This is a genomic window from Aeromonas sp. s7(2024) (assembly GCF_040907825.1).
GTDB lineage: Bacteria > Pseudomonadota > Gammaproteobacteria > Enterobacterales > Aeromonadaceae > Aeromonas > Aeromonas veronii.
Genome location: NZ_JBFOCM010000016.1, coordinates 286,830 through 400,229 on the forward strand (window position 1 = coordinate 286,830; position 113,400 = coordinate 400,229).

The 113,400-nt window shown below is 59.3% G+C and carries 102 protein-coding genes (2 of these 102 running past the window's edge); 35 read left to right on the top strand and 67 right to left on the bottom strand.

Translation table 11 applies throughout. The features are described from left to right. The 5 genes from AB5Y73_RS06300 to AB5Y73_RS06320 form a co-directional block, all read left to right on the top strand. Positions 1-21: the 3' portion of a TonB-dependent receptor gene (locus AB5Y73_RS06300; protein ID WP_107682367.1), read on the top strand. It extends 1,947 nt beyond the left edge of the window; 21 of the gene's 1,968 nt are visible here — the last part of the coding sequence; its start codon lies off the left edge, out of view; it ends in the stop codon at positions 19-21. A 110-nt stretch (positions 22-131) separates the two neighbouring features. Next, positions 132-1,148: an iron ABC transporter permease gene (locus AB5Y73_RS06305; RefSeq protein WP_064339787.1), complete on the top strand. Its 1,017-nt coding sequence runs from the start codon at positions 132-134 to the stop codon at positions 1,146-1,148. 7 nt (positions 1,149-1,155) lie between these two features. After that, the gene (locus AB5Y73_RS06310) at positions 1,156-2,193 is read left to right on the top strand and encodes an iron chelate uptake ABC transporter family permease subunit (protein WP_107682288.1); all 1,038 of its coding nucleotides are present in this window, start codon (positions 1,156-1,158) and stop codon (positions 2,191-2,193) included. Next, positions 2,193-2,996, top strand: coding sequence for an ABC transporter ATP-binding protein (locus AB5Y73_RS06315; RefSeq protein ID WP_005337795.1), 804 nt, complete (start codon positions 2,193-2,195; stop codon positions 2,994-2,996). The genes AB5Y73_RS06310 and AB5Y73_RS06315 overlap by 1 nt, the downstream gene beginning before the upstream one ends. Positions 2,997-3,079: 83 nt before the next feature. Next, positions 3,080-3,997, top strand: coding sequence for an iron-siderophore ABC transporter substrate-binding protein (locus tag AB5Y73_RS06320; RefSeq protein ID WP_107682289.1), 918 nt, complete (start codon positions 3,080-3,082; stop codon positions 3,995-3,997). 119 nt (positions 3,998-4,116) lie between these two features. On the opposite strand, the gene AB5Y73_RS06325 is transcribed toward AB5Y73_RS06320, so the two are convergent. The 11 genes from AB5Y73_RS06325 to AB5Y73_RS06375 all read right to left on the bottom strand — a co-directional run bounded on the left by AB5Y73_RS06325 (position 4,117) and on the right by AB5Y73_RS06375 (position 20,484). Beyond that, complete coding sequence (locus AB5Y73_RS06325; RefSeq protein ID WP_107682290.1) at positions 4,117-4,470, bottom strand: copper-binding protein; 354 nt, start codon at positions 4,468-4,470, stop codon at positions 4,117-4,119. A gap of 44 nt (positions 4,471-4,514) precedes the next feature. Further along, positions 4,515-7,643, bottom strand: coding sequence for an efflux RND transporter permease subunit (locus AB5Y73_RS06330; RefSeq protein ID WP_118854031.1), 3,129 nt, complete (start codon positions 7,641-7,643; stop codon positions 4,515-4,517). Between the two features lie 73 nt (positions 7,644-7,716). Next, a complete protein-coding gene (locus AB5Y73_RS06335; RefSeq protein ID WP_162895379.1) occupies positions 7,717-9,249 on the bottom strand; it encodes an efflux RND transporter periplasmic adaptor subunit in 1,533 nt (510 codons plus the stop codon). 295 nt (positions 9,250-9,544) lie between these two features. After that, positions 9,545-10,045, bottom strand: coding sequence for a hypothetical protein (locus AB5Y73_RS06340; RefSeq protein ID WP_181497453.1), 501 nt, complete (start codon positions 10,043-10,045; stop codon positions 9,545-9,547). Positions 10,046-10,102: 57 nt separating this feature from the next. Continuing rightward, a complete protein-coding gene (locus AB5Y73_RS06345) occupies positions 10,103-10,855 on the bottom strand; it encodes an ABC transporter substrate-binding protein (RefSeq protein ID WP_181497452.1) in 753 nt (250 codons plus the stop codon). 116 nt (positions 10,856-10,971) lie between these two features. Then, positions 10,972-14,082 (bottom strand): efflux RND transporter permease subunit, encoded by a 3,111-nt coding sequence (locus AB5Y73_RS06350; protein WP_181497451.1) that lies wholly within the window; start codon positions 14,080-14,082, stop codon positions 10,972-10,974. Positions 14,083-14,091: 9 nt separating this feature from the next. Beyond that, positions 14,092-15,291 (bottom strand): efflux RND transporter periplasmic adaptor subunit, encoded by a 1,200-nt coding sequence (locus AB5Y73_RS06355; protein ID WP_031227697.1) that lies wholly within the window; start codon positions 15,289-15,291, stop codon positions 14,092-14,094. A gap of 389 nt (positions 15,292-15,680) precedes the next feature. Further along, complete coding sequence (gene xthA / locus AB5Y73_RS06360) at positions 15,681-16,487, bottom strand: exodeoxyribonuclease III (protein WP_118854029.1); 807 nt, start codon at positions 16,485-16,487, stop codon at positions 15,681-15,683. A gap of 115 nt (positions 16,488-16,602) precedes the next feature. Next, positions 16,603-17,565 (bottom strand): ion channel, encoded by a 963-nt coding sequence (locus tag AB5Y73_RS06365; protein ID WP_069555464.1) that lies wholly within the window; start codon positions 17,563-17,565, stop codon positions 16,603-16,605. 66 nt (positions 17,566-17,631) lie between these two features. Next, positions 17,632-19,278 carry a tetratricopeptide repeat-containing response regulator gene (locus AB5Y73_RS06370; protein ID WP_118854028.1) on the bottom strand — a complete coding sequence of 549 codons (1,647 nt, stop codon included), beginning with the start codon at positions 19,276-19,278 and terminating at the stop codon, positions 17,632-17,634. A 159-nt stretch (positions 19,279-19,437) separates the two neighbouring features. Continuing rightward, the gene (locus AB5Y73_RS06375; protein WP_181497450.1) at positions 19,438-20,484 is read right to left on the bottom strand and encodes an FAD:protein FMN transferase; all 1,047 of its coding nucleotides are present in this window, start codon (positions 20,482-20,484) and stop codon (positions 19,438-19,440) included. Positions 20,485-20,819: 335 nt separating this feature from the next. On the opposite strand from AB5Y73_RS06375, the gene azu reads away from it, so the two are divergent. After that, positions 20,820-21,260, top strand: coding sequence for an azurin (gene azu / locus AB5Y73_RS06380; protein ID WP_005337768.1), 441 nt, complete (start codon positions 20,820-20,822; stop codon positions 21,258-21,260). 113 nt (positions 21,261-21,373) lie between these two features. Here the strand turns inward: azu and AB5Y73_RS06385 are convergent, their stop codons facing one another. From AB5Y73_RS06385 to AB5Y73_RS06430, 10 genes are all read right to left on the bottom strand, one after another. Next, a complete protein-coding gene (locus tag AB5Y73_RS06385) occupies positions 21,374-21,931 on the bottom strand; it encodes a HutD family protein (RefSeq protein ID WP_118854026.1) in 558 nt (185 codons plus the stop codon). An 85-nt stretch (positions 21,932-22,016) separates the two neighbouring features. Next, positions 22,017-22,676, bottom strand: a complete 660-nt coding sequence (locus AB5Y73_RS06390) for a YceH family protein (protein ID WP_064336484.1) — start codon at positions 22,674-22,676, stop codon at positions 22,017-22,019. 139 nt (positions 22,677-22,815) lie between these two features. Then, positions 22,816-24,954, bottom strand: a complete 2,139-nt coding sequence (locus AB5Y73_RS06395; protein WP_118854025.1) for a diguanylate cyclase — start codon at positions 24,952-24,954, stop codon at positions 22,816-22,818. Beyond that, complete coding sequence (locus AB5Y73_RS06400) at positions 24,951-26,144, bottom strand: extracellular solute-binding protein (protein ID WP_279499263.1); 1,194 nt, start codon at positions 26,142-26,144, stop codon at positions 24,951-24,953. Before AB5Y73_RS06400 ends, AB5Y73_RS06395 begins: the two co-directional genes overlap by 4 nt. Before the next feature lie 162 nt (positions 26,145-26,306). Then, positions 26,307-26,522, bottom strand: a complete 216-nt coding sequence (locus AB5Y73_RS06405; RefSeq protein WP_005337763.1) for a YdcH family protein — start codon at positions 26,520-26,522, stop codon at positions 26,307-26,309. 276 nt (positions 26,523-26,798) lie between these two features. After that, positions 26,799-27,410 carry a hypothetical protein gene (locus AB5Y73_RS06410; protein ID WP_040094762.1) on the bottom strand — a complete coding sequence of 204 codons (612 nt, stop codon included), beginning with the start codon at positions 27,408-27,410 and terminating at the stop codon, positions 26,799-26,801. Continuing rightward, positions 27,407-28,768 (bottom strand): MATE family efflux transporter, encoded by a 1,362-nt coding sequence (locus AB5Y73_RS06415; protein ID WP_279499262.1) that lies wholly within the window; start codon positions 28,766-28,768, stop codon positions 27,407-27,409. The genes AB5Y73_RS06410 and AB5Y73_RS06415 overlap by 4 nt, the downstream gene beginning before the upstream one ends. Before the next feature lie 121 nt (positions 28,769-28,889). Next, positions 28,890-30,713, bottom strand: a complete 1,824-nt coding sequence (locus tag AB5Y73_RS06420) for a SulP family inorganic anion transporter (protein ID WP_021230679.1) — start codon at positions 30,711-30,713, stop codon at positions 28,890-28,892. A 71-nt stretch (positions 30,714-30,784) separates the two neighbouring features. Beyond that, entirely contained in the window at positions 30,785-31,375 is a 591-nt protein-coding gene (locus AB5Y73_RS06425; protein ID WP_118854023.1) for a nucleotidyltransferase family protein, read from the bottom strand. After that, positions 31,362-31,622, bottom strand: coding sequence for a GNAT family N-acetyltransferase (locus AB5Y73_RS06430; protein WP_005337747.1), 261 nt, complete (start codon positions 31,620-31,622; stop codon positions 31,362-31,364). Before AB5Y73_RS06430 ends, AB5Y73_RS06425 begins: the two co-directional genes overlap by 14 nt. 194 nt (positions 31,623-31,816) lie before the next feature. Between AB5Y73_RS06430 and AB5Y73_RS06435 the strand changes: the two genes are divergently transcribed. Beyond that, positions 31,817-32,122: a hypothetical protein gene (locus tag AB5Y73_RS06435; RefSeq protein WP_146163476.1), complete on the top strand. Its 306-nt coding sequence runs from the start codon at positions 31,817-31,819 to the stop codon at positions 32,120-32,122. Between the two features lie 3 nt (positions 32,123-32,125). On the opposite strand, the gene AB5Y73_RS06440 is transcribed toward AB5Y73_RS06435, so the two are convergent. Genes AB5Y73_RS06440 through AB5Y73_RS06455 form a run of 4 tightly spaced genes read right to left on the bottom strand, consistent with a single transcriptional unit; the run spans position 32,126 to position 35,917 of the window. Further along, on the bottom strand, positions 32,126-33,310 hold the full coding sequence (locus AB5Y73_RS06440) for an iron-containing alcohol dehydrogenase (protein WP_064341884.1): 1,185 nt from the start codon (positions 33,308-33,310) through the stop codon (positions 32,126-32,128). A gap of 18 nt (positions 33,311-33,328) precedes the next feature. Then, positions 33,329-33,859 (bottom strand): hypothetical protein, encoded by a 531-nt coding sequence (locus tag AB5Y73_RS06445; protein ID WP_181497447.1) that lies wholly within the window; start codon positions 33,857-33,859, stop codon positions 33,329-33,331. Further along, positions 33,828-34,460: a TetR/AcrR family transcriptional regulator gene (locus AB5Y73_RS06450; protein WP_181497446.1), complete on the bottom strand. Its 633-nt coding sequence runs from the start codon at positions 34,458-34,460 to the stop codon at positions 33,828-33,830. The genes AB5Y73_RS06445 and AB5Y73_RS06450 overlap by 32 nt, the downstream gene beginning before the upstream one ends. An 11-nt stretch (positions 34,461-34,471) precedes the next feature. Beyond that, the gene (locus AB5Y73_RS06455; RefSeq protein ID WP_279499260.1) at positions 34,472-35,917 is read right to left on the bottom strand and encodes a coniferyl aldehyde dehydrogenase; all 1,446 of its coding nucleotides are present in this window, start codon (positions 35,915-35,917) and stop codon (positions 34,472-34,474) included. 212 nt (positions 35,918-36,129) lie between these two features. On the opposite strand from AB5Y73_RS06455, the gene AB5Y73_RS06460 reads away from it, so the two are divergent. The 3 genes from AB5Y73_RS06460 to AB5Y73_RS06470 all read left to right on the top strand — a co-directional run bounded on the left by AB5Y73_RS06460 (position 36,130) and on the right by AB5Y73_RS06470 (position 38,057). Beyond that, a complete protein-coding gene (locus tag AB5Y73_RS06460; protein ID WP_005353197.1) occupies positions 36,130-36,423 on the top strand; it encodes a hypothetical protein in 294 nt (97 codons plus the stop codon). Positions 36,424-36,646: 223 nt separating this feature from the next. Beyond that, positions 36,647-37,615 (top strand): nucleoside hydrolase, encoded by a 969-nt coding sequence (locus AB5Y73_RS06465; protein ID WP_181497444.1) that lies wholly within the window; start codon positions 36,647-36,649, stop codon positions 37,613-37,615. Between the two features lie 106 nt (positions 37,616-37,721). Continuing rightward, positions 37,722-38,057, top strand: coding sequence for a DUF3634 family protein (locus tag AB5Y73_RS06470; RefSeq protein WP_005353195.1), 336 nt, complete (start codon positions 37,722-37,724; stop codon positions 38,055-38,057). 88 nt (positions 38,058-38,145) lie between these two features. On the opposite strand, the gene AB5Y73_RS06475 is transcribed toward AB5Y73_RS06470, so the two are convergent. After that, positions 38,146-39,351 carry a cytochrome c gene (locus tag AB5Y73_RS06475; RefSeq protein WP_181497443.1) on the bottom strand — a complete coding sequence of 402 codons (1,206 nt, stop codon included), beginning with the start codon at positions 39,349-39,351 and terminating at the stop codon, positions 38,146-38,148. Further along, a complete protein-coding gene (locus AB5Y73_RS06480; RefSeq protein WP_244775892.1) occupies positions 39,348-41,273 on the bottom strand; it encodes an FAD/NAD(P)-binding protein in 1,926 nt (641 codons plus the stop codon). The genes AB5Y73_RS06475 and AB5Y73_RS06480 overlap by 4 nt, the downstream gene beginning before the upstream one ends. 366 nt (positions 41,274-41,639) lie before the next feature. On the opposite strand from AB5Y73_RS06480, the gene AB5Y73_RS06485 reads away from it, so the two are divergent. Then, positions 41,640-42,056, top strand: coding sequence for a DUF805 domain-containing protein (locus tag AB5Y73_RS06485; RefSeq protein ID WP_021230688.1), 417 nt, complete (start codon positions 41,640-41,642; stop codon positions 42,054-42,056). 82 nt (positions 42,057-42,138) lie between these two features. Here the strand turns inward: AB5Y73_RS06485 and AB5Y73_RS06490 are convergent, their stop codons facing one another. The 4 genes from AB5Y73_RS06490 to manA form a co-directional block, all read right to left on the bottom strand. Beyond that, the gene (locus tag AB5Y73_RS06490; protein WP_181497441.1) at positions 42,139-43,242 is read right to left on the bottom strand and encodes a YdcF family protein; all 1,104 of its coding nucleotides are present in this window, start codon (positions 43,240-43,242) and stop codon (positions 42,139-42,141) included. A gap of 335 nt (positions 43,243-43,577) precedes the next feature. After that, the gene (locus AB5Y73_RS06495; RefSeq protein WP_201957733.1) at positions 43,578-44,330 is read right to left on the bottom strand and encodes a DNA/RNA non-specific endonuclease; all 753 of its coding nucleotides are present in this window, start codon (positions 44,328-44,330) and stop codon (positions 43,578-43,580) included. Between the two features lie 233 nt (positions 44,331-44,563). Continuing rightward, positions 44,564-46,456 (bottom strand): PTS fructose transporter subunit EIIC, encoded by a 1,893-nt coding sequence (locus tag AB5Y73_RS06500; RefSeq protein ID WP_181497439.1) that lies wholly within the window; start codon positions 46,454-46,456, stop codon positions 44,564-44,566. A 503-nt stretch (positions 46,457-46,959) separates the two neighbouring features. Then, positions 46,960-48,159 carry a mannose-6-phosphate isomerase, class I gene (gene manA, locus AB5Y73_RS06505; protein ID WP_118854021.1) on the bottom strand — a complete coding sequence of 400 codons (1,200 nt, stop codon included), beginning with the start codon at positions 48,157-48,159 and terminating at the stop codon, positions 46,960-46,962. Positions 48,160-48,288: 129 nt separating this feature from the next. Between manA and AB5Y73_RS06510 the strand changes: the two genes are divergently transcribed. Both AB5Y73_RS06510 and icd read left to right on the top strand, forming a co-directional pair. Further along, positions 48,289-49,164, top strand: coding sequence for an AraC family transcriptional regulator (locus AB5Y73_RS06510; protein ID WP_162895378.1), 876 nt, complete (start codon positions 48,289-48,291; stop codon positions 49,162-49,164). A 156-nt stretch (positions 49,165-49,320) separates the two neighbouring features. Then, positions 49,321-50,574 carry an NADP-dependent isocitrate dehydrogenase gene (icd, locus tag AB5Y73_RS06515; RefSeq protein WP_005347179.1) on the top strand — a complete coding sequence of 418 codons (1,254 nt, stop codon included), beginning with the start codon at positions 49,321-49,323 and terminating at the stop codon, positions 50,572-50,574. Between the two features lie 72 nt (positions 50,575-50,646). Here the strand turns inward: icd and AB5Y73_RS06520 are convergent, their stop codons facing one another. The 3 genes from AB5Y73_RS06520 to dsdX all read right to left on the bottom strand — a co-directional run bounded on the left by AB5Y73_RS06520 (position 50,647) and on the right by dsdX (position 53,817). Continuing rightward, on the bottom strand, positions 50,647-50,823 hold the full coding sequence (locus tag AB5Y73_RS06520; protein ID WP_005337712.1) for a hypothetical protein: 177 nt from the start codon (positions 50,821-50,823) through the stop codon (positions 50,647-50,649). A gap of 308 nt (positions 50,824-51,131) precedes the next feature. Further along, complete coding sequence (locus AB5Y73_RS06525; protein WP_107682318.1) at positions 51,132-52,463, bottom strand: D-serine ammonia-lyase; 1,332 nt, start codon at positions 52,461-52,463, stop codon at positions 51,132-51,134. A gap of 16 nt (positions 52,464-52,479) precedes the next feature. Then, positions 52,480-53,817, bottom strand: a complete 1,338-nt coding sequence (gene dsdX, locus AB5Y73_RS06530; protein ID WP_107682319.1) for a D-serine transporter DsdX — start codon at positions 53,815-53,817, stop codon at positions 52,480-52,482. A gap of 222 nt (positions 53,818-54,039) precedes the next feature. Between dsdX and dsdC the strand changes: the two genes are divergently transcribed. Then, positions 54,040-54,984, top strand: coding sequence for a DNA-binding transcriptional regulator DsdC (gene dsdC / locus AB5Y73_RS06535; protein ID WP_107682320.1), 945 nt, complete (start codon positions 54,040-54,042; stop codon positions 54,982-54,984). Positions 54,985-55,148: 164 nt separating this feature from the next. On the opposite strand, the gene AB5Y73_RS06540 is transcribed toward dsdC, so the two are convergent. From AB5Y73_RS06540 to AB5Y73_RS06550, 3 genes are all read right to left on the bottom strand, one after another. After that, positions 55,149-55,325: a hypothetical protein gene (locus AB5Y73_RS06540; protein ID WP_005337704.1), complete on the bottom strand. Its 177-nt coding sequence runs from the start codon at positions 55,323-55,325 to the stop codon at positions 55,149-55,151. A gap of 311 nt (positions 55,326-55,636) precedes the next feature. Next, entirely contained in the window at positions 55,637-56,086 is a 450-nt protein-coding gene (locus AB5Y73_RS06545) for a C40 family peptidase (RefSeq protein ID WP_042083908.1), read from the bottom strand. Positions 56,087-56,280: 194 nt separating this feature from the next. Continuing rightward, a complete protein-coding gene (locus tag AB5Y73_RS06550; RefSeq protein ID WP_005337702.1) occupies positions 56,281-57,189 on the bottom strand; it encodes a hydrogen peroxide-inducible genes activator in 909 nt (302 codons plus the stop codon). Between the two features lie 146 nt (positions 57,190-57,335). Between AB5Y73_RS06550 and AB5Y73_RS06555 the strand changes: the two genes are divergently transcribed. Continuing rightward, positions 57,336-57,938 (top strand): peroxiredoxin C, encoded by a 603-nt coding sequence (locus AB5Y73_RS06555; protein ID WP_005337701.1) that lies wholly within the window; start codon positions 57,336-57,338, stop codon positions 57,936-57,938. 255 nt (positions 57,939-58,193) lie between these two features. Here AB5Y73_RS06555 and AB5Y73_RS06560 read toward each other — a convergent pair whose 3' ends face one another. The 6 genes from AB5Y73_RS06560 to AB5Y73_RS06585 form a co-directional block, all read right to left on the bottom strand. Next, a complete protein-coding gene (locus AB5Y73_RS06560) occupies positions 58,194-59,159 on the bottom strand; it encodes an alpha-L-glutamate ligase-like protein (protein WP_005337700.1) in 966 nt (321 codons plus the stop codon). A 3-nt stretch (positions 59,160-59,162) separates the two neighbouring features. Continuing rightward, the gene (locus AB5Y73_RS06565) at positions 59,163-60,701 is read right to left on the bottom strand and encodes an inactive transglutaminase family protein (protein ID WP_005337699.1); all 1,539 of its coding nucleotides are present in this window, start codon (positions 60,699-60,701) and stop codon (positions 59,163-59,165) included. A 3-nt stretch (positions 60,702-60,704) separates the two neighbouring features. After that, on the bottom strand, positions 60,705-61,463 hold the full coding sequence (locus tag AB5Y73_RS06570) for an ATP-dependent zinc protease (protein WP_181294849.1): 759 nt from the start codon (positions 61,461-61,463) through the stop codon (positions 60,705-60,707). 82 nt (positions 61,464-61,545) lie between these two features. Beyond that, the gene (gene cmoB / locus AB5Y73_RS06575) at positions 61,546-62,523 is read right to left on the bottom strand and encodes a tRNA 5-methoxyuridine(34)/uridine 5-oxyacetic acid(34) synthase CmoB (RefSeq protein ID WP_162895376.1); all 978 of its coding nucleotides are present in this window, start codon (positions 62,521-62,523) and stop codon (positions 61,546-61,548) included. Then, positions 62,520-63,266: a carboxy-S-adenosyl-L-methionine synthase CmoA gene (gene cmoA / locus AB5Y73_RS06580; protein ID WP_005353159.1), complete on the bottom strand. Its 747-nt coding sequence runs from the start codon at positions 63,264-63,266 to the stop codon at positions 62,520-62,522. Before cmoA ends, cmoB begins: the two co-directional genes overlap by 4 nt. Before the next feature lie 275 nt (positions 63,267-63,541). Further along, positions 63,542-64,390 (bottom strand): DUF72 domain-containing protein, encoded by an 849-nt coding sequence (locus AB5Y73_RS06585; RefSeq protein ID WP_107682322.1) that lies wholly within the window; start codon positions 64,388-64,390, stop codon positions 63,542-63,544. A gap of 162 nt (positions 64,391-64,552) precedes the next feature. On the opposite strand from AB5Y73_RS06585, the gene AB5Y73_RS06590 reads away from it, so the two are divergent. The 3 genes from AB5Y73_RS06590 (at position 64,553) to AB5Y73_RS06600 (ending at position 67,446) form a co-directional block, all read left to right on the top strand. Next, the gene (locus tag AB5Y73_RS06590; protein ID WP_005337686.1) at positions 64,553-64,804 is read left to right on the top strand and encodes an FmdB family zinc ribbon protein; all 252 of its coding nucleotides are present in this window, start codon (positions 64,553-64,555) and stop codon (positions 64,802-64,804) included. A gap of 32 nt (positions 64,805-64,836) precedes the next feature. Further along, a complete protein-coding gene (gene aspS, locus AB5Y73_RS06595) occupies positions 64,837-66,603 on the top strand; it encodes an aspartate--tRNA ligase (protein ID WP_181497437.1) in 1,767 nt (588 codons plus the stop codon). Between the two features lie 102 nt (positions 66,604-66,705). Further along, entirely contained in the window at positions 66,706-67,446 is a 741-nt protein-coding gene (locus AB5Y73_RS06600) for a YebC/PmpR family DNA-binding transcriptional regulator (RefSeq protein ID WP_005337681.1), read from the top strand. 552 nt (positions 67,447-67,998) lie between these two features. Here the strand turns inward: AB5Y73_RS06600 and adhE are convergent. Then, positions 67,999-70,665 carry a bifunctional acetaldehyde-CoA/alcohol dehydrogenase gene (gene adhE / locus AB5Y73_RS06605; protein ID WP_019446648.1) on the bottom strand — a complete coding sequence of 889 codons (2,667 nt, stop codon included), beginning with the start codon at positions 70,663-70,665 and terminating at the stop codon, positions 67,999-68,001. An 840-nt stretch (positions 70,666-71,505) separates the two neighbouring features. Between adhE and AB5Y73_RS06610 the strand changes: the two genes are divergently transcribed. The 7 genes from AB5Y73_RS06610 (at position 71,506) to AB5Y73_RS06640 (ending at position 79,263) form a co-directional block, all read left to right on the top strand. Beyond that, positions 71,506-72,141 carry a YchE family NAAT transporter gene (locus AB5Y73_RS06610; RefSeq protein WP_005337678.1) on the top strand — a complete coding sequence of 212 codons (636 nt, stop codon included), beginning with the start codon at positions 71,506-71,508 and terminating at the stop codon, positions 72,139-72,141. A 279-nt stretch (positions 72,142-72,420) separates the two neighbouring features. Continuing rightward, entirely contained in the window at positions 72,421-74,040 is a 1,620-nt protein-coding gene (locus tag AB5Y73_RS06615) for an ABC transporter substrate-binding protein (protein ID WP_107682325.1), read from the top strand. A 98-nt stretch (positions 74,041-74,138) separates the two neighbouring features. Further along, the gene (gene oppB, locus AB5Y73_RS06620) at positions 74,139-75,059 is read left to right on the top strand and encodes an oligopeptide ABC transporter permease OppB (RefSeq protein ID WP_005337672.1); all 921 of its coding nucleotides are present in this window, start codon (positions 74,139-74,141) and stop codon (positions 75,057-75,059) included. Between the two features lie 14 nt (positions 75,060-75,073). Next, positions 75,074-75,985 carry an oligopeptide ABC transporter permease OppC gene (gene oppC, locus AB5Y73_RS06625; protein ID WP_005337670.1) on the top strand — a complete coding sequence of 304 codons (912 nt, stop codon included), beginning with the start codon at positions 75,074-75,076 and terminating at the stop codon, positions 75,983-75,985. Between the two features lie 54 nt (positions 75,986-76,039). After that, positions 76,040-77,020 (top strand): ABC transporter ATP-binding protein, encoded by a 981-nt coding sequence (locus AB5Y73_RS06630; protein WP_181497435.1) that lies wholly within the window; start codon positions 76,040-76,042, stop codon positions 77,018-77,020. Beyond that, on the top strand, positions 77,021-78,016 hold the full coding sequence (gene oppF, locus AB5Y73_RS06635) for a murein tripeptide/oligopeptide ABC transporter ATP binding protein OppF (protein WP_005337666.1): 996 nt from the start codon (positions 77,021-77,023) through the stop codon (positions 78,014-78,016). Between the two features lie 302 nt (positions 78,017-78,318). Beyond that, positions 78,319-79,263 carry a TerC family protein gene (locus tag AB5Y73_RS06640; protein ID WP_005337664.1) on the top strand — a complete coding sequence of 315 codons (945 nt, stop codon included), beginning with the start codon at positions 78,319-78,321 and terminating at the stop codon, positions 79,261-79,263. A gap of 65 nt (positions 79,264-79,328) precedes the next feature. On the opposite strand, the gene alr is transcribed toward AB5Y73_RS06640, so the two are convergent. Continuing rightward, positions 79,329-80,555: an alanine racemase gene (gene alr / locus AB5Y73_RS06645; protein ID WP_103422279.1), complete on the bottom strand. Its 1,227-nt coding sequence runs from the start codon at positions 80,553-80,555 to the stop codon at positions 79,329-79,331. Positions 80,556-80,728: 173 nt separating this feature from the next. Here alr and AB5Y73_RS06650 point away from each other — a divergent pair, with 173 nt between their 5' ends. Continuing rightward, complete coding sequence (locus AB5Y73_RS06650) at positions 80,729-81,178, top strand: isoprenylcysteine carboxylmethyltransferase family protein (protein WP_107682327.1); 450 nt, start codon at positions 80,729-80,731, stop codon at positions 81,176-81,178. Positions 81,179-81,270: 92 nt separating this feature from the next. Here AB5Y73_RS06650 and tapW read toward each other — a convergent pair whose 3' ends face one another. Both tapW and AB5Y73_RS06660 read right to left on the bottom strand, forming a co-directional pair. Continuing rightward, the gene (gene tapW / locus AB5Y73_RS06655) at positions 81,271-82,410 is read right to left on the bottom strand and encodes a type IVa pilus ATPase TapW (protein ID WP_005353124.1); all 1,140 of its coding nucleotides are present in this window, start codon (positions 82,408-82,410) and stop codon (positions 81,271-81,273) included. A gap of 58 nt (positions 82,411-82,468) precedes the next feature. Further along, entirely contained in the window at positions 82,469-82,825 is a 357-nt protein-coding gene (locus AB5Y73_RS06660; protein WP_005353120.1) for a DMT family protein, read from the bottom strand. A 112-nt stretch (positions 82,826-82,937) separates the two neighbouring features. Here AB5Y73_RS06660 and AB5Y73_RS06665 point away from each other — a divergent pair, with 112 nt between their 5' ends. From AB5Y73_RS06665 to AB5Y73_RS06675, 3 genes are all read left to right on the top strand, one after another. Next, positions 82,938-83,669 carry an ABC transporter substrate-binding protein gene (locus AB5Y73_RS06665; RefSeq protein WP_043825634.1) on the top strand — a complete coding sequence of 244 codons (732 nt, stop codon included), beginning with the start codon at positions 82,938-82,940 and terminating at the stop codon, positions 83,667-83,669. 97 nt (positions 83,670-83,766) lie between these two features. Next, positions 83,767-84,774 carry a vitamin B12 ABC transporter permease BtuC gene (btuC, locus tag AB5Y73_RS06670; RefSeq protein WP_107682328.1) on the top strand — a complete coding sequence of 336 codons (1,008 nt, stop codon included), beginning with the start codon at positions 83,767-83,769 and terminating at the stop codon, positions 84,772-84,774. Positions 84,775-84,839: 65 nt separating this feature from the next. Beyond that, positions 84,840-85,637 carry an ATP-binding cassette domain-containing protein gene (locus AB5Y73_RS06675; RefSeq protein WP_162895469.1) on the top strand — a complete coding sequence of 266 codons (798 nt, stop codon included), beginning with the start codon at positions 84,840-84,842 and terminating at the stop codon, positions 85,635-85,637. Positions 85,638-85,659: 22 nt separating this feature from the next. Here AB5Y73_RS06675 and aac(6') read toward each other — a convergent pair whose 3' ends face one another. After that, positions 85,660-86,118, bottom strand: a complete 459-nt coding sequence (aac(6'), locus tag AB5Y73_RS06680; protein WP_107682329.1) for an aminoglycoside 6'-N-acetyltransferase — start codon at positions 86,116-86,118, stop codon at positions 85,660-85,662. 6 nt (positions 86,119-86,124) lie between these two features. After that, the gene (locus AB5Y73_RS06685) at positions 86,125-87,189 is read right to left on the bottom strand and encodes a 3-deoxy-7-phosphoheptulonate synthase (protein WP_107682330.1); all 1,065 of its coding nucleotides are present in this window, start codon (positions 87,187-87,189) and stop codon (positions 86,125-86,127) included. Positions 87,190-87,333: 144 nt separating this feature from the next. Between AB5Y73_RS06685 and AB5Y73_RS06690 the strand changes: the two genes are divergently transcribed. After that, positions 87,334-87,714, top strand: coding sequence for a diacylglycerol kinase (locus AB5Y73_RS06690; RefSeq protein ID WP_181497434.1), 381 nt, complete (start codon positions 87,334-87,336; stop codon positions 87,712-87,714). Between the two features lie 81 nt (positions 87,715-87,795). Here the strand turns inward: AB5Y73_RS06690 and serA are convergent, their stop codons facing one another. The 5 genes from serA to AB5Y73_RS06715 all read right to left on the bottom strand — a co-directional run bounded on the left by serA (position 87,796) and on the right by AB5Y73_RS06715 (position 93,720). Beyond that, positions 87,796-89,028 (bottom strand): phosphoglycerate dehydrogenase, encoded by a 1,233-nt coding sequence (gene serA / locus AB5Y73_RS06695; RefSeq protein WP_033137987.1) that lies wholly within the window; start codon positions 89,026-89,028, stop codon positions 87,796-87,798. A gap of 324 nt (positions 89,029-89,352) precedes the next feature. After that, positions 89,353-90,006 carry a ribose-5-phosphate isomerase RpiA gene (gene rpiA / locus AB5Y73_RS06700; RefSeq protein WP_107682332.1) on the bottom strand — a complete coding sequence of 218 codons (654 nt, stop codon included), beginning with the start codon at positions 90,004-90,006 and terminating at the stop codon, positions 89,353-89,355. A 161-nt stretch (positions 90,007-90,167) separates the two neighbouring features. Next, positions 90,168-90,764 (bottom strand): 5-formyltetrahydrofolate cyclo-ligase, encoded by a 597-nt coding sequence (locus tag AB5Y73_RS06705; RefSeq protein ID WP_005337635.1) that lies wholly within the window; start codon positions 90,762-90,764, stop codon positions 90,168-90,170. 212 nt (positions 90,765-90,976) lie between these two features. Continuing rightward, positions 90,977-92,311, bottom strand: coding sequence for a Na+/H+ antiporter NhaC family protein (locus AB5Y73_RS06710; RefSeq protein WP_107682333.1), 1,335 nt, complete (start codon positions 92,309-92,311; stop codon positions 90,977-90,979). A 428-nt stretch (positions 92,312-92,739) separates the two neighbouring features. Continuing rightward, complete coding sequence (locus tag AB5Y73_RS06715; protein WP_107682334.1) at positions 92,740-93,720, bottom strand: alpha/beta hydrolase; 981 nt, start codon at positions 93,718-93,720, stop codon at positions 92,740-92,742. Positions 93,721-93,993: 273 nt separating this feature from the next. On the opposite strand from AB5Y73_RS06715, the gene dapB reads away from it, so the two are divergent. Beyond that, a complete protein-coding gene (gene dapB / locus AB5Y73_RS06720; protein WP_005347132.1) occupies positions 93,994-94,806 on the top strand; it encodes a 4-hydroxy-tetrahydrodipicolinate reductase in 813 nt (270 codons plus the stop codon). Positions 94,807-94,986: 180 nt separating this feature from the next. Here the strand turns inward: dapB and AB5Y73_RS06725 are convergent, their stop codons facing one another. Then, complete coding sequence (locus AB5Y73_RS06725) at positions 94,987-95,247, bottom strand: hypothetical protein (protein WP_146163477.1); 261 nt, start codon at positions 95,245-95,247, stop codon at positions 94,987-94,989. A 229-nt stretch (positions 95,248-95,476) separates the two neighbouring features. On the opposite strand from AB5Y73_RS06725, the gene carA reads away from it, so the two are divergent. The 3 genes from carA to AB5Y73_RS06740 all read left to right on the top strand — a co-directional run bounded on the left by carA (position 95,477) and on the right by AB5Y73_RS06740 (position 101,311). Beyond that, positions 95,477-96,613, top strand: a complete 1,137-nt coding sequence (carA, locus tag AB5Y73_RS06730) for a glutamine-hydrolyzing carbamoyl-phosphate synthase small subunit (protein WP_005337628.1) — start codon at positions 95,477-95,479, stop codon at positions 96,611-96,613. A 20-nt stretch (positions 96,614-96,633) separates the two neighbouring features. Further along, a complete protein-coding gene (carB, locus tag AB5Y73_RS06735; RefSeq protein WP_005337626.1) occupies positions 96,634-99,858 on the top strand; it encodes a carbamoyl-phosphate synthase large subunit in 3,225 nt (1,074 codons plus the stop codon). Positions 99,859-100,159: 301 nt separating this feature from the next. Beyond that, on the top strand, positions 100,160-101,311 hold the full coding sequence (locus tag AB5Y73_RS06740; RefSeq protein WP_100646200.1) for a DUF1615 domain-containing protein: 1,152 nt from the start codon (positions 100,160-100,162) through the stop codon (positions 101,309-101,311). Positions 101,312-101,369: 58 nt separating this feature from the next. Here the strand turns inward: AB5Y73_RS06740 and AB5Y73_RS06745 are convergent, their stop codons facing one another. The 6 genes from AB5Y73_RS06745 to AB5Y73_RS06770 form a co-directional block, all read right to left on the bottom strand. After that, positions 101,370-102,188 (bottom strand): HAD family hydrolase, encoded by an 819-nt coding sequence (locus AB5Y73_RS06745; protein ID WP_021230633.1) that lies wholly within the window; start codon positions 102,186-102,188, stop codon positions 101,370-101,372. Between the two features lie 17 nt (positions 102,189-102,205). Next, positions 102,206-102,796 carry a hypothetical protein gene (locus AB5Y73_RS06750; RefSeq protein ID WP_047436828.1) on the bottom strand — a complete coding sequence of 197 codons (591 nt, stop codon included), beginning with the start codon at positions 102,794-102,796 and terminating at the stop codon, positions 102,206-102,208. Between the two features lie 69 nt (positions 102,797-102,865). Continuing rightward, positions 102,866-103,492, bottom strand: a complete 627-nt coding sequence (locus tag AB5Y73_RS06755) for a phospholipase D family protein (RefSeq protein ID WP_021230635.1) — start codon at positions 103,490-103,492, stop codon at positions 102,866-102,868. A gap of 312 nt (positions 103,493-103,804) precedes the next feature. Next, positions 103,805-104,188, bottom strand: coding sequence for a hypothetical protein (locus tag AB5Y73_RS06760; RefSeq protein ID WP_042056543.1), 384 nt, complete (start codon positions 104,186-104,188; stop codon positions 103,805-103,807). Between the two features lie 86 nt (positions 104,189-104,274). Further along, on the bottom strand, positions 104,275-104,817 hold the full coding sequence (locus AB5Y73_RS06765; RefSeq protein ID WP_107682335.1) for a hypothetical protein: 543 nt from the start codon (positions 104,815-104,817) through the stop codon (positions 104,275-104,277). 626 nt (positions 104,818-105,443) lie between these two features. Continuing rightward, positions 105,444-106,367 (bottom strand): autotransporter domain-containing protein, encoded by a 924-nt coding sequence (locus AB5Y73_RS06770; protein WP_234829689.1) that lies wholly within the window; start codon positions 106,365-106,367, stop codon positions 105,444-105,446. 265 nt (positions 106,368-106,632) lie between these two features. Here AB5Y73_RS06770 and AB5Y73_RS06775 point away from each other — a divergent pair, with 265 nt between their 5' ends. Next, positions 106,633-107,508, top strand: coding sequence for an OmpA family protein (locus AB5Y73_RS06775; protein WP_005337611.1), 876 nt, complete (start codon positions 106,633-106,635; stop codon positions 107,506-107,508). A gap of 86 nt (positions 107,509-107,594) precedes the next feature. Here the strand turns inward: AB5Y73_RS06775 and gloA are convergent, their stop codons facing one another. The 6 genes in view from gloA to rsxC are tightly spaced (at most 56 nt apart) and all read right to left on the bottom strand, a layout consistent with a single transcriptional unit that may run on beyond the window. Further along, positions 107,595-108,008 carry a lactoylglutathione lyase gene (gloA, locus tag AB5Y73_RS06780; protein ID WP_005337610.1) on the bottom strand — a complete coding sequence of 138 codons (414 nt, stop codon included), beginning with the start codon at positions 108,006-108,008 and terminating at the stop codon, positions 107,595-107,597. Positions 108,009-108,064: 56 nt separating this feature from the next. Continuing rightward, positions 108,065-108,706, bottom strand: a complete 642-nt coding sequence (gene nth, locus AB5Y73_RS06785) for an endonuclease III (RefSeq protein WP_107682337.1) — start codon at positions 108,704-108,706, stop codon at positions 108,065-108,067. A 13-nt stretch (positions 108,707-108,719) separates the two neighbouring features. Beyond that, positions 108,720-109,472, bottom strand: a complete 753-nt coding sequence (locus AB5Y73_RS06790) for an electron transport complex subunit E (RefSeq protein ID WP_026035010.1) — start codon at positions 109,470-109,472, stop codon at positions 108,720-108,722. Between the two features lie 24 nt (positions 109,473-109,496). Continuing rightward, a complete protein-coding gene (rsxG, locus tag AB5Y73_RS06795; RefSeq protein WP_005359614.1) occupies positions 109,497-110,129 on the bottom strand; it encodes an electron transport complex subunit RsxG in 633 nt (210 codons plus the stop codon). A 43-nt stretch (positions 110,130-110,172) separates the two neighbouring features. Continuing rightward, entirely contained in the window at positions 110,173-111,225 is a 1,053-nt protein-coding gene (gene rsxD, locus AB5Y73_RS06800) for an electron transport complex subunit RsxD (RefSeq protein WP_005337606.1), read from the bottom strand. Positions 111,226-111,236: 11 nt separating this feature from the next. After that, positions 111,237-113,400: the 3' portion of an electron transport complex subunit RsxC gene (gene rsxC / locus AB5Y73_RS06805; protein ID WP_107682338.1), read on the bottom strand. It continues 590 nt past the right edge of the window; 2,164 of the gene's 2,754 nt are visible here — the last part of the coding sequence; the start codon falls outside the window, past its right edge — the gene reads right to left on this strand; its stop codon occupies positions 111,237-111,239.

Here is a 113,400-nt window from a genome sequence, read left to right on the forward strand (position 1 = left end):
GGTGTGGCCTACAAGCTGTAATGGCTGAACGGGAGCCCGCATTGGCGGGCTTCCGTTGTTGTCAGGGGATCACCTCGGGTGACCGCTTTTATTTCAACAACATGCGTATTGCCACCATAAGGAGTTAAAGGGTGTTTAGAGACCAGACCTCGCTGTTCTGGCTGGGATTGTTCCTCCTGTTCATACTGCTTTCTCTTTCGCTCGCCACCGGTGCGGGTGTCTATGGTGCTCGCGAGGTACTCGGCTACCTGATGGGGGATGCCCGCTGGGCTGGTGACGAGAAGCTCGCCATGGTGCTCAATACCTTGCGACTGCCGCGCACCCTCTGCGCCATGGTGGTCGGCGCCTCTTTATCTCTGGCGGCCTCCTTGTTGCAGAGCGCGACCCGCAACCCGCTGGCGGAACCCGGCCTGCTCGGGGTCAACGCCGGGGCCGTCTTTGCGCTGGTGGTGGGGCTTACCTGGTTCGGGGTGGAGTCCGCCTACGGCTATCTGCTCTGGGCCGGACTCGGTGCGCTGCTCGGCAACGTGATTGTGCTGGGGCTTGGCATGATGATTGGCCGCTCCAACCCCCTCAAGCTGATTCTGGTCGGGGTGGCGCTCTCCGCCACCTTCGGTGGTCTCTCCAGCTTTTTGCTGCTCTCCAACAAGATGGTGCTGGAGCAGTACCGCTTCTGGAACCTCGGCTCCCTGTCGGCGGCCAATCTCGATGCCATCATTGCCGTGCTGCCCTTCGTGCTGGCGGCGTTTGTCATCACCTTGCTGCTCTGTCGCCAGCTGACCCTGATGCAGATGGGGGACAGTCAGGCCCAGGCGCTCGGGATCCGCCCTAACCGGGTGCGAATTGGCGTGCTGCTGGCCGCCACCCTGTTTACCGCCAGTGCCATCGCTATTGCCGGCCCTATCGGCTTTGTCGGCTTTCTGGCCGCCTACTGTGGCCGACTGGTAGAGCCGGTGAAGCTGTCGGTGCAGGTCTGTTTCTCCGCCCTGTTCGGCATGCTGTTTCTGCTGTTGGCCGACATTCTGGCGCGCTGGCTGATCCAGCCGTTCGAGCTGCCCAACGGGGTTATTCTGGCCCTGATCGGTGCACCAGTGCTGATCGCCATCGTTCATCGCGGGGGCTTTCGTACCCTGCTGACCGTCAAGTGAGGGGCTGATGCGCACACCTACCGATATGCTTTGCCTGCGGGCTGGCAACCGCTCTTTGCTGATCCATCTGCCGAGTTGGCGCTGGCTGGCTCTGCTGGCCATGGCGCTGCTGGCGCTTGCTCTGCTGGCCTTGAGTGTTGGCGGCGGTAAGCTCGGCTTCACCGGGGTGGTCAACACCCTGCTGGGGGAGGGGACCCGGCTTGAGCAGCTCACCCTGTTCAAGATCCGGCTGCCGCGCATCCTTGGGGTGGTGGTGGCGGGGGCGGCCATGGGGCTCTCCGGCTGTCTGGTGCAGACTCTGGTGCGCAACCGGCTGGCTACTCCCGACATGGTGGGGGTCAACAACGGCGCCTCTCTGGCCATCATCGTCTTCTCCCTCTACCTGACGGTAGGCAGCTGGCCCTGGTGGGCGGCTCCCATCGGCGCCATCTTCGCGGCGCTGGTGCTTTATGCCCTCTGCCGCAAACCGGGTGAGCAGGGCTATCTGTTCGTGGTGATCGGCATCGGCCTCTCCGAATTGTTCGAGGCGCTCGGCCAGTTTGTGATGTCCACCCAGGCCTTGCTGCATTTGAGCTCTCTCTATCTGTGGAATATGGGCAGCTTTATCGCCGTGGGTTACAGCACCATCACTCCTATCGCCATTCTGTTGCTGCTGCTCTGCCCGTGGATCGTCTATCTCTCCCGCTCGCTGGCGGTGCTGCGCTTTGGCCCCGAGATGGCCAGAGGGCTTGGCGTCAACGGCGATCGGGTGCAACTGGGCATTCTGGCGCAGGCCATTCTGGTGGCGGCGCTCGGCACCGCCATCGGCGGCCCCGTGGTCTTTATCGCCATGGCGGCCCCCATTCTTGCCTCCTGGCTGGTGAAAGACCGGGTGGTGCCGCTCTGGCTGGCGGCGCTTAGCGGCGCCCTGCTGCTGCTTGCCAGCGATACCCTGGTCCGGGTGCTGGCCAGCCCCCACGAGGTGGCGACCGGTATCATGACCCGCATTCTCGGCGGCCTGTTGCTGCTGTTTCTTCTTGTTAACGATCGCCAGAGGGCTGACTGATGACGCTCACCGTAAATCGCCTCCATTTCGCCTATCAGCAGACCCCCATTTTGCGGGACATCTCCTTCAGCGTGCCGAGGGGCAAGCTGGTGGGGATCGTCGGCCCCAACGGCTGCGGCAAATCGACCCTGCTCAAGCTGCTATCCGGCCAGATGAAAGCCCAACGCGGCGAGATCCTGCTCAAAGGCAAGCCGCTTGCCAGCTACCCCATGAAGGGGTTGGCGCGGGAGCTCGCCTACCTGCCCCAGCGGCCAACCCTGCCTGCCGGCATTCTGGTGGAGCAGCTGGTGCAGTATGGCCGTCACCCCCATCAGGGTTGGTTCAATCAGTGGGGCGAGGAGGATGCCCGCATGGTGCGTATTGCCTGCGAGCGGATGCAGCTTGAAAGCATCTGGCAGCAGAGCGCAGCGTCCCTCTCCGGCGGGCAGGCACAGCGGGCGTGGCTGGCGATGATCCTGGCGCAGGACAGCGACATGGTGTTGCTCGACGAGCCCACCAGTGCCCTCGATATCGGTCACCAGACCGAGGTGATGGAGGCGATCCATCGCATCACCGCCGAGGGCAAAACCGTGTTGCTGGTGATCCACGATCTGGCGATGGCGGCCCGCTACTGTGACGAGTTGATCGCCATCGGCGAGGGGACCATTGCCGCCATGGGCCCGGCCCGGGAGGTGGTGACCAAGTCCTTGATCGACCGGCTCTACCAGACCAGTGTCGACATTCTTCATGCCCCCGGTGACGGGGCGCCCATTATCGTGCCCCGTCGTCACGAACATGGCCGAGCCCTGCGTTCGGCGAGTTGAGTCATATGGGCCTGCTCTGTGGGCCCACCGAGTGTATCCTCGCGGCCGATTATCCGGGCCGTGCAACGAGAAGGAGTGAGATGATGAAGCGTTTTGCCGCCCTGGCAGCAGCCATCCTGATGCTGGCCCCGCCGCTGGTTCAGGCGCAGGAGATGCGTGAAGTGACCGATGCGTTTGGTCAGAAGGTGCAGGTGCCAGTCCAGCCAACGCGGGTGGTGGTGCTGAGTGAGCTCGAACTCGACAGCACCCTGACCCTGGGGCTGACCCCCATCGGCGCCGTCAATGGCCGTGGTCAACCTACCTTGCCCCGCTACTTGCTGAACAAGGTGGATATGGGTATCCAGGTTATCGGTGATCTCGACAGCCCCAATCTGGAGTCGCTGATTGCGCTGGAGCCCGACCTTATCCTGACCGGCCAGACCCGTCCCGAGCTGTTGACCTTGCTGGGGGAGATCGCGCCGACCGTGGTGACCAGCAAGTGGGGCGAGCCGTGGCAGGATAGCTTCCGCCGCACCGCCCACACCCTCAACCGCGACCAGCAAGGGGATACTTTCTTGCTGCAGTATGCCGAGCGGTTGACTCAGGCTCGCAGCAAGCTGGCCAAACATCAGGGGGAGAGCATCAGCATAGTGCGCTGGAACCCCAAGGGGCCGAGCTTTATGTATCAGGGCACTTTTGCCAGCAGCGTAGTGGAGTCGATGGGACTGGTGCGTCCGGACAAACAACAGGGGACTGGCGCGCCCCACTCACCGGCACTCAGTCTGGAGTCTCTCAACTTGCTGGATGCTGACTGGCTGGTGGTCGGCACCCTTAGCGCCAGCGGTGATGCGGTGGATGCCATGCGTCAGGCGGAGCAGACCCCGGCGTTCCAGCAGCTGCCGGTGATCAAGGCCAAGCGCTTTGGCGCCGTGGACGGGTCGCTCTGGACCTCCAGCGGCGGCCCGCAGGCGGCTCTCAAGGTGATCGAGGATGTGGAGCAGTTGCTGGCAACCCGCAGCTGAGTGCTATCGTGCACCAGAGGTTGACCCAACGAACAGGTTGAGCAAAAGAAGAGGGAGGCTGATGCCTCCCTCTTGCGTTGTCACTGTCTATCGTGACCTCTTCGGCGAGCCAGAGCCGTTTATTGCGGCTGGATGGCTGTCACTGTGAGCTTGCCGCTCTGGCTTTCGGCATGAAAGTGGATGGCATCCCCCACCTTGAGCCCTCTGAGCTGGGCCGGATCTGCCACTCGAAAGACCATGGTCATGGCGGGCATCTTGAGGTTGTCTATGGCCTCGTGCTTGATGCCGACTTTGCCGCTCCCCTCATCGAGGCGGGCAATGACCCCCTTGGTCATCACCATTGCGGCCTGTTCGCTCATCTCACCCGTCTGACTCATATCGTGCCCTTCATGGTGCATCATCTCTTCGGCCTGCAGGTTGGTGTGGGTAGCGAGGCCAAGCAGCAGGGTCAGGGTCAGCGTCTTGTGGTTCATGATGGTTTCCTTATCGTTCAGTCAATATGGATCGTGAAATCGGGTTATTCGGATTGCGGGTTCGCGCCCTTGCCAAGGCTGCGGCTGCGCCACAGGTAATAGGCCGCTGGCAGCACCAAGAGGGTCAGCACCAGCGCGCTCACCATGCCGCCGATCATGGGGGCGGCGATGCGCTGCATCACCTCGGAGCCGGTGCCATGGCTCCACATGATGGGCAAGAGGCCGGCGATGATAGTCACCACCGTCATCATCTTGGGGCGAAGGCGCAGGGCGGCGCCGTGGATCACCGCCCGGTGCAGACCCGCCTTGTTCGGCTTGCCGCTGGCCACCAGGTCATCCCAGGCGTGGTTGAGGTAGACCAGCATCAAGACGCCGGTTTCCACCGCCACCCCCGCCAGAGCGATAAAGCCCACCCCGACTGCCACAGAGAGGTTGAAGTCGAGCAGCCAGAGGGTCCAGATCCCGCCCACCACCGCCAGCGGCAAGGTGGTGAGAATAAGCAGCACCTCCTGAACGCGGCGAAACGCCAGATAGAGCAGCAGCACGATAATGGCAACCGTCAGCGGCACCACGTAGGTGAGGCGCGCCTTGGCCCGTTCCATGTACTCGTATTGGCCAGACCAGGTGAGGGCGTAGCCCGCCGGCAGCACCAGCTGTTTGCCGACTTGTGCCTTGGCTTCATCGACGAAGGAGCCGATATCGCGGCCGCGAATATCGACGTAGACCCAGCCGTTGAGCCGCGCGTTTTCACTGCGCAGCATGGGGGCCTCGTCGCTGATGTAGACCCGTGCCACATCCGCCAGTGCGATACGCGCACCGCTCGGCGTCACCACCGGCAACAGCTCGAGGCTCGCCACCGAATCGCGATAGCTCTGGGGGTAGCGCAGGTTGATGGGATAGCGCTCGCGCCCCTCGATGGTCTGGCCCACCTCCATGCCGCCCACCGCGGTGGCGAGCACCGCCTGCACGTCGGCGATGTTGAGGCTGTAGCGGGCTGCTTTGAGCCGGTCTATATCCACCTTCACATAGCGGCCACCGGCCACCCGCTCGGCGTAGACCGATGAGGCGCCCTCCACCTTGCCAACGATCTGTTCGAGCTGTTGGCCGAGTTGCTGGATCACCTTGAGATCCGGCCCCGCTATCTTGATTCCCACCGGGGTCTTGATGCCGGTAGCCAGCATGTCGATGCGGGTTTTGATGGGGGGCACCCAGGCGTTGGTGAGGCCGGGGAAGCGGATGAGGGAGTCGAGCTCCTCCTTGAGCTTCTCCGGGGTCATGCCGGGGCGCCACTGATCGCGGGGCTTGAGCTGGATGCTGGTCTCCATCATCACCAGGTCGGCGGGGTCGGTGGCGGTTTCGGCACGCCCCGCCTTGCCGAACACGTTCTGCACTTCGGGCACGGTGCGAATGAGTTTATCGGTCTGCTGCAAAATCTCCCGCGCCTTGCCCACCGAGATATTGGCTGCTGTGGTGGGCATATACATGATGTCCCCCTCATCGAGCGGCGGTATGAACTCGGAGCCCAGATACTTGAGCGGCCAGAAGCCCGCCACCGTCACCACGGCGGCGATGGCCAGGGTGGTTTTCGGGCGCGCCAGCACGGCCTGGAGCAGCGGCACATAGCCCTGACTCAGCCAGCGGTTGAGCGGATTGGCCTGCTCCGCCAGCACCTTGCCACGGATGAAGTAGCCCATGATCACTGGCACCAGCGTGATGGCGAGCCCGGCAGCGGCGGCCATGGCGTAGGTCTTGGTGAAGGCGAGGGGGTGGAACATCCGCCCCTCCTGCGCCTCCAGCGCAAATACCGGCAGAAAGCTGATGGTGATGATGAGCAGGGAGAAGAAGATGGCGGGCCCCACCTCTATGCTCGCCTCGGTGATGATGCGCCAGCGGTTCTTGTCGGTGAGCGCTTCCCGCTCCATGTGTTTGTGGACGTTCTCGATCATCACGATGGCGCCATCCACCATGGCGCCGATGGCGATGGCGATGCCCCCGAGCGACATGATGTTGGCGTTGATCCCCTGCAGGTGCATGACGATAAAGGCCACCAGAATGGCGATGGGCAGGGTGATGACCACCACCAGTGACGAGCGCAGGTGGAACAGGAAGGCCAGACACACCAGCACCACCACGGCGAACTCCTCCAGCAGCTTGCCGGAGAGGTTGTCGATGGCGCGCTGGATAAGGTCGGATCGGTCGTAGACGGTGACGATCTCTACTCCTTCCGGCAGGCTACTCTTGAGCTCCGCCAGCCGTGCCTTGACTCCGTCTATGGTGTGCTGGGCATTCTCGCCGTAGCGCATGACGATAATGCCGCCCACTACTTCCCCTTCGCCGTTGAGCTCGGCAATGCCGCGCCGCATCTGGGGACCGGTGACAACATCTGCCACATCCCCCAGCAGCAGCGGGGCGCCGCGTACCGTGGTGCCGAGCGGGATCTGTTTCAGATCCTCGACGCTTTTCAGATAGCCATTGGAGCGCACCATATACTCCGCTTCCGCCATCTCGATGACGGAGGCGCCGGTCTCTTGGTTGCCCTGCTTGATGGCGGTCTCGATAAGGGAGAGCGGGATGCCGTAGGCGCGCAGCTTGTCCGGATCGACCCGCACCTGATACTGGCGCACCATGCCGCCCACGGTGGCGACTTCGGAGACCCCATCCACCGTCTGCAACTCGTACTTGAGGAACCAGTTCTGCAGTGAGGTGAGCTGGCTGAGGTCATGCTTGCCGGTTCTGTCCACCAGCGCGTACTGATAGACCCAGCCCACCCCGGTGGCATCGGGGCCGAGCTGGGGACGGGCGGAGGCGGGCAGATTGGGCGCAACCTGGCTCAAATACTCCAGCACCCGGGCGCGGGCCCAGTAGAGATCGGTGTTGTCGTCAAACAGCACATAGACGAAGGAGTCGCCGAAGAAAGAGTAGCCGCGCACCGTGGTGGCCCCCGGTACCGCCAGCATGGCGGTGGTGAGCGGGTAGGTGACCTGATCCTCCACCACCTGGGGCGCCTGGCCCGGGTAGGAGGTCTTGATGATCACCTGCACGTCGGAGAGATCCGGCAGGGCATCCACCGGGGTTTGCTTGACCGACCAGAGCCCCCAGGCGGTGAGCATCACAGTGAGCAGCAGCACCAGAAAGCGGTTGCCGATGGACCAGCGAATAATCGACGGGATCATGATTGAACTCCTTTCTCACCAAGTAGAGAGAGCGGAGAGCGGTTGCCTGCGAGACTGCGAACGATGGAAGGGATCATGACTTCTTCTCCATCTCGGGCATCGTCATCTGATGCTGGCTATGGTCCATGCCTTCCATCTTCCCCATCTCATCCGTTGCAGGCTTGGCGTCGCCGTCAGTAGCGGGTGCCTTCTCCTGATGAATGGTAGTGATGCGGTACTCATCCCCCTCCTGCATTACCTGCAGATGGAGGGTCTGCCCCTCGGCCAGCTTGCTGATATCGACCCCGTCGGCCACGGTGAACTCCATCTCCATGGCGGGCCACTGCCACTCGGGGATGGGCTGGTGGGAGACCATCAGGGTGCGGTTGGCCAGATCGATGCTTTCAACCTCGCCCTGGGTCCACACCTGGGCGGGGCGCACCGCCGTCATGCGCTGGAAGTCGGAATCGATGGCCGATTCGGAGTCGAGCAGGAACTGGGCCGAGCTGACGATGTTATCCCCAGCCTCTACTCCAGCCTTGATGGCCACCTTGTCGCCAAACTGGGGGCCCAGGGTGACGGCCACCGACTTGAAGCTGCCATCCCCCAGTGCCAACACCAGCCTGTCCTGGCTGCCGGTGCGGATCACCGCTTCGCTCGGCACCACCAATTGCGGCTCTCCCTTGCCCGCCTGAATGGTCACCTTGGCGAACATATTGGGTTTCAAAAACTCATCCGGGTTGTCAAAGCGCAGCCGCACCTTGAGGGTGCGAGTGGCGGCATCCAGGGTCGGGTAGAGGTAATCCACCTTACCTTGCCAGCTGCGGCCGGGGGCATAGTCGAGAGTCATGGTGACCGGATCCCCCACTTTCAGCTGGGCGGCTTGACGCTCGAACACCTCGGCACTGACCCACACCTGCTTTAGGGTGCTGATGTTAAAGAGCGCCGCAGTGGGCTCAACATACTGGCCCTCGCGCACTTTCAGCTCGGAGACATAACCGCTGCTGGGGGCATAGATGCGTACCGTCTCCTGCACCTGACGGGTGCGCTTGAGGGCCGCTATCTGATCCGCCGGCACCTGCAGGGACTTGAGCTTGCCCTCGGCAGCGCGCAGCAGCAGTGGGTTGGCCGTGTTGAGAGCCAGCAGGTATTCGTGCTGGGCATTGACCAGATCCGGCGCGTAGAGCTCGTAAATAAGGCTCCCCTTGCTCACCTGCTGCCCCTCGCTCTTGATGGCGAGGGTGCGGATCCAGCCCGCCATGCGGGCGTTGATCGCCTCCAGCCGATCCTCGTCATACCCGACATAGCCCACCGTCTCGATCTGCTGGTGGATAGGCAGCTTCTCCACCTTGGCAAGTCGCACCCCCAGGTTCTGCTGGATCTCGGGGCTGATGGTGACGGTGCCCGGTGAGCCGCCCTGTTTTTCCTCATAGACGGGGATAAAGTCCATCCCCATGTTGTCCTTGGCCGGGCCGTCGCGCTTGTCGCGGGGATCCATGGGGTTGACCCAGTAAAGGGGCGTCTTCTCTTTGGCGCTTGCGCCATCGGAGGTCTGTTTGGCGGCCCAGTAGCCGCCACCGGCGCCAAGGGTGAGCAGCAGGGCCGACATCAGGACGGTCTTGTTCATGACTGGCCTCCGGCGCGGATCTGCATGCAGAAAGTGCAGGAGGATAAGGCGCCCGCAAAGGCAGCAACCTTGGACGGTGAAAAGTGGGCTGGTGACATAATACGTCTTCTCTTTTGCAGGCCGCCGGTCGGGTGAGGTGCAAGGCATCACCCAAGGGGCTGGCGGCAAACGGGGCGCAGCTGTATCAGTGCGCACGGCTCCCTGTGGCGGGCCGGTTTGGCCGGGGCACAGGGTCAGGCAAGGCGGCAGGAAACGGGCAAGTTAAAGCTTGCCTGTGCCGCAAGAGAAGGACTTTCTAGTGGCGTAACACCGACAGCATCAGATGTCGGCGCGGCCAGGAGGGAGGGTGAGTACCGCGCGAGCGCAGGAAGGGATCCCGCAACCAGTTATCAAGCAGTGACGCTGCGACGTTGTTGCCAAGTAGCAAGGGAAAGATCAGCAGGGCGACCAGTACACCCAGCAGAGCCATCGCGCCGAAGGAGAGAGCATTGACGCCGGTCTGCATCTGGCACTCATCGCCCATGGCTGACCCATCGTCTCCCTGATGGCAGGAGAGGGTCATACCATCGCCTGGGTGATCCATAGCGGGCATTGCATGAGAGATATCGCCATCCGCCATCGCCATGGATGAATCGAACATCACCATCGACTGAGTGTTGTTTGGGGTCGGCTCGGAGGAGAGGGGAGAACCATGCCAGCTGATGCAGAGGTTCAGATTGCAGATGAGCAGCAGCGCCAGCAATAGCCGGGCCAGAGCAACAGAGGGCAATCTTGCAGCAAGCTGGGTGAGTGACAATCCTGACATCCTTAGGGGGCAAGTTGCCAAACTCTAAACCTTGCTCGCAGGAGAAGGTCAAGGCTTCTGCTGGCGCTGCTGTTGCAGGTAAAGGTCACTGTATTTCTCCAGCAGCTGGTCTATCCACTGACTCATGCCCGGCGCTTGCAGCATGGTCTCCAGTTGTTCGAGGGTGTCAAGATGGGGGGATTGCAGTGAAACAGAAATATAGAGCTCACCGCGCTGCAGTGGCCACTGCAGATCAGCCATTCCGCTGCTCGGGTAATTTTCGCACAAAAACAGGCGGCCGGAAGAGCGGCCATAGGGAACGAAGTCGACCCGATCACTGGCCAGCAGGCCAAATACCTGCTTGAGGGAGTTGACCCTGTAGATACGGGTATTCGCTTGCAAAAAATCATCCATTTCGCTGCCAAGGCTGACGCCTATCATCATGGCTCCCCGCAGTCCGGTCAGATCCTCCCGTCGCTGCAGCAAGCGGCTTCCGGGTTGGCGCACGAACACCGCCATGTCATTGATGGCCATGGGCGTTCGGGTAAAGCGGGAGTAGTGTGCTCTCTCTTCGTTGAGCAGCGCACAGATATTGATGTCGACCTCTCCTTTCGCCACTTTCTGCTGACAGCGGGCCCAGGGGCCCACATAGGAGAGATCCATATTGAAACCCAACCGTTGATAGAGGGTACTGACGACTTCGGCACAAACGCCGATTATCTTGCCATCGCTCAGCCAGTTCCAGGGGGGATAATCGTGATGACCACAGGCGGAGAGGGTAGTGGTCGTCAAGGTCGTCGCGAGCCAGAGCTGAGCCAGCATATCCGGATCCTGTGCAAAAAAGTCTCGATGTGTGTCATTGAAGCACACCGCAGACAAAAAAATACCCCCGCACGGGCGGGGGTAGTTTGTTATCGGTGGAACGCCTAGGTAGAGCGTTACTGCTTGGCGCGCTTTTCCGATCCTTTCATGATGAGCCGGAAGAAGAGCGGGATAAAGAAGATGGCGATAAAGGTGGCCGCCAGCATGCCGCCGATGACCGGCCAGCCGAGGGCGTGACGGCTTGCCGCACCGGCCCCGCTGGAGGTGACCAAAGGCACACAGCCGAGGATGAAGGCGAGCGAGGTCATCACGATGGGACGGAAACGCAGGCGCGCCGCCTCCAGTGCCGATTCGATGAGGCTCATCCCCTCTTCGTGCTTCATCACCGCGAACTCCACGATCAGGATGGCGTTCTTGGCGGCAAGGCCGACCAGGGTCACCAGCCCGATCTGGAAGTAGACGTTGTTGGTCAGCCCCACCAGCCAGGTGGCGAGCAGGGCACCGAACAGGGCGAACGGTACGGCGGTGATCACCGCAAACGGCAGGCTCCAGCGTTCATACTGGGCGGCCAGAATGAGGAAGATCATCACGATACCGAAACCAAAGGCCATGCCTGCGCTGCCTGCGGCCGCTTTCTCCTGATAGGCGGAGCCGGTCCACTCCAGCTTGGCGTCGTTGCCCAGAGCCTCATTGGCGACCTCTTCCAGCGCGGCGATGGCCTGACCCGAGCTGTAGCCTGGGGCGGGCTGGGCCATGAGCTTGGCGGCCTGGAAGATGTTGAAGCGTTCGACCAGTTCGGGGCCGGTGGCATCACGCACCGTCACCAGACTGCTGAGCGGGATCATCTCCCCCTTGTCGGAGCGGACATAGACGTTGCGGATGTCGCTCTTCTTGGCGCGATAGTCTGCCTCGGACTGCAACTGCACCCGGTAGGTACGGCCGAACTGGTTGAAGTCGTTGACATAGACCTGGCCGAAGGTGGCTTGCATGGTGTCGAACACCGCGTTGATGGGCAGCCCCAGCGCCTTGGCCTTCTCCCGATCCAGGTCCAGATAGACCTGCGGCACGTTGGCGCGGTAGGTGCTGGTGACGCTGGCAAACTCCGGGCGCGCCTTGGCCGCTTCGAGGAAGCGTTGCACTTCGCCTGAGAAGGCCTGGGCATTGCCGGTGCCACGGTTTTGCAGATAGGCCTCAAGGCCACCTGTGGTGGACATCCCCTGAATGGGAGGCGGGTTGAAGGAGGCGACAAAGCCATCCGCCAGCCCCATCAGGCTCAAGCCCTGGAAGGTCTTGGCCAGCGAGAAGGAGTCCTGCCCGGCCCCCTGACGCTCACTCCAGTCCTTCAGGGTAATGAAGGTCATGCCGCTGTTGCTGATGATGGCATTGGAGAGAATGTCAAAGCCCGAGAAGGTGATCACATCCTTCACATGGGGGTTGGCCATGGCGATCTTGTCGAACTGATCCGCCACCGCCTGGGTCCGGCTCATCGCGGCGGCATCCGGCAGCATGACGGCGGAGATGAGGTAGCCCTGATCTTCGTTCGGTACCAGTTCGCCCGGCACTTTCAGGAAGAGGCCGTAGATGGAGAGGATCAGCACGGCGATGATGGCAAAGGCAACCCCCACCCGACGGTTCAGGAAGGCCACACCCCGTACATAGCCGCGGGTCAGCTGGTCAAATTTTTCGTTGAACCAGACGAAGAAGCGGGCGGGTTTGTGGTGTCCCTCTTTGAGCAACACGGCACAGAGGGCCGGAGAGAGAGTCAGTGCCACCAGACCGGAGATGGCGACCGAGACCGCGACCGTGATGGCGAACTGCTTGTACATCACCCCGGTCATGCCGCCCATAAAGGCGACCGGCAGGAACACGGCGCAGAGCACCAGCACGATGGCGACCACCGGACCGGAGACCTCCTGCATGGCGAGGATGGCAGCCTCCTTGGCGGAGCACTTCTTCTCGCTCATGATCCGCTCGACGTTTTCGAGCACCACGATGGCGTCATCCACCACGATACCGATGGCAAGCACCATGCCGAACAGGGTCAGCAGGTTGATGGAGAAACCGAGCACCAGCATGCCGGCGAAGGTCCCGATGAGCGACACCGGCACCGCGATACAGGGGATCAGGGTGGCGCGGAAGTTTTGCAGGAACAGATAGACCACCACGAACACCAGCACGATCGCCTCGAACAGGGTGTGTACCACCTCTTCTATGGAGATCTTCACGAACTCGGTGGTGTCATAGGGGATCTGGTACTCGATATCCTGCGGGAAGCGCTCCTTGAGTCGCTCCATGGTGGCATGTACCGCATCGGCAACCGCGACGGCGTTGGCGCCCGGTTGCAGATAGGTGGCAATACCGATGGCCGGTTTGCCGTTGGCGCGGGCGACCAGATCATAATCCTTGCCCCCCAGCTCGACCCGGGCGACATCGCGGACCCGGATCTTGGAGCCATCGGGCATGGAGCGGACGATGATGTTCTGGAACTCTTTCACATCTTCAAGGCGCCCTTTGGTCTGCACCGTGTAGGTGAAGTCGATGGGGGCCGTGGTGGGTTGGGCTCCGATCTTGCCCGCAGCGAACTGGGTGTTCTGCTCGCGAATGGCGCCGATCACGTCGCTCGGGGTGAGCTCGAGCTGGGCCAGTCGATCCGGCCGCAGCCAGATACGCATCGCATAGTCGGTACCGCCAAACAGAGTGGTATCACCGATGCCGGGAATCCGCTTGAGCTCGTCGATGATGTTGAGCAGGGCGTAGTTCGACAGATAGGTGGTATCAAACGAGCCGTTCGGTGACTGGAGGGTGACCACCTGCAGGATGGAGGTCGATTTCTTCTTGACCGTCACCCCCTGCTTTTTCACCTCTTCCGGCAGCTGGGCCATGGCGGCCGAGACCCGGTTGTTGACGTTGATGGTGGCCTGATCCGGATCGGTGCCGATCTCGAAGTAGACGTTGAGGTTCATCTGGCCGTTGGAGGCCGACCCCGACTGCATGTAGATCATCCGCTCGACGCCGTTGATCTGCTGCTCCAGCGGCGCTGCCACGGTCTGGGAGATCACCTCCGGGGTTGCGCCCGGATAAAACGCCGTGACCGAGACCACCGGCGGGGTGATCTGGGGATATTGCTCGATGGGGAGCGCCCGCATCGCCGCCAACCCGCCCAGCACGATAATGATCGAAATCACGCTGGCGAAGATGGGGCGTTCTATGAAGAACTTGGAAAACATACGGGCTCCTTACTTGGCCGCAGACTGGCTGACCACCTTGCCGGTGATCGCCTTCATCTCGTCGGCAGAGACAGGTTTCACCACGGCGCCGGGGCGGGCCTTCATCAAGCCTTCGACGATATAGCGCTCACCAGCCTGCAGACCGCTCTCGATCAGCACGCCGGAGTCGACTGCCGCGCCCAGGGTCACCGGACGGGGCACCACCTTGTTGTCGGCATCGACCACCATCACCATGCGGTCAGCCTGGGACTGGACGATGGCGCGCGGCGGCACCACGATGGCGTTTTTGCGGGTGCCCAGATCGATGGTCATGCGGACAAACTGGCCCGGCAGCAGTACGCCGTCCTTGTTGTCGAAGATGGCGCGGGCACGGATGGTACCGGTCTGGGGATCGACCCGGTTGTCGGAGAAGTTGAGTTTGCCCGCCTCCGGATAGAGGGAGCCATCGGCCAGACGGATATGGGTGCGCCAGGTGGTGGCATCCTTCGCCTCAATCACCCCTTTCTTTACCGAGTTTTCGAAGTTGAGGCGATCCTGCTCCGAGTAGGAGAAGTTGACGTAGAGCGGATCAAACTGGGTGATGGTAGTGAGCAGGCCGTTGTCGCCGCTGGTGGAGATAAGGCTCCCCTCGGACTGGGAGCTCTTGCTCGCCATGCCGTTGATGGGGGCGGTCACCTGGGTGTAGCTGAGGTTGAGCTCCGCCTCTTTCACCTTGGCCTGAGCGGCCTGATGACTGGCGATGGCCGCTTCGTAGTTGGCGATGGTGTCGTCATAGTCCTTGCGACTCACCACCTGACGCTTGAAGAGGGGAATGATGCGATCCCGATCGGCACGGGCCTTGTTGAGACGGGCCTGCTCCTGAGCCAAAGTCCCTTTGGCCTGCTCCAGTGCCACTTTGTAGGGCTCAGGGTCAATCAGAAACAGCTCCTGACCGGCGGTAACCGGCTGGCCTTCCACATAAGTGCGCTTGAGCAGGATGCCACTGACCCGGGAGCGCACATCAATCTCGCGAAAACCGGCGGTCTCTCCCACCATCTCGGTGGTGAGCGGCACATCGGTCAGCTTGACCTCGGCGACCACCACAGGGACGGCTGGCATGGTCTGGGCCGTCTGGGTCGTCTCGCCGCCACAGGCACTCAGACCGCTGATCAGCGCCAGGGTCAGCAAGCTGCGTTTGTAAACCTCTCTTCCGGCATTGGACACCTTCATCATCACACTCCTGTTGGATCGATTTCGGCTGCTGCGTTCAGCATGTTTCTCCATACACATCATTAACTTCATGATTAAAAAAACAACTTTTTTATGATTGGAATGGGAGATGATAGGGCGGCAACCTTGAACACAACCTTCTCAAAGTGGCAATTAGGGTTGCCGATTGACGAAAAAAGTCTGACTTTTCCGATATGGGCGGGGGGCTTCGGGGATGTTCATCCCGGGCCAGGGCTCTTCGCAACCGTATCACGCCAGCCACTCCTTGCTGCAAAAAAATAAGGTGCCATAAGGCACCTTGTCTGGATGGGTTTTTTACGCCCTTTTATCGCAGGCAACCGCGAGCCACTTCACAGATTGGCGATATCATTGCGGCATCCGGCGCTACATCAGGCGAAGCAGGCCCAGATGGGGGCGTGGTCGGAGGGTTTCTCGATACCGCGCAGCTCGTAGTCGATGCCGGTCTCGGTCACCTTGTCCTTGAGAGCATCGGAGGCCATGATGAGGTCGATGCGCAGGCCACGGTTCTCGTCAAATCCCTTGGAGCGGTAGTCAAACCAGGAGAAACGCTCGCACTCGGTGGGGTTGGCGGCGCGGAAGGTGTCGGTGAGACCGAACCCTTTCAGTCGCTCCATCCATTCGCGCTCGATGGGCAGGAAGGAGCATTTGCCATCCCGCAGCCAGCGTTTGCGGTTTGCCTCGCCGATGCCGATGTCGAGATCGGTGGGGGAGATATTCATATCCCCGATCAGCACCAGCTGGTCGTCCGGGGTGTGGTTGGTCTCGAGGTAGTGCTGCAGATCCTCGTAGAACTTCTGCTTGGCCGGGAACTTGGTCTCGTGATCCAGGCTTTCACCCTGCGGGAAGTAGCCGTTCATCACCTTGATGAGGGAACCGTCTTCGCGCTCGAAGGTGGCCATGATCATCCGGCGCTGGGCCTCTTCATCGTCGGTGGGGAAGCCTTTCTCCACCTTGACCGGCTTCTGCTTGCTCATGATGGCGACCCCGTAGTGGGCCTTCTGGCCGTGAAACTCCACGTGATAGCCCATGGCCTCCACATCGGCCAGCGGGAAGGCTTCATCGTGCACCTTGATCTCCTGCAGGCCGATTACATCGGGCTGGTGCTTGTCGATGATGGCTTGCAGCTGGTGCAGACGGGCGCGCAGGCCGTTGATATTGAAAGAGATGATCTTCATGTCCGGGATGCTCATGTCATTTTTATAAGTGGCTATTGGACTAGGAATCGGCGGTGGATGCAAGTGTGGCCGCGGGCCTGCATCAGTGGCAGGCACCGCGGGGTGGGCAGAGGTGTCAGCGGGTCATCTTTTTGACGAATACCACCACAAACAGCGCCAGCGTAAAGCTGCCGGTGAAGGCTTCAAAGGCGGCGAAGATCCTGGAGAGGCCGACTGGAGTGAAGTCGCCGTACCCCAACGTGGTGAAGGTGACCACGCTGTAGTAGAGGCATTCGAGCAGGAAGATGGCATTTTGCTCGAGCGGGGCACCGGGTTGGTAGATGAGGTGCTCGCCCTGAAAATGCAGTCCGCAGAAGAAGTAAAAAATGCTGCAGATAAAGATGAGCAGCAACGAGAAGAGCACCACCCGCATCGGGGCCTCGCCATAGCCGCAGAAGAGATCGACCACCCAGGAGGTGAAGCGCTGGGTCGACCAGAACGGCAGTTGCAGGCGGCGCATGGTGAGCTCCTGCTGGATATAGTTGCCGGACATGGTGAAGATCCCCTGTGCCTCGGAGGCTTTGCGCAGATCCCGGTAGGTCTCTTCCGCCTCCTTGAACCAGATGCGCGCCTGTTTGGGATCCCGTTCGCGGCGCCCCTTGCGATCCTGCATCACCCGTTTGCCGGTCTGCATGTTGTCGAGCCGGGTGTTGTGCCAGCGGATGCCGAGCAGGTTGACGTCATCGAGGGTAGCGCACTGGAGGTTGGCATCACTGAGATCGGCTTTCATCAGGCTGCCGCCCTTCATGCGCAGGCCGTAGAGGTGACCACCGCGCAGGTTGGCGCGATAGAGGTTGCACTGCTCCAGCAAAAATCCCTGATCGGACTCCTTGTTGACCAGATTGAGACCCGCCAGATTGGCCCGTGACAGCTGCAGGCCGTGGCAGAGTCCGCCAGCGCGAACGTACTGTTCAAGCGCCTCGGCGCTGCGGGCTTCCTGATGGGTATGGTGGGGATCATGCCAGTGGCAGAGATCGTGCTCGCCAGCCTCTTCACTGCAGTGGCGGCCATCGGCCACCAGATAACGACACATCGCCATCTTCGTTTCCCTCGCATTGCCGAACTGGTTTCAGCATAGGCGGGGAAAAGGGGGCGTGGCGGCGTCTTAGCTGAACTGGTTGAACTCCTGACGCAGCTTGCGAAAACGCTCCTGCTGGGCCGGGTTGAGGGGGATGCCGTCGAGCACGTCCAGGGTGTCTTTGCACTCGGCACCAAATTCCGGACTCTTGCGGTTTTTCTGCATCAGTTGCAGCAGCACCTGGATCTTGTTGAGAGCCGCACCGGTATTGGCGGGAGCGCGGCGCAGGGCCTCGCGAAAATGACCGAGGGCCTGCTCCAGCTCGCCGCTCTGATAGGCCTTGATCCCCAGATCGTTGAGCTGCTGGTAGCGCTGACGCCGCTCCAGTACCGTCTTGTCATCCCGGGTTGCCTGAATGCAGGTGGTGAGCAGCCGATCTTCGTCTTCCGCCAGCAGGCTCTGCAGGCTCTCTGCATATTCGAACTCGCCGAGCTGATAGAGAGCGAGGATGGTTTCGCCAAGCAGGGCGGGGGGCATGGTGGCCGGTTCATCGAGCCAGTTCTGATTGGCGCGATAGAGCATCTTCTTGCCCTTGAGCAGCTCCCCCAGCGCAATCTGCACCCGGGCCTGACAGATCTGCTCGAACACCGGGTAGTTGAACTCCGACATCATCAGCGAATCGCGGATGCGCGACAGGGCAGAATTGACCTGCTTTTGCAGGTTGGCGATGTGGTAGCTGTCGTTGCTGTTGAGGGCGTAGAGGGTCAGGGTCTGGATATAGGCCCCCAGATAATGGGGCGTGCGGTGGATGGAGTTGCGCGACAGGTCGATCAGCGACATCAGCACATCCTTGGCCTGGGCGTAGTCGTGACGCTGCAGGCACACCTCCGCCAGCCGGCGGGAGAGTTGCACCGACTGGGGGGAGATATCCACCGCCCGTCTGAGCTCCTGCTGCGCCTGCTCGTCATTGCCAAGGGCCAGCAGGGATTCTGCCAGCCAGAGGTGAGCCTCCACCATCAGCGGGGTATTTTTGAGGGTCGCCTGCAGATGGCTGACCGCCTCTTCGTGGAGCCCCAGGGTGTTGCAGGCCTTGCCCAGTGTCAGGCGGGCCCAGCTGTTCTCCTGCCCGGCCAGCAGCTGGCGCATCAGGGCGCGTGCCTCCTGCGCCTGACCCAGCTTGAGGTGGGTATCGGCCTGCAGGCAGCGGCAGTAGTTGGCAAAACGGGGCACCGCATCGGCCCGCTCGGCACAGGCGGTAATGAGGGCTGCCAGATTGTCATCGGCCAGCGCGGTAAAGACGCTGGCCAGGGCGTTGCGCCGGGCGAGTGCACGCTTCAAGCGAAACGAGAACTGCTCCTGAGAGAAGGGCTTCATCAGGTATTCGTCGGGCTCGGCTTCCAGCGCGCTTAGTACCATGGCGCGGGAGCTGTCGCCACTCACCATGATCACCACGCTCTGGGGCGGGATCAGATCTTTGTCGCGCAGGCTCTCGAGCAGCTGGCGACCATTTTCGCCAACCCCGAGATCGTAATCGATGAGATAGATGTCGAAACTGCCCTTCTGGCAGCGGCGCCGCGCATCCTCGGCGGTATTGGAGTAGGTGATGTTGCTGATCCCCAGATTGAGCAGCATCGCCTTCATCATCACCTGAAACGAGCGCTGCTCATTGACCATCAGAATGCGTTGTGGCTTGGCTGGGCTCTTTTTTTCTGGCTCTTGTTCAGGTGTCTGCATCTGTCTGGGTCGAGGCGCTGCGGGCTGATGGGAGAAAGTGTGCCACCAAAGCGCCCGAAGAGGCAATTGGCCAAGTTGTCGATTGCGAACCATCTCCGTTTGTCCGCCTTTTGTCCGCGATGAGTGAAAGAAAAAGGCCCTGTTGCCAGGGCCTTGAACTCACCGTTTTTTCTCTGCCAGATAGGGAGCAAATTGCGGCGTGTACTCAGCCTTGAACCCCTGTTCGGTCTTGATGATGAGATAGACCGCCAGCTGGTGCTGTTTGGCAAATGCCATCCCCGCTTCAGGCCCCATCACCATCAGCGCGGTATCGAGAGCATCGGCCTCCAGCGCGGTCGGGGTGATGACGCTGGCGGAGACCAGCTTGTGGGTGACCGGCTGGCCAGTGGCGGGGTCGATGATATGGGAGTAACGCTGGCCATCCAGTTCGTAGTAGTTGCGATAGCTGCCCGCGGTGCTGAGCGCCATGCCGTTGGGGATGACGATATCGGAGAAGGCCCCCGGCTGACCGGAGGGTTCGACGATGGCCACTTTCCATGGCGAGCCCTTGCTGTTGTTGCCCTTGCTGCGCACCGCACCGGCCACTTCGATCAGGTAGTTGTGTACCCCCTTGCCTTCGAGCAGGGCGGCAATCTCGTCAGAGGCGGCCCCCTCGCCGAGAGTGGAGAGGTCGAGATAGAGATCCGGGATCGTTTTTTCGAGCAGGAAGTGATCCCCCTGCGGGGTCAGGGTCAGCTTGTCGATCCCCACCTTATGGCGGGCGGCGGCGATGGCCGCCTCATCGGGCCGCTTGACCGGCCGTTTGTCCGGGCCAAAGCCCCACAGATTGACCAGAGGCCCCACGGTCACATCCAGCTTGCCGTCGGTCAGTTTACCGGCATCAATCCCCTGCTGGACTATGATGGCCATGGCGGGCGGGATGGCAAACGGGGTGTTGGCGGGCCCTTGATTGAAACGGGAGATGAGCGAGCCCGGATCGTAGGTGGAGATCTCCTTGTTCATCCGGGCCAGCAGGCTCTCAACATCGCTTTTGAGGGCGGGCTCCCCACCGGGATAGCTATCGCTCAGGGTCACCACATAGTAGGTGCCCATGGTCTTGCCCTGAATACGGGTCTGGGCAGGCGGGGTGGGCTGGCAGCCGGCCAGCGTCAGCAGCAGGGTCAGCAGCAGGCCGCGCAGGGCCGCCACGGGGGTTATCGCAATCATCCGGCGCTCTCATCTGGAGAAGGTTCATATCGGGGCGCTAGCTTAGCCAAGGGGCGCCCGCCGGGCGAGCCCTGATAGGGCCAATCGGAGGGAAAAGGGCAGAAAAAATTAAACAGTTTTGAACCTGTGACAGCCGAGCGCCGTATCGTCCATCCGTGAGGGAGAGAGTGGCGAGTAGATCACCGTCTGGTGACCTGGCCCGCAGCTTTGGCCAAAAGCCATAGCCGATTGAAGACAATTGAGTAAAATGAAGGTCGATTTAGACGGCATCTTTGCGAAGCGTTAACCGCATCCGCCAAGTCGTTGCCATCCATTGCCAATCAAAGGAGAAGATGATGAAAAAGGCGATTACCCTGCTGTTTCTGAGTACCCTGGCTGCCCCCGTGCTGGCGGATGAGTGTGCACTGGTCATCGAAGGCAATGATGCCATGCAGTACAACCTCAAAGAGATGAGCGTGCCGGCCACCTGCAAGGAGGTGACGGTCACCCTGAATCACACCGGCAAGCTGCCCGTGACCGCCATGGGCCACAACTGGGTGCTGGCCAGCACCGCCGACTATCAGACCGTGGCGACTGCCGGGATGAGCGCCGGGGCCGAGAACGGTTATCTGCCCAAGGATGATCCCCGTGTACTGGCTCACACCAAGCTGATCGGCGGTGGCGAGAGCAGCAGCGTCACTTTCAAAACCGACGGTCTGGCGGGCAAGGATCTCACCTTCTTCTGCTCCTTCCCCGGCCACTTCGCCATGATGAAGGGCTCCTTCAAGGTCAACTAAGGTGCTGACCGGCATGAGCCGGTTGCCTCAATAGAAAAGCCGGGATTACCCGGCTTTTTCATCTCTGCTGTTTGTGTGTGGCGTGGCATGACTGCACACCGCCGACTTTTGCGCTATTTGGCCTGCAGGGTAAAGAAGGCGATGGCGGTCTTCTTCTGGCATTCGAAGTGAATGCTCTCTTCCCCGGTCACCACCAGCGTCTCGTTGATGGCCACCTCTTTGCCCTGCACGGCCAGCTGGCCGCTCAGCAGGTGACAGAGGTAGGTCTTCTCTGGCTCGAGGGTAAGGGTCAGCGGGAAGGGGAGGTTCAGCACCCGCACGTTGGCGCTGATGCGATCCGGATGGTAGATAAGCCCCAGATCGGTCACCTCTTTTTTCAGCAACTCGCAGTGGGTCTCCTCATCGCCGCTAAAGTGCGCCGCCTCGAAGGTGGCGTAGGGGTGGCCGTTGAGCACAAAGCCTGCCCCGCTCACCGGCAGCAAAATGCGCTGATAGCCGGGAAAGGGGGAGAAGGGGCCCGCGGTCTTGATGGGGGCCGAGCTCAGTCGATAGTCAAAGTCGAGTTTGGCAAGGCTGCTCCCCGTGGGGGAGATGAGGATCTGGCTGGTAGTGCCCTGCTGGTTTTTCCAGGGCATCTTCTGGTGGTCAGACTCTTTAATCAGGGTGATCACGGGCACTTCCTCACGATAAAAAAACGCAGGGAGCCGGGGACATCAGCCCCGGCTCCCTGATAGAGATTGGCGATGGTAAAGGCGATCAGCCCTGACCATCCAGCGCAGCCAGCCGCGCTTCCATGGCGGCGAGACGGCTTTTGAGCTCGTTTACCTCCTGCTCCAGCTCGCTCAGACGGTCGGCGGCAGGGGAGGCATAGGCCGCAGCGGGGGCAGCATCCATCATCGCCTGAATATCCACTTCGCCGCTAAACAGGTGGGCGTAGCGGGATTCGCGCTTGCCCGGCTCGCGCGGCAGCTTGACCACGTAGGGGCCACGCTCGATGAGTTGGGTCAGTACCGCATCTACCTCGGTGACATCATCGAAGCTGCAGAGGCGGTTGGTGCGCGAGCGCAGCTCCCCCGGGGTTTGCGGGCCGCGCAGCAGCAGTTCGCAGACGATGCCAAGCTCCTGGGCACTGAATTTCAGCTCGCCAAATTCGGTGTTACAGAATCTGTGCTGATAGCGGGGCACCCGGGCGTTGAAGCCTGCAGTGTTGACCACCAGCCGCTTGCGGATCAGCTCGTCCACCACGGCGCGGATATCGAGCTCGGAGAGCTCCAGCACCGGCTCGCGGTTGCTCTTCTGGTTGCAAGCGTTGACCAGTGCATTAAGGGAGAGGGGATATTGATCCGGGGTGCAGATCTCTTTTTCAATCAGACAGCCGATGACGCGGGCTTCCAGCGGGCCAAGTACTAACTCCATTTCCTACTCCCTTCCAAATCGAGACATCAAGAGCCCCTATCTTAGTCATGGTCCGCGCCCCGTCTAGCGTTGCGCGCCATTTTTGCGAGCTGATCAGGGCGTTGGCGAAAGGCTCGCCAACGCCAGAGGTCTCCGCTTTTTATCGCTGCCCCTGATAGAAGCGCGCCTTATTGGCATACATGGCGTCGTCAGCCACCCGGCTCAGCTCCGCCAGCGGGGTCTGGTCGCTGCTGCTCCAGCCGATGGCAAAACGCAGCGGGAAGCTGTGCTCCCCATGTTGCACGATGGCGTGCTGCTGGCTTGCCTCAAGTCTACCTGCCAGCAGCTGGCTGGCGAGGTGGTCCGCCTCCGCCAGCAGCACGAACTCGTCGCCGCCGATACGGAAAATCTTCTCATCCTGACGGCAGAGGGTGCGCAGTTGGCGAGCCATCTGGATCAGCAGGGCGTCGCCCGCCTCGTGCCCATACTGGTCGTTAGTGCGCTTGAGGCCGTTGAGGTCGAGCATGAAGAGGGCGAGGTGACGCTCCGGATGGCGCGCCAGCACTGCTTGATAGTGGTGGAAGGCCTCTTCGAACGCCTGCCGGTTGGGCAGCCCGGTGAGGTTGTCGGTGCGGGCGACCCGCGCCAGCTCGTCGGTGAAGAGGCGCCCCTCGATGCCCACAGCCAACTGCTTGGCAAACAGCCGCAAGATGGCCCTGTCTTCGGACTCCAGCCCTTCGGCGCTCACCATCAGATAGCCAAACAGCACGCCGCTTTGGCTGCCGGGCAGGGTCATGATCTTCCAGAGTGCGTTGTCCCACTGGCATTCGGAGTGTTTGACCTCCTCATCCATCAGTTGAGCCAGTTTCTCCTGCAGGGCATCCCGCAAGGGGGCATCGACCCCCTGGGTCAGGGAGTAGTGAGGCTGGCCATCGCGGCGGATCACCAGCCCCCAGCGGTGGCCGGGATAGAGCTGCGAGAGTTGCAGCAGGGCGGAGCTGGCCAGCTCGGCAATATCGATATCCAGCTGCTGGTGCAGACCGAACTGCAACCAGGATTGCAGGATATGGCGGCTGCGCTCCTCCCGGCTCAGGGCCGAGCGCAGAGCGGTCGTTTGCGAGGCAACCTCTTGTTCCAGTTCGTCGTTGAAGCCGAGCAGCCGCTGGTTGAAGGCCTCTTTCTCGCTATTGGCCTGCTGCAGCTGTTCATTTTGCTGATAGAGCGCCCGCACCTGATCCGAGATGGTGCTGGCCATCTCTTGCAGCAGCTGGCGTACCTCGTCGTACTCCACAAAGCGCAGCGGCGCCTGCCGTTGCTGGTAATTGCCCTTGCCATAGCTGCGCACCAGCGCGGCCAGCGAGCGCAGCGGTCGGGTGAGCCAGCGGGTGAGCCAGACGCAGCCGATGGCTACCAGCAGCAACATGACGGCGATGCTGACGGTCAGCAGCTGTTGGGATTTGTTGAGCTCGCTGACCCTGTCATTGCTGTAGCTGTAGAGGGTGATGGTGGGGGTGATCTCCTGCTCCAGCTGGGGCCAGCCAATGGCCAGGGGCTGCGCCAACTTGCTTGGCTCCCTGTCATCCATGGCGTTGGCGTTCTGGTGAGCCCCTTCATAAAGACGGTTCTCGCCCTGGGAGATCACCAGATATTCGCTTCCCTTGAGATAGGGTTCCAGCAACTGGGCCATCTGCCGCCAGGGGAGAATGGCCATCACGAAGCCGGAAGGGGTCTGCATCACCCCTGCTCGCTGGTGGTTGCGATAGATGGGGGCTACCAGCGCCAGCCCGCCGCTGCGGTTTTGCTCCATGTCGTCGACCAGCACGGGATCATCGACGGGCAGCAGCAGATGCTTGCCCTGTTTCGCCTCGCGGGTCTTGCCCCAGGCCATCAGCTGCGGCATCAGGTCGCTCGATTCGAGGTGGGAGGCCTGGCCATTGATGTACTCCACCACCAACCCCTTGTCATCGATGAGGTAGGCCGAGGTGATCAGGCTGTTGGATTTGACAAAGGTGGCCAGCGCCAGCCGGGCATGGCTGGAGAAGAGAAAGTTGTCGAGGGCCTGATGGAGCACCCGATCCTGGCTGAGCTGATTGAGCTGGGTGCCGATCAGCTCGCTGCGAAAGCGGGCCTCGCGGGTCATGCTGGTGAGGGCCCGCTCCAGCTGCGATTGCTCGCTCTGGGCGATGATCTGGTGCTGGCGGATCAGCAGCACAGTGCTGGCCAGCAGTGCCGGCAGCAGGGCGACGGTGAACAGGATGATGATGAGGGTCGGGCCGAGCCGAAAGGTGCGATGTTTCATGGTGTTTTGACCTGCCGGTACTGCTGATCGGCCAGCTGCTGCATATAACGGGCGGTGTCGGCGGCACTGATCCCCTCTTTAAAGCGCTCGAACCCTTTCTCCATCGCTTGCCAGGCGATGGACATGGCGCTGTCGGAGGGCATGGGGGTACTGAGGGTGAACTGTTCCAGCAGCACTTTCTCCTGAGGCGCGGGACGGCGGCTGATGGCGGTAAAAGCCTGCTGATTGACTGGCAGCAGCGCCCCCTGATGATAGATGAACTGCTGAATATCCTGACGCTGGATAAAGGCCATCAGTGCCTTGATGACGGGTTTCCGATCCTCATCGTCCATCGCCCAGCGGGAAGCTCCCATCACGTAGGCGCCGCTCATGGAGTGCATGGGATGGCTTTGCCAGCGGGGCAGCAGGGCGACACCCAGCTTATCCCCCATGTTCTTCACCAGATCATTGAACGCCCAGTCTCCGTTGATGAGGTAGGCGCTCTTGCCCTCATTGAAGCGGGCGAGGGCGGTGTCATAGTTGCACTCGGGATCGACCCACTGTTCGCTGGCGACGGTGCGGTAGGCCTCCAGCGCCTGCACCATGGCCGGGCTGTCGAGGGTGATGCGCCCTTCGGTCACCGGCGAGCCGCCAAAGGTGTGTAAAAAGGCGGCGAAGTAGTACATGTCGTGATAGGGCCAGCTGACGGGGTAGACCCCCTTGGCCTTGAGGGCCGGGGTGATAGCAGTCAGTTGCTGCCATTGGGTCACCGGAGTCGAGACCAGCGCCTTGTTGTAAAACAGCATCAGATGGTTGCCCTGCATCATGGGCATGCCCCAGCGTTGCCGATCCAGGGTGACATAACGCAAGGCGCTGGCCATCAGCGCGGGGGAAAACCACTCGGCCGGGAGGGGAGCGAGGGTCATCTGGCGATAGAGGCCGATAAAATCGGAGGGGATCAGCATCAGATCGGGCAGCCCCCTGGCCTGAGCTACCAGCAGGAGATCCGCCTTGATCTTGCCCGGCTCAATCTGGGTGACCCGCACTCTGTGGTTCCCCTCCTGATTGAAACGGGCGATCACGTCGTCGATCACGTAACCGGCTTGCTGGGAGTGCCACAGCTCCAGTTCAGGCTCCTGAGCCTGCAGGGGGTGGCTCAATGCGAACAGGCAAAGCAGCAAGAGATGATAAAAAGATCGTTTTCTGCTCATGTTATCATCACCGTTATTCCCTGAATTCCAAGGGAAAAATGTAACAAACTACCGGCAAGATCGGTAGGCTCGGGTGTCAACTAATTGACTGAAACAACAAAAAGCCCGGCGCGTGGGCCGGGCTGGGGGATAAATTGCTTATCCGCATATTCTTCGAGGCATCTATTGTGGATGTTGTTTGAGGATGTCGTATATCTCCTCTTTCAGTTTGAGTTTCTGTTTTTTCAGATCTCTCACCTCGGCGCTATAGTCGCTGGCGTGATGCTTTTCCAACTTTCTAATCTCCGCATCCAGGTCGTTGTGCAAGTCAAACTTCTTCTGGAAATGGACATCACTGCTCTTCAGTTTCGAGATGAGTTCTCTGTACTCTGGGAACATGTAATGGAGCCTCCTTGGTTTCGTTTGATTGTGCCTGTAAGACCAAAGCTACCCCTTAGTGCCGGGGATAAATGTGATCCTGATCGGATTTGGGGGCAATGATTTGGAGTATTCGGCGGGATATTTATAACTTGTTGAATCAAAACAAGATAAGTGATTTATCAATCTGAATGGTGAGCCAAACTGTGCGACAAGTCACAACAGGGGCAGTGTTGGTGTGAGGGTACAGGATCAAAAAAGGGGCCGAGTGGCCCCTTTTTATGGATGCAGGCAACGTTACTCTTTATCTTCGTCCGCCTGCTCTTTTTTCTTTTTCTTCTCGGGCAGCGGCTTGCCGTCGCGGTGTATCACCTTGCCCGCCTCAAAGCCAATCTGGGCTGCCAGCTCCTCCAGATCCGCCGACTTGGCCTGATCCCCGATGGCGTAGCGATAGTTGGCGATGGAGAGTTTGTCAGCCACCGGCGTGCCCGGGACGATAGGCTCGCGCCAGCCCTGGCCGATGTGGGCCACCAGGGTGCCGTTCATCAACAGCTCGCCGACGATCTCCTGGGTCGGATTGCCCTTGCCGTAGGTGAGACCCTGCGGGTGTTTCTTGCCGACCAGCGGCTCGTTGCTGGCGGGGATCAGCTTGGTGCGGATTAGCCACTTGGGCTTCTTGGTGTTGCCCACCGCCTTGCCGGTCTGGTACTCGTTGATCTTGATGGTCTTGATCATCTGGGCCATGAAGTCCTTGGTCAGCGCCTTCTGGGCGTCGCTGGTTTCATCGATGGCGATGGGGGCCACATACCAGGTCTGGGTGGCTTGAGCCTTGGGAGCGGCAGGGGCAGTTTGCGCCATGGCCAGGGGGCTGAGCAGGATGGCAGCCAGCAAGAGTCCTATCTTCTTCATTGTGATTCCGCTTTTGTTTCAACAAGAATTTTGTTTTGCCAGCGACGACTGCGCCAGCGCCAGAACATGGCCAGACCGCGCACCCACTCGTCGCAGGCCAGCGCCAGCCAGATACCGACCAGTCCATAACCCTGCATGATACCGAGGAAATAGGAGAGTGGCACGGCAATTCCCCACATGGAGAGCAACGCCATGTAGAGGGGGAAACGGGCATCCCCGGTGGCCCGCAGGGCGTTGATCACCACCAGATTGAAGGTGCGGCCGGGTTCGAGGATAAGGCTGATAAGAAACAGTTGCGCCACCTGAGTGATGATGTCGGCATCATCGGTAAAGAGACTGATGATGGTACGGCCATTGAGGGCCGCCGCCACGGCGATGACGTAGGTGACCGCCAGCCCCAGCTTGAGGCTCTTGAGCAGCTGCTGATAGGCGCGTTCGAACTGTCTTGCTCCCGCCAGATGGCCGATGATGATCTCGTTGCCAAGGCCGATGGAGAGGCCAAACAGCAGGATAAACAGGCAGATCTGAAAGAAGTAGGATTGGGTCGCCAGCGCCTTGTCACCCAGCAGTCCGACAAAGGCTGTCACCACCATAAACTGCAGCATCCAGGAGAGGTTCTCTCCTGCCGCCGGCAGGCCGATATGGAGCACCTTGCCCAGCATCTCCCGGCTGGGGTGGACGATATCGCGCACCACCAGTCGAATGCCGGTCTTGCGGGCGACCAGCCAAACCAGCAGCACCACGCCGATCAGGCGGCCCGCGACCGTGCTGATGGCGACACCGGCGACGCCAAGCTGGGGCAGGCCGAACCAGCCGTAGAGCAGCAGCAGGTTGCCGACGAAGGTGATGAGGTTGACGATCAGGGTCACATACATCGCCTGACGGGTGTGGCCGTGAGCGCGCAGGGTGGCCGCCAGACAGAGGGCTGCCGCTTCCGGTAACAGGCAGAGACCGATGATCTGCAAGTAAAGCGTCCCGTCGCTCATCAGGTTGGCGGGCAGGTTCATCAGCGCCAGCATGGTGCTTGCCCCCGCCATCACGCCAATGGCCGCTACCAGACCGATCAGCAGGTTGAAGCCGATGGCGGTATGGATCACCACCCGACTCTTCTCCCGATCGCCGGCCCCCAGATACTGGGTGATCACCACGCTGGTACCGATACTGACGAAGCTGAACAATGTGATGGCGAGATCGAACACTTGATTGCCTACCGCCAGCGCCGCCACTCCCTGATAGGAGACATGACCCACCATGAAGGTATTGAGGGCTCCCGTCAGAAAGTGCAGGGCGAGATCGATAAAGAGCGGCCAGGTCAGCGCAAATAGCGTGCCCGGGCCTGCATGGGATTGAGATTGCATGGCATGTCCAACAGCTGGGAGTGCACGGGGGAGTGCCCTCTGGGGGCGCATTTAACACCAAGGCCAAGGCCGGTGCAATCCTTGTGCAGGATTGCACCGGCCAGGGGAGCAGGCCAAGGGATCAGGCAGGCGTGGCGCCCGCCTCCTGCTCGCTTGGCAGGGTGAGGCGCGCCGAGTCGGGCAGGGCATCATCCTGCGGCCAATTTGAGCGGATGGCATCTGTGGTGCTCTCCACCACCGCATCATCCTTGAACACCGGCTCGCGATAGCAGCGGGTCAGGCGCAGCGCCTGATACATGTCGGGGCAGAGGATGATCCCCTCATCGCCTACCCGCACGCCAGCCTGCTTTAACCAGTGAGTCATCTGGCCGTGGCGACCCGCCATCACCATATGGATGCCGCGCCGTTTCAGCTCTTTGTGCAGCTCTCCCACCATGCTCATCACGCTGATGTCCTGATGGGTGAAGCAGGCGACCGCATCGATCACCAGACACTTGGGGGCTCGGGGATCCTGTACCAGCAGGGCCAGCACCCGCCGCTTGAAATAGGGGGCATTGAAGTAGGTGAGCGGCGAGTTGAAGCGATAGACCAGAATGCCGGGAATGGCTTTGGCCTGTTCGTTGTCCCCCAGGGTACGCACTACCCCCTCGTCATCCATGCCGAGCAGCTGGTCGGTGGGGCGCATCACATTGCGCAGGAACTGGAACAAGCCCAGCAACACGGCGAGGGTGATCCCCGGGATCACTCCCATGGTGAGCACGCTGATAAAGGTGACCAGCGCCAGCCAGAAGGCGGATCGATCGGAGTGGCGCAGGGCCCAGAGACCGCGAAAATCGGTGAGCGACAGAGAGGCCATCACCAGCACCACCCCGAGGGCGGCAGTGGGTATATATTTGAGCGGCGCCGTCAGATAGAAGGTGATGAGGGCGATCACCGCCGCAGCGATGATGGAGACCAGCTGGCTCTTGCCGCCGTTGGCGTCGTTGACCGCGGTGCGTGAATCCGCCCCGCTGATGGCAAAACCCTGTGAGACCGCCGAGGCGAGGTTAGCCATACCGAGGGCCCGAAACTCCTTGTCCGCGTCTATCTCGTAACCGTTTTTGGCGGCAAAGCTGCGGGCGGTCAGCATCATGGAGACGAAGCTCACCATGGCCAGGTTAAGCGCAGGCAGTACCAGCTCCCGCATCAGACCGGGGGGAAATTCCGGCATCTGGAACGCGGGCAGGCCGGAGCCCACCGTCCCCAGGGTGGCGATATCAAACTGGCCGAGATTAAAGCCCCACACCAGCGCAGCGGTCACCACCATGGCCACCATGGAGGAGGGCCATGCCGGTTTGTAGCGCTTGGCCAGCAGCAAGGTGAGCAGAGCCACCAGACTCATGGCCAGGGTCGGCAGATGGGTCTGGGTGATATAGGTTGCCCCGCTGGCGATCCGCTCGATGAGGTAACGTTCGCTGAAAGTGAAGCCGAAGATCTTGGAGAGCTGGCCCACCATGATGGTGATGGCCACACCATTGAGCAGCCCCATCAGGATCGGGCGGGAGAGAAAGTCCGCCAGCACCCCCAGCTTGAAGCGGCTGGCAATCAGGCACCAGAAGCCGGTCATGGCGGTCATGGTCATCACCAGTTGCCAGTGACGGGTCGGATCGCCTGCAGCCAGCGGCGTCACCACGGCGGCAATGACCGCGCAGGTGGCGGCATCGGGGCCGACAATCAGCTGGCGGGAGGTGCCAAACAGGGCGTAAACCAGCATGGGCAGGATGCAGGAGTAGAGACCGACGATGGCACCCACCCCGGCAAGCTCGGCATAGGCGATGGCGACGGGCAGTGCCACGGCCGCCACCGAGAGTCCGGCGCGAAGATCTGGCATCAACCAGGCGCGCTGGTAATGCAGCAGGGCGGCGAGGCCCGGTAGCCAGCGTTCGAGAGAGAAGAAGTCGCGCATTATTTAACCCATTGAGTTACAACCAGCTTTTCCCCTAGTGTGCCCAAGGTTATCGAAAGATTGCAATCAGGTTATGGCCAGTTTACCTGAAGGTCAGGCCAGATAGCCTGCCAGCGTTTCTCCTTGATGCGCTGGGTAAAAATCTGTTTGTCCTGGCGACATCTGGGGTTGGCACTCACTTGCAGCGACCAGTTGATGGTAAAGCCGTAGGGGGCAAGCCACTCGAACTCGCCATCCTGATTCAGGCGCACGCCGATGCAGGTGGGCACCTCGACCCAGTGGCTGAGCGCCTCAAGGCTGCTGGCAAACGGCGCTACCAGCTGACGCGTGTGCATGCGGGTCTGATTGCGCACCTCCCACTGCTGGCCGGGTAGGCGTTTGGCGAGCCAAGCTTCGTGCTCCGCTTCGGCCAGCCCTTGCGGGTCGCTTTTATCGAGATAGATAAGGTCGATATCGTTGAGCGGGGTGGGCACCGCCTTGTGGTGAAGGTGATCCCAGATGAGGTTGCGGATAAAACCGGCTCCCAGCGCCCAGTCGGGCAGATTGAGCTCGGCCGCTGCTTGCAGGCAGGCCATCCGCTGCGGATCGGCCCGCAGCAGGGCTTCTGTTTTGGCTTGGAATTGCTGTTCGAGGGCGGAGTTCAGAGGTTCAGTTGTTGGCATTGCGGCGTAACCAGACATCAATGTAGCGGCAGCTCGGCACTATAGTGAGCCCCTCCGCCTGAGTCCAGTTGAAGAAAGCGCGCGCCAGCTGATCGGCAATCCCCTGCACCCGCAGCTCGGGGGGCACGAAGGTGCTGTATGCGTCGATGGTCTTGGCATCGAGCCGCCGGTAGCGCAGTCTCGACTCTTTCCCCTCCACCATACAGATGAACTGCTGCTGGTTGGCCTGATGGATGATGTCGCTCATGGTGGGCACCTCTGGCATAAAGTTGGGTCTCTCGGCACAACATAACTGTTAGCCAAGGTATAGAACAGATAGTGGATGATGTATCGATTGTTATCAGGATTATTGAGCCAGCTCTTGCTCTCTGGCTTTTATCTTGGCACGAATCGATGTGGCAATAATCAGCAAGTTCGGAAGAGGTAAAAATGGACACGGTAATGTTGAAAGTTACCCGGAAGGTGTTGGCTCAAAGTCAGAACAGCCCAGATCAGCGGCAGATTGCGATTTCTGATGCATCCAACCCTGAACTCAAGGCTCAGTTTGAAACGGCAGGTAAAAATAGAAAAATTCGGCTGTTGTTGGCCAAGAGAATCTCATTGTGGATGGGGGATACGGGGGCTATTTGGTATAGCCACAACCACGCGAGCAAAAAGAACCAAGAGGATTTTGATCAACTCTTTTCATTGTTGGCGCACCATCCTGATGCGCCATTCCAGTTTATTTGTGAGGTTGCGGCCGATTAGCCACTAGGCCCAGGCTCGCTCCAGCAGGGTAAGTAACTGCTCACGGTCGGCATCCTTGCGATTGAACAGCAGGGCACCGTCGTTGACCGCCAGATCGCGGATCTCGGTCAGTAGCGAGCGATCGCTTACCCCTGCCTCGCTCATGGTGCGCGGCAGCTTGACCGCTTGCCACAAGGTGTCGCGCAGGGTACGAATGGCTGTGATGGTCGCCTCCGCCCGCTGATGGGCCGGGGTGGCAGCAAAGCGCTCTGCCCCCACCAGCGGCAACAGCAGCCGGGCCAACTCGCTATCCACCTCAGGGCGGTTGTAGTCGAGCACGGTCGGCAAAAAGAGGTTCATGCACAGCCCGTGGGGCAGATGGCAGCGGGCTCCCAGACTGTGGCCGAGGGCGTGCACCAGCCCCACCATGGAGTTGGAAAAAGCCATGCCAGCCAGCGTGGAGCCTTCCGCCAGTTGCAGCCGCAGTTGTTTGTTTTGCGGGTCGTGGATGATTTGCGGCAGGGCGCTGGCGATCTTCTCCACTGCCATCAGGGCCAGCGCATCGCTCACCGGGTTCTTGGCGGTACCGATAAAGGCCTCGATGGCGTGGGTCATGGCGTCCATGGCGGTGGCGGCGGTGATATTGAGGGGCAGCCCCTGGGTCAGGCGCGGGTCGAGCACCGCCAGCTGGGGCAGCAGGAAGGGGGAGGTGAAGGGCACCTTGCGCCCGCTCGCCTCATCCTTGATCACTGCAACCAATGTCACTTCTGATCCTGTGCCCGCCGTGGTGGGCACCACCGCCAGCGGCTTGAGGGGACGGGTCAGGCAACCGGCGCCCGAGTAGTCGAGCAGATGATCCCCCCCCATGGAAGTGAGAATGTTGACCGCCTTGGCTGTGTCGATGACCGAGCCGCCCCCCAGCGCCACCAGACTGTCGCAGTCGAGCTCGCGATAGCGTTTGGCGATCCGCTCCACCACGGCGGTGGAAGAGTCGGCCGGGATCTCGTCCCAGATGGCGGCGACCGGCAGCTCCCCCTCGGCCAGCACATTGGCCAGCAGGGTGGCAAGGCCGGTGGCATTGACCCCCTTGTCGGTCAGCAGCAGCGGGCGACGGGCCCCGAGGCTGGCCAGCTCGCTGGCCAGTTGCTCCAGCGCCTGTTCACCGGCCAGCAGTTTGACCGGGCAGAAAAAATCGTAATAGCGGCTCATTTCAAGGCTCCTTGCGCGTTAGCCGGTCACCAGACCCAGATAGATGTTGCAGGCCCGGCCGATCTTGTTGGTCGGGGCGGGATAGTGGCGCAGCAGCGGCCGCGCGATAAAGGCGGGCAGGATCAGGGACTGCAACTGCTCAAGTCCCCGCACCAGATGCATGGCAACGGTCAGATCCCCCTCCACCAGCAGCCGGTTTTCGCCAAATGCCTGATTGACCCCGAGCCGAAAGCTCAGGGCGCGAAAGGCGATATTGGGGTGCTTGAAGCGCACCCGCAGCGGATGGATGGTGGCATGGGGGGCGGCTGGCGCGCCGGGATACCAGCGGCCACCCTGCTTGTGCATGTTCATGGCATAGTCGATGCCGCCCACTTCGAGGCGAATAGCCAGCCCGTCCGGCAACGGCGCCAATTCGCGGCGTACCGCCTCATCGGTGCGGGCGGCGCGGCAGAGGGTACGACCCACCACCCAGAGCAGAGTGGTGATCCAGAGGCGGCGGCCAAGGGCTGCCGCAGATTCAAACGTCCATGTTGGTATGGAAAGGCGCATGAGGATTGGCTCCTGAGATAGCTGACCAGAAGAGGGCGAACGCACTGGCTTGCCAGTAGTCGTCCTCTCCCAGCTCCGGTTGATCGACAAACAGTGATGCGCAGGCTAGGAACTGGCCCTGACACACCTCCAGCAACAGTGGCGCGGGGGCCTGCATCAGCTCGCCGCTGGCCTGCCCCTTTGCCAGCAGGGCAGGCAGAAAGCGCAGGGCATCGTTCAGGATCTGGCTGCGGGCCGGTCTGGCCAGCAGCGGGGAGTGAAAGAAACCCAGCACAAATTTGAGCTCATTGGGGTTAGCCTGCATCCACTCCATCGCCAGCTGCCAGTAGTGGCGGGTCTGGTCGTACAGCGGCAGGGTGGGGTCTGCTTCATGGATGGCGCTCCCCATCCGGGTCTTTACATCCTGATAGAGGGCGAGGATCAGCGCCTCCTTGCTCGGAAAGTGGTGGAACAGAGTGCCGTTGGCCACCCCGGCAGCCTTGGCGATACGGGCGGTGGCGGCCCCCTGCAGGCCATCTTCGGCGCAGAGGGCGAGGGCGGCATCCAGGATCTGGCGGCGCTTGTCGGTCATGTTTTGTGGCTGCGGGATAGCCTGGTTCATGGTCATCTCCATCAGCGCAGGAAGAAGGCCATCATCAGCTTCTGGATCCAGCTGTGGTAGGGGGGATGGATCAGGGAGCCGGTGGTGAACTTGCCGCGGGTCAGCACGGTTTTCGCCTTGGAGAAGGTAAGAAACCCCTCGTGGCCGTGGTAGTGGCCCATGCCGGAGGCGCCGATGCCGCCAAACGGCACATCGTCGGCCGCCACCTGAAACAGGCTCTCGTTGATCGCCATGCCGCCGGAGTGGGTCTCCCGGGTCACCCGTGCCTGCAGCTCGGGATCGAAGCTCATCAGATAGAGGGCCAGCGGGCGGGGCCGCTCAGCCACATAGGCGAGCGCCTCCTCCAGGGTGTCGTAGGGGATGAGCGGCAGCAGCGGGCCGAAGATCTCCTGCTGCATCACCTGACACTGACCCGGCACCCCGGTCAGCAGGTGGGGCACCAGCAGGCGACGCTGGTCATCGCGGGCCGGGTTGCCACAGGGGTGGAGCTGGGCTCCCGCCTGCTCGGCTTCATCCAGCCAGCTGACGAGGCGCTGATACTGGCGGTCGTTGATGATGGCGCCGTAGTCGGCGCTATTGAGCCCCTGCGGGTAGAGCTTGCTGAAGTGGCGGCGATAGGCGGCGATAAAGTTATCCACCTCGCTGCGGGGCAGCAGCACATAGTCGGGGGCGACGCAGATCTGCCCGGCGTTGAGGCTCTTGCCGAAGATCATCCGCTCGACCGCGGTGGCGACTGGCATGTCGGGGGCGATGAGACAGGGGCTCTTGCCACCCAGCTCAAGGGTGAGGGGGGTGAGCTGGGGCGCGGCGGCGGCCATCACCAGCTTGCCCACCATGGTGGAGCCGGTAAAGAGCAGGTGATCGAACGGCAGTGAGCTGAACGCCGCTGCCATCTGGGCATCCCCTTCGATGATGGCGATCTCGTTTTCGTCAAACACGCTGGTGAGCATGGTGCGCAGCACGGCGTTGGTATGAGGGGTGAACTCGGAGAGTTTCAGCATCGCCCGGTTCCCTGCCGCGATGGCGGTGATGAGGGGGCCGAGGCTCAGCATCACCGGAAAGTTCCACGGCACTATGATGCCGACTACCCCGAGCGGCTGGAAGTGCACCTCCACTTTGGCGGGGGCCAGCAGCAGACCGGCATGGCGACGATGGGGCTGCATCCAGCGTTTGAGCCGCTTCTGGGTGTAGTTGATCTGCATGATGCAGGGCAGCACATCGGCGATCAGGCTGTCGTAGTGGCTGCGCTGGCCATAATCTGCTGCCAGCGCTTCGCACAGTTGCCTCTTGTGGGCGAGCAACGCCTGCTTGAGTTTGGTCAGCTGCGCACGGCGCTCGGTCAGGGTAGGCATGGGGTGAGCCAGACTCGCCCGCTTGAGCCGTGCCAGCTGATCCGGCAGGGACAATTTGATGGCGAGGATATCCTCAGGAGTGTGTTGAAGCTGCGCCGCACCCATGTTGTTCTCCGTATAAAAAATGACCGACTGATTGGTCGGTCTAAATCTAGCTGTTTGTTACCGGAATGTAAAGCTGGCAAGCTGTCTGCCGCTCACCGCGAGCCGGACGCAAGAGAGAACTGTGTGTCTCCCCACACTTTTGTGGTTTGCTCGTTGGTGACTTATCTAATAAGGGGTAGTTTTTGGCTATTAACCTACACGGAGAGAGCACTATGACCAGGGAACTGAACAGCTTGTTGGCCCGGCTTGAAGATGTGGTTGAGCGGATGCCGGATTGCTTCAACACCTACGAATTCGCCCAGAAGCTGGCATTGCAATATCAGCCGGAGTTCTTTGCCGCGGGCCACTCTCTGGCCGAGCACGAGGGTAAAGTACTGCGGGTGTTGCACCAGAAGATCGCCGAGGCGCTGGCAGGCAGCGAGATGGTGATTGAAGGGGCACTGCTCCCCTGCGTCACCCCCTGGGGGGAGAAGGCGACCTCACCGCGTTGGCATCGCAAGCACTGAGGGGCGTAGTCAGGCAGATCACTGCCAGATAGCAGATAACGAACAACGATAAAGGGCGCGGCGCTGGCAACAGGGCCGCGCCGTTTTTTGTGCAGATTGTCGCCAGCAGCGCCCCCGCTGCCGGGAGCAAAGGCCCGGTCTGTGATCCCATGCCGGGATACGAGACCGTCAGCCGGGTAGACTCTCCCTTTTGTCGCAGGGTTTGTTACCGTAGGAATTGCTCATGACCCATAAAATCATTCTGGATACCGACCCGGGTATCGACGATGCCATGGCCATCCTGTTTGCCGAGGCCCACCCCGCCATCGAGCTGCTCGCCATCACCACAGTTTTTGGTAACGCCACCATCGACAATGGCACCCGCAACGCCCTCTGGCTCAAGCAGAAGTACGGCATGAAGGCGGATGTGGCCAAAGGCGCGGCCGCCCCGCTGCTGCGCGAGCCGGTTGGCCCCACCACCATAGTCCACGGCCCGAGCGGCTTTGGCGACATGGAGGCGGGAGAGGTGACTATCGCTCCGGACCCCCGCCCCGCTTGGCAATATATTGTCGAGGCGGTGAAAGCCGCGCCGGGGGAGATCACCCTCGTCACTATCGGCCCGCTGACCAATCTGGCGCTGGCGCTGCAACAGGCGCCCGAGATTGTCTCGCTGGTGAAACAGGTGGTAGTGATGGGAGGAGCCTTTGGCGTCAACGGCCATCGCGGCAACGTCACCCCCTATGCCGAAGCCAATATCCACGACGATCCCGATGCCGCCGACCGGGTCTTTACCGCCGACTGGCCTGTGGTGATCATCGGGCTGGATGTGACCCAGCAGAGCTTCTTCAGCAGCGCCTATCTGGATGAACTCAGGGACAAGGCGGGGGAGCCGGGCCGCTTCCTGTGGGATGTCAGCCGCTTCTACCTGCGCTTCTACTCCGAGAAGCTGGGGCTCTCCGGTTGCCACGTTCACGATCCGTCCGCCATCGCCTATGTGATTGATCCGACCCTCTTTACCCTGCGCGAGGGGCCGGTGCGGGTGATCACCAGCGGCCCGGCCATCGGCCACACCCTGCAAAAGTTCGATGGCAAACGCCACTCCCACGATGACTGGGCAGCCTATCGTTCGCAGCAGGTCGGGGTGGCGGTGCGCGATGAAGCCTTGCTGGCGCTCTATCGCGAGACGCTGGTGGGCTGGGGCAAGGATTGCTGAGCAAAGAGGCGCTATTGTGCTGACGCGGGGGCTGTGATCGGCGCCAAACAATCGGAGCGCACGGCCGCTTATACTGCCTTATATCAAGAGCTTGGGAGGGATGAAGATGGCCTGGATTTCCTTGATAGTGGCGATTGCGCTGATCTGGTGGTTGATGAAGCTGGGGCGTGGCGCCCTGTTCGAGATCCGTCTTGCACCCGGCAAGGTAGTGGTCAAGCAGGGCAAGGTGTCACCCGCCTTTATTGAGCATGCCAAGCAGATCCTGCGCCACGACACGGTGCGCGGTCGCATTGTGGGGCAGCGTGATGGCGATGGCGTGAAGCTGATCTTCTCCCGCTCCATCCCCGAGCCGGTGGCCCAGCGTTTTCGCAATATCTTCCCCTATGGCGATTACCGCCAGCCAACGGCGCCGCTGCCGGGGCCCAAATCCCGCAAGGGATAAGCACCGGAACCTGGTTCATCAATAGCAAACGGGCCTCCAGTGGAGGCCCGTTTTTTATGGCACTTGGCCAAGAGAGAGCTGACAGCCCTTACTCCTTGCCGTGCAGCTCGCGCTGGGCCTTGACCGCCGCCGCCTTGACGGCGGTGCCTTCATTGCCCCAGGAGGCGCGCAGGGTGTTGACCAGCTCGGCGAGCCGCTCGTCATCCATGGTCCAGCCATAGCCCGGCATGTGGTAACCCAAATGGCCGTGGGTGACCGGGGTCTCGGCACCGTGCAGCAGCACGTTGATCAGGCTCGACGGATCGCTCGCCAGCACGGTGCGGTTGTTGACCAGCGAGGGGATGACGTGGTCATTGCCCTGGCCGTTGACCCCGTGACAGGTGGAGCAGTACATGGCGTAGTCCGCCTTGCCGCTGGCACTGGCGTAGGCGCGGGCCCCTTTCTCCGCCACCGGTTCATCTTTCAGATCGGTCAGATAGGTGGCGATGCTGGCCAGATCGGCGTCGCTGAAATACTGGCTGCTGTGAGTGATCACTTCCCCCATGGGGCCTGCGACCGCTTCATGCTGGCTGCGGCCGGTTTTCAGCAGATCGATCAGCGCCTGCTTGCTGTAACGGCTGCCGCGAATATCGGGGGCATACCAGCCATCCAGCGCCGCCCCGCTCAGGTAGACGGGATCCGCCTCGGTCAGCGCTTTCTCCTGCATGCCAAACCCGCGGGGAGTGTGGCAGCTGCCGCAGTGGCCGGCACCCTGCACCAGATAGGCGCCGCGGTTCCACTCTTCGCTCTTGCCCGCCACCGGGGTGAAGCGGCTGTCATCGTGATAGACCCAGTTCCAGCCCATCAGCGGCCAGCGCATGTTGAGGGGCCAGGGGATGTCACTTTCCTTGTTGGCGATGGCCAGCGGCTGTACCTCCTTCATCAGATAGTGATAGAGATCTTCGAGATCCTTATCGCTCATCTTGGCGTAGGCGGTGTAGGGCATGGCCGGATAGAGGCGATGGCCATCGCGGGCCACCCCTTCACGCATTACCTTGATGAACTCCGGCAGGCTGTAGTTGCCGATACCGTGGGTCTTGTCGGGGGTGATGTTGGTGGCAAATACGGTGCCGATGGGGGTCGGGAACCCTTTGCCGCCCGCCAGCGGCTTGCTGGTCTCGCTGGTGTGACAGGCGGCGCAATCGCCCAGCTTGGCCACGTATTCCCCCGCAGACATGGCGGGGGCTGCGTTGGCGGCAAGGGCGGGCAGGGCCAGCAGCAGGGCGCTGGCGGTCAGTGACAGGGCGCGGCTCATTGGGCACCTCCCTTGCTCATGGCAACCAGCTCGTTGACGGCGCGCCACGCTTCGTCGATGGCGGCGTGGGCGTAGGGGCTCCAGCCTGCATCCGAGTTGGCGATGGTGATGTTGCCGATCGGCTGGCGACCCAGTTCAATCCATTTTTCGCACTGTGTTTCGTCATCAAACAGGGTGTTGGTGACATAGGAGTAGCCGTGAGACCAGCGGTTGACCGTGATGGCGAGGATATCCTGCTCATGGTTGAAACCGGCGCTGCCGAGCATCCCTTGCAGCTGTTCGCGGATCATCTGCTCATGCTGTTCGAACGGCATGCCGAGGATCATGGCGCGCCCCTTTCGGGACTGTTCGCGGGCCGACAGACCGCTGCCCGGCAGGGTCGGCACATAGACCATGTGCAGGCACATCGGCTGATCCGGGCTCTTGGGATGCTCGTAGCCACCCATGCTGACCGGATAGTCGAGCTTGACCCGGCTGTAGGGTGCGGCGGGGGAGTAGACCTCGTGTACCCCCAGCTTGACGAAGGCTTGCCAGTTCTTGATCACCACCTTGGTGTAGACCAGCGGCGCCTTGGCATTCTGGCGCAGCGCCTCCTTCTGGGGCTCCGGCATCTCGGGCACCATGTAGGGGATCATCATGTTGTAGCCCGCCATGATCGACTGCTTGGCCCGTACCCGGTGCAGTTTCCCCTCCTTGATGTAGGTGACATCCACCGCCAGCTTGCCGTCGGCGAGGCGCACGTTTTTGGCCTGCAACGCCGTGCTGCCAAGTCGCAGTTGCACCTTGTGCTCAGGCAGGTCGAGCTTGCTGTAGTCAAACTTGGCCAGCACCACATCCTGCATGGTGTGACCCGGCGCCACCTGCGGAATGAGCTTGCGCACCATCAGGCGGGTGAGACCGGCGTTGCCATCGGGGAAGTGGAAGATGTAGGGATCGTCCAGCTCCGCCTGCTCCTCGGCATCAAGCGGCGTCAGATTGAGGCCGTCGAACCCCGGCAAGGCGCAGAGGCGCGCATCGGCGCAGGCGGTGGCGTCGATGCCGACCGCCTGGAAATCGTTGGTGCGCTGCTGGAAGTAAGTGATCGCCCGCTCGCTGAGGCCCACTTTATCGCGCAGGAAGGTGGTGTAGCTGTTGCGGGTCACCCACTCGTCCTGCTGCTCGCGGGTCATGCCGCTCAGGTAGTCGATCTTCGATTCGTGCAGGGCTAACAGGGCGGCCTTGTCGGCATCATCGAGGGGGAAGTCACCGATAAACTCTGCCAGCGGACGACCGTTCAGGCGATCGCGGGGGATGTCATCCGCCACGTTGTGACCCGGATCCCCGTTCACTATCTTGTTGACGCCAAAGTGCTTCTCGTCGAAATAGACGCCACGGCTCAGCCCCAGATCCGGATAGAAGGTCTGCTGGAAACCGGCGGCCAGCTCGTCGATGTTGACCTCCAGCGCCTTGAGCAGACCGAGCGCCACCGGGCTGTAGACCGAACGCGGTGATTGCAGGGACTCACTGCCGCCGTAACCCAGACGCAGGCCATCGGGGGTGGTGAACTCGTTGCGCTTGGCGTGGCCGCCAAAGTCGTCGTGGTTGTCGAGCAGCAGGATCTTCTTATTCGCGCCGAGCAGTTGCTGATAGAAGCAGGCGGCGGCCAGGCCGCTGATCCCGGCGCCGACGATCACCAGATCGTACTCCCCCTCAAGGGGTATATTGGCAAAATCATACTGCTTGCCGTCACGGGCGATGCTGTGGGCCGGTTCGAAAGAGCCCGGGTGGTTGCCGCGCAGGCCGGTGAAGGCGGGCGGGTAGGCCAGGGTTTTATCCGCCAGCGTGCTGCCGCCTTCGGCAGCCTTGAGCAGATTGATGGGGGCGACGCCTGCCGCAATGGTGATGGCAACGCCGTTGAGAAAATCTCTGCGTGTAATACTCATGGCTATCCCTGTGTTAGGAGAAGTAATGAATAAGTGGATTCATTATGGGAGGGAGACACAGATCCTGTTCAGGATTGGGCGCCGAATCTACCGCTATCCTCACGCTGAGTCCATACGATTGCTAATGGATTATTAAGCACCATTTTCCTGCTTGTGACGAGAGTGATGCGCTGATGGGGATGATTTGCCCTGTTGCAGGGCAAATTATCTTCCGGCTCGGTCGGTCAATGATTGCCGCAGCTGATTAGTTTGGGAGGCGTTCGGGCATCATTGTCGACTCGGGGGGATGATCGCGCTAAGCTCTTAACTACTTGTTTTATCGACTCTCTTTTTATTCATAGGCATAAAGGCCACTCAGGAGGCGCAATGAACTGGTACATCTCGGTCCTCAAGCAATATGCGGTATTCAGCGGGCGGGCCCGTCGCACCGAATACTGGATGTTTGTGCTGTGCAACGTCATCGTCATGCAACTGCTCGGCATGGTGGACAAGCTGATTGGCGGCGACAAGGAGTTCATCAGCGGCATCTACTCGCTGGCCGTGCTGCTGCCCTCGCTGGCGGTGGCGGTGCGTCGTCTGCACGACACCGACCGCAGTGGCTGGTGGCTGCTGCTGGTCCTGGTACCCATCATAGGTATTCTGGTACCCACCATAGGTACTCTGGTACCCATCATAGGCACTCTGGTGCTTATCTATTTTATGGTTTGCAACGGCCAGCAGGGGCCAAACCGCTTCGGTGACGATCCCAAAGCGGCCCCCTCGCAGGGTTTTATCGTCAGCTAACGGGCGCGGCTTGGCCAATCATCGGTCAATAAAAAGAGAGGGAGGCATCACGCCTCCCTCTCTTTTTCGTTTTGATGGCCGATCAACGCTCAATCAGCGGGGCGGAGCGGGAGCTCCACATGCCGTAGGTGCGCAGGGCGTCGCGGTAGATGCCGAGCAGCTCGCTCTCGCTCGGGGTAGCCAGCTCCTCGAGGGGCTTGTCGGGGTAGCTGACGCTCGCCACCTTGATGTTGGCCGGGCCAATCTGGTCGCAGGCGATTTCCAGCACCGTCTGACCGCGGCGCACATGGCTGGCGGAGCTCACCAGCACCGCATAGTTGATCTGGTGGCGGGCGAGGGCATAGGCGCTGTAGAGGGCGTTGTCCACCGTACTGGTGGCGTAGTTCTCTTCAATCAGGCGGCTGCGGTCGATGCCGTGGTTGGCCAGCCAGTCGGCCATCAGCTTGCCCTCGGTCTGGCGGTTCTGGGGCACGCCACCGGTCAGGATGATCAGCGCTTCCGGGTCGGCCTTGGCCAGCTCAAGGGTGGTTTGCAGGCGGCCCAGCAGGATCTTGTCCATGCTGCCGTCGGGATTGAGGGCGTAGCCCAGAGTGACGATGGCGCGTTTGCCCTCCCTAGTGGCCTTGAGCTGATCCTCGGTCAGTTCGGTCTGCAGCGGGGCGGCGGTGATCCGCTGCACCCGGGCGATGATCTCCTCCAGATCGGCGGCGCGGCCACTGTTGCGATCCGCCACTTTCGCCAGATAGCTGCGGGAAGCCTCCTTGTTACCCTTCACCAACTGCCAGATGGCGAGATAGCTGTTGATGTCGAGATCATCGGGGGCGACGGCCTGCGCCTGCTCCAGCAAGGTGATGGCGCGGCTCAGGTTGCCGTTGTAGATCTGGGCGTTGGCCGCCGAGATGAGCAGGTCGGTGCGGTAGGGTTCAAGCTGGTAGGCGGCCAGCAGCCGCTCGGTCACCAGCTCCATATTGCTCGGCATCTTGGCGGTAAAACCGGCGTGGGAGATCTTGGCTGGCGACTTGTAGATCTGCAGCGCTTCGCCGAGCAGCATGTCCACCGCCTGGCGTTTGCTGACCAGGGTATTGAGGTTGTGCTCCATCTGCATCGAGCTCTCGGCCGCTTGCAGGGCGAGGGGCGAGAGCGCCAACAGGCCGCCGAGGGTGAGGGCAAGAAGGGTCTGTTTCATCAAAAGGTCCTCTGTCGGGCTGAATCGCGCCGTAGTGCGCCGGCGTGTGGGCCGATGGGATAAGGCAAATATGCGTCAATTCAGTCTGTTAGTGCCAAAGAGGGGGCAATATACCAGTTAACGGTGCGGTAAACTGTGAGTCGGGGCTGGTCGTCGGGTGATGCCACACTAGTGGCCGCAAAAATGGCCGCAACAGTGGCCGCAACGGGTCAGCAGCCATCTGAAAATGGCAGGAGGAACGTAACTCCCCCTGCTGGGAGGGGCGCTGACCCCTCCCTCTATCGCGATTCAAGAGAGATGGGGTGTCAATCTATCTGCGGATGAGCTGTTCGCGGTCAGTTCCACATCGGGGAGATGCGGGCTTCCAGCGTCTCTTGCTGCTCTTCGGGCATATCACTGAAGAAGTTGAGCTGGGTCTGCTCTTCCACCTCGCGTACCGAGACCCGGTAGTCGGCGATCTGGCTGATGGGCACCTCTTCCTGCGGCATGATAAAGGCGATGGCCTGCAGTCTGGCCGGGTCCATCACGATCTTGTAGTAGGCGCTCGGGATCGCCACACCCTGACCGATGGACTCTTCAGAGCCGGTAAAGATGGGGCCGGTGATCACCTGCACATCCTTGCGGGAGACCGCCCACTTGTTCACCTTGTCCTCCAGCACGCGCCACGCCTTCTGGTTGAGCACCCCGATCTGCGGCGTCATATTGCTCAGCAGGAAGCTCTCTTTCATGGTGTTCTTGTTCGATTTCATGTCCCCCGCCGGGGCCTGATGGCCACGGTCGTAGCCCGAGCCCTTGTAGTCGGAGAGGGTGGCGCGGTAGGCAACCGGGATCTCCCTGTCCTCGGCGAAGGCATCCTTGCGCGGCACTGTGCCCTGTGCGCTCTGGGCTGTCATTCGGTAGGAGACCCAGTCCGCCACCTTGTAGTCGTAGTTGTAGCCGACCGCATACCCTTCACGGCAGAGCTTCTGATCCGATTCGGAGGGCAGACCAAAGCGCACGTGGTCGCCACACGCCCAGTGGGCGGCCAGCAAGGGGGTGGCAGTGAGGGTGAGAGTAACAGCCAGAACCAATTTATTGATTTTTATCATTTTTGTGATGCTCCAGTTTAGTAGGCGGAGCCATTTGACATGAGATCTGACCAGCGCTTCAATTGCTGTTTTTTTACACGTCACCGTTCTGTGACGGCTCGCCAAGATCCGTGATGTGACTGGTTAATATGTTTTAAATCAGTGGCTTGGTCGGTGGGATGATGTGCGGTTGCTCGGCAGACAACGAAAAGGGGCCCGCGATGGGCCCCTTGTGATGAGCTGTCTGACTGCTATCAGGCGGCGTTTGCCTTGTTGCCCAGCGTGCGGGCCAGCAGTGCTTCCGGATTGTGGATCGCCTCCTTGGTCTTCACATCGATGATTTCGATATTGGTGAAGCGCTCGCGGTTCTTGATCGCCACATCGTGGGCGAAGATGACGCAGCGGGCATTGGCGACATCCTTGGCGGTGATGCGGTTGATGATGCCGTTGGCGCCCTGGGTCTCGACCTTGATCTTGATCCCCTGCTTGGCGGCGGCCTTCTGCAGGCTCTTGGCGGCGAGGAAGGTGTGGGCCACGCCAGACGGGCAGGCAGTGATGGCCAGTACGTCCGCTTCTCCTTCCGCTTCAATGACTTCGAAGCTGGTGTGGGTGGCGGTCACGTCATCTTCTTCGCTCACCGGCTTCTTCAGCAGGTTGACGATGATGGCGGTGGTCAGGGCGCCGAGGATGGTACCCAGGATGTAGCCCATCTTGCCTTCAACAACCGGCAGGACAATCCAGCCACCCCAGGGGGCGTGGTTGATACTGTGCATCATGAAGCCGGTGATGTTGCCGACGATGCCGCCTGCGACGATGGCCGGGATAACACGCATGGGGTCAGCAGCGGCGAACGGGATAGCACCTTCACTGATACCGATCATGCCCATGATGGCGGCCGCTTTACCGGATTCACGCTCTTCTTTCTTGTAACGCTTCGGAGACATGAAGGTCGCCAGCGCCATACCCAGCGGCGGTACACAGATGGCGATACCGACGCCGCCCATCAGCCAGGGCTGGGTGTTGACCTGAGTCTGGGCAAACAGGGTAGCAACCTTGTTGACCGGGCCGCCCATATCGAAGGCAGTCATACCACCCAGAATGGCACCCAGCATCACTTTACCTGAGCCCGCCATGCTGGAAAGCCAGTGGTTCATCCCTTCCATCATGGCGGCGATCGGGGCACCGATCCCCCACATCACGATGCCACACACCAGGAAGGTACCGATCAGCGGATAGATGAAGATGGAACCAAGCGAGGTCATGGAGTCAGGCAACTTGATCCGCTTGAGCTGATTGACCACGAAACCTGCGATAAAACCCACCAGAATGGCGCCGAGGAAACCGGTTTGATAGTGCTGAACGGCAATCCAGGAGCCGATCATGCCCGGGGCCAGGCCCGGCTTGTCAGCCAGCGAGTAGGCGATGTAGCCACCCAGTACGGCAGTAAACAGAGTCAGACCGGCGATACCCATGGTGGCCATGTCTTTAAGGAAGCCCGCTTCCGGCACGGCGCCCTTGCCGCTCAGCATCACCGACAGCGACAGCAATACACCGCCCGCCACGATGAAGGGGATCATGTGGGAAGTACCAAACAGCAGGTGCTGCTTCATGGTGTTGAGGCGATCCTTGAAGGTGCGCTCTTCGGGCTCAGCCGGTGCAGTGGCAACCGGTTTGGCGGCTGGCGCCGGTTTTTCCATTTTCGGACCTTGCTTGAGCAGGGTCAGGGCTTGCTCAACGGTGGTGGCCGCTTTCATCTGCTCGATGAAACCGGGTTCCAGCAGACGGGTAGAGAGCTCGGCCAGCACTTCGATGTGGTGGTTGGCGCCGCCATCCGGGGAGGCGATCATGAAGATCAGCTGGGTCGGCTTGCCATCTTCGGCACCGTACTCGATCCCCTGACGGCTGACACCGATGGCAATGGCCGGGCGGCTAACCGCCTTGCTCTTGGCGTGGGGCAGGGCGACACCCTGCTCGAAGCCGGTGCAGTCCAGCTGCTCGCGAGCCCAGACATCTTTGACGAATTGCTGTTGATCAGACACGGCGCCATCGCGCGCCAGCATCTGTGCCATCTCGTCGAACAGGGCCTCCTTGCTGGTGGCCTTCAACTCCAGGCAGATGAGTCTGCCGTTGGTCATGGTGGGTAACATATTACACTCCTGGCTCCGTTGCCGAGCCGCATGATGGGGGGAACAATTGACATGGATATTGTTCTCCCGTTGGCGCGGTGCCGAAATCGGACAAATGTGCCGTTTACTGGATTTTTGTGCTGGCAAGAATGAGCTGTGACTCTCATCTCGTTTTAGCGTGATGATTAAATTCGATGTGAATATGAATTTAATTATTTATTATTAATTACTTAGTTTGGTTTCGTTCGTGCGAAATCTTATCTGAGTGTCTAGGTCGATGATGAGTTTTCTGTGATGGAATGGATATTTGTGTGATTTGTTATGGGTCAATAGTGTGAGCTGGTTGGCAAATAGCAGGCGCCTCAAGTGATTTTATTGTCATTAATTGGGAGGGAGATAACTCTGAGAGTCTGGTCAACCGTGTTGTGAAGCGATGAAAGGGGATGGATGGGGATAAAAAACAAGTGCCATCATTGATGGCCCTTGCGCATGTTCGGGTGGGGGCATCGCCCGGGATGTGCTCGTTAGCAGCGGTTGCCGGCGCGAGCGACCCGCCCTTCGGCCAGCAGCTGGTAGCTGCCGGTGGCGGCCGGGATAAAGGCAGACTGACCCTTCTCGAGACGCAGCGTCTCATCGCCGCGCTTGAGGATCACGGTGGCATCGATGGCAAACAGGATCTCGGCGCTGGTTGTAGTGAGCTGGTGCTCGCCTGCCGGATAGACGCTGAAGGTGAAGTCCGGTACCGGTACCTCGAAGTGCTGCACCATTCCTTCAACATGGGGAGCAAGCAGGATCTGGTCGTCCGGCTTGGCCAGGCAGCGGGTACAGTCCAGCAGTTCTGTAACATCGATGTATTTGGGGGTGAGACCGGCGCGCAGCACGTTGTCCGAGTTGGCCATGATCTCGAGGCCGGTGCCGCGTACATAGGCGTGCGGGGTGCAGGCATCGAGGAACATCGCCTGCCCGGGCTTGAGGGTCACCACGTTCAGCAGCAGCGGCGAGAAGAGTCCGACGTCGCCCGGATACTGGGCCGCCAGACTGGTGATGAGGGCAAAGGTCTCCTCATCCTGATGCTCGCTGGCAAAGGCCAGCAGCCCCGCCAGCGCCTCCTCCTTGCGCGCCCCTTCCAGTACCAGCAGCTGGTGGAAGAAGTGCTGCAGCCCCGCTTCATTCTGGCTGGCGGCAAGGGCTGCGGTCAGATCGGCGATGGCCGCCAGATTGACCCGCTCGAACAGTGCCAGAATGGCCGGGATCGCGCGAAAACCGTTCATCGCCTGATAGGGGGTGAGGGCAAACACCAGCTCGGGCTTGTGGTTCGGGTCCTTGTAGTTGCGATTGGCTGCCTTGGCATCGATGCCGGCAGCCTCTTCCTTGGCAAAGCCCGCTTCGGCCTGAGCCTTGCTCGGGTGCACCTGAATGGAGAGGGCCTTCTCGGCGCACAGCACCTTGAACAGGAATGGCAGGCTGCCAAAACGGGCGAGGGTAGCCTCACCCAGCACGGCGGCGGGGGCGCACTCGATCAGGGTCGAGAGCTTCTGGGTCTGGCCCGCCACGACTACGTCGGAACAGCCGTTGGAGTGGGCGCCCATCCAGAGCTCGGCTTGGGGTTTGCCCTCCGGATTGGCAATGCCAAACAGGGTGGTGAGGGAGTCATGACTGCCCCAGTCATAGCCTTGAATCGGGTTTTGCATCAACAGAAAGGAGGGCAGATCGCTACTGCTCATAAGGGACGCCTCGTCTAGTTTGAAGAAAATCGGGTGCAGAAAAGGGTGGCATTGCTGCTGTGGACCGGACTATAACATGGGCGGTCGTGCGCGCTGCAACCGCTTGCCTCTCTCTTGATCAGGATCACCATGTCTCTCATCTTCAGCCAACTGCTCGACGGAGCCCTGAGCGAACAGGTTCCATTTGACCAAATCTGGTTCGCCAGTGAACAGGGGGTACCCCCGGGTTTCAGCTATCAGGTCAACTTTCCCCGCCTCGAACTGGTGTTCAGCGGTGAGTATCTCAACCAGATCTGGGACAGGGAGGAGGGGGTTAGGGAGATCTGCGTATTGCCGGGACAGGCGCTCTATATTCCCCCCAACGGCTGGAACAAGCCGCTCTGGACCACCGACTGCTCGGTGCTGAGCCTGCTCTTTGGCAAACGCCAGCTGGGGTTCAGTCTGGTGAGCAAGCGCCGTGAAGATCCGGACTTTTTCGATGTGCAAAAGCACAGCATCATGGCGCGGGCGGGCCATGTGATCGAACACATTTTGGCGGCGCTGAACGTACTGACCGAGGATCCCGGTCGCTCCCCCACCGATGATCACCTGCTGCAGGCTCTGCTGGCGAGTGCCCGTCAGCTGTTGCTGGAGTCCGCCACGGATCGGCCACGGGGGGCAGAGCTATTTCACGGGATCTGCATCTATATCCAGGAGAACTTTCACCGTCCCATCACCCGTGACTCCATTGCCCACCGCTTCAACGTTTCAGCCAGCCATCTCTCCCACCTGTTTCGCGAGCAGGGTCATATGCGCCTTGCCGATTACATCAGCTGGGTGCGGATAGATCGGGCCAAATTCATGCTGAAAAAGTACCGCTTTCGTCTTGAAGAGGTGGCCAGTCGCTGCGGTTACAGTGACGTGAACTACTTCTGCCGGGTGTTCAAACAGAAGACCGGCTTGACCCCTTCCCAGTACCGTTCCCTGAGTCAGCCGCAGGCTGCGGCCAGCGAGCTGGAGGGATAACTGGGTGGGGTCGGGAAGGCGTGGTGACGGCGTACTGGCGAGTGGCTACCTCTTTGGTCTGACATGCTTTCTTGTCATTTTATTATGAAAATGAATGGGCTAAGATGGCCGCGCGCAACAAACAAGTTGATAACAAACGGAAGTTAGGAGATGCCGATGGAAAGCAAAGTAGTAATCCCGACCCAAGGTCAGAAAATCACAGTCGATGCCAACGGCAAGCTGCAGGTTCCCAACCATCCGATCATTCCGTTTATTGAAGGGGATGGCATCGGTGTTGACGTAACCCCGGCCATGTTGAATGTGGTGAATGCTGCGGTCGAGAAAGCCTACAAGGGCGAGCGCAAGATCGCCTGGATGGAGATCTATACCGGCGAGAAATCGACTCATGTCTATGGCGAAGGTGCCTGGCTGCCGGCCGAAACCCTGGATTTCATTCGTGAATATTGCGTGGCCATCAAGGGCCCGCTGACTACTCCGGTCGGTGGCGGTATTCGCTCCCTCAACGTAGCCCTGCGTCAGGAGCTGGATCTCTATATCTGCCTGCGCCCGGTGCGTTACTACGACGGCACCCCGAGCCCAGTGAAGCGTCCTGATCTGACCGACATGGTGATCTTCCGCGAAAACGCCGAAGACATCTACGCCGGTATCGAGTGGAAGGCCGACAGCGCCGAAGCGAACAAGGTGATCGCCTTCCTGCAAAACGAGATGGGCGTGAAGAAAATTCGCTTCCCCGAGTCCTGCGGGATCGGCATCAAGCCGATGTCCAAGGCCGGTACCGAGCGTCTGGTGCGTGCTGCCATCGAGTATGCCATCGACAACGATCGCGACTCCGTGACCCTGGTGCACAAGGGCAACATCATGAAGTTCACCGAAGGTGCCTTCAAGGATTGGGGCTATGCTCTGGCTCAGAACGAGTACGGTGCCCAGCTGATCGACGGCGGCCCATGGTGCTCCTTCAAGAACCCGAAAACCGGCAAGACCATCGTCATCAAGGATGTCATCGCCGATGCCTTCCTGCAGCAGATCCTGCTGCGTCCGGCCGAGTATGACGTCATCGCCTGTATGAACCTCAACGGTGACTACATCTCCGATGCGCTGGCCGCGCAGGTGGGCGGTATCGGTATCGCACCGGGTGCCAACATCGGTGACGGCGTGGCCCTGTTCGAGGCAACTCACGGCACTGCGCCGAAATATGCCGGTCAGGACAAGGTCAACCCGGGCTCGCTGATCCTCTCCGCCGAGATGATGCTGCGTCACATGGGCTGGGTCGAAGCGGCCGATCTCATCATCAAGGGGATGGAAGCGGCGATCCGCAACAAGACCGTCACCTATGACTTCGAGCGTCTGATGGAAGGGGCCACCCTGCGCTCCTGCTCCCAGTTTGCTCAGGACATGATCGACCAGATGTAATCTGCTGCTTGCCAGAAACGCAAAACCGGCGCCATGTGCGCCGGTTTTTTTATCGCGAAAGAGTGTAGGGGCTTATTGCGCCTGCTCTACGTGTTGCTGATAGCGTTGCTGCCATTTGCTGGTTTCTGCTTCATCGCCCTGAGCCTTCCAGAAGGCGCAGATGGTGTTGGCAAGTTCCGAAGCCATCGCGTGATCTCCGTCACGTCGACTCATCAGATAATCTCCCAGCCAGCTTTGATATTGTTTCATTACCCGATCTCCTTATCTCATGTGCCCTTGAGGGTGCTCACCTTGACGGGAGCCTGTCGGCTCATCCTGGGGGGAACATCATCAGGCATGATGGTGCAAAGTCACGACCCGGGCAGAGAGCCCGATGGGCAATCTGGCGGCGAACGTGACGCGAGATGTCAAAAAATGAGCGCCATTTTAGCACAAACTGACCAACTTGGGGGAATTGTCGCCATGGATTGCGACAGAGCTGCCCCATCCCCTTGTTCCCAAAACAGAAAACCCGCCGTGATGGCGGGTTGATTTGCAGATAAATGTGGCAAAACAGCCTAGATCTTGGCGCTGGCCAGGTACTTTGCCATCTCTTCTGCGGGCACCATGCCACCGCCAGTGGCCCACACCAGATGGGTGGCCTGTGCCATGGTTGCGGCATCGAAACCGCGCCCGGTGAGCCACTCGGGATTGGCAGCTACCCGCCACGGGCCGGCCATACCCGCCAGAGCAGAAGGTTCGAGTGTGATCTGTTCATCGCGCGCCAGCAGTCCCAGCAGGTCATACATCTCCTGATCGCTCAGGGTGTAGAAGCCATCGAGCAGTCGTTCCATGGCGCGGCCGACGAAGCCGGAGGCGCGTCCTACCGCGAGGCCATCGGCTGCGGTGAGGTTGTCGATGCCCAGATCCTGCACCGCAATGGCATCGTGCAGCCCGGTGTGTACCCCCAGCAGCATGCAGGGGGAGTGGGTCGGTTCGGCAAACAGGCAGTGAACATGGTCACCGAACGCGAGCTTGAGACCAAAGGCCACGCCGCCTGGGCCGCCACCCACGCCGCAGGGCAGGTAGACAAACAGCGGGTGGTCGGCATCCACCTTGATACTCATCTGGTCGAACTGCTTTTTCACCCGCTCGCCCGCCACCGAGTAGCCGAGGAACAGGGTGCGGGAGTTCTCATCATCGATAAAGAAGCAGTTGGGGTCGCGTTCGGCCTCTTTGCGCCCTTGTTCCACCGCCACCCCGTAATCCTCGGCATATTCGACCACGATGACGCCGTGTTCGCGTAGCTTGCGCTTCTTCCACTCCCGCGCATCGGCCGACATGTGGACGGTGACGGTAAAGCCGAGCTTGGCGCTCATGATGCCGATAGACATGCCGAGGTTGCCGGTGGAGCCCACTGCGATGCTGTGCTGGCTGAAGAACTGGCGAAACTCGTCGCTGAACAGTTTGCGATAGTCATCCTCTTCCCGCAGCAGACCAGCCTTGATCGCCAACTGTTCGGCGTGAGTCAGCACCTCGTAGATACCGCCTCGCGCCTTGATGGAGCCGGAGATGGGCAGGTGACTGTCTTTTTTCAGCAGCAGTCGACCGGTGACCTCGACCCCGTAGCGCTGGTTGAGCGTAGCCTGCATCGCTGGAATAGCGGCGATCTCGGACTCCAGAATACCGTTGCTGGTGCGGGTCTCGGGGAAGGCTTCGCACATGTAGGGGGCGAAGCGGGCCAGCCGAGCGGAAGCGTCCGCCACATTGTTGTTATCGAGCCCCACATAGGGCAGACCGGCAGCCAGAGTGGTGGTGTTGGGGTTGAACCAGGTGACTGGCTCAAGCTCGATCAGGGATTGCACTAGTGGAAATTGCGCTGTGAGCTGTTGGACGTCGATGTTTTTCATAGTGTTCTCGGTCTTGTTACACGATAAAGGAGAGCAGGAAAGTACCGGCCAGCGCCATCAGGGAGGCGACCAAGGTGGCGGTGGTGTAGTACTTGAGCGTTTCGTTCAGGGTGGCGCCGCAATACTGCTTGACCAGCCAGAACAGGGAGTCGGTCACCATGGTGCAGCCAATAGCGCCGGAGCCGATGGCCAGGGTCATGATCTCCGGGCTGATATCCGGGTAGTGCACCATGATGGGGGAGACGATAGCGGTGGCGCCCATCATGGCAACGGTAGCGGAGCCCACGGCGGCGTGCAGCACGATAGCCACCAGCCAGGCGAGCAGAATGGGGTGCATATCCAGCTGTGAGAGGATAGTGGCCAGACTATCGCCCAGCCCACTTGCCTTGAGCACGCCGTTGAAGGCGCCGCCTGCCCCTATGATGAGCAGGATATTGGCGATGGAGGAGAAGCACTCCTCGGTCTTGTTAAGCAGTCCCTCCATCTTCATCTGCTGACGGATCCCCAGCACGTAGTAGGCGGTGAAGGCGGCAATGAACATGGCGGTGATGGGGTTGCCGATAAACTCCAGCACGGTGTAGAGGTGGCTGGCGTGATCCATATTGAGCTCAGCGACCGTCTTGGCCAGCATCAGCAGGATGGGCAGCAGCACGGTAAAGAGCGAGGCGCTCAAGGTCGGGAGAGTGGCCTCATCGCGCGCCTTGATGTCGGCAAAGGCATCGGGTACCCCCTTGAACGGGAGCCGGTTGCCCAGCAGTTTGAGGAACAGGGGGCCGCCGATAAGAGAGGCAAAGAGGCCGACCGCCAGACCATAGACGATGACGGAACCCACATCGGCGCCCAGCTGATTGGTGACATAGAGGGCTGCCGGGTGGGGCGGCACTATGCAGTGCACGGCCATCAGGGCGGTGCAGAGCGGAATGGCCAGCTTGAGTAGCGAGGTGTTGGTCTTGCGGGCGATGGAGAAGGCGAGCGGGATCAGCAACACCACCCCGACTTCGACAAACAGGGTGATGCCGCACACCAGACCCACCAGCACCATGATGACCTGAGGCGAAAGCCAGCGGCATCTCTGCAGGGCGAGGCCGATGCGCTCCGCCGCCCCTGACACCTCCATCATCTTGCCGAGTATGGTGCCAAGACCGATGACGGCGGCGAGAAAGCCGAGCGTGCCGCCAATTCCCTCTTCCATGGCGTTGACCATCTTGAGGGGCTCCATCCCCATCAGGGTGCCGACATAGAAGCTCGCCAGCAGCAGGGCGAGGAAAGGATGCACCTTGCCCTTCACTATGGTGACCACGATGAGAACGATGCTACTTAGCAAGGTAGCGATGACCCATACCTCTGAACTCATACTGCGCCTCGACATCTGTTGTGTGTGATTGTTTATGCGCTATTGAATGAAAATGAGGTGGGGCTGACAAATGATGAAATCGACCACTTGGATGAGATGAGGTGATGCAAAGGCGCTACATTTGTCACAATTTATCGAAATCACATTCTTTGGGTCTTTTGGTTTCATCCTGAAGGTGGCCTGTGGGTGTATCATCGGTGGCCATTGCGAAGAGGGGGATGAATGTATAACGGGGATAATTACGTATCGCGCAACAAGCTGTTGAGCGGCTACCAGTTGGCCAAGTTGCACACTTTCGAGGCGGCCGCCCGCCACGGATCCTTTGCCATGGCAGCTGATGAATTGTCGCTGAGTCCCAGTGCCGTGAGTCACCGGATCAGCGCGCTGGAAGAGGAGCTGGGCTTCAAGCTCTTTGAACGTTTTCACCGCAAGGTGGTACTGACGGCGGATGGGCAGCGGGTGTTCTGGGCGCTCAAATCCTCGCTGGAGTTCATCAATCAGGAGATCCTGGAGATCAAGAATCAGGAACTCTCCGGTACCCTGACCATCTATTCGCGTCCCTCCATCGCCCAGTGCTGGCTGGTGCCTAGGTTGGCGGATTTCTCCCGCCTGCATCCGCAGATCGAGCTCAATATCATCACCGGTAACGAGAACATCAACCTGCATGGTTATGGCATCGATTTGACCCTCTATTTCGATGAGAAGAGCCCGGAGCGGCTTGCCATCCACCCGCTGATGGATGAGTTCATGCTGCCGGTCTGCAGCCCGGAATATGCCGAGCAGCACGGGCTTGTCGGTAATCCCGCCAACTTGTCCTTGTGCCGTCTGCTTCATGATCGGCAGGCATGGGGATTTGACTCGGATACCGACGAGTGGAGCAGCTGGGCTCGCCACGCCGGGGTCAGCCTCGAGGCATGTCAGCTGAGCATGGGTTTTGATCGCTCGGATCTCGCCATCATCGCCGCCATGAATCACGCCGGGATCGCCATGGGGCGCAAGAATCTGGTGAGCAAGCGACTGGCACGCAACGAGCTGGTGGCCCCTTTTGCCGGGCTGGAGGTCAAGTGCGAGCAGCGTTATTACATGGCGACCCTGCCCAATCGGGCGTGTCCCAAGATCCAGGCCTTTATCGGCTGGGCGCAGGAAATGGCCGCCGAGATGGAATGAACAGAGGCCGGTGCGCAAGAGCAAAATGAAGATGGTAAAGCGCGAGTGAACGAAGGTAGCGGTTTAACGTCGCGGGAAAATTGGGGGAGAGGGGTTGGCTGATGGTGGTTGGTCGCGAGTGGCCTTGCTGCCAACCGTGGCTGGCAGCAAGGAAACGGTCGGGATCAGGTGGTCTTTTCCAGATGGTTCTGGTAAATCTGCTGCCACTTGTCCAGTTCGTTTTCATCACCCTGCTGCTGCCAGAACTCGCAGATGGAACTCGCCATCTCGCATGCCATGGCGTGGTCACCGTCACGGCGACTCATCAGGTATTGCCCCAGCCAGCTTTGATACTGTTTCATTGCACGATCTCCTTATCTATTTAACCCTTGATACTGCAGCTGTGGGACACCCGTCCGGCAGTGTTGCGCCACACTCCACTTTCGCCGCGCGCTGCTTGTTATCGCCGCGCGTGTTGTCAATCAGGACAGAGAGCGTATGAGAAAAAGGCAAAAGTGTTAAAAATTGGCCACCACCTTATCACAAAATGGTGTGATATGCAGGCTTTGGGTCCAATTGAGTTATAAGCGCGGGTTGTGTGTCCCGACATCGCGACAGGGATTGACGGAGAGTATCGGCACGCAACTTGTGTCACGAGCAGGCGTGTGGCCGGTTACTGGGTCACCCGACGCGCCTGCCAGTAGCGACTGTTCCAGTAGACGTTGTCGAGGCGGGAGCGGATCACTCCCTTGCTGGTGGAGGCGTGAATAAACTCGCCGGCACCTGTGTAGACCCCCACATGGTACTGTTGCCAGCCGGTTTTGAAGAAGACCAGATCCCCGTGTTGCAGCCGGTAGCGATCCACCGGTTTGCCAATGCTGGCCTGAGATTCGGTGGTTCTTGGCAGGTTGAAGCCCAGCACCTGACTGTAGGCGAGCTGGGTAAAGGCGGAGCAGTCTAGTCCGGCGCGGCTGGCGCCGCCCATGCGGTAGGGAACACCGCGCCACTGTTGGTAGAAGCCATCAAAGGCACTGCTCTGCCGGGGGGGCGGAGGCGGCTCCGGCGTGCTGGAGCAGGCGGCCAACAGCAGAGTCAGCAGGGATAGCAGCAGCTTGCGATACATCGGGCTCTCTCCACGGACGGGTCTACCAAACGAGACATTTATCGAGCGCCATATCCTGCCAAATCGTTCTGGCGGCAGGAGGGCACGCGACAACTTTTCCATCATAAACAGGGATCTGGCTCCAGACCTAGTCTCTGAGAGGAAAAATGTGGTGGGGAACTGAAAAACGCCAGCCCGAGGGCTGGCGTTTGTTGTCACTCGTTGTGGCTGATCAGCGGTTTAAGCAGCTCGGCCAGTTTGTAGAAGGTCTGCACCCGGGTGGTGCTGGGGCGCCAGACCAGACCGATCTCGCGATAGGAGGTCTCTCCCGGCAGCGGGATGGCCACCAGATCGGAGTTGGCAAGAATGCCGGCATCGATGGCCATCTGTGGCAGGAAGGTGGTGCCAAGACCCGCTTCCACCATCTGCACCAAGGTGTGCAGGCTGGTTGCAGCAAACGGGTTGATCTTGCTCTTGTCCCGCAGGCGACAGGCGCTCACTGCGTGCTCGGTGAGGCAGTGCTCCCGTTCCAGCAGGAAGATGCTCTGGTTGGGCAGCTCCTTGTAGTCGAACGGGGTATGCAGGCCGGCCGCCATGCTGGCGGGCATCACCATGTGGAACGGATCCTGGCCGACGGTCTTGCAGTGAAATCCCCCGATCTCGATGGGCAGGGCGAGGATCAGCAAGTCGAGCTGACCCTGTTCCAGCTGCTTGAGCAGATTGCTGGTGGTGTCTTCACGCAGCAACAATTCGAGGTCAGGATAGGTTTTGCTGCACTCTTTCAGCAGCTTGCTCAGCAGGAAGGGGGCGATGGTGGGAATGCAGCCCAGACGTACCGTCCCCTGCATCACACCACCCTGATGTTGCCCGAGCTCCATCAGATCCCGCGCATCGGAGAGCAAATTGCGAGCGCGCTCGACGATTTCCATGCCGACCGGGGTCATAATGAAGCTCTTGTGGTCCCGCTCCACCAGTTGCAGGTTCATCATGTCCTCCAGCGTCTGGATCCCGGTACTCAGGGTCGACTGGCTGACATGACAGGCCTTGGCGGCGCGGTTGAAGTTCTTGTGCTCATCGAGAGCGACCAGATATTGCAGCTGTTTGAGGCTGGGCCAACGTTGCATAGAAAAACCCGATTAATGCTATCTATTTAATTTGATTTAACTAATCTACCACCGGGTCTATAGTTTGTCGCTTGAATTAGATGGACTTGGCTCTAGGTAGCCCAATCCTCACCGGATTGTTCATTTCACATAAAGAGGAATTGAATATGGTATTGGTAGGCCGTCCCGCACCCGATTTTACCGCCGCAGCTGTTCTGGGTAATGGCGAGATCGTTGATTCATTCAACCTGTCATCCCACATCAAAGGCAAAGCTGCCGTTGTCTTCTTTTATCCGCTCGATTTCACCTTCGTCTGCCCGTCCGAGCTGATTGCCTTCGATCACCGTTATGAAGAGTTCCAGAAGCGTGGCGTGGAAGTGATCGGTGTTTCCATCGATTCACAGTTCTCCCACAACGCATGGCGCAACACCAAAGTGGAAGATGGCGGTATCGGTCAGGTCAAGTACCCGCTGATCGCTGACGTGAAACACGAAATCTGCAAAGCCTATGACGTTGAGCATCCGGAAGCCGGCGTGGCGTTCCGTGGCTCCTTCCTGATCGACAAGAACGGTGTCGTTCGTCACCAGGTTGTCAACGATCTGCCGCTGGGCCGCAACATCGACGAGATGCTGCGCATGGTCGATGCCCTGCAATTCCACGAAGAGCACGGCGAAGTGTGCCCGGCTCAGTGGGAAAAAGGCAAAAAAGGTATGCAAGCCTCTCCGGACGGCGTTGCCAAGTACCTGTCCGAGAATGCTGACTCCCTGTAATCGGGCTGCACTCTCCTTGAAGAACCGGCGTCTTGGCGCCGGTTTTTTTATACCTGCGATTTACCTATCCCCTGATATATCGGGGGTCAGCATCTCATTCCGAAACGACGAGTACGCCACTGACTGCAGCTTGGAATAGTGAGGACGAAGGGGCGAGAAGAGTGTGATCGATAGCTGGGGCTGGGATGTGCCAACAGACAAACAAGAGCCATAAAAAAGCGCGCCATAGGCGCGCTCAGTTCACAAGCAGAGGCGCTATTCCTCAAAGATCCCGAAGTGATCCTTGGCGAAATTGACCCGCTGCTCCACGTTCATCTTAACCTGTCCCAGTTTCTCGATGGTCTTGAGATTGGGCACCAGGCCGCGACCGTTGGCGATCTGGATGGCAAGGCCGGGACGGGCGTTGAGCTCCAGCAGCATGGGGCCGCGGAACTTGTCCAGCACCATGTCTGTCCCGATATAGCCCAGACCCGACATCTCGTAGCAGGAGGCCGCCAGGGTGAGCAGGGTATCCCAGTGGGGCACCTTGAGCTCATAGAGGTCTAGGCCGGTATCCGGGTGGTGACGCAGCGGATTGCCAAACTGCACCGCCCGCAGGGCACGACCGGTACGCAGGCACAGACCCACCCCCACGGCACCCTGGTGCAGGTTTGCCTTGCCGTCCGAGGCGGCGGTGGAGAGGCGCATCATCGCCATCACCGGGAACCCCTTGAAGATGATGACCCGGGCATCGGGTACCCCTTCAAAAGAGTAGCCGTCGAACACATCATCAAAGTTGATGAGGCCTTCCACCAGTGCCACGTCTGGCTTGCCGCCAAGCGAATAGAGCCCCGCCAGAATGTTGGAGACATGGCGCTCTAGATCCTGACCGTTGGAGGCGCTGCCGTTGGGTTTATAGAAGAGGCCATCTTCCTGACGCAGGATCACCAGGATCCCCTTGCCGCCCGAGCCACGGGCCGGCTTGATGCAGAAGCCCGGCCAATCTTTTACCAGCTCGGTGATGCGACCCACATCGTGCTGGGCACGGATGGTACCGATCAGCTCAGGCACGGTAACCCCTGCATCCAGCGCAATTTGCTTGGTCTGCAGCTTGTCATCCACCAGCGGATAGAGGCTGCGCGGATTGTAGCGGCTGATGTAGGAGTGGTTGCGCTTGTTCATGCCGAGGATGCCTGATTGGGACAGGCTCCACGGGGTTGTGTATTTTTCCCAGAACCACATCGGTTACTTGTCCTTACCCGGGGTGACGCCAGATTTCATCTCGTCCACCAGCGGCTTGAAGCGCTTCAGTTCGCTCAGCTTGTAGCCGGTGTAGTTACCCATCAACAGCACGGTCGCCATCAGCACCAGCTGCAGGCCGAGGAAGTTGAAGGTGAGGTGACGAATAAGCTCGTTATCCATGGCCAGATAGGCGATGACGGCCACCAGCAGAGAGCCACCACCCTGGCGGAACACCTCTTTCGGGCCCTCTTCTTCCCACAGGATGGACATCCGTTCGATGGTCCAGGAGAGGATGATCATCGGGAAGAAGGTGATCTTCATACCATCGGTCAGCCCCAGCTTGAAGGCGAACGCGGAGAAGATGCCGATCATCGAGATAACCATGATGATGATGGCCGATATTCGGGCGACCAGCAGCAGGTTAAGCCGCGACAGATAGGAGCGGATGATGAGACCGGTGCCGACGATCAGCAGGAAGCCGATGAGACCGGTGACCAGCGAGGTCTGGATAAAGGCGACCGCGATCAGCACCGGCATAAAGGTACCTGAGGTCTTGATCCCCACCAGAACCCGCAGGAACACAACCATCAGCACGCCGATCGGGATCAGCAGCAAGCCCTTGAACAGGGTCTGCTCTTCCAGTGGTAGGCTGTGGATGGAGAAGTTCATCATCTCTGATTTTTCGAACTTCTGCGCCAGTGCAACGCTGACCGGCTGCTCCTGCTCGATCATCGAGAAGCTGACACGGGAGTTGTGACCACCGGTCACGTCCAGCAGGGCGCCGGAGTTGTATTCCCACAGCAGCAGGTTGGCCGGACGACCCTGTTCACCGGTTTGCGGGTTGAACAGCTTGTAGTCGGTCGGGCTGTTGAATACCTGCAGGTAATCCACCAGCTCCTGACGACGGCGGCCATCTTCCAGATTCAGAGCATGCACCACGCGGGTGGGGACGTCAGCATTGTTGAGCAGCTCGGCGATCAGGTTGGCGCGGCTCTTGTGCTTTTTCAGCAGCTCGGCGTTCTGCTCCTGCTTCTCGATCTCCTTGATGATCTCGCGAGTCAGGGTGTAGCCGTCGGCAGAGCGCTCCTGGGCTCGCTCGAGGATCTGCTTCATCGCGGTGGCATAAGGCTCACTCTCGATCTGCTTCTCGATGGCAGGCGGCTGCGGATTGGCGGCCGGTTTGGCATGGGCATCCGCCATCATGTCGACGCGGTAGTAGAGCTCCTGACGGCCGGAGGCGGTGCGGATGGACCACTCGGCGCGGGCATCGCCATCTTTCTCGACAAAGGAGAGGCCGTAGCCGGGGCTGGCGGCGTTCTCGTTCATCAGGGTGAAACCGGGCTGGGTGCCCGGAATGGCCAGAGAGGCGATCACCGGCTCACCGGTCGCCTCAAACTCCAGCTTGGCTTCGATGGACCAGATCTGGCGCTTTTCACCGGGCGTCAGCGGCACATCCAACGCGATATGGTGATAGATCGTCATCCCCAGGCCGACAATGTACAGCAGGGCTACCAGCAAATAGAACGGCTTACGGGAAACCATGGATTATTTCACATCCTTGAGCTTGGGTTTGGGTTGGATATATTCGCGGGCCACATCAACCACAGCGATGTCTTTCAAAAATTCGCGACCCAGCAGCACAGGGAAGGTCATGTCGCTACGGTCTTTCAGGGTAAATTCGGCTTTCTCGGTCATGTCGCCAATGCGCACGGCCAGACGCACTACCGGACGGCGGTCCAGATCGTCGGCAGAGGCCTGACGCACCCGTACATGGCGTACCAGCGGCGCTTCGATCTGGATCTTGTCGTCCACTTCCTGATGGCTCAGGAAGAAGCGTACCCAGTTTTTGCCGTTGCGCTCGAAAATGGTGATCTCCTGCGCACTGATGGAGGAGGTGGTCGCACCGGTATCGACCCGCGCCTGGAAGGCGTCGTTGGCCGCATCAACCCAGATCCACTCGGCTTCACCGACCATTAGCTTGCCATCGATGGTGTGACCCTGATTGGGGGCCGGGCACTTCTCGGTGGGGATGGCCATCGGCTTGGGCGGCTCGGAGGGGAGGGTGGCGAGCTTGTGGTCTACTTGCTTGACGGACTCTTTCATATTGGTGACATCTGTGTTGAGCTGAACCAGCAGGTGCTGTTGCTGCACATACTGCTTCTGTTGCTGTTCCATGGATGTTTGCAGGCGCTGCTCGCTCTGGCTCAGCTCGTTACGAAGCTCGGCCAGCGTCAGAGCAGGGACCTGAGGCGCTTTTTCCATATTGACACACCCGCCGAGACTAAGCAGGGAGAGCAGGGTCATTCCTTTTAATTTGCTTTTCATGTCATTCATTTAACTGTGCTTCCTGGAATTGGGTCAGTGTAACTTCCTGAATCGCCATCGGCTAGTCTTTGGCCTTGCGGGCAATCAGTACGGCACGTTTCGGCGCCGGGTGTCCTTCTACCGTGAGTGCTGGATTGTCTGGATCCAGATAGTCACTCAGGGATTCATTAATCATCCAGTCGGTACGACGCTGTTCGTCGGTGCTGGTCATATTCTCGTCTACTATCCGCACGTCGGTGAAGCCGCAGCGCTCGACCCACAGCTTGAGGGCGCGGCTTGAGGGAACAAACCAGACGTTGCGCATCTTGCCGTAACGGTCGGTGGGCATCAGCACGTCGTTGACCCCGCCATCGATCACCAGGGTCTCCAGCACCAGCTCGCCATCATCTTTCAATTGATTGCGCAGCTGCTCGATGTGCTCGATGGGGGATTTGCGGTGATAGAGCACCCCCATGGAGAAGACGGTGTCAAAGGCACGCAGCTCCGGCAGCTCCTGAATACCGAGCGGCAACAGGTGGGCGCGCTGATCATTGCCCGCGAAGTGGCGAATGGCCTCGAACTGGCAGAGAAACAGCGGGCTCGGATCGATGCCGACCGCGAGCTTGGCACCTTCACCCACCATGCGCCAGAGGTGGTAACCGCTGCCGCAGCCCACATCCAGCACGTAACGGCCTTCGAGCGGGCTGATATGGGGCAGCACCCGATCCCACTTCCAGTCAGAGCGCCACTCGGTATCGATGTGGATGCCGTGCACGATGAACGGCCCTTTGCGCCAGGGCATGAAGTGGCGCAGCAGGCTCTCGACCTTCTTGCGTTCACCTTCGCCAAGGCTCTCGGCCGAGCCAATCTCGACCCAGCTTTTCAGCTCGATGTTGCCGGGGGAGACCACCGGTAGCTTGTTGAGGGCGCGGTTCCAGCGCGGCAGGTCGCCATGCTGGTTGTCATGTTGCCAGGCGTGCAGCTGGGCGGGCAGGGTATGCAGCCAGTGGCTCAGCCGGTTTTTGGCAATCAGTTGATAGAAATTGGCAAAGTCGATCATGGCTGGGCGTCGCTGGATTTGATGGCAATCATGGAGCCGAAGTTGAAGCACTGGAACCAGAGATCCTGATGGACGAAACCGGCATCCCGCAGACGGGCCTGATGCACCGGCAGGCTGTCGGTGCGCATCACGTTCTCAAGGGCAGTGCGTTTCTGGCTGATCTCCAGCTCGCTGTAGCCATTGGCCCGCTTGAAGTCGAGGTGCAGATCGATGAGCAGCTCGTTGACTGGTTCATCTTCGAAGCGGAACTTTTCGCTCAGGATCAGGATCCCGCCCGGGCGCAGACCATCGTGAATGCGCTGGATCAGGGCGGCCCGTTTCTCTGGCTCGACAAATTGCAGAGTGAAGTTGAGCACCACCACGGAGGCGTTCTCGATCTCGATGTCGCAGATATCCGCCTCTACCAGCTCCACCGGCACCTCGGATTTGAAACCGGAGAGGTGGGCGCGGGCGCGCTCAATCATCGGATGGGAGAGATCCACCGCGGTGATGCGGCAGCCGGGCTGGCTGACATGGCGACGCATCGCCTGGGTCGCGGCGCCCAGTGAGCAGCCGAGATCATAGAGTCGGCTCTCGGGTTGGGCGTAGCGGGCGGCCATCATGCCGATGGCAGAGATGATGTTACTGTAACCCGGCACCGAGCGCTGGATCATATCGGGGAATACGTCGACGACCTGTTCGTCAAAACAGAAGTCTCCCAATCGGGCGATCGGGGCGGCAAAAATTTGATCTTTGGTATGCATGCTGGCGCAACCTGACAGTCGGGACATCACCCGGCTGTATTGTTCAATTGAGTCGTTGGGTGACACCCATCAGAGTAGATTTATCACCTGTTTACGAACGGGGTGGCTGGTCGTGAAATCCTTTGGACCTGTCCTGTTCGTACGGGCCATGTTCCGGACCCTTACTTGGGGCGGTAGTGTAGAGGATTGATGGCCGTTTGTCTTGACGCCAGGGCTTGCCACGCCACAAAAAAGCACTTTTTTTGCAGCGAAACGATGGCCGCAGAATGGGTTGGCTAAAAGCGCAGCACTCCCTGCCGTGCGCGATCGTTTTCCCCCGGCCAGGGGGCCATCTCCTGTTCCAGCAAGCGGGTGATCTGACGGGCCAGCTCAGGTGCCTGGGCGTTGTCGGCAGTATGTATATAGAGGTAGAGATCTTTCCCCTCCGCGAGCCACTGGCGCCAGTGGGGGAGCCAGCTGGGCAGGAAGGGGTGATTGGCCGCCGGATCCGGAAGGCCGATAAAGCGCACCATGGGGGCGTTGGCGGTGGCCAGCAGATGCACCGGTAGGCGCGGTTTCTTGCCCTGGGCATCGACAAGGGCTGGCGTGGTTGCTGGCACCGAGAAGAGTGGCCGGCTGTCGAGCATCACCCGGTTGATGCCTTGTTCCATGAGCAGCCGGTTCAATGCCCGCTCGGCCTCCCCCTTGGCGAAGAAGTCGGGGTGGCGCACTTCGAGGGCGTAGCGAAACGCCCGTGGCAGCCGCTCGATAAAGGCCGCCAGTCTGGCCAGCCCCTGTGGCCCGAAACGGGCGGGCAACTGCAGGGTGAGCAGCCCCAGCTTGTCGTGCAGCGGGGCGAGCAGGCGAATAAAGTCGGCGACTTGTTTGTCTGCGCTCACCAGATCGCTCTGGTGGCTGATGGTTTGCGGAAATTTGAAGTTGAAACGAAAGTGATCGGGCACCGCATCGGCCCAGCGCTGTACCGTGTCCGGTGTCGGCAGGGCGTAGAAGGTGGTGTTACCCTCCACCGAGTTGAAGACGGTCGCGTAGTGGGCGAGGTGTTCGGCAGGCTTGGCGCCAAGGCCCAGCAACTGGCCGGGCCAGCTGGGGTGGGACCACTGCGGCAGGCCCAAATAGAGGCTCATGATGGCTATTCTCTTCGCTCTTGGTGCATTCGTGCCGATTTTTTGCCCGCTTTTTGCCATCGAGTGCAAAAAACTGGCGAAAGGAGGCTGCTGGCCATTTTACCCAAAAGGGGGTTTTCCTCTATAATGCCAGCCCTTTTGTTTTTCAATTTCTTGTGACCCATGCCTATCTACGAATATCGTTGCGACGTCTGTGGCCATGAATTGGCAAAACTGCAAAAGCTTTCCGATGCCCCCCTGACCGACTGTCCGGCCTGTAGCAAGCCGAATCTGGTCAAGCTGATATCGGCGGCAGGCTTCCGGCTCAAGGGAACCGGATGGTACGAGACTGATTTCAAACCGGGTAAGAAAAAGAATCTGGCCAGCTGTGAGACAGACGGTGCTTGCCAGTCGTGCCCGGCGGCCCAAGGTTAACCGTCTCTCTACAATTTCGAAGGAAGAAGTCCATGCGCTCTATCTATTGCGGACAGGTCAATGAGGCCCATGCAGGGCAGACCATTACATTGTGCGGTTGGGTTCATCGTCGTCGTGATCTCGGCGGTCTGATCTTTATCGATATGCGCGACCGGGAAGGGATCGTTCAGGTGTTCTTCGATCCGGACAAGCCGGATGCGTTCGCCCTGGCCTCCGAGCTGCGCGGCGAGTTCTGCATCCAGGTGACCGGCGTGGTGCGCACCCGTCCCGAGTCCCAGCGCAACAGCGACATGGCCACTGGCGCCATCGAAGTGTTCGCTCACGAGCTCAACATCATCAACCGTGCCGAGCCGCTGCCGCTGGACTTCAATCAGGTCAACAGCGAAGAGATCAGCCTCAAGTATCGCTACCTGGATCTGCGTCGTCCCGAGATGGCCAAGTACCTGAAGACCCGTGCCAAGGCCAGCGCCTTCGTACGCCGCTTCATGGACGAGCACGGTTTCCTCGATATCGAGACCCCGATGCTGACCAAGGCCACCCCGGAAGGTGCCCGTGACTATCTGGTGCCGAGCCGCGTGCACAAGGGCAAGTTCTACGCTCTGCCGCAATCACCCCAGCTGTTCAAGCAGTTGCTGATGATGTCCGGTTTCGATCGCTACTACCAGATCGTCAAGTGCTTCCGTGACGAAGACCTGCGTGCCGACCGCCAGCCGGAATTCACTCAGATCGACGTGGAGACCTCCTTCATGACCGCGCCGCAGGTGCGTGAAGTGATGGAAGAGATGATCCGCAAACTGTGGCTGCACATCCTGAACGTGGAGCTGGGCGACTTCCCGATCATGACCTTCGACGAAGCCATGCGTCGCTACGGCTCCGACAAGCCGGACCTGCGTCTGCCAATGGAGCTGGTCGATGTGGCAGACCTCTTGACTGCTGTCGAGTTCGCCGTGTTCGCGGGCCCCGCCAACGATCCGAAAGGCCGTGTGGCTGCCCTGAAAGTCCCGGGCGGTGCCGAGCTCTCTCGCAAGCAGATCGACGAATACACCAAGTTTGTCGGCATCTACGGTGCCAAGGGCCTGGCCTGGATGAAGGTCAACGAAGCGGCCAATGGTATCGAAGGTGTGCAGTCTCCGGTTGCCAAGTTCCTCTCTGACTCCATCGTGCGTGAGATCCTGGCTCGTACCGGCGCTGCCGACGGCGACATCATCTTCTTTGGCGCTGACAGCAAGAAAGTGGTCTGCGATGCCATGGGCGCCCTGCGTCTGAAAGTGGGTCGCGATCTGGGCCTGCTGGAGAACAGCTGGAAACCGCTGTGGGTCATCGACTTCCCGATGTTCGAGGAAGATGGTGAAGGTGGTCTGGCCGCCATGCACCACCCGTTCACCGCGCCGAGCAACATGAGCCCGGCCGAGCTGAAAGCCAACCCGGTGGGTGCTTACGCCAACGCCTACGACATGGTGATCAACGGCTACGAAGTGGGTGGCGGCTCTGTCCGTATCCACAACAGCGAGATGCAGTCCACCGTGTTCGACATCCTGGGTATCACCCCGGCCGAGCAGCGCCTGAAGTTCGGCTTCCTGCTGGATGCCCTGAAGTATGGTACCCCGCCGCACGCCGGTCTGGCCTTCGGTCTGGACCGTCTCAGCATGCTGCTGACCGGCACCGAAAACATTCGGGACGTCATCGCCTTCCCGAAAACGACCGCGGCCGCCTGTCTGATGACAGACGCCCCCAGCCTTGCCAACGCCGCCCAACTGGGTGAGCTGGCGATTGCAACCACCGTCAAGGGCGACGAGTAAGCCGATACCGGCACCGGAGGCCGCCGCCGTGCGGCCTCTGTGTTTCCCTTGGGTTAGTCATGATCAGTGTTACTGACATTTAAAAAATAACGGAGAGTCTCTATGGCAGGTCACAGTAAATGGGCCAACATCAAACACCGCAAGGCCGCTCAAGACGCCAAGCGTGGCAAGATCTTCACCAAGCTGATCCGCGAAATCACTACCTCCGCGCGTCTGGGTGATGCTGATCCGGCCAACAACCCGCGTCTGCGTGCTGCGGTGACTGCCGCCCTGACCAACAACATGACCCGCGACACCATCAACCGTGCCATTCAGCGTGGCGCCGGTGGTGGCGATGGCGAACAGCTCGAGACCATCGTATACGAAGGTTACGGCCCGGCTGGCTCTGCCGTGATGGTAGAGTGCCTGACTGACAACCGCAACCGTACCGTAGCCGAAGTGCGTCACGCCTTCAGCAAGTGCGGTGGCAACCTGGGTACCGACGGCTCCGTCGCCTATCTGTTCAGCAAGAAAGGTCTGCTGACCTTCGTGGGTGTGGACGAAGATGCCCTGATGGATGCCGCGCTGGAAGCGGGCGCCGATGACGTGGTGACTGAAGAGGATGGTACCATCGAGGTGTACACCACTCCGAACGACTTCGGTACCGTGCTGGACGGTCTGGAAGCCGCCGGCTTCAAGGCCCAGAGCGCCGAAGTGACCATGATCCCCTCCACCGAAGCCGAGCTGGATGCTGAAACTGCACCCAAGCTGATGCGACTGATCGACATGCTGGAAGATCTGGACGATGTGCAAGAGGTTTACCACAACGGCTCAATTTCCGATGAAGTCGCTGCGACCCTCTGATCGCTGAATCGTGCTCTCCCGATGGCAGCCTGATGGCTGCCATTTTTTTATCTTTGCATCGTGGCAACTGCTGATGTGTCGGTTGAGCAATCGGCGCAACAACTCTCTTCACTGACAATCTTTCCCGCTTTCTCTGCGAATTATCATTGCTCTGTCTCTGCCAGTCGGTTGGCCCTGTACGTATGCCAGTCGCAGTTCTGCTGCATTGCGTTAGCGAGGCTCCGCTTATCCTGTTTATCACACCTTTAGCTCTTGAGATGGCGTTGACTGCTCACATCTGCCCGTCAGGGAAATTCGTTGCGGGTAGGGGATAGGAGGTGATGGAGCGTGCTCTTGTTATCACAGGGGCCCATCAATACAGAGTCACAGGTTGGGATGTCTATAACGGATTGGCTGGGGCGAGTTGGTTGGTTGGTTGGTTGGTTGGTTGGTTGGTTGGTTGGGAAGTTAGGCGCTGCACTACCGCAATCGGCTGGAGTGAGGAGCTCTGTGATAAGTGGCAGATAAAAAAAGCCCGCGCAGTGCGCGGGCTTGTTATCTCAGGACTGGTTATCAGGCCTTGGATTTTTTCTTGCCTTCAACCTTGGCTTCAACCGGGGCAGCAGTTACCGGAGCGGCTTCGGTGAACGGACGACCGTAGTAGGAGTCCAGCAGAACCTGCTTCAGCTCGCTGATCAGCGGGTAGCGCGGGTTGGCGCCGGTGCACTGGTCATCGAAAGCTTCGATAGCCAGCTGGTCAACCTTGGCCAGGAAGTCAGCTTCAGTCACGCCAGCTTCGCGGATAGAGGCCGGGATACCCAAGGTAGCCTTCAGCTCGTCCAGCCAGGTCAGCAGCTTCTCGATCTTGGCGGCGGTGCGGTCACCGGCAGCAGTCAGACCCAGGTGGTCAGCGACTTCGGCGTAACGACGACGCGCCTGCGGACGATCGTACTGGGAGAACGCAGTCTGCTTGGTCGGGTTGTCGTTCGCGTTGTAGCGGATGACGTTGCTGATCAGCAGGGCGTTAGCCAGACCGTGCGGAATGTGGAACTCGGCACCCAGTTTGTGAGCCATGGAGTGGCACACACCCAGGAAGGCGTTGGCAAACGCGATACCGGCGATGGTGGCAGCATTGTGCACCTTCTCACGAGCGATCGGGTCGTTGGCACCGTTCTGGTAGCTGGATGGCAGGTACTCTTTCAGCATTTTCAGGGCTTGCAGCGCCTGACCGTCGGAGTACTCGTTAGCCAGTACGGAAACATAGGCTTCCATGGCGTGAGTCACGGCATCGATACCACCGAAGGCACACAGGGACTTCGGCATACCCATGACCAGGTTGGCATCAACGATGGCCATGTTCGGGGTCAGCTCGTAGTCAGCCAGCGGATACTTCTGACCAGACACTTCATCGGTTACTACCGCAAACGGAGTGACTTCAGAGCCGGTACCGGAAGTGGTGGTGATACAGACCAGTTCGGCCTTCACGCCCATTTTCGGGAACTTGTAGATACGCTTGCGGATGTCCATGAAGCGCATGGCCAGATCCTCGAACGCAGTGTTCGGGTGCTCGTACATCACCCACATGATCTTGGCAGCATCCATCGGTGAACCACCGCCCAGCGCCAGGATAACGTCCGGTTTGAAGGAGTTGGCCATCTCGGCACCCTTGCGAACCACAGCCAGGGTCGGGTCAGCTTCTACTTCGTAGAACACTTCCACTTCCATATTCTGTGCTTTCAGCAGGCTGACCAGTTCATCGGCGTAGCCGTTGTTGAACAGGAAGCGGTCGGTCACGACCATGGCACGCTTTTTACCTTCCAGGTCGCTCAGAGCGATCGGCAGGGAACCACGACGGAAGTAGATGGATTTCGGAAGTTTGTGCCACAGCATGTTTTCTGCCCGTTTTGCGACTGTCTTCTTGTTGATCAGGTGCTTCGGACCCACGTTTTCGGAGATGGAGTTACCGCTCCAGGAACCGCAACCCAGGGTCAGGGACGGTGCCATTGCGAAGTTGTACAGGTCACCGATACCGCCTTGGGTAGACGGAGTGTTGATCAGGATACGCGCGGTCTTCATCTTGTCGCCGAAGTACTTGATGCGGTCAGCGTTGCGGTCCTGGTCGGTGTACAGACCTGAGGTGTGGCCGATACCACCGATGTTGACCATGTCACAGGCCATATCAACGGCGTTTTCGAAGCTGCTTGCACGGAACATACCGAGCAGCGGGGACAATTTCTCGTGAGCAAACTCATCTTCTGCACACAGCTTGACGCCTTCACCGATCAGGATCTTGGTATCAGCCGGTACAGTCACGCCTGCCATCTCGGCAATCTTGGTGGCTGGCTGGCCAACGATGTTGGCGTTCAGGGCACCGTTGATCAGGATGACTTTACGTACCTTGTCAGCATCTTCTTTGGAGAGCACATGGCCCTTGTGGGATGCAAAGCGCTCTTTAACCTGGTCGTAGATGGCATCAACAACGATGACTGCCTGCTCGGAAGCACAGACCACGCCGTTATCGAAAGTCTTGGACATCAGGATGGAGGCAACGGCACGCTTAACATCGGCGGTTTCGTCGATAACGATAGGCACGTTACCGGCACCTACACCGATAGCAGGCTTACCGGAAGAGTAGGCTGCTTTCACCATGCCTGGGCCACCGGTGGCCAGGATCAGGTTGATGTCTTCGTGCTTCATCAGGGCGTTGGAGAGCTCAACAGATGGTTGGTCGATCCAGCCGATGATGTCTTTCGGTGCACCGGCGGCAACAGCTGCATCCAGTACCAGCTTGGCAGCGGTATTGGTGGAGTTCTTGGCACGGGGGTGCGGGGAGAAGATGATGGCGTTGCGGGTCTTGAGCGCGATCATGGATTTGAAGATCGCAGTAGAAGTCGGGTTGGTGGTTGGAACGATACCACAGATGATACCTACCGGCTCGGCGATGGTGATGGTGCCCATCTGATCATCTTCGCTCAGAATGCCGCAGGTCTTCTCGTCTTTGTACTTGTTGTAGATGTATTCGGAGGCGAAGTGGTTCTTGATAACCTTGTCTTCGATGATACCCATACCGGATTCTTCCACGGCCATCTGGGCCAGGGGGATACGGGCGTTGTTGGCGGCCAGGGCGGCGGCACGGAAGATCTTGTCTACCTGCTCTTGAGAGAAGCTGGCGAATTCACGCTGGGCTTCCTTAACGCGGGCGACCAGTGCATCCAGTTCAGCCAAATTGGTTACTGCCATGTTTATCTCCTGATTATTTGAAAACTGTTTAGTAAGACGTTGGCAATGCCCGGCAATTATAGTCGCCCTGTCAAGACGGTATCGTTGCAACAGCTTTTTCACATGCCTTACTAAATCGCTTTCTGAGTCGATTATAGAGCGGGGCTGACTCAGAAAAACTTGATCTGGATCATGTGTAACAAAAGAACAAAAGAAATTTTATTTCACGATCCTTGTTTGGCCGATGTTATCGGAATGTACACCAAAGGGAAAGGCGAGAGTCTTGTTAATACAAGGTAATAAACCACATTTATCAAGTGGTTAATTGCACTTCGGCATCAGATAGTAGGGCCGTTCTGGCTGTGTAGGTTAGCAAATATGAGTGAATCGGTTTCAAAATCACCGACAAACGCACTTTATTCCAGCGTTTGTTGCGAAAATGATTGTTGTTTTAATCCATGACTAATCCGCTTTATTCCCCAAGGGGGCTATTTCTGCCCCCTTTCCCGGTTTTTGCATTGTGGCTCTCTTGCCGAGTCAATGAAGTGATGTCTGGCCTGAAATAGTGGGAAGGCAAAGCTTGGATTCTCTCGAGTCGCTTGGTTATTCGGTCAGTCACCGTCTTATTCTCTGGTCATGACTAAGCAGGCTTGCGCTCACTTTTCTGGCGCGTGTCGGGCGGTAGAAAGGGCTTTTGGCATCGGTTTATGCCAGTTAGCGCGGATGCATTAGATGAACTAACTAAAAAACCCTCAAAATGGTGAGATTATTTGATTGGTGCCCGCTCTGGCTATGATGTAAATTTACGCACGAAATTAATGGACTGGCCCGCTGGGCCCGAAACTCTATTGGAAGGCGCCTATGGCAGCAATTGACGTCTCGTTGTATCTGAAGTTTTTTGTCGGTTTGTTCGCAATTATCAACCCGCTTGGTTTGTTGCCGGTGTTTGTCAGCCTGACCAGCCACCATACCCAGGCCGAGCGGATGAAAACCAATACCACCGCCAATATCGCGGTGATGGTGATCCTGCTGGTCTCCATGTATATGGGGCAGCTGATCCTCGATGGGTTTGGCATCTCGCTGGCATCGTTCCGGATCGCCGGTGGGTCGCTGATTACCCTGATTGCCTGGTCGATGCTGCAGGGCAAGCTGGGCGAGGTGAAGCACAACAAACAGGAGAAGGGTGAACTGGCGGTGCGCGAGTCTATCGCCGTGGTACCGCTGGCGCTGCCGCTGATGGCGGGCCCAGGAGCCATCTCCTCGGTGATTGTCTATGCCAGCCAGAGCCACTGGCAGCAGCTGCTCGGCATGTCAGTGGTTGTCGTGGTCTTCTCCTTCTGCTCCTGGCTCATCTTCCGCGCCGCGCCGCTGCTGTTCAAGATCATGGGCAACACCGGCATCAACGTGGTGACCCGTATCATGGGTCTTATCATGATGTCGCTGGGTATCGAGATCATGGTGGCCGGTATCAAGGGGGTTTTCCCCAGCCTGATGTGAGCCAGCTCCGCTTTATGAAAGCCGGTCCTCGTGACCGGCTTTTTATTGGTTGCTTTTTGCCCGGTCTTTTCTAGAATCGGTCGTTTGTGTGAAAAATGAGCGCTTTGCTGGTGTTTTAATACTGAAAAAGCGCATGCTAGCTGATTTTTTGACCAGAAGATGACGATTACCCTGACAATATCTGTTGCATTATCGGAATTGGCAGGGAATTATGCTGGGAGCGGGTTTTAACCCCGTCACTTTAAAAAACGCATGGAATGTTCTTGTTGGAGTAGGGAAATGACTCATAAAAAAACAATGATTAACACATTGCTGGTGGCTGCACTGTTTGGTGGCGTCAATGTGGCTCAGGCTGCCGATGTCCCGGCGGGAACCAAGCTGGCTGAAGTCCAGCAACTGGTAAAAGGCAACGGCTCCGAGCCTGCGACCCTTGACCCGCACAAGACCGAAGGAACGGTCGAATCCAATATCCTGCGCGACCTGTTCGAGGGTCTCGTTGCTTCCGGCCCGAAAGGGGAAATTCTCCCGGCTGTGGCTGAATCCTGGGAAACCAAGGATAACAAGCACTACGTCTTCCACCTGCGCAAAGATGCCAAGTGGTCCAACGGTGACCCGGTCACTGCCCACGATTTCGTCTTTGCTTTCCAGCGTGCCGTTGATCCGAAAACCGCCTCTCCTTACTCCTGGTATCTGGAGATCCCGACCATTGCCAATGCCTCCGAGATCATCGCAGGTAAAAAGCCGGCTGATACGCTGGGCGTGAAGGCGAGCGACGACTACACCTTCGAAGTACAACTCGAGAAAGCGATCCCTTACTTCGTCAGCATGCTCTCCCACACCACCACCTATCCGGTACCGAAGAAGGTGATCGAGAAGTTCGGTGACAAGTGGACCCAGCCGGAAAATATGGTATCCAACGGTGCCTATACCCTGAAGAACTGGGTGGTGAACGAGCGCGTCGAAGTGGAGCGCAACAAGCACTACTGGAACGATGGCAAGACCGTCATCAACAAGGTGGTCTATCTGCCCATCCAGTCTACCAACGCTGACCTGAGCCGCTATCTGGCGGGCGAAGTGGACATCACCTATCAGATGCCCATCGAGCGCTTCAAGCAGATGAAGAAAGAGAAGCCGGACGAGCTGAAAGTGACCGGTTATGTTGGTACTTACTACTACCAGTACAACGTCAAGAAGAAGCCGTTTGACGATGTGCGCGTCCGTACTGCGCTCTCCTATGCCATCGATCGCGACGTGATTGCCGACAAGGTGATGGGCCAGGGTCAGACGCCCGGTTACACCCTGGTGCCGGACTTCGTCGATGGCTTCAAGCCGGTAGCGCCCGAGTGGTCGAAGATGACCCAGGCCGAGCGTGATGCCAAGGCCAAGGCGCTGCTGCAAGAGGCCGGTTTCGATGCCAGCAAGCCGCTGAAGTTCGAGCTGCTCTACAACACCGATGACAACCACAAGAAAGTGGCTGTGGCCGTGGCCTCCATGTGGAAGAAGCTGGGGGTGCAGGTGAGCCTGGTCAACCAGGAGTGGAAAACTTACCTGGAAACCAAGAAACAGGGTCAGTTTGATGTAGGTCGTGCCGGCTGGATCGCCGACTACAACGAAGCCTCCTCCATGCTGGATCTGATGCAGACCACCCACGGCAACAACGACGGCAAGTACTCCAATCCGGAGTTCGACAAGCTGATGGATTCGTCCCGTGATCAGGTTGATGTGGCGGCCCGCAACAAGCTCTACGTCCAGGCTGAAGAGATCCTGGCCAAGGACATGCCGATCGCCCCCATCTACCAGTACGTGACTGCCCGTATGGTCAAACCCTATGTAGGCGGCTATCCGGCCAACCCGCTGGATAACCTCTACAGCAAAGATATGTACATCATTGCTCACTGATTTAAAGCAACAAGTCGCATAACAAGCAGGGCCTGCCGGACGGCGGGCCTTTATTACAACCGCGACCATTTGGAAGCAGTACAGGACAGGAAATGTCTATGTTGAAATTCATTTTTAAACGGCTATTGGAAGCGATCCCGACTCTGCTGGTCTTGATCACCGTCTCTTTCTTCATGATGCGTTTCGCCCCGGGTAACCCCTTTACCAGCGAGCGTTCACTGCCCCCCGAAGTCATCGCCAACATCGAGGCCAAATATGGGCTCGACAAACCCATTGGCATGCAATATCTCACCTACCTGGGCAACCTGGTGCAGGGTGATTTGGGCCCCTCTTTCAAATACAAAGATTTCACCGTCAATGATCTGGTGAGTCAGGCGCTGCCTGTTTCCGCCAAGATCGGGACCACGGCCTTCTTCTTCGCCGTGCTGCTGGGGGTCACCTTCGGCACCATAGCGGCACTGAAACAGAACACCATCATCGACTATCTACTGATGTCGTCGGCCATGGCCGGGGTGGTGATCCCGGGCTTTGTGCTGGCGCCCTTGCTGGTGCTGTTTTTCAGTATTCATCTGGGTTGGTTCCCTGCCGGTGGATGGCAGGGTGGTGGCATCCAGTTTATGGTGCTGCCGGTGTTCGGCATGATGATGTACTACATCTCTGCCATCTCGCGGATCATGCGGGGCAGCATGATCGAGACCATGAACTCCAACTTCATCCGTACCGCCCGTGCCAAGGGCTTGCCGCTGCGCCACATCATCCTGAAACACGCGCTGCGTCCGGCCATGCTGCCAGTGGTCTCCTATCTGGGCCCGGCCTTTGTCGGCATCATCACAGGTTCCGTGGTGATCGAGACCATCTTCGGCCTGCCGGGGATCGGTCAGCTGTTCGTCAACGGTGCCCTTAACCGTGATTACTCCATGGTGCTCGGTCTGACCATTCTGGTCGGCGCCCTCACCATCACCTTTAACGCCGTGGTCGATATTCTCTACGCCTTTATCGATCCCAAGATCCGTTACTAATTCGGGAGTTCATCATGGTTGTTTCAACTGAAAAACGCGATGCCGTCGAGGCGTTCGCGCAAAAGGTCGAGGTGGTGGAGGGGCGCTCCCTGTGGAAGGATGCCCGTCGCCGTTTCCTGCGCAACAAGGCGGCCCTGACCAGCCTGATCATTCTGACCATCATCGGTCTGGCGGTCATCTTTGGCCCCCATCTGTCCCAATACACCTTTGACGATCCGGACTGGGGCGCCATGCAGTCGCCGCCGGATATGGAAGCGGGCCACTACTTCGGAACCGACAGTCTGGGGCGCGATCTGTTCGTGCGTACCCTGCTGGGCGGGCGCATCTCCCTGATGGTCGGCATCATGGGCGCCATGGTAGCGGTCATCATCGGTACTTTGTATGGCGCGGCCTCCGGCTTTATCGGTGGTCGGGTCGACAGCCTGATGATGCGGGTACTGGAGATCCTCAACGCCTTCCCGTTCATGTTCTTTGTCATCATGCTGGTCACCTTCTTTGGCCGCAATCTGGCACTCATCTTTATCGCCATCGGGGCGGTGAGCTGGCTCGACATGGCGCGGATCGTGCGCGGCCAGACTCTCAGCCTCAAGAGCAAGGAGTTTATCGAGGCAGCCCACGTCTGTGGCGTCTCCAAGTGGAAGATCATCACCCGTCACATCGTACCGAACGTACTCGGTATCGTGGCCGTCTACGCCACCTTGCTGGTGCCGGGGATGATCATGTTTGAATCCTTCCTGAGTTTCCTGGGCCTTGGGGTTCAGGAACCGATGACCAGCTGGGGTGCCCTGCTGGATGAAGGCTCCAAGTCGATGGAAGTGGCCATCTGGCAACTGCTGTTCCCCGCCTGCTTTATGGTGGTGACCCTGTTTTGCTTCAACTTCCTCGGGGATGGTCTGCGTGACGCCCTCGATCCGAAAGATCGTTAATCGAGCATCGGGTCGACAGGAAAGCATCACGAAAGATCGATAAGGAGTTTTTATATGAAGTTACTGGATGTGAAAGATCTGCGGGTCGAGTTCAAGACCCCGGACGGCAATGTAGTGGCGGTCAACGACCTCAACTTTTCTCTCACTGCGGGTGAAACCCTGGGGATCGTCGGCGAGTCCGGCTCCGGCAAATCCCAGACGGCCTTTGCCATCATGGGGCTGCTGGCCAAAAACGGCATTATTACCGGTTCCGCCAAGTTTCAGGGCGAAGAGATCCTCAACCTGCCGGAGTCCAAGCTCAACAAGATCCGCTCCGAGAAGATCGCCATGATCTTCCAGGACCCCATGACCTCGCTCAACCCCTACATGAAGGTGCAGGATCAGCTGATGGAAGTGCTGATGTTGCATAAGGGCGTCAGCAAGGCGGAAGCGTTCGAAGAGTCGGTACGGATGCTCGATGCGGTCAAAATTCCCGAAGCACGCAAGCGGATGGGCATGTATCCCCACGAGTTCTCCGGCGGAATGCGTCAGCGGGTGATGATCGCCATGGCACTGCTCTGCCGGCCGCAACTGCTGATCGCCGACGAGCCGACCACCGCGCTCGACGTGACCGTGCAGGCCCAGATCATGACCCTGATGAACGAGCTCAAGCGCGAGTTCAACACCGCCATCATCATGATCACCCACGACCTTGGCGTGGTCGCCGGTATCTGCAACAAGGTGCTGGTGATGTATGCCGGTCGTACCATGGAGTACGGCAAGGTAGACGATATCTTCTATCGCCCGAGCCACCCCTACACCGAAGGCTTGCTGCGCGCCATTCCCCGCCTCGATACCGAAGGGGAAGTGCTGCCCACCATCCCGGGCAATCCGCCCAACCTGCTGCGTCTGCCCACCGGTTGCCCCTTCCAGGAGCGTTGCCACCGGGTCAGCGAAATTTGCGGCCAGCAGTCACCGATCCTGACCCCGTTCAACGACGGTCGGGAGCGTGCTTGTCACTGGGTTTCGGATGCCATGAACAAGGGGGCCAACTAAATGGGTGCCGACAAAAAATTGCTGTTGGAAGTGTCTGACCTCAAGGTCCACTTCAGTATCAAGAGTGGCAAGGCGTGGCCCTGGGCCAAACCGTCCGACCTCAAGGCGGTCGATGGTGTTACTCTGCGCCTCTACGAAGGGGAAACCCTCGGCGTGGTGGGTGAGTCCGGTTGCGGCAAATCTACCTTTGCCCGCGCCATCATCGGTCTGGTACCGGCCACCGATGGCAAGGTGGTGTGGCTGGGTGACGATCTTACCAAGCTCGATCAGAATGCCCTGCGCGAGAAGCGTAAAGAGATCCAGATGATTTTCCAGGACCCGCTGGCTTCTCTGAACCCGCGCATGACTATCGGCGACATCATCGCCGAGCCGCTCATCACCTTCTACCCCAACCTGCCGCGGGAAGAGGTGAAAGAGAAGGTGCGCGCCATGATGAGCAAGGTGGGGTTGTTGCCCAACCTGGTCAACCGCTATCCGCACGAGTTCTCCGGCGGCCAGTGCCAGCGGATCGGGATTGCCCGAGCGCTGATCCTCGAGCCCAAGATGATCATCTGCGACGAGCCGGTCTCGGCGCTTGACGTCTCCATTCAGGCGCAGGTGGTCAACCTGCTCAAATCCCTGCAAAAGGAGATGGGGCTGTCGCTCATCTTCATCGCCCACGACCTGTCGGTGGTCAAGCATATCTCCGATCGGGTGCTGGTGATGTATCTGGGCAACGCCGTTGAGCTGGGGACCCGCAAGGAGATCTTTGCCAATCCGCTGCACCCCTACACCAAGGCGCTGATGTCTGCTGTGCCGATCCCGGACCCTGAGCTGGAGCGCAACAAGGTGATCCAGATCCTGGAAGGGGACTTGCCATCGCCGATGAATCCGCCGTCCGGTTGCGTGTTCCGCACCCGCTGCCCGGTGGCTGGCCCCGAGTGTGCCAAGACCCGCCCAGTACTGGAGGGGAACTTCGATCACGCGGTCTCCTGCCTCAAGGTCGACCCGCTCTGATGGGGATGTGTTGAACCTGCTTGCGGGGCTCCTTGATGGGGCCCCGATTTATTTTTGACGGCAGTGAAGATGCCTCTTGGCGTTATCTTTTACCGCTGCTACTATCCGCGCAACAAGGGGAGTAACTTCTCGCCGGTTTGTCGTCATTACGGTGCACCCATTTCCTGCAGTGCACCCGGCAGCCGGGCAGTCGATGAAAATTGGCTGTAAGTGAGACCTTGCCGAGAGGCAAGGTGTATCTGCTCCAAACGCAAACCCACGCCTCTCGGTCGTGGGTTTTGTCGTTTTTGGGAGAGGTGAACATGGGTGAATGGTGGATGTGGACCGGTTTCTTCAGCATAGTGCTGGTCCTGTTATGGATAGACATACGCTTTGTCGGTGGCGGCAAGTCACACAAGGTGTCCCTCAAAGAGGCGGGGGTCTGGTCCCTCATCTGGGTCAGCGTGGCGCTGCTCTTCAACCTGGCCATCTGGCTTTGGCTCGATCACAGCGCGGGCCGTGAGATTGCCAACCAGAAAGGGCTGGAGTTCCTCACCGGCTACCTCATCGAGAAAGCGCTGGCAGTGGACAACGTCTTCGTCTGGCTGATGCTGTTCGGCTACTTTGCCATTCCAGCCGAGCTGCAGCGCCGGGTGCTGCTGTACGGGGTACTGGGTGCCATCGTGATGCGTGCCGGTATGGTGTTCGCGGGCAGCTGGCTCATCGAGCAGTTCCACTGGATCCTCTATCTGTTCGGCGCTTTCCTGCTGCTGACCGGTGCCAAGATGTTGTGGGCGGCCGACAAGGAGCCTGACTTGGCCAACAATCCGCTGCTAGGCTGGATGCGCCGTCGTTTCAAGGTGACCGAGACCCTGGAAGGGGAGAAGTTCTTCGTCTGGCGTGACGGTGTGCGCTATGCCACTCCGCTGCTGCTCATTCTGGTGCTGGTGGAGGTGAGCGACCTCATCTTCGCGGTGGACAGTATCCCGGCCATCTTCGCGGTGACCACGGATCCCTTCATCGTGCTGACCTCCAACATCTTCGCCATCATGGGTCTGCGCGCCATGTACTTCCTACTGGCGGGTGTGGCTGATCGCTTCGCCCTGCTCAAATACGGTCTGGCGCTGATCCTGATGTTTATCGGGGTCAAGATGCTGCTGCTGGATATCTTCAAGATCCCGACCGGCATAGCACTGGGCGTAGTCGCGTTGATCCTGCTGGCATCCATGGGGCTGAGTCTGTTTGTGACCCGTAAAAAGGCCGCTTGAGCGCGGCAGACAATTAAGCAATAACAACAAGGGCTCCCGCGGGAGCCCTTTTTCATATCGTGTTATCAGCGTTTGATCTTCTTGGGGTTGGTGTAGCCCCAGATGGTGTACATGTCCGCCAGCAGGGCGCCGTTGTACTCCTCCAGATCCGCCTGTTTCACTTCGGCGTCACCCTGACGGCCAAACAGCACCACCTCGTCACCGGGTTTCACCCCTTTCAGATCCGTCACGTCCACCATTATGGTGTTCATGGAAGTCTTGCCGACCACCGGCACCTTCTGACCCTGGATCAGCACATAGGCTTTGTTGCTGAGGGCGCGGCGATAGCCATCGGAGTAGCCCAGCGGCAGGTTGGCGAGCCAGGAGTCACGCTTGAGGGTAAAGGTGCGGTCATAACCGACGGTGTTACCCGCTGCATAGTGGTTGACCGAGGCGACCTGGGTCTTGAATGCCATCACCCGCTTGTATTCGGTGTGGGAGGGAATGGAGTCACCGTAGAGCAGGCCGCCCGGGCGCACCATGTCGAAGTAGGCGTCCGGCACGGCTAGGGTGGCGAAGGAGTTGGCGGCGTGGATGGTGATCTTGCTGCGATCCAGCTTGCCCGCTTCCAGCAGCCACTGGGAGTCCAGTTTGAACTGGGCCAGCCCCATCTTGACGTCCTCTTTCTCCTCCACCGGGAAGTGGGTCATGATGCCGACCGGGGTGATCCCCTTTAGCTTGAGCATGGCCAGCGCATCCTGTTTGGCATCGGCCAGACGCAGGTCGATGCCGTTGCGGCTCATGCCGGCGGAGTTGAGTGCAATATGCACCGGAATGGTGGTGTGGTGGCGCTGGGCGATATCGGCGATACCCTGGGCACTCACCAGACTGCCGATCAGCTCCTCCATCTTGTAGGGCAGGGCCTGCTCTACTTCATCCGGTGTGGCAGCACGCACCCGCATCAGACGGCCGGTAAATCCCTTCTCGCGGGCGACGCGGGCCTCTTCGTTGCTGGCGATGCCGATGCAGGGGATATTGGCCTTGACCACGGAGGGGACCAGCAGGTCGATGCCATGACCGTAAGCGTCGGCCTTCATGATGGCGCAGATCTGCGGGCCCTTGTCGCCGAGGCGATCCTTGAGGGTCTGGATATTGTGTTCAAAGGCGCCCAGATCCACTTCCAACCAGGCGTTGCTGGCGGTTTGCTCCTGGCCGTTGCGATGATCCGTCGCAAGGGGCAGATAGGGAGCCGCAACGGCTTGGCCCGCGAGCAGGCCGAAGATCAGGGTAGCCAGCAGAGTTTTCTTGTGCATGGTGATTCCTTTTTGTTGTTCGCGTTGGATAGTTTGGACGGGGTCGGCCACATTGGTGGTGGTTTAACCACAACTTGTTGTTATTATTATGATCTTTGTCACTCTCAACAGGCGCTGACTGGTTGGGAGTCTACCGCAACACGGGTTCGGCCGACACTCGTCAGGGGAATAAAATGGTCAATCTTGAGTTACGTTTGCCACCACCGCTGATCTTCCTGCTCTGTGCCGGGGCCATGTGGTGGCTAAGAGGGGAGAGCCAGCCAGGCATCTGGGCAATGACGCTGATGGCTGTGCTGGTAGTGGCGGGGGCCATCATGGGCTTTGGTGCCCTGCAACGGTTTCGTCACCACCAGACCACGGTCAGCCCCACCAAACCTCAGCACACCAGTCGTCTGGTGACCTGTGGCGTCTATCGTGTCAGTCGCAATCCCATGTATCTGGGGCTGCTCTGCTGGCTGGCCGCCTGGGGCTGTTATCTCGGTGGAAGTTGGGTCTGGGTTGGGCCAATAGTGCTGGTGGCCTGGCTGACCCGCTTTCAGATCATGCCGGAGGAGCGGCTGCTGCGCGCCCGTTTCGGCGACGAGTATGTGGCGTATTGCCAGCGCGTTCGCCGTTGGTGCTGACTGGCTGTGAGCTGCGTGAGCTGAGGGATAAGTCGGGTCAGCCGTGCGGGATAAAGAAAACCCCGGCTGGCCCGGGGTTCTCGAGGGGCAGGTTAGAAAAAATCGCCCTTCTCGTCCTTGGTGGGTTCGAGGCTCCAGCCGGTGGCATCGCTGCTGCTGGCAATCTGCCCCTTCTCCTTCCACAGCTTGATCTTGAGGCGCAGGTTGTTGGCCGAGTCGGCGTTCTTCACCGCCTCTTCTTCCTCAATTACCCCTTCCACCACCAGATCGAACAGTGCACTGTCGAAGGTAACCATGCCGAGGGCCTTGGATTTTTCCATCACCTCTTTGAGGCCGCCAAATTCGCCGCGCTTGATCATGTCGCGGATGGTGTGGGTGCCGAGCATGATCTCCACTGCGGCCCGGCGACCGCCATCGGTGGTTTTCACCAGCCGCTGGGAGACAAAAGCCTTGAGGTTGTTGCCCAGATCGTTGAGCAGCTGGGGGCGGCGCTCCTCGGGGAAGAAGTTGATGATGCGATCCAGCGCCTGGTTGGCGTTGTTGGCGTGCAGGGTGGAGATGGCAAGGTGGCCGGTTTCGGAGAAGGCCAGCGCATGTTCCATGGTCTCGCGATCGCGGATCTCGCCGATAAGAATGACGTCCGGCGCCTGACGCAGGGTGTTTTTCAGGGCAGCATGGAAGCTACGGGTATCTACCCCCACCTCCCGCTGGTTGATGATGCTCTTGCGGTGACGATGAACGAACTCCACCGGATCCTCGATGGTGATGATGTGGCCACCGCTGTTGCGGTTGCGATGGTCGATAAGCGCCGCCAGCGAAGTGGATTTACCCGAGCCGGTACCGCCGACAAACAGCACCAGACCGCGTTTCTCCATGATGGTGTCGAGCAGCACAGGCGGGAGTTTGAGATCTTCAAAGCGGGGGATTTCGGTCTTGATGTTGCGGGCCACAAGAGAGACTTCGTTGCGCTGCTTGAAGATGTTGACCCGAAAGCGGCCGATCTGGGGCAGGGAGATGGCGAGGTTCATCTCCAGATCCTTCTCGAACTGCTGCTTCTGCTCGCCATCCATGATCTCGGCGGCGATCCGCGCCACTTCACCCGGTTCCAGCGGCGTTTCGTTGAGGGGGCGCAGGCCGCCGTTAAATTTGGCGCAGGGGGGCGCGCCGGTCGACAGATAGAGGTCTGAGCCATCCTGCTTGGCCAGGATCTGTAACATGTCTCGCAATTCCATTTTTTTGCCTCGTCGATCAATGAGATGCCATGAGCGGGATGATATTGAGTGTACAGCCTCAGGCGCCGGTCAGTTTCTCGCGAAAGACAAAAAAGACCGCACCGAGAATGCAGAGCCCTGCCCAGAGATAGTCCCATTTCAGATCTTCCTTGAGATAGAAGATAGAGAAGGGGACGAATACGGTGAGTGTGATCACTTCTTGCAGGATTTTAAGTTGGCCCACGCTCATCACCGTATGGCCGATGCGGTTGGCAGGCACTTGCAGCAGGTATTCGAACAGGGCGATACCCCAGCTCACCAGGGCGGCAATGATCCAGGGTTTATGGTTCATGCTCTTGAGGTGAGCGTACCAGGCGAAGGTCATAAAGACGTTGCTGCAGAGCAGCAGACCGATACTGGCGAAAATCGGGTTCATAGGGTTCTCCTTGAAAATCCGGCGCATTTTATCCCTGAACCACGGGTTTTCATACGTGGTGCGGGAGGGTATTTTTAACCAACAGGATAAGCCGTGCGAGGTATGCGACGGGATGGGCAAGTTATGCGGGATTGTGTTGTTACTGTTATTTGCCATGCCGGTGCGAGCGACCCCGACGCTGACGGTGGCCACCGATCTGTGGCCGCCATTTCGCATCCTGCAAGCGGATGGCCGGTTGCAGGGGCTCGACATGGACATCCTGCGCCGGTTGCAACAGGCGAGCGGCATTGAGTTGCAGGTACGGCGGATGCCGTGGGGCAGGGCGCTCAAGCAGATGCAGACCGGTCAGGTCGATCTGATGATTGGCCTCGCCTATACCGCCGAGCGGGCGCAGTTTATCGACTATCTGCAGCCAGCCTACTATCAGTGCTGGCCCGCGTTTTATGGTCAGCCGGTCAATGTGGCCCGGATCCACCAATACCGCGATCTGCAGGGGGTGAAGGTGGGCTATGTGCTCAACTCAGCCTATTTTGAGCCCTTCAACAGTGACAGCCGCCTCGACAAGCACGGAGTACCCACCGAAGATCAGCTGCTGCGCATGGTGCAGCGCGGCCACCTGCCGCTGATGATTGGCACCGACTGTCAGGTGGACTATGCCCTGAGTCAGGGAAATGCCAGCCGGATAGGCAAGGCGGACTACCGCCCCGCCACGCCGGTGACCCTCTATCTGGGGATGAGCAAGCACTCACCTCACCAGTCGCTGCGCCAGCCCTTGCTGGTGGCGCTGCAAAATCTGGTGGCCAGCGGCGAGATAAGGGTGATGGCCAAGCGTTACCAGCCTTGACCTTGGGTGGCAAGCCACTGTTATCATGCCCTTTTCCTGCTTCTCCCCCGGCGCTGCGACAGGGCCGGGGGGAAGCCTTGTTATTCGGGGATCCTCCTTGTACCTCTCCCTTATCGCCCGCCAGCAGCGCTGGCAGCGGCGCTGGCTCTGTGGCCTGACGCTGCTGACCCTGCTGCTGTTTCTCTTCTCCCTCGTCTGGGGCGAGTTTGTGCTGCTGCCCTGGCAGCCTCTTGGCGATCTCGAACAGCGCATCCTGCTGGAGCTGCGGCTGCCCCGTGCCTTGCTGGCCCTCTTGGCTGGCGCAGCCCTTGCTTGTGGCGGCGCCGTGTTGCAGGTGATGCTGCACAACCCGGTGGCCGAACCCGGGTTGCTTGGCGTTTCAAGCGGGGCAGGACTGGCTGCCATGGTGGCGATGGCGGTGGCCAAATCCCTTGGCTTCTATCTGCCAGGCTGGGGGCTGTCGCTGGCGGCCTTCGGTGGCGCCTTGCTGGTGACCATGCTGCTCATTCGGCTGGCTCGCCGGGCGCGTCTCGGTCATGCTCGCTTGCTGCTGTTTGGCGTCGCCATCGGTATTCTTACCAATGCCGCCATGACCTGGTTGATGTACTTTGCCGACGATGGCTCCTTGCGTGAATTCATGTTCTGGATGATGGGTAGCCTCTCTTACGGCAGCCAGCAGTTTGCCTGGTGGTGGCTGGTGCTGCCGCTCACCCTAGGTTGGCTCTGCTGGCAGGGCAAGGCGCTGCAACAGTTGTTGTTGGGGGAGACCCAGGCCCGCCTGATGGGGATGGATGTCGACAAGATGCGGGTGCGGCTGGTGCTGGCGGTCTGTCTGCTGACCGGTGTGGCGGTGTCGTTGTGTGGTGTCATCGGTTTTGTCGGGTTGGTGGTGCCCCATCTGCTGCGGCTCTGCGGTGGCAGCGATCAGCGCTTTCTGCTGCCTGCCTCGGCACTTGGCGGCGGGGCCCTGCTGCTGGCGGCCGATTTGGTTGCTCGATCCACCCTGAGCGCGGGGGAGTTGCCTATCGGCGTCATCACCGCCTCGGTGGGGGCGCCGCTCTTTATCTACCTGCTATTGAGGCAAACTGCCGATGGTGCTGCATGAATATCTGCATGATTTGGTCGGGGCGCGCAGTCTCCTTATTTACCCGTTGTTGAGGCAAGATGCCGATGTCACCCGCTGATCCCATGCCGGTTTCTTCTCGTGCTGCTGCGCCGCTGCTGGAGGCGCACGCACTCGCTAGTGCCGGACGGCTCTCTCCCCTAGATATCCGCTGGCATGGCGGCCAGTTGGTGGCGCTGCTTGGCCCCAATGGCAGTGGCAAGTCGACCCTGCTCGGGGCGCTGGCGGGGATTTTACCCGCCGATGGCACAGTGCTGCTGGGGGGGGCGGTGCTTACTGACCTGAGTTGGCCCGAGCTTGCCAAGCAGCGTGCCATGCTACCCCAGCGTCAGCCCCAGCTGTTTCATATTCCGGTGTTTCAGGTGTTGAGCCTGGGGTTCGATGAGGCGGTTGCGCCCGCCAGACAGAATGAGGCGATAAACGCACTGTGCGAGGCATTGGAGCTGGAAGCCTTGCTGGCTCGTGACTTTAGCCGGTTGTCGGGGGGCGAGCAGCAGCGGGTGCTGATTGCCCGCACCCTGCTGCAGGTGTGGCCGGGCCTCAATCCGACCGGCAAGGTGCTGCTGCTGGACGAGCCGCTGGCGGGGCTCGACCTGCATCACCAGCTGGCGCTATTGCGTTTGCTGAAAACCCTGGCCGGGCAGGGATTGCTGGTGGTGCTCGCCATCCACGATATCAATCTGGCCATCGACTGGGCGGACCGCATTCTCTGCCTGCAAGGGGGCGCGGTGGTGCGCGAAGGGGGTGTCGAGCTGGTGGATGAGGCGCTGCTGGCACAGGTATTCCAGATCCGCACCGACCGCATCGAAGCTGCGGGGCGCGTGTGGTTTATGCCCAGTTTGTGAGAAACAAGAAAGGCCCTTGGCGTCAGCCGAGGGCCTTTTTGAAGAATACGATTCGCTCCGTTTCGGCAAAGCCGAGTTGTTGGTGCATCTGCTGCGAGGCAAGATTGTCGATGGCGGCATCGGAGGCCAGTTCCCGGCAACCCAGCTCGCGGCCCCACTGCGCCACCTGAGCGATCAAGGCTTGGGCCACCCCACGCTGGCGCGAGGCCGGTTGCACATAGACCCCTTCCAGATACATCACAGGGCTGCTGTTGCAGCCATTCACGTAATCGTGGCGCAGGGCTGCATCGGCAAAGCCTACCGCCTGACTCTGCTCATCCAGCGCCAGAAAGGCGTTGAGATGTGCATTGGCCAACATCTCAACCCCTTCCTGCAGGTGGGCCGAAAGTGCGTGGTGCGGCCACAGCTGCTGGCGCAGGGTTGCCCACTGCGCCAGCAGCGTCTCATCGAGGGGGACTATCTGCCAGCCGATATTCGTCATCGGGGCTCAGGCTTGCCGCTTGGCAAGGCGTACCAGTGCAGCCTCTGCCAGCATCGCCAGTAGGGTTTCGGTGTCGCTCCATGATAGGCAGGCATCTGTGATGCTCTGGCCAAAGGTGGCGGCGCAGCCGTTCTCCACATCCTGACGCCCTTCCACCAGGAAGCTTTCGGCCATGATGCCGGCGATGCCGGTACGGCCGCGGCGCAGCTGATCGCAGATATCTTGCGCCACCAGCAGCTGACGGCGGTGATCCTTCATGCTGTTGCCGTGGCTGAAATCGACCACCAGACGCTCCGGCAGGCCCACATCGGCCAACGCTTCACACGCTTCATCGACACTGGCGGTGTCGTAGTTGGGTCGGTGGCCGCCACGCAGGATCACATGACCAAAGGGGTTACCGGCGGTGCGGTAGATGGTCATCTTGCCGTCTTTGTCCGGCGAATAGAAGATGTGGCTGTGGCGGGCGGCGCGTACCGCATCGATGGCGATGCGGGTATTGCCGTCGGTGCCGTTCTTGAAGCCGACCGGGCAGGAGAGGGCCGAAGCCATCTCGCGGTGTACCTGGGATTCGGTGGTACGAGCGCCGATGGCGCCCCAGGTGATGAGGTCGGCAATATACTGGCCGGTCACCATATCGAGGAATTCGGTGGCGGTGGGCATGCCGATCTCGTTGATGTCGACCAGCAGTTTGCGCGCCAGTTTCAGCCCTTCGTTGACATCGAAACTGCCATCAAGGCGCGGGTCATTGATCAGCCCTTTCCAGCCGACGATGGTGCGCGGCTTCTCGAAGTAGGTGCGCATCACGATGCAGAGACTCTCTTTATACTGCTCGCGCAGGGCGTTGAGGCGCAGGGCATACTCGCGAGCAGCAGCGGGATCATGGATAGAGCAGGGGCCGACAATGACCAGCAGGCGCTGATCGTCTCCGGCCAGAATGGCTTCCACTTCGCGACGGGCATCCAGCAGATTCTGGGCAATGGTATCGGTGATCGGAAACGCGTGTGCAAGCTCGCTCGGAGTGATCAGTGACTCCAGGCGACGGGTGCGCAATTCATCTGTGTGAATGGACATACAACTCAAGTCTCGAGTGGGTGGTGTCAGCCGCAAGGGGCGAAAAAGCAAAGAGATAAAATAAAGCAAAAGTCCCCTGATTGAAACCTTGGGGGGCTCTGATAGGATGTGAGGCCAAAATCGATTCCAAATGAGGTAGATAGCGTGGCAAAGCCAGGGGCAACCGGGGTCACCCGCATCATCAACGCAACCGGTTACAGCATGAAGGGGCTCAAGTCAGCCTGGATTAACGAGGCGGCGTTTCGGCAGGAGCTGATGCTGATCCTGTTGCTGATGCCGCTGGCCTTCTGGCTGGGGGAGTCTCTCAACCAGATCCTGCTGCTTATCATCATCAGCTGGCTGGTGGTGATCGTCGAGATCCTCAACTCCGCCATTGAAGCTGTGGTAGACAGGGTTGGCTCCGAGCATCATGAGCTCTCCGGTCGCGCCAAGGATTTGGGCTCTGCCGCCGTCTTTATCGCGCTGGCCCTGAACGCCCTGGTATGGGGGGCGCTGGTGGGCCGCAACCTGTTGGGGTGGTGGTAAGCCACTACGCTGCCTTTAGGTTCTGCTTCATAAAAAAGCCCGTCATCACGACGGGCTTTTTGCTGCGCAGATAAGGGTCTATCAGTGGAGGATGCGGGCGCGGATGGTGCCGTTGATCTCCTTGAGCTTGGCGAGCGCCTTCTCGCTGTGCTCGGTCTCCACGTCGATCACCACATAACCGATATGGCTGCTGGTCTGCAGGTATTGACCGGCGATGTTGATCCCCTCTTCGGCGAAGATCTGGTTGATCTGGTTCATCACGCCCGGCTGGTTGCGGTGAATGTGCAGCAGGCGGCTGGAGCCCTTGTGGCCCGGCAGCGACACTTCCGGGAAGTTGACGGCGGAGAGGGTGGAGCCATTGTCGGAGTATTTGACCAGCTTGTTGGCTACTTCCAGCCCGATGTTCTCCTGCGCTTCGTGGGTGGTGCCACCAATGTGCGGGGTCAGGATCACGTTCTCCAGCCCACGCAGCGGGCTTTGGAACTCCTCGTCATTGGACTTGGGCTCGACCGGGAAGACGTCGATGGCGGCACCGGCAATATGGCCGCTCTTGATGACGTCAGCCAGCGCATCGATATCCACCACGGTACCGCGGGCGGCGTTGATAAAGATGGCGCCCGGTTTCATCATCCGCAGCTGCTCGGCTCCGATCATGTTCTTGGTGGAGGCGGTCTCCGGCACGTGCAGGCTGATGACGTCAGACATATTGAGCAGCTCGACCATGCTCGGCACCTGAATGGCGTTGCCCAGCGAGAGCTTGTTCTCGATATCGTAGTAATAAACCTTCATGCCGATGCTCTCGGCGATGATGCCAAGCTGGGTACCTATGTGGCCGTAGCCGATGATGCCGAGCTTCTTGCCGCGGGCTTCCACCGAGCGGTTGGCCAGTTTTTCCCACACGCCGCGATGGCACTTGGCGTTTTTCTCGGGGATGCCGCGCAGCAGCAGCAGGATCTCGCCCAGTACCAGCTCGGCGACCGAGCGGGTGTTGGAGAAGGGGGCGTTGAAGACCGGAATACCGCGGATCTGGGCCGCTTCCAGCTCGACCTGATTGGTACCGATGCAGAAGCAACCGATGGCAACCAGCTTGCTGGCGGCGTCGAGCACCTTCTCGGTGATCTGGGTGCGCGAGCGCAGCCCGATGAAATGCACGTCACGGATCTGCTCGATCAGCTCCTCTTCGGAGAGCGAGGTCTTGAGATACTCCACACTGGTGTAACCTGCGGCACGAAAGGTCTCTACGGTGTTGGGGTGAACCCCCTCCAGCAGCAGTACCTTGATTTTATCCTTGTCCAATGAAAACTTGGCGGTCATGACGATCCCTCTGTATGTGCAAACGTAAGTGCAGATTTGGTGTGCGAAGAAAACCGTAAAGTAGCAAAAACGTTTGGGAGAGGGAATATTTGTGACGAAAGTCAAATTCTTTGAAGTTATCAACGAATGTTGTAAACATCCGTATGCAACTTGTTGAGGGATAAATAAAAACGGCGCCATCAGGCGCCGTCATTTATTCACAGTGCAATGTTTGGGTCATATCCCATCCCGGGGCTCAATCAACGCCGCTGCTGCGTCAGGGCTGGCAGAGTGGCGCTAGCGTGCGAGGGAGGATGCCGCTGCACTGTGCTGCCGGTGTCGGGATTACTGGGTAATCACGCCGTCCGGCGTACCGATCAGGACAACATCGGCGCCGCGGGCGGCGAACAGGCCGTTGGTGACCACACCAACAATGGCGTTCAGTCGTACTTCCAACGCCTTGGCGTCGGTAATGGCCATGCCTTTCACATCCAGAATGTGGTTGCCGTTGTCGGTGACCACGCCTTCACGCCACACCGGGTTGCCACCCAGTTTGCGAATTTCGCGGGCTACGTATTCGCGGGCCATCGGGATCACTTCAACCGGCAGCGGGAACTGGCCCAGCACGTCGACGGTCTTGGTGTTGTCGATGATGCAGATGAACTTGTCAGCTACGGCGGCAACGATCTTCTCGCGGGTCAGGGCTGCGCCACCGCCCTTGATCATGTCGCGGGTTGCGTTGATCTCGTCGGCGCCATCCACATAGACGGAGAGGGCGTCGATCTCGTTGAGATCATATACGCTGATGCCGAAGCCCTTGAGGCGCTCGGTAGAGGCCACGGAGCTGGATACCGCCCCCTTGATCTCGTCCTTCATGGTCGCCAGCGCGTCGATAAAGTGGTTGACGGTAGAGCCGGTGCCCACCCCGACGATGGTGCCGGGAACCACATACTTGAGCGCAGCCCAACCGGCCGCCTTCTTCATTTCATCTTGAGTCATGATCGTTCCTTAAGAAAAAAGCGGGCGCATTATATCCAACCCGGTACCCCGTCGCGACCTTGTTGCTCACGTTCCGGGGCAAAAAGAGGGACTTTGTAAATCGTTTGCCTGTTTATTCTGCGTTTGCGCGCACAAAGCCGGGATTGCCGGCCAAAAACAGCCTATTCAAAGCGCCAGCAGTGGCTCGGGGTGATGATCTGGGGCAGCGGCACATCCCACTCCTCTTGCGGGACCGCATCCACCTGCTGGCAGTCGTGGGCAATGCCGAGCGGCTTGGGCCCCAGCTTGTGCTCATGCCAGATGGCGAGAGTGCGATCGTAGTAGCCGCCCCCCATGCCAAGGCGATTACCCTGGGCATCGAAGGCAACCAGCGGGGTGCAGATAAGATCGAGCGTGCTGTGGGGCACCACCTGCAGGATATCCAGCTCCGGCTCTTCGATGCCGTAGCGGTTGCGTACCATGGGGCTGGTGGCGGTATAGCGCAAAAAGAGCAGGTGACCCGGGGTAAAGGGGTGGAGCACCGGCAGGTAGACCTCTTTGTGCTGGGCCCACAGCCAATGGATGGTGGGCAAGGGGTTGATCTCCCCGTCATTGGCCAGATAGAGGGCAATGCGTTTGGCGGCGAGGATCTCGGGGTGTTGCTTGAACTGGGCCAGCAGCTGTTGGGCCGCCGCTTGCTGCTCGGCCGGACTCAGATTTTTGCGGCGTTGACGAACCAGTTGGCGCAGGGATTGACGTTCGGGTTGGGACTCATGCATGGGGAACCTCTGGTATAGCTGCGCATCGATGGCTTGAACGCGCTCTACCTTAGCACATTCACTCTTGACGTTAAGGGGGACAGGGGAACTCCCGCCCCGGACGGCTGATGCCCGGAACGGTGGGATAAATGCTGGCTGATCCGTTAGTGAGTCAACAAGGGCAAGGGTGTGGCCCCTGTTGACAGCATGTCGGCGCGCCAGACTCTGGTCAGTTACTTGTCAGCCTTGCCGCGCATCTGGTGCTTCACAAACACTGCAATGAGTGCCGCTACCGCGAGTGCCATCGGGTAGAAACTCATGCTCACCACCGCCAACGGCGACAGGGCGAAGATGGATCCCAGCAGCAGCGCCTGTGCGCCCCAGGGGATCAGACCCTGTACCACGCAGGAGAAAATATCGAGCATGGAGGCGGCGCGGCGCGGGGTGACACCGTGGTGTTCGGCCAGATCCCGGGCTACCTTGCTGGCGACGATAATAGCCACCGTATTGTTGGCGGTGCAGAGGTTGGTGAGGCTCACCACCCCGGCGATGCCGAGCTCGGCGGCTTTCTCGTTCTGTTCACCATTGTGCTCGCGAGTGAAACGGGCAATCAGGGCGCTGATGCGCTCGCTGATCCATGCCAGTCCACCCTGACGTTCCATCAGGGCGCCGAGACCGCCGATCAGCATGGAGAGCAGGAAGATCTCCTGCATGCCGGTAAAGCCCTGATAGATATCCTTGCTGAACTGACCGATGGCGTAGCCGTTGATCATGCCCACTGCTCCGGCGGCCAGAATACCGACCCCCAGCACCACAAACACATTCACCCCGGCGAGCGCCAGCCCCAGGATCAGCAGATAAGGCATCACCTTGAACAACTCGATGGCGCTGCCGTTGGCAGGGGATTCACCCACTGACCCCAGGGTCAGATAGAGCAGGATCACCGCGATGGCAGCAGGGGCTGCAATCTTGAAGTTCTCGCGGAACTTATCCTTCATCTCACACCCCTGACTGCGGGTGGCCGCTATGGTGGTGTCGGAGATGATGGAGAGGTTATCGCCAAACATGGCGCCGGAGAGAATGGTACCTGCCATCAGCACCGGATCGATACCGGCCGCCTGCGCCACGCCCAGCGCGACCGGCGCCACGGCACCTATGGTGCCCATGGAGGTGCCCATAGCGGTAGCAATAAAGGCAGAGATGAGGAACAGTCCGGGCAACAGCGCCCAGCCAGGGATGAGCGACAGGCCCAGCGCCACAGTAGCATCAACCCCGCCGGTGGCCTTGGCCACGCTGGCAAAGGCGCCCGCTAGCAGATAGATAAGGCACATCGCCATGATATTGCTGTGGCCGACCCCCTTGAAGAAGGTCTCCAGATTGCTGTTGAAGCTCTCTTTGCCAAGCAACAGGGCCAGCATCACCGCAGGCAGGGCAGCAACCGGAGCGGGCAGCTGATAGAAGGCGAATTCGACCCCCTGCAGGGTCAGCCAGGTACCGGTACCGATAAAGAGTGCGAGAAAAACCAGAAGTGGCAACAAGGCCCTGGCACTGGGTTGAGTCTGGATCATGTGTTCCTCTGAAATTGAACAATGACCTCCTGTCATAAACTGCTTTGTACCTGTATCGGATAGGGATAGGGGGAAAACAGGGCGGGCATCCTGCCGCATTGGGGTGCCCACAGTAGTGAGTCAACCTCGCTTGGTCAAGATAGACGTCCAGATGGATAGGTGTTTTTGTTTGATGATTCTGGTGTTGTTGAGATATCCAAAGAATATTCGGAAAAAGAAGTTGGTGCTGTTTATTGTTCATTGCTGTTCTGATGCAGTCCGCGGGTATCGCGTGCCTTTAATAAGGAAAGAGGTAAACGATAAGATCTCTGCATGCCATCTTGGGGATTTCTCCCGCTGCCAAACGTCAGCCGCACCTCTCTCTATCTCTACGTGAGCATGGTGCGGATATTTCCAGAACGCGTGGACACAAGACCTGGGCTGTGTGGTTACTGTGTCAGTTTCTCCACCGCCTGAACGGCTGTCGCGAGAGCATCCTGTTCCAGCGTCAGCGGAATGTGGCCAATTCCGGGCAGCAGGGTGACAGGCCAGGAGATGCCGAGACGTCTTAACTCAGGTTCAAGTTGATCTGTTTGAAAGGCTTCGTCATTTGCACCCGCGATCACGGCGCAGGGGCGTTGCACATTGCGCAAATTCTGCTGATAGTCGCGCTCTGGCTGAAAGTTCGAGGCAAGGTTGAAGGAGTAGGAGGGGGTCAGCAGGGATTTCGCCTCATCATTGAGGGCAAAGTTCAGCACGGTCAGATGGTTGAGTGCGGAAATATGGAAACCGTTGAGGATGCTCAGGGCGATGAGGCGAGGCAAGCCGACACGCACCCAGCCACCGCTGTTGGGCCGGTAGTTGGCGGCGGTGGGGCCGAGATAGGGGGAGAGCAGCAGATAGCTCTCGAACAGGGTTTGTCGCGCACTGCCAGCAACACGCAGCACAAAGCCACCCCCTGACGAGAAACCGACGAGTGTTGCAGGCTTGGCGGGGGCCACCGACTTGATGAAATCTTCCAGATCGTCTTCAAGCTGACCGATGTAGGAAATGGTGCCTTTGTTGCTCGATGCGCCATGGCCGCGAATATCGAGGGCGTAGGCGTCGTATCCCGCTTGCGAAAAGGCGCTCGCCATCTTGTGCATGCTCTGGCTGCTGGCAGAAGAGCCGTGAACCAGTACCACGCTGCCCTTGACCTTGTTGTTCTCTGCGTGCTCCTTTGCGCCATAGTGCCGATAGGCCAACTGTGTACCGTCACGCGCCGGGTATCTTGAGAGAGGTGGCATGCTGCTCCAGTCACTCCCCTTGAAAGGGTCGTTGATGCTGGCCATCGCCGGTGCCGGGCTCGGCCCGCCAAACAGCAGAGCCGCGGCCAGCATGACCAGGGTCAGTGATCCCAACCCCACTGCAAACAGCAATCCTGCGCTCATCCTTGCACCTCGTTTGATATCGACACGGGCGTTGCCCTGATTTTGCTTATGCTGGCATTTCACTCGTTCGAACCTATCAGATGGCACCCGGTCTGCCAAATGATGGAGTGAGACGATGAAAAACGGCCCGTGACCAAAAGGAAGTTCTTGGCCAGCCAGTGGGCGCTGCCGTTGGCGAGCGCAGCAAGGAGTGGTGGCATCATGGCTTTTCAAACCCGGCGCGGGCTGGTAAAACGGTCTCTTTCCATAATTAAAAGAGATGAGAGGGTGGAGATGGACAATCCGATCCGTGTGGCCGTGATGGGCTGTAATGGTCGTATGGGCAAGGTGCTGCTGGAGGCCATCACCAACACCGATGGCGTAGTGGTCGGTGCCGCGCTGGAGCGGCCGGGTTCGGCGGTGATCGGTCTTGATGCCGGTGAGCTCAATGGGCTGGGCCATCTGGGTGTGGCCATCAGCGACAGTCTTGACAAGGTGCGCGATGAGTTTGATCTTATCATCGACTTCACCCGCCCCGAGGTGACCCTTGCCAATCTGGCCTTTGCGCTGGCCCACCACAAGCAGATGGTGATCGGCACCACCGGTTTTGACGATGCAGGCAAGGCCGCCCTGAAAGAGGCGGGCAAGCAGATTGGTATCGTGTTCGCCTCCAACTACTCGGTCGGGGTCAACCTGGTGTTCAAGCTGCTGGAGCAGGCCGCCAAGGTGATGGGGGATTACACCGACATCGAGATCATCGAGGGCCACCATCGCCACAAGGTGGATGCGCCATCCGGTACTGCGCTCTCCATGGGGGAAGTGGTCGCCAAAACGCTGGGCCGGGATCTCAAGGAGTGCGCCGTCTATGGTCGCGAGGGGATCACTGGCGAGCGGGATCGCAACACTATCGGCTTTGCCACCATTCGCGCCGGCGATCTGGTGGGGGAGCATACCGTCATGTTTGCCGATATCGGCGAGCGGGTGGAGATCAGCCACAAGGCCTCCAGCCGCCTGACCTTCGCCAACGGTGCTGTGCGGGCGGGCAAGTGGCTTGGTCAGCAGGGTGCCGGTCTTTATGACATGCAGGATGTGCTCAATCTCAAGTGATGCCTCTGAGCGGCACTTTCGTACTACTGCTACTCCAGTGAAAAACCCCGGCTTGCCGGGGTTTTTGCTGTCAGTCAGCCAGAGTTTGTGTAAAAAGACACGCTTCCTGCAATTTTTAACTGAACGCCTTATAAATCACGCTATTGCGTTATCCGCCAGATTTTCCCTTCCTGAATGTCATCACCAGGTAACAGATTTGCGCATCTTTATGGCGGATAAAGCCATTTTTTTACACGGACTGAAAAAGACTAAAAATTCAAACGAAGAAAAACGTTTTCCATTTTTCATGTTCACTCTTATCATCATAAAAGCGTTAAATCTGTCATTAATGTTTTTTGTGTAAAAATAAATGCCATTGTTTTGATTGGTTTTTTTGTTTGTTTTTGTCGCTATTGCTGGCTTGGTGGCATCTTTTGGTGGTGGTTTTTCATTTTCTTTCATGGTAGGGGGTTGCAAAGCGATTGAGTGCATAGATAATGGGTAATGTTGCTTTTTTATTGAATTTAGATGCATTTCATTCGAGAAAAGACGTTGAAATGCCACTTTTTTTAAGTAGAATGCGCCCAATTTGCCAGAAATCTGCCGGGTTCGAGTCCTGTCCAAGACCGGAACCGAGCCCGCAACACCCAGGTAAATTGCTGAATTTAAAGCTAAATAACTGGAGGTTGTCTTGAATCACACTGCATTGCTAGTGCTGGAAGATGGAACTGTATTCAAAGGCGTGTCGATAGGCGCCGAGGGATGTTCCGTTGGTGAAGTGGTTTTCAATACGTCGATGACGGGCTATCAGGAAATCCTCACCGATCCCTCTTATTCCCGTCAGATAGTCACCCTCACTTACCCCCATATAGGCAACACCGGCACCAACAGCGAAGATGAAGAGTCCAGTCAGATCCATGCTCAGGGATTGATCATCCGGGACCTTCCGATACTTGCCTCCAATTTCCGCAATCAGCAATCCCTCTCCGAATACCTCAAGTCTCACAACATCGTTGGCATCGCCGACATCGACACCCGTAAACTGACCCGCATCCTGCGCGAGAAAGGCGCTCAGGCTGGCTGCATTCTGGCCGGGAAACAGGTCGATGAAGCCTATGCTCTCGAACAGGCCCGCGCCTTCCCTGGTTTGAAGGGGATGGATCTGGCCAAAGAGGTGACGGTTGGTGAGGCGTACAACTGGACCGAAGGGAGCTGGCAGCTTGGCAAGGGGCACGTCACCCCGGATGCCGACCAGCTGAAATACCACGTGGTAGCCTATGACTTTGGCGTCAAGCGCAACATCCTGCGGATGCTGGTTGACCGTGGCTGCCGCCTGACCGTGGTGCCTGCCAAGACCCCGGCCGCCGAGGTACTGGCAATGAACCCGGATGGCATCTTCCTCTCCAACGGCCCTGGCGACCCCGAGCCGTGCGACTACGCCATCGAGGCCATCAAGGCTTTCCTTAATACCAACACGCCGGTGTTCGGCATCTGTCTGGGTCACCAGCTGCTGGGTCTGGCCTCCGGTGCCAAGACCGTCAAGATGAAGTTTGGCCACCACGGCGCCAACCATCCGGTGAAGAGCCTCGATGACAACACCGTCATGATCACCGCTCAGAACCACGGCTTTGCGGTAGACGAGAACAGCCTGCCGGATTGCCTGCGCGCCACCCACGTCTCCCTGTTCGATGGTTCCCTGCAAGGTATCCATCGCACCGACCGTCCGGCCTTCAGCTTCCAGGGGCACCCCGAAGCGAGCCCGGGCCCGCACGACTGTGCCGGTCTCTTTGACCACTTTATTGAATTGATTAAGCAGTATCGCGCCTAAGAAATAGAGGAAAGAGTTTCATGCCAAAACGTAATGACCTTCAGAGCATCCTGATCCTCGGCGCCGGCCCCATCGTCATCGGCCAAGCCTGCGAATTTGACTACTCCGGCGCCCAGGCGTGCAAAGCCCTGCGCGAGGAGGGCTACCGCGTTATTCTGGTCAACTCCAACCCGGCCACCATCATGACCGACCCGGAGATGGCTGACGCCACCTACATCGAGCCCATCACCTGGGAAGTGGTGCGCGAAATCATCAAGAAAGAGCGCCCGGACGCCATCCTGCCCACCATGGGCGGCCAGACTGCGCTTAACTGCGCACTGGCACTGGAGAAGCATGGCGTGCTGGCCGAGTTCGGTGTCGAGATGATCGGTGCCACCGCCGACGCCATCGACAAGGCCGAAGACCGCTCCCGTTTTGACAAGGCGATGCGCAGCATTGGCCTCGAGTGCCCGCGTGCCGGTATCGCCCACAACATGGAAGAGGCGTGGGGCGTGCAGCAGATGGTCGGCTTCCCCTGCATCATCCGTCCCTCCTTTACCATGGGCGGCTCCGGCGGCGGCATCGCCTACAACACCGAAGAGTTCGTCGAGATCTGCGAGCGCGGTCTGGACTTGTCGCCGACCAAAGAGCTGCTCATCGACGAGTCGCTGATCGGCTGGAAAGAGTACGAGATGGAAGTGGTGCGGGATCGCAACGACAACTGCATCATCGTCTGCGCCATCGAAAACTTCGACCCCATGGGTATCCACACCGGTGACTCCATCACGGTCGCGCCAGCCCAGACGCTGACCGACAAGGAGTACCAGCTGATGCGCAACGCCTCCATGGCGGTGCTGCGCGAAATCGGCGTCGAGACCGGCGGCTCCAACGTCCAGTTCGGTATCAACCCGAAAGATGGCCGCATGGTCATCATCGAGATGAACCCGCGGGTGTCGCGCTCCTCTGCGCTGGCCTCCAAGGCGACCGGTTTCCCCATTGCCAAGATCGCTGCCAAGCTCGCCATCGGTTACACCCTCGACGAGCTGATGAACGACATCACCGGCGGTCGCACTCCGGCCTCCTTCGAGCCGGCCATCGACTATGTGGTCACCAAGGTGCCGCGCTTCAACTTCGAAAAATTCGCCGGTGCCAACGACCGTCTGACGACCCAGATGAAGTCGGTCGGCGAAGTGATGGCCATCGGCCGCAACTTCCAAGAGTCCCTGCACAAGGCGCTGCGCAGCCTCGAAACCGGCAAAACCGGCTTCGACCCCATGGTTGACCTCAATGCCCCGGACTCCCTGACCCGCATCCGTCACGAGCTGCAGGACGCCGGTAGCGACCGTATCTTCTATATCGCCGATGCGTTCCGCGCCGGTCTCTCCATGGACGGCATCTTCAAGCTGACCAAGATTGACCCCTGGTTCCTGGTACAGATTGAAGATCTGGTGAAGCTGGAAGAAGAGGTGAAAGAGCGCGGCATGGCCGGTCTCGATGCCGACTTCCTGCGAGCCCTCAAGCGCAAAGGCTTTGCCGATGCCCGTCTGGCCAAGATCCTCGGTGTGGCCGAAGGGGAAGTGCGCAAACTGCGCGCCCGCCACAACATCTTCCCGGTCTACAAGCGGGTCGATACCTGCGCCGCCGAGTTCGCCACCAACACCGCCTACATGTATTCGAGCTATGACGAGGAGTGCGAAGCGGCCCCGAGCAACCGCGACAAGATCATGATCATCGGCGGCGGCCCGAACCGTATCGGTCAGGGTATCGAGTTCGACTACTGCTGCGTGCACGCGGCGCTGGCCCTGCGCGAAGATGGTTACGAGACCATCATGGTCAACTGCAACCCGGAGACCGTCTCCACCGATTACGACACCTCGGATCGCCTCTACTTCGAGCCGGTGACCCTGGAAGATGTGCTGGAAATCGTGCGCATCGAAAAACCCAAGGGCGTCATCGTTCAGTACGGTGGCCAGACCCCGCTGAAACTGGCCCGAGCACTGGAAGCCAACGGCGTGCCGATTATCGGTACCAGCCCGGATGCCATCGACCGCGCCGAAGACCGCGAGCGCTTCCAGTCTGCCGTCGAGCGCCTTGGCCTCAAGCAGCCGGAAAACGGCACCGTCACCGCGCTGGAGCAGGCCGTGCTGCTGGCCGAGCGCATTACCTACCCGCTGGTGGTTCGCCCCTCCTACGTGCTGGGTGGCCGCGCCATGGAAATCGTCTATGACGAGCAGGATCTGCGTCGCTACTTCGCCGAGGCGGTCAGCGTCTCCAACGAATCGCCGGTACTGCTGGACCGCTTCCTGGACGATGCGACCGAGCTGGACGTGGATGCCATCTGCGACGGAACCGACGTGGTCATCGGCGGCATCATGGAGCACATCGAGCAGGCCGGTATTCACTCCGGTGACTCCGGTTGCTCCCTGCCTCCTTACACCTTGTCCAAGAAGATTCAGGACGAGATCCGCGAGCAGGTGCGCAAGCTGGCGCTGGAGCTCGGCGTTATCGGCCTGATGAACGTGCAGTTCGCGGTCAAGGGCGATGACATCTACCTCATCGAGGTGAACCCGCGTGCTGCCCGTACCGTGCCGTTCGTCTCCAAGGCGACCGGTGCCCCGCTGGCCAAGATTGCCGCCCGTGTGATGGCCGGTCAGTCGCTGCAAGAACAGGGCTTTACCAAAGAGATCATCCCGCCCTACTACTCGGTGAAAGAGGTGGTACTGCCGTTTGCCAAGTTCCCGGGGGTTGACCCGCTGCTGGGGCCGGAGATGCGCTCTACCGGTGAGGTTATGGGGGTGGGCAGCAGCTTTGCCGAGGCCTATGCCAAGGCGCAGCTGGGTGCCAACCACGCCGTACCGAAAGAGGGGCGCGCCCTGTTGTCGGTGCGCCACAGCGACAAGGCGCAGGTGGTCGACTTGGCCGCCAAGCTGCTGGAGCTGGGCTACGAGCTGGATGCCACTCACGGCACCGCGGTCGCGCTGGGTGAAGCAAGCATCAACCCGCGCCTGGTCAACAAGGTGCACGAAGGTCGCCCGCACATTCTCGACCGCATCAAGAATGGCGAGTACACCTACATCGTCAACACCGCCGAAGGGCGAGTGGCGATCCAGGACTCCAAGCAGCTGCGTCGCGCCGCCTTGCAGAACAAGGTGGCGTATACCACCACCATGAATGAGGCGTTTGCCACCTGCATGGCCATCAGCGTGGATGCCACCGCCAACGTCAACTCGGTGCAGGAGCTGCACCAGAAGGTGAAAAACCGCTAAGAGTTTGCAGCGGGCATCAGCCCGACTTGCCAGACGACCAACCCCCGCCAGCGATGGCGGGGGTTTCTTTTTATCAGGCGCTCACCGTTCGGTTCGGGCCGGGTGAATCCTTGAAGAAGGTCATGTCTTCCTCATCGCAGACAACGGATGGCGCGTGGGGTGGCAAAAGCTGGCAAGGGGAGGGGATGCTGCGAGCGCGGGTTTCAACTGCAGCAGGCAATCCTCTACAATGGCCCCACTTTGCTTGTCAGTGCAGTGCCAGCGGCGCTGCCTGTAGGGCCTACAAAAAATGGACATGCTTATGACCGCTTTGCCTTCCTGTCGTCTTCTTGCCTTCTGCGCTGCCTTGTTGCTGGCCGGTTGTGCCAGTGATCCCGCCTCCGCGCCTGCCAAAGAGGCGAGCGTGAGCAACCCCAAAACGCCGCCTGCCATGCAGCCGCGCAAACCGGCGGATATGAAGAGCCGCATCGTGCGCTTCTTGCCCCGTCAGGTGCCTGACAAACAGGGGTGGGCCAACGACGTGGTGACGGCGCTCACCACCCAGGGGGTGACGGTCAATGATCACAATGTCTGCAGCGTGCTGGCGGTGGCGGAGCAGGAAGCCACTTATCAGGCCGACCCCGTGGTGCCGGGCCTTGGCAAGATCGCCTGGAAAGAGATCAACTCACGGGCAGCCAAGCTGCTGATCCCCGAATTTATGGTGCGGGCCGCGCTCTCCATCAACTCGCCCACCGGCAAGAGCTATGCCGAGCGCATCGACAAGTTGCGTACCGAACGGGAGATGAGTGAAATCTTCGAAGATATGATCAGCATGCTGCCGATGGGCAAGACGCTGTTTGGCAACCTCAACCCGGTGCATACCGGTGGCCCGATGCAGGTGAGCATCGCCTTTGCCGAGGCCAACGCCCGTGGCTACCCCTATCCAATCAAGGATTCCATTCGCCACGAAGTCTTTACCCGTCGCGGCGGCATCTGGTTTGGCACCAAGCATATCTTCGGTTATCCCGTCGACTACCCGGATACCCTCTACCGCTTTGCCGACTTCAACGCCGGCTGGTATGCCAGTCGCAATGCCGCTTTTCAGGCCGCCGTCAGCCGCTTGAGTGGCAAAACTCTGGCGCTGGACGGGGATCTGATCCGCTATGACTCGGATCTGCCGGGCAACACCGAGCTGGCCGTCTACACCCTCGCCAACCGGGTCAATATGAGCAAACAGGCGATCCACCAGAGCCTGCGTAAAGGGGATACCGCCGAATTTGCCGAGACCGATCTCTACCATCGCATCTTTACCCTGGCCGACAAGCAAGCGGGCAAGCGACTGCCCCGCGCCATCCTGCCCGGCATTCAGCTAAAAAGCCCGAAAATCACCCGCAACCTCACCACCGCCTGGTTTGCCAAGCGGGTAGATGACAGGGAGCAACGCTGCGTGCGGCAGATGGCGACGATTCGCTAAGAAACATTAAGGGCGGCCAATTGGCCGCCCATATTTATATCAATACATAATTTAAGAGTTATCCCTTTCTTTTAAATAGCCTCAACAAGCCTTTCACAGTAATATCTAGGTGACTACCTTCATCATACAGAGCAGGAACAACATAATCAGCTCTCTCTTCAGAAATGAGTTTTTCAACTTTGTCTTGAGTTGATTTCAAAGGCCATTTTTTGTTATCAAAGACTGCTATAGATCTACCACCTTGATATCTGACCATCTTCATGGATGGAATGTCTGTATCACCATCACCAAGATATATCATCCTCTGGAAGGGGATATCTCTATCTTGAAGTTCAATAAATTTGTTTACCTCTCCATTATCCCAAGAATTATGTATCCCTTTGTTTATTCTAAATAGAAACTGGGTCTTTGTTGTATAGTTTATTGCTTGAGCTGGCCATGTTGCGTAATACTTATCATCTGAGTAGTGATACTTGCAAGCGTAAATGTCACGAAATTTATTTCCAATGCAAGTACCTCTGATCATTGCATCAAGACCGCTTGATATAATGTAATGCTCTAATTCTAGGTCAATACTTTCTGCAAACCTGTCAATTCTGTCAAACCATGACTCGACGCCACTGAATAGGGGGATAGATTGTCCATGCATCATTAGTTTTTCTGTACTAAGGACATCAGATTTAAGCATGCGAGCCCTTTCTGCCAGCATGCCAAGATAGGTTAAAATTTCATCGCCGTCATCGTCCTTTGCTCTACGCTTAACACTAGCCCAAAATTCAGGAATATCTGTTATCTCTAATTCGGGCATAACCCCATGCTGGGCGCAATCACCTTCAGCCAAGGTTCCATCAAAATCATAGATCAGTGCACATTTCATGAATAATCCTCGAAGAGTTAAATAGGCCAGTTCTGCTCAATCCATAATATTTCCTGACACACTTTTTCCTCCATTCTGTCTCTGTTAGAGGTAAGTCTGAACTCTTGGCCTGAATGTAAATCAAGAACGATATATTCCGCACCAACCTCTTGAATTGCTTCATGCATTAAATAGCAGATGTAGTCCGCTCGCTCCTTTGTCATTCTCTGTGTCTCGGTGAAATGGAGCTTGACATGAGTTCTAACCCCATTTATTAATGCGCTTAGCTCGGGGTTACAATGAATAGTTGTACTATTAAAAACGAAGGACTCGCGCAATGATGCATAGACATCAATTTTCTTACCTGACTGCCATTGAATAAAATTTTGAGCGAGACGTTCAAATTTTATTTTTTTACTAGAGTCCTTTTGCCTTCGTGATATGTCAATCAGGTATGAAACGTGTCTCTTTTGGCTAAAAAGAGACTTTATAGCTGTTCTAAGTTGCAAGTAATAATCTTTATAGTGTGCGTAGTCACCTCTAAGAGCGATCTGTCTAAGTTTTGTGTTTTTAGGTGAGCCCGTTGCAACAGCGATATTAGTGAAATCTGAGATAGCTAACTCTGGCATACAACATCCTTATTTTAAATTTATGAATTTAGTGATCTTTTCAGGATCAAGTGATTTTTAATTCGATGCTTAGTTCTCAATAGGGAGCAAGCTGCGGCATTGTGGATAGCCGGGACAGCCCCAGAAGCTATTGCCCTTGGTGTCCCCCCGCTTGCTGATACGCAATACCATAGGGGTACCGCATTTGGGACAAGCTGGTGCCGGAGCTGTATTGGCGGTCGAGGTATCATGCTCGTCACTGTTGCTTGCGACGCGCTCCAACGTGATGCGAACCTCTTCGCTAACCCGGATAATCCGTTGGGCTTCATCATAGGCATCACGGTAAAGGTCATGATCTTCCGAGCGTTGGATCAATACCCCCATCTCGTTGTTATTGACCTGACTGAACTCGTAGAGATTGAGGCTGGTGACAATGCACATCTCTTCATTGAGATAGCACTTGGCATGGAGGTTTTTGCAAAAGCTGGTGCGGATATAGGTGAGCTCTTTGAGCCAGCTGATCTCTTCCGGTTGCAGCTCACTTTTGCCATAGACGATCCGCACATCGATCTTGAGGCGGTTCTTGTCGGTGAGCAGCTCCTTGATCCTGTCGTTGAGCTTGAGGAAGGGGCTGATCAGGATCAGACGATCTTTGGCATCTTTGATAAGTTCTTCCAGAAAGTAGTTGGTTGCGCTGGTATTCAAAAACTTGGCCATGGCAAAAATCTCTATCCCTGTGGTGTAACTGGTGGCGCAAATACTTGGCTGGCGTTCGGCAGGTCATTTTCATTCCGGGCGCAGTGATCACCCAGCCACTGCGGCTGGCAATCGACATCATGGTTTCATGCGGACAATTGGGCGCCGAACTGAACCATCCTAACAATTTCATCAACAGGAATATGTGACAGATTGCACTAACTCTGTGACAAGGCTGGATTTTTCGGGGCGGGCTGTGGTTGATGGTAAATCGCAGGTGCAAAAAAGCCCCTTGGCGGGGCTTGGTGTCTGGCAAGGCCGGTGTCGGGATTATCAATCGAACAGGATACGGCCGCTGGTGCCGGCATCGCTGTCTTTCCAGCTGGCACCGCTTTTGCGCAGGGTGTAAGTGATGGTCTCCTGCTTGAATTTCAGGTAGTCGCTGCCGCTGTGACTTGGTTTTACCTGATTGCCATCGATATAGGTTTCCCCTGTGGTATCGACGTGAATTTCGGCCACGGTGCGGCCATCGTCAGTGACCGCTTTATAGTTGCCAGCCCACGGGCTCTCGTCGCCATACTGCACGGCCCCTTCCTGAGCGTGCGCTTGGGCATGGGTCTTGTGGCCGTGATGGGTTTTGGCCACGGCGCAGCCGGAGATACCGACCGCCAGCAGGCAACCGAGGGCGACATTGAGCAGAGTCTGTTTGGATTTCATCTTCATTTACCTGTATCAAATAATTGCAATGGATAAGGGGTGGAGCCCCACGGTCGGTGTGGGCCCCGTTGAGCCGTGGCTCGAAATCAGTCCTGATTGATGCCAGAAATATGGCCGCGGGCGTCGGTGAGGCAGTGCCAGAGCCGGTCATGGGGCCCTTTGATGTCAATCATCATCCCCGCCTGGGAGTCGGCCACATAGTCGAGGGTCAGTTTGCTGCGGCTGACGCCCGCTTTTCTGGCGACGGCGTTCATGCAGGCGTTCTCGGCAACCTTGGTTTGTGCAGTGCTGCCGTTGTAGGCACTGCTACTGGCGATTTCATTATCATCGCCGTCGTCATCGTTCTCATCGTCATTGAGCTGGCAGGCGCCGCTGTCGCCATTTTTGACAAAATAGGTGATGCCCCAGTCGCCATTTTTCACCATGGAGAGGGTGGTGCGCCCCTTGCTCGCCTCGTAGAAATTTGAATTCACTTTTTTAAGTGGAACTTGCTGGCTATTGATATAAGCCGTGCCATCTTCGACGCGAAGATTAATATGTCCAGGACAACTGGCGGATAAATCAGGCACCCCTGCATATGCGGTTCCGGTCATGACCAATACAGAGAGAGCAAGCAGCGTTTTTTTCATCAGATAACCTCAAATCAACAAGGATCAGCAAGTGTGATGTCGTCAAAATAACGGTTGCTATGCCTGAACGTTATTTCTGTGCTCATTGCACACCTGTTATCGGTAGCCCGCAGTCAGTCGTTTCAGTGCGCCTCGTCCTGCCGGGATGACGCCAAATTTAGCAGTCGGGTGATGTAAGTAAAATAAAACAGGATTAATTGGATTCATAAAATATGAAAAACTATAAATCATTTAAAACAATGAGTTAGGAGCGACTCAAGTCACTGTGAAAATGATGGGGGACCTCCGGTTTGGTTCCTTATGGATATCGATAAAGTTGGCCGTCGGTCTGTGATGTCGGGCGTTTTGTATTTTTTCTGTTGCAAGCGGGCGCAGGCTGGCGACATCACTGGGCCACTGAGCCATTGCGCACCGTAAATATACAGATAAAAACTACAATATTCTGTGTGTGAGGGTGGAAAATTTGGCCTGCCAGCAGGAAGATATTTTTACCTGATATGGCTGGGTGGTGAGAAATATGAGCGGGGATGGTTCAATAAATTTTCTATCAATACGGGCATAATTATCCGGAGTGTTACTGTACTTTCCCTGAGGATTGCCCACTCGTGGCAGGAAAATATAACGACTTAGAAACTCATGGCCAACCCGATGGAATAACCGCTGGTGTTGTGGCTGAACATATAGCGGGCAACCAGCCGGGTACGGGTGACGATGATGTCGTACTTGCTGCTGTCCAGCTCCAGACCGGCGCCGATAGAGTTGAGGGAGTCAAATCCAAGCAACCCCCGCTGCTCCCCCAGATATGCGGTATGGGCCCCTTCCAGTACATAGCGTACCGGACTGTCAAGCAGGGTCCAGTGGAATAGCGGGGCCCGGCGGCGCAGATAGAGACCGAGGTTCTCCGCTTCGGCGTGACCACGGACGCTGGTCGAGGTACCGCCAAAGCTCTGCAGGTGCTGGTAGGAGTAGCGCACTTCGACATCGATATCCTGCGCCTTTGAAAAGAGCTCGTAGTCGAGCATCAGCGAGCCTCCCAGTCCGTACATATTGAGCTGCCCACCATCGAGAAAATCCAGCGAGTAGCCCTTGGTGCGCTCCAGCAGCCAGTTGCCGATCCGCAGATCGCTGGCCATGGTACCGAGCGAGACGTTGGCGATAGGGCGCAGCACCCAGTGGCCACCGCGCGGGTCTTCATGGAGGGCGATATCCCAGCCGATCCCGCCCGAAGCTGTCAGGCTGTTCCACTTGGTCGGGAGGGTGCGGCTTTCGGTGCCGTTGCTCACCACAAACTGGGGATCGTAGCGGCTAAAGCCGATCGCCCCTTCCAGATAGATGGGCACGGCTTCGCTCATGGTTGCGCCGCCACCGATCTGGGTCATGTTGAGGGCGGCAGATTGATTGGTGCCGCTGCCGATATCGAGGTTGCTGGCGGTGATGTCGGGCACCACGGTGAAGGTCATCAGAGAGAGCACCGCATTGGCGCGCTCTTGTGCCCACTCCTGATCCTGTGTTGCGGCCTTGACGGCGCTGCCGGATAGCGCCAGCAGCATTGGCAACAACATCTGCAATAAAGAGGAGCAAGAGCTGTGCATGAGTGTGGTTCCCGATAAGCGGCGTCTGGTTGCCCTGGTTTTACTGTAGCGAGCTTCCTGCCGGTTGGCACGGAGCTAAGAGGGGGGAATAGGCGCCGCTTGCGGTCGGTTGCCGCTTGGGGGCAAGCCTTTGCCACACCAACGGCACGCCTTTGCAGTTTGTCGCTAAAGCTTGGCCTCTTGCCGCCGATATCTCTTGTGAGATCGTGTGGAGGACAAGCAATTGAACGCTTGGGTGTTGGGGTTGGTCAGCATATCCGTGAGTATGCAGTTACAGGCTGGGGTCACCGAATTTGGTGCCGGTCTGGATCAATCCGTCTGGCGTTTGACCTCCGATACCCAGATTGAGTGTCGCCTAGAACACCCGATCCCCAACTGGGGAACGGGGGCCTTTGTCAGCCGCGCCGGGCGCAAGATCAACCTCGACTTCGAGCTCAAGGGCAAGCGGCCACAGGCCCAGACCCAGACGGTGAGTCTTGGCATCATGCCGCCGGTATGGCGCCCGGGGATAGCCGGGCGAGAAGTGAGTCAACTGCGCTTCTATCAGCAGTTCGATGGGCTGGTAGAGGGGCAAACCGCCTGGACCATGCTCGACGAGCTGGAGGGGGGGCGGATGCCGACCTTCCAGTATCGGGACTGGTATCGCCAGAACCGCGCGGTGCGAGTGTCCCTCTCGTCGGTCAACTTTCGGGTGAAATATCAGGCCTTTATCGACTGTCTGAGCGGGCTGTTGCCCTACAGCTTCAACGACATCGCCTTTAGCGTGCTCACCTACGACAAGAACAGCGATCAGCTCTCCATCCCCTCCAAGCGGCGACTGGCGATGATCAGCGAGTTTATCAAGGCGGACAAGAGCATCGACGTGGTGGTGATAGACGCCTACAGCGACAGTTATGGCGGCCGCTGGCCGAACCTGAAACTCTCTGAGAAGCGGGCCGATGCCATCAAGAAGGTGTTTGTCGATCTGGGGATCGATCCCGGCAAGATCTCGGTGGAGGGGCATGGCGAGAAGCAGCACGTTGCCTCCAACGAAACCGAGCAGGGGCGTGCCAAGAACCGGCGGGTGGTCATCAGCATGGGGCGCAACGGCGAGATCTAGCCCGGCAGCCCAATCAGACAAGCATAAAAAAGAGCGCCAGCGCGCTCTTTTTTGATCCTGCCATCGGGCGTTTTTACCCGGGCCGCTTAGAAGCTGTCGCCAAGGCCGGTGCCGGCATCTTTCTTGGCAATCAGTTCAATCTTGTAACCGTCCGGATCTTCGACGAAGGCGATGACGGTGGTGCCGCCCTTGACCGGGCCCGGCTCACGGGTGATCTTGGCACCGGCGGCGCGCAGCGCTTCACAGGTGGCATAGATGTCGTCCGCTTCCAGTGCGATGTGGCCGTAGGCGGAGCCCAGTTCGTACTCGCTCACCCCCCAGTTGTAGGTCAGCTCGATCACCGCTTCATCTTTCTCGTCACCGTAGCCGACGAAGGCCAGGGTGTACTTGTACTCGCTGTTCTCGCTCTTGCGAAGCAGCTTCATGCCAAGGACGCGGGTGTAGAAGTCGATGGAGCGTTGCAGATCGCCGACACGCAGCATGGTATGCAGAATTCTCATTGCTCAGTTCTCCGGGTTGGTGATGTGTACTGCTTTCAATCTCGGTTGCGAGGCCATCAGCTTTCTGGATAGACCTTCTCTTTGTACTCGCACAAGTCCTCGATGATACAGGAACCACAACGGGGCTTGCGAGCCAGACAGGTGTAACGCCCGTGCAGGATGAGCCAGTGGTGGACATCCAGCTTGAACTCGGCGGGCACCACTTTAAGCAGCTTCTCCTCCACCTGATCCACATTCTTGCCCACCGCAAAGCCGGTGCGGTTCGATACGCGGAAGATATGGGTATCGACGGCGATGGTGGGCCAGCCAAAGGCGGTGTTGAGCACCACGTTGGCGGTCTTGCGACCAACGCCCGGCAGGGCTTCCAGCGCTTCGCGGTTCTCCGGGACCTCGCCTCCGTGGCGCTCCAGCAAGATGGCGCAGGTCTTGATGACGTTCTCGGCCTTGGTGTTGAAGAGGCCAATGGTCTTGATGTACTCCTTGAGCCCGTCCACCCCGAGATCCAGCATCCCTTGCGGGGTGTTGGCCACCGGATAGAGCTTGTCGGTCGCCTTGTTGACGCTGACATCGGTCGCCTGCGCCGAGAGCAGCACGGCGATCAGGAGTTCAAACGGCGAATTGAAGTTGAGCTCTGTGGTGGGGTGGGGGTTGTTTTCCCGCAGTCGCTCCAGGATCTCTCTGCGTTTCTGGTTGTTCATGCCTTGCGTCCGATCATAGCTCGGTCGCCCGGACGCGGGCCGGGGCAACGTTGCAGTGGGCCACGGTAGCGGCCTGTTTGCGGTCCCGCCAGTCGTTGATGGCGTTCTTGGCGGCGATCAGCAGCCCCAGCCCGATAAAGCCGCCCGGCGGCAAAATCGCCAGCAGCAGGCTGGCATCGGCGTGGAACAGCTCGATGCGCAGGGATTTGGCCCACTCGCCCAGCAGCAGCTCGGCGCCATCAAACAGGGTGCCCATGCCGATGATCTCGCGCATGCCGCCCAGTACCAGCAGCACCAGGGTAAAGCCAAGGCCCATCATCAGGCCGTCGAGGGCCGCCAGCAGCGGCGGGTTCTTGGAGGCATAGGCCTCGGCGCGGCCGATGATGACGCAGTTGGTGACGATGAGGGCGATAAAGATGCCGAGCGCCTGATAGAGGCCATAGGTGTAGGCGTTCATCAGCAGCTGCACGCTGGTCACCAGCGAGGCGATGATCATCACATAGACCGGAATGCGAATATCCTTCGGCACCCAGTTGCGCACCAGCGAGACGGCGAGGTTGGAGCAGACCAGCACCGCCATGGTGGCAAGGCCCAGCCCCAGCGCATTGGTAAAGGTGGAGGAGACGGCGAGGGTCGGGCAGAGCCCCAGCACCTGCACCAGCGAGGGGTTGTTCTTCCACAGCCCCTGACTCATCAGCTCCTTGAGCTCACCCTTGCGGCTTTCCAGCTCGGCAAGCGGGGTTGCGCCCGTTTCAATCTGTTCCATCTGGTTCATGATGGCTCGACTCCGTTAGTTCGCCGCCGGACAAGCCGGGGCGTTGCTGAGCAGTTCGGGTTGCTCCTGCTGCAGTTTAAGCAGGTTCTTCACCGCCTTGACCACGGCTCGCGGGGTGATGGTGGCGCCGGTAAAGGCATCGAACTCGCCGCCATCCTTCTTCACCGCCCACTGGGGTTCGTTGTCATGGGTCAGGAATTTTCCGGCAAAGCTGTTGATCCAGTCCGATTTCTTCAGCTCGATCTTGTCACCGAGGCCCGGGGTCTCGTTGTGAGCGAGCACGCGCACGGCAGTGATGGTGCCCTTGGCATCAAAACCCGCCACGATGCGGATCGCCCCGCTGTAGCCATCCGGCGCAATCGCCTCCAATGCATAGCCGGTCACCACGCCATTCTTGCTGGCGGTATAGAGGGCCTGCGGCTGATCGCTGCCCAGATACTTCCTGCTGGTCACCTGTTTGCAGCTGGCCACCAGATCGTTGTCATAGCTCCCCTCCGGCAGCAATACCGAGAGGGTCTGCTGCTTCTCCAGCTGTTGCTGGTGGGCGATTTTATCCTTGGTCAGCTCGTTGGTCAGTACCACCAGCGCGGTACAGCCGAGCGCGAACATCGCCAGAATAAGGCCGTTCTTGCGCATGCTCTTTAACATGTACGGGCTCCGTCAGCTGTGATGGGGGAAAAGGGCAGAAACATCATTGGCGACGAGCTCCATACACTTTCGGGCGAGTCAGGCTGTCGATAAACGGCACACAAAGGTTGGCCAGCAGCACGGCGAAGGCGAACGCATCCGGATAGCCGCCAAAGCGGCGAATGATGTAGACCAGCACCCCGATCAGCACGCCATAGACCAGTCGGCCGCGCGGCGTGGTGCAGGCGCTGACCGGATCGGTGGCGATAAAGAAGGCCCCCAGCATGGTAGCGCCGCTAAAGAGATGGAACATGGGCGTGGCAGTCGCATCCGGGCTCACCAGATAGCCGATGGTGGAGGCCGCCAGCAGGGCTCCGAGAATGGCGGTGGGAATGCGCCAGTTGATCACCTTCTGTTGCAGCAGGAAGAGGCCGCCCAGCAGGTAGCCGAGGTTGACCCAGCTCCAGCCGATGCCGCCCCAACCCTCGAACAGCGGGCCGCTCAGGATCTCGCCGGTGGTGAGCCCCTGAGTCAGGCCGGTTTTCAGGGTATCGAGCGGAGTCGCCATGGTGAGACCATCCACACCCTGCTTGAGCTGAGCCATGCTGTAGCCGTCGAGGCTAAAGCCGGTGAAGATCACCGACGCCGCATCACCAAAGCCGAGGCTGTAGGCGCGCACGCTCTCTGGCGGCAGCCAGCTGGTCATCTGCACCGGGAAGGAGACCAGCAGCAGCACATAGGCGACCATGGCCGGGTTGAACAGGTTCTGGCCCAGTCCGCCGTAAAGGTGTTTGGCGACGATGATGGCAAAAGCCGTGCCCACCACCAGCATCCACCACGGCAGCAGCGGCGGCAGGGAGAGACCGATCAGCACGGCGGTGAGCGCCGCACTGCCATCCATCAGGGCAGGCTTGATGGCGCGGCCACGGAGCTTGAGCACCAGCGCCTCGCACAGCAGCGCAGTGACCAGCGCCAGCAGGATCTGGATAAAGGAGCCCCAGCCGAAGAACCAGGTCTGGGCCAGCAAGCCCGGCACGCAGGCCAGGATCACCAGCAGCATCAGGGTTCGGGTCTGTTTGCGGTTATGGGCAAACGGCGCAGTCGCAATATTGAACATGAGTCTGTCGATTACCTTGTGGTTGTTCGGTCGGCTGACGGGGCATCCTCAGCGGCAGTCTCTGCTGCTCTGGCTGCCTCGGCCGCCAGCTTCTTTGCCTTGGCGCGGGCCACGGCGGCTGCAATGGCCGCTTTTTTCGGATCAACCGGGGCATCAGCCGCAGGGGCGCTCGCTTCAGGCGCGGCAGTGACGGCAAGTGGTTGCTCACTGCTGGCTGCATCGCTTTGCATCGGCTCAGCAGGTGCGCGCTCACCCTCAGTTTCGGCTCTATCTACCTGAGTAGCGGCACTTTCTACCTCTGCACTGGTACTTGCTACCTCAGCACTGGTACTTGCGCCCTGCTGGGCCAGCTTTTTGGCCTTGGCACGGGCGATGGCTGCGGCGATAGCGGCCTTCTTGGGATCGACCGCTTCGATTTCAGCCGTATCGCTGTGGCTGGTGGTTACTTCGCTCTTGGCTACCGCCACGTCGCGGGTCTGTGCGCTGGCAGCTGGCTCACTCTGCGTATCTTCAACACCGGCACTTTCGCCCTGCTGGGCCAGCTTTTTGGCCTTGGTGCGGGCAATGGCAGCGGCGATAGCAGCTTTCTTGGGATCAACCGCTTCGCTGGCCGCAGATGGCGCATCGCTTTGGGTTGCAGCCGTTTCGCTGGTGCCTGCGTTTTCAGTCAGATCGCCCTCAGTGCTGTCACCCTGCTGGGCGGCCTTCTTGGCCTTGGCCCGGGCGATGGCAGCAGCAATAGCGGCTTTCTTGGGGTCAACTGCTTCGCTGGCAGCAGATGGCGCATCGCTTTGGGTGTCAGCGTCGGTTGTTGCGCTGTTGGCTGCGCTTACCGGCTCGCCACTGGCTTCGGCCTTTTTAGCCTTGGCACGGGCGATGGCGGCGGCAATCGCCGCTTTTTTCGGATCAACCTCTGCCTTTTGCTGATCAGCATCTACCGCAGGGGCAGCAACGGCTTCGGCAGTCACAGGCTCGGCACTATCGCCAGCCTGAGCGGCTTTCTTGGCCTTGGCGCGGGCCAGTGCGGCGGCGATGGCTGCTTTCTTGGGATCGCTGGCGGGGTCAGCCGCCTCGGCGGATTGCGGCGCTGCGGCGGCAGTGTCGCTGTTTGCGCTCTCCGCCAGTTTGGCGGCGCGGCGCGCCTCCGCTTCCCGTTTGCGGGCTTCGCGGGCGGCAATCACGGCGCTGTTGTCAGGCAAGCCCTCGGCGGTGGCGGCAATGGCAGTGATGGGGGCATCCTGCTTGGCCTTGATACGGGCCAAGGCGGCTGCCACCGGATCTTCCCCGCCTGCGGCCGTCATGGTTTGACGGCGCTGGGCAGCAGCTTCGGCATGGCGCGCTTCGCGGGCCGCTTTCTCCCGCTCGAAACGGGCCTGCTTGGCCTCGAAACGTTGCTTGGCGCGTTCGGCTTTTTCGGCCTCGGCACGGGCTTCGCGAATGTCGTCTTTGGCGATCTTGTAGTACTGCACCAGCGGGATCTCGCTGGGGCAGACCCAGGCGCAGGCGCCGCACTCGATGCAGTCCATCAGGTTGAGCTTCTCGGCCTTATCATACTCCTTGGCCCGGCTGTACCAGTAGAGCTCTTGCGGCAGCAGAGTGGCCGGGCAGGCATCGGCGCAGGCGCTGCAGCGGATGCAGGGCTGCTCCGGGCCGGGAGCGGGCAGCTCGGCTTGCGTCGGTGCCAGCAGGCAGTTGGTGGCCTTGACCACAGGCACCATGGCGTGGGGCAGGGTAAAGCCCATCATGGGGCCACCCATGATCACCCGCTGCTCCGCTTCCGGTTGCAGTTCGAAACGCTGCAACAGCCAGCGTACCGGCGTACCGAGGCGCACCCAGGCGTTGCCGGGTTTTTTGAAGCTGTCGCCGGTGAGGGTGACGATCCGCTCGATCAGCGGCTCGCCGTCGATAATGGCGCGCTTGATGGCAAACACGGTGGCGACGTTGAGCACCATGATGCCGATATCGACCGCGCGGCCGCCTTTGGGCACCTGACGGCCGGTGAGCAGCTCGATGGTCTGCTTGGCTCCGCCCGAGGGGTACTTGGTCGGCACCGTCTTGACCAGCACATCTTCATCGGTGGCGTGACGGGTCAGTTGCTCGATCGCCTCGGGCTTGTTGTCTTCCACCCCGATCAGGGTGAGTTTCGGTTTGAGCAGGTGCTTGAGCACCCGGATG

What these genes read in the sequence shown, in the direction of transcription:
- AB5Y73_RS06410 (WP_040094762.1), bottom strand. Translation starts at nt 27,410, where the DNA reads ATGAAGAAGATAGGACTCTTGCTGGCTGCCATCCTGCTCAGCCCCCTG.
- AB5Y73_RS06355 (WP_031227697.1), bottom strand. Translation starts at nt 15,291, where the DNA reads ATGAAGGTGTCCAATGCCGGAAGAGAGGTTTACAAACGCAGCTTGCTG.
- AB5Y73_RS06650 (WP_107682327.1), top strand. Translation starts at nt 80,729, where the DNA reads ATGGTCAATCTTGAGTTACGTTTGCCACCACCGCTGATCTTCCTGCTC.
- AB5Y73_RS06480 (WP_244775892.1), bottom strand. Translation starts at nt 41,273, where the DNA reads ATGAGTATTACACGCAGAGATTTTCTCAACGGCGTTGCCATCACCATT.
- AB5Y73_RS06440 (WP_064341884.1), bottom strand. Translation starts at nt 33,310, where the DNA reads ATGAGCCGCTATTACGATTTTTTCTGCCCGGTCAAACTGCTGGCCGGT.
- AB5Y73_RS06475 (WP_181497443.1), bottom strand. Translation starts at nt 39,351, where the DNA reads ATGAGCCGCGCCCTGTCACTGACCGCCAGCGCCCTGCTGCTGGCCCTG.
- AB5Y73_RS06445 (WP_181497447.1), bottom strand. Translation starts at nt 33,859, where the DNA reads ATGCGCCTTTCCATACCAACATGGACGTTTGAATCTGCGGCAGCCCTT.
- AB5Y73_RS06660 (WP_005353120.1), bottom strand. Translation starts at nt 82,825, where the DNA reads ATGAACCCGATTTTCGCCAGTATCGGTCTGCTGCTCTGCAGCAACGTC.
- AB5Y73_RS06310 (WP_107682288.1), top strand. Translation starts at nt 1,156, where the DNA reads ATGCGCACACCTACCGATATGCTTTGCCTGCGGGCTGGCAACCGCTCT.
- AB5Y73_RS06565 (WP_005337699.1), bottom strand. Translation starts at nt 60,701, where the DNA reads ATGGTTTCCCGTAAGCCGTTCTATTTGCTGGTAGCCCTGCTGTACATT.
- AB5Y73_RS06600 (WP_005337681.1), top strand. Translation starts at nt 66,706, where the DNA reads ATGGCAGGTCACAGTAAATGGGCCAACATCAAACACCGCAAGGCCGCT.
- oppF (WP_005337666.1), top strand. Translation starts at nt 77,021, where the DNA reads ATGGGTGCCGACAAAAAATTGCTGTTGGAAGTGTCTGACCTCAAGGTC.
- AB5Y73_RS06400 (WP_279499263.1), bottom strand. Translation starts at nt 26,144, where the DNA reads ATGAGCAGAAAACGATCTTTTTATCATCTCTTGCTGCTTTGCCTGTTC.
- dsdC (WP_107682320.1), top strand. Translation starts at nt 54,040, where the DNA reads ATGTATAACGGGGATAATTACGTATCGCGCAACAAGCTGTTGAGCGGC.
- AB5Y73_RS06755 (WP_021230635.1), bottom strand. Translation starts at nt 103,492, where the DNA reads ATGGCCAAGTTTTTGAATACCAGCGCAACCAACTACTTTCTGGAAGAA.
- nth (WP_107682337.1), bottom strand. Translation starts at nt 108,706, where the DNA reads ATGAACAACCAGAAACGCAGAGAGATCCTGGAGCGACTGCGGGAAAAC.
- aspS (WP_181497437.1), top strand. Translation starts at nt 64,837, where the DNA reads ATGCGCTCTATCTATTGCGGACAGGTCAATGAGGCCCATGCAGGGCAG.
- AB5Y73_RS06545 (WP_042083908.1), bottom strand. Translation starts at nt 56,086, where the DNA reads ATGTATCGCAAGCTGCTGCTATCCCTGCTGACTCTGCTGTTGGCCGCC.
- azu (WP_005337768.1), top strand. Translation starts at nt 20,820, where the DNA reads ATGAAAAAGGCGATTACCCTGCTGTTTCTGAGTACCCTGGCTGCCCCC.
- AB5Y73_RS06395 (WP_118854025.1), bottom strand. Translation starts at nt 24,954, where the DNA reads ATGAAACATCGCACCTTTCGGCTCGGCCCGACCCTCATCATCATCCTG.
- AB5Y73_RS06520 (WP_005337712.1), bottom strand. Translation starts at nt 50,823, where the DNA reads ATGAAACAATATCAAAGCTGGCTGGGAGATTATCTGATGAGTCGACGT.
- AB5Y73_RS06550 (WP_005337702.1), bottom strand. Translation starts at nt 57,189, where the DNA reads ATGCAACGTTGGCCCAGCCTCAAACAGCTGCAATATCTGGTCGCTCTC.
- rpiA (WP_107682332.1), bottom strand. Translation starts at nt 90,006, where the DNA reads ATGACTCAAGATGAAATGAAGAAGGCGGCCGGTTGGGCTGCGCTCAAG.
- AB5Y73_RS06460 (WP_005353197.1), top strand. Translation starts at nt 36,130, where the DNA reads ATGACCAGGGAACTGAACAGCTTGTTGGCCCGGCTTGAAGATGTGGTT.
- AB5Y73_RS06420 (WP_021230679.1), bottom strand. Translation starts at nt 30,713, where the DNA reads ATGCGCGACTTCTTCTCTCTCGAACGCTGGCTACCGGGCCTCGCCGCC.
- AB5Y73_RS06540 (WP_005337704.1), bottom strand. Translation starts at nt 55,325, where the DNA reads ATGAAACAGTATCAAAGCTGGCTGGGGCAATACCTGATGAGTCGCCGT.
- AB5Y73_RS06685 (WP_107682330.1), bottom strand. Translation starts at nt 87,189, where the DNA reads ATGTCCATTCACACAGATGAATTGCGCACCCGTCGCCTGGAGTCACTG.
- AB5Y73_RS06450 (WP_181497446.1), bottom strand. Translation starts at nt 34,460, where the DNA reads ATGAACCAGGCTATCCCGCAGCCACAAAACATGACCGACAAGCGCCGC.
- AB5Y73_RS06725 (WP_146163477.1), bottom strand. Translation starts at nt 95,247, where the DNA reads ATGAAAGAAAATGAAAAACCACCACCAAAAGATGCCACCAAGCCAGCA.
- AB5Y73_RS06760 (WP_042056543.1), bottom strand. Translation starts at nt 104,188, where the DNA reads ATGAAATCCAAACAGACTCTGCTCAATGTCGCCCTCGGTTGCCTGCTG.
- AB5Y73_RS06630 (WP_181497435.1), top strand. Translation starts at nt 76,040, where the DNA reads ATGAAGTTACTGGATGTGAAAGATCTGCGGGTCGAGTTCAAGACCCCG.
- AB5Y73_RS06335 (WP_162895379.1), bottom strand. Translation starts at nt 9,249, where the DNA reads ATGAACAAGACCGTCCTGATGTCGGCCCTGCTGCTCACCCTTGGCGCC.
- AB5Y73_RS06765 (WP_107682335.1), bottom strand. Translation starts at nt 104,817, where the DNA reads ATGAAAAAAACGCTGCTTGCTCTCTCTGTATTGGTCATGACCGGAACC.
- cmoB (WP_162895376.1), bottom strand. Translation starts at nt 62,523, where the DNA reads ATGATCGACTTTGCCAATTTCTATCAACTGATTGCCAAAAACCGGCTG.
- AB5Y73_RS06390 (WP_064336484.1), bottom strand. Translation starts at nt 22,676, where the DNA reads ATGGAGTTAGTACTTGGCCCGCTGGAAGCCCGCGTCATCGGCTGTCTG.
- AB5Y73_RS06435 (WP_146163476.1), top strand. Translation starts at nt 31,817, where the DNA reads ATGTTGAAAGTTACCCGGAAGGTGTTGGCTCAAAGTCAGAACAGCCCA.
- AB5Y73_RS06455 (WP_279499260.1), bottom strand. Translation starts at nt 35,917, where the DNA reads ATGGGTGCGGCGCAGCTTCAACACACTCCTGAGGATATCCTCGCCATC.
- serA (WP_033137987.1), bottom strand. Translation starts at nt 89,028, where the DNA reads ATGACCGCCAAGTTTTCATTGGACAAGGATAAAATCAAGGTACTGCTG.
- AB5Y73_RS06705 (WP_005337635.1), bottom strand. Translation starts at nt 90,764, where the DNA reads ATGCATGAGTCCCAACCCGAACGTCAATCCCTGCGCCAACTGGTTCGT.
- AB5Y73_RS06470 (WP_005353195.1), top strand. Translation starts at nt 37,722, where the DNA reads ATGGCCTGGATTTCCTTGATAGTGGCGATTGCGCTGATCTGGTGGTTG.
- AB5Y73_RS06710 (WP_107682333.1), bottom strand. Translation starts at nt 92,311, where the DNA reads ATGATCCAGACTCAACCCAGTGCCAGGGCCTTGTTGCCACTTCTGGTT.
- alr (WP_103422279.1), bottom strand. Translation starts at nt 80,555, where the DNA reads ATGCACAAGAAAACTCTGCTGGCTACCCTGATCTTCGGCCTGCTCGCG.
- AB5Y73_RS06715 (WP_107682334.1), bottom strand. Translation starts at nt 93,720, where the DNA reads ATGAGCGCAGGATTGCTGTTTGCAGTGGGGTTGGGATCACTGACCCTG.
- AB5Y73_RS06350 (WP_181497451.1), bottom strand. Translation starts at nt 14,082, where the DNA reads ATGTTTTCCAAGTTCTTCATAGAACGCCCCATCTTCGCCAGCGTGATT.
- AB5Y73_RS06495 (WP_201957733.1), bottom strand. Translation starts at nt 44,330, where the DNA reads ATGATAAAAATCAATAAATTGGTTCTGGCTGTTACTCTCACCCTCACT.
- AB5Y73_RS06770 (WP_234829689.1), bottom strand. Translation starts at nt 106,367, where the DNA reads ATGCTGCTGGCGCTATCCGGCAGCGCCGTCAAGGCCGCAACACAGGAT.
- AB5Y73_RS06615 (WP_107682325.1), top strand. Translation starts at nt 72,421, where the DNA reads ATGACTCATAAAAAAACAATGATTAACACATTGCTGGTGGCTGCACTG.
- dapB (WP_005347132.1), top strand. Translation starts at nt 93,994, where the DNA reads ATGGACAATCCGATCCGTGTGGCCGTGATGGGCTGTAATGGTCGTATG.
- AB5Y73_RS06745 (WP_021230633.1), bottom strand. Translation starts at nt 102,188, where the DNA reads ATGAAATGTGCACTGATCTATGATTTTGATGGAACCTTGGCTGAAGGT.
- adhE (WP_019446648.1), bottom strand. Translation starts at nt 70,665, where the DNA reads ATGGCAGTAACCAATTTGGCTGAACTGGATGCACTGGTCGCCCGCGTT.
- AB5Y73_RS06525 (WP_107682318.1), bottom strand. Translation starts at nt 52,463, where the DNA reads ATGAAAAACATCGACGTCCAACAGCTCACAGCGCAATTTCCACTAGTG.
- AB5Y73_RS06325 (WP_107682290.1), bottom strand. Translation starts at nt 4,470, where the DNA reads ATGAACCACAAGACGCTGACCCTGACCCTGCTGCTTGGCCTCGCTACC.
- AB5Y73_RS06640 (WP_005337664.1), top strand. Translation starts at nt 78,319, where the DNA reads ATGGGTGAATGGTGGATGTGGACCGGTTTCTTCAGCATAGTGCTGGTC.
- xthA (WP_118854029.1), bottom strand. Translation starts at nt 16,487, where the DNA reads ATGAAGATCATCTCTTTCAATATCAACGGCCTGCGCGCCCGTCTGCAC.
- AB5Y73_RS06570 (WP_181294849.1), bottom strand. Translation starts at nt 61,463, where the DNA reads ATGACCCTGCTCTCCCTGCTTAGTCTCGGCGGGTGTGTCAATATGGAA.
- oppC (WP_005337670.1), top strand. Translation starts at nt 75,074, where the DNA reads ATGGTTGTTTCAACTGAAAAACGCGATGCCGTCGAGGCGTTCGCGCAA.
- tapW (WP_005353124.1), bottom strand. Translation starts at nt 82,410, where the DNA reads ATGGAATTGCGAGACATGTTACAGATCCTGGCCAAGCAGGATGGCTCA.
- rsxG (WP_005359614.1), bottom strand. Translation starts at nt 110,129, where the DNA reads ATGTTAAAGAGCATGCGCAAGAACGGCCTTATTCTGGCGATGTTCGCG.
- AB5Y73_RS06425 (WP_118854023.1), bottom strand. Translation starts at nt 31,375, where the DNA reads ATGCCAACAACTGAACCTCTGAACTCCGCCCTCGAACAGCAATTCCAA.
- AB5Y73_RS06750 (WP_047436828.1), bottom strand. Translation starts at nt 102,796, where the DNA reads ATGCCAGAGTTAGCTATCTCAGATTTCACTAATATCGCTGTTGCAACG.
- AB5Y73_RS06610 (WP_005337678.1), top strand. Translation starts at nt 71,506, where the DNA reads ATGGCAGCAATTGACGTCTCGTTGTATCTGAAGTTTTTTGTCGGTTTG.
- AB5Y73_RS06485 (WP_021230688.1), top strand. Translation starts at nt 41,640, where the DNA reads ATGAACTGGTACATCTCGGTCCTCAAGCAATATGCGGTATTCAGCGGG.
- AB5Y73_RS06375 (WP_181497450.1), bottom strand. Translation starts at nt 20,484, where the DNA reads ATGATTGCGATAACCCCCGTGGCGGCCCTGCGCGGCCTGCTGCTGACC.
- icd (WP_005347179.1), top strand. Translation starts at nt 49,321, where the DNA reads ATGGAAAGCAAAGTAGTAATCCCGACCCAAGGTCAGAAAATCACAGTC.
- AB5Y73_RS06740 (WP_100646200.1), top strand. Translation starts at nt 100,160, where the DNA reads ATGACCGCTTTGCCTTCCTGTCGTCTTCTTGCCTTCTGCGCTGCCTTG.
- AB5Y73_RS06555 (WP_005337701.1), top strand. Translation starts at nt 57,336, where the DNA reads ATGGTATTGGTAGGCCGTCCCGCACCCGATTTTACCGCCGCAGCTGTT.
- AB5Y73_RS06560 (WP_005337700.1), bottom strand. Translation starts at nt 59,159, where the DNA reads ATGTGGTTCTGGGAAAAATACACAACCCCGTGGAGCCTGTCCCAATCA.
- oppB (WP_005337672.1), top strand. Translation starts at nt 74,139, where the DNA reads ATGTTGAAATTCATTTTTAAACGGCTATTGGAAGCGATCCCGACTCTG.
- AB5Y73_RS06585 (WP_107682322.1), bottom strand. Translation starts at nt 64,390, where the DNA reads ATGAGCCTCTATTTGGGCCTGCCGCAGTGGTCCCACCCCAGCTGGCCC.
- AB5Y73_RS06500 (WP_181497439.1), bottom strand. Translation starts at nt 46,456, where the DNA reads ATGTTACCCACCATGACCAACGGCAGACTCATCTGCCTGGAGTTGAAG.
- AB5Y73_RS06330 (WP_118854031.1), bottom strand. Translation starts at nt 7,643, where the DNA reads ATGATCCCGTCGATTATTCGCTGGTCCATCGGCAACCGCTTTCTGGTG.
- AB5Y73_RS06510 (WP_162895378.1), top strand. Translation starts at nt 48,289, where the DNA reads ATGTCTCTCATCTTCAGCCAACTGCTCGACGGAGCCCTGAGCGAACAG.
- AB5Y73_RS06415 (WP_279499262.1), bottom strand. Translation starts at nt 28,768, where the DNA reads ATGCAATCTCAATCCCATGCAGGCCCGGGCACGCTATTTGCGCTGACC.
- AB5Y73_RS06490 (WP_181497441.1), bottom strand. Translation starts at nt 43,242, where the DNA reads ATGAAACAGACCCTTCTTGCCCTCACCCTCGGCGGCCTGTTGGCGCTC.
- AB5Y73_RS06405 (WP_005337763.1), bottom strand. Translation starts at nt 26,522, where the DNA reads ATGTTCCCAGAGTACAGAGAACTCATCTCGAAACTGAAGAGCAGTGAT.
- dsdX (WP_107682319.1), bottom strand. Translation starts at nt 53,817, where the DNA reads ATGAGTTCAGAGGTATGGGTCATCGCTACCTTGCTAAGTAGCATCGTT.
- AB5Y73_RS06465 (WP_181497444.1), top strand. Translation starts at nt 36,647, where the DNA reads ATGACCCATAAAATCATTCTGGATACCGACCCGGGTATCGACGATGCC.
- carB (WP_005337626.1), top strand. Translation starts at nt 96,634, where the DNA reads ATGCCAAAACGTAATGACCTTCAGAGCATCCTGATCCTCGGCGCCGGC.
- manA (WP_118854021.1), bottom strand. Translation starts at nt 48,159, where the DNA reads ATGAGCAGTAGCGATCTGCCCTCCTTTCTGTTGATGCAAAACCCGATT.
- AB5Y73_RS06590 (WP_005337686.1), top strand. Translation starts at nt 64,553, where the DNA reads ATGCCTATCTACGAATATCGTTGCGACGTCTGTGGCCATGAATTGGCA.
- AB5Y73_RS06365 (WP_069555464.1), bottom strand. Translation starts at nt 17,565, where the DNA reads ATGGCGATGTGTCGTTATCTGGTGGCCGATGGCCGCCACTGCAGTGAA.
- cmoA (WP_005353159.1), bottom strand. Translation starts at nt 63,266, where the DNA reads ATGCATACCAAAGATCAAATTTTTGCCGCCCCGATCGCCCGATTGGGA.
- gloA (WP_005337610.1), bottom strand. Translation starts at nt 108,008, where the DNA reads ATGAGAATTCTGCATACCATGCTGCGTGTCGGCGATCTGCAACGCTCC.
- AB5Y73_RS06320 (WP_107682289.1), top strand. Translation starts at nt 3,080, where the DNA reads ATGAAGCGTTTTGCCGCCCTGGCAGCAGCCATCCTGATGCTGGCCCCG.
- AB5Y73_RS06675 (WP_162895469.1), top strand. Translation starts at nt 84,840, where the DNA reads ATGTCACCCGCTGATCCCATGCCGGTTTCTTCTCGTGCTGCTGCGCCG.
- rsxD (WP_005337606.1), bottom strand. Translation starts at nt 111,225, where the DNA reads ATGTTCAATATTGCGACTGCGCCGTTTGCCCATAACCGCAAACAGACC.
- AB5Y73_RS06790 (WP_026035010.1), bottom strand. Translation starts at nt 109,472, where the DNA reads ATGGAACAGATTGAAACGGGCGCAACCCCGCTTGCCGAGCTGGAAAGC.
- AB5Y73_RS06345 (WP_181497452.1), bottom strand. Translation starts at nt 10,855, where the DNA reads ATGCTGGCTCAGCTCTGGCTCGCGACGACCTTGACGACCACTACCCTC.
- AB5Y73_RS06315 (WP_005337795.1), top strand. Translation starts at nt 2,193, where the DNA reads ATGACGCTCACCGTAAATCGCCTCCATTTCGCCTATCAGCAGACCCCC.
- AB5Y73_RS06430 (WP_005337747.1), bottom strand. Translation starts at nt 31,622, where the DNA reads ATGAGCGACATCATCCATCAGGCCAACCAGCAGCAGTTCATCTGTATG.
- AB5Y73_RS06665 (WP_043825634.1), top strand. Translation starts at nt 82,938, where the DNA reads ATGGGCAAGTTATGCGGGATTGTGTTGTTACTGTTATTTGCCATGCCG.
- AB5Y73_RS06370 (WP_118854028.1), bottom strand. Translation starts at nt 19,278, where the DNA reads ATGCAGACACCTGAACAAGAGCCAGAAAAAAAGAGCCCAGCCAAGCCA.